The organism is Pseudomonas sp. P1_F7, from assembly GCF_056405655.1.
The window spans coordinates 1-113,663 of record NZ_JBFUBR010000010.1; the positions used below are offsets into that span (position 1 = coordinate 1).

Annotated in this window: 104 protein-coding genes and 4 pseudogenes; 57 read left to right on the forward strand and 51 right to left on the reverse strand. The window is 59.5% G+C overall.

Going from position 1 to position 113,663, the window contains the following annotated elements:
- Window positions 1–392: 392 nt before the first annotated feature.
- A complete protein-coding gene (locus AC1D1M_RS15405; RefSeq protein ID WP_477776319.1) occupies window positions 393–647 on the forward strand; it encodes a hypothetical protein in 255 nt (84 codons plus the stop codon).
- Between the two features lie 247 nt (window positions 648–894).
- On the opposite strand, the gene AC1D1M_RS15410 is transcribed toward AC1D1M_RS15405, so the two are convergent.
- The 10 genes from AC1D1M_RS15410 to AC1D1M_RS15455 all read right to left on the reverse strand — a co-directional run bounded on the left by AC1D1M_RS15410 (window position 895) and on the right by AC1D1M_RS15455 (window position 14,307).
- Entirely contained in the window at window positions 895–2,091 is a 1,197-nt protein-coding gene (locus AC1D1M_RS15410) for a hypothetical protein (RefSeq protein ID WP_477776320.1), read from the reverse strand.
- Between the two features lie 251 nt (window positions 2,092–2,342).
- Window positions 2,343–3,323, reverse strand: coding sequence for a peptide ABC transporter ATP-binding protein (locus AC1D1M_RS15415; RefSeq protein ID WP_046043945.1), 981 nt, complete (start codon window positions 3,321–3,323; stop codon window positions 2,343–2,345).
- Window positions 3,323–4,291, reverse strand: a complete 969-nt coding sequence (locus tag AC1D1M_RS15420; RefSeq protein WP_057716450.1) for an ABC transporter ATP-binding protein — start codon at window positions 4,289–4,291, stop codon at window positions 3,323–3,325. The genes AC1D1M_RS15415 and AC1D1M_RS15420 overlap by 1 nt, the downstream gene beginning before the upstream one ends.
- A 10-nt stretch (window positions 4,292–4,301) precedes the next feature.
- Window positions 4,302–5,213: an ABC transporter permease subunit gene (locus AC1D1M_RS15425; protein ID WP_223516079.1), complete on the reverse strand. Its 912-nt coding sequence runs from the start codon at window positions 5,211–5,213 to the stop codon at window positions 4,302–4,304.
- 10 nt (window positions 5,214–5,223) lie between these two features.
- Window positions 5,224–6,234, reverse strand: coding sequence for an ABC transporter permease subunit (locus AC1D1M_RS15430; RefSeq protein WP_477776321.1), 1,011 nt, complete (start codon window positions 6,232–6,234; stop codon window positions 5,224–5,226).
- A 72-nt stretch (window positions 6,235–6,306) separates the two neighbouring features.
- Window positions 6,307–7,902: an ABC transporter substrate-binding protein gene (locus AC1D1M_RS15435; protein WP_477776322.1), complete on the reverse strand. Its 1,596-nt coding sequence runs from the start codon at window positions 7,900–7,902 to the stop codon at window positions 6,307–6,309.
- Between the two features lie 78 nt (window positions 7,903–7,980).
- Entirely contained in the window at window positions 7,981–9,414 is a 1,434-nt protein-coding gene (locus AC1D1M_RS15440; RefSeq protein ID WP_477776323.1) for an OprD family porin, read from the reverse strand.
- A gap of 173 nt (window positions 9,415–9,587) precedes the next feature.
- Entirely contained in the window at window positions 9,588–11,189 is a 1,602-nt protein-coding gene (locus AC1D1M_RS15445; protein WP_477776324.1) for an ABC transporter substrate-binding protein, read from the reverse strand.
- Between the two features lie 303 nt (window positions 11,190–11,492).
- A complete protein-coding gene (locus tag AC1D1M_RS15450) occupies window positions 11,493–13,118 on the reverse strand; it encodes an ABC transporter substrate-binding protein (protein WP_477776325.1) in 1,626 nt (541 codons plus the stop codon).
- A 472-nt stretch (window positions 13,119–13,590) separates the two neighbouring features.
- On the reverse strand, window positions 13,591–14,307 hold the full coding sequence (locus AC1D1M_RS15455) for an SIMPL domain-containing protein (RefSeq protein ID WP_477776326.1): 717 nt from the start codon (window positions 14,305–14,307) through the stop codon (window positions 13,591–13,593).
- A gap of 186 nt (window positions 14,308–14,493) precedes the next feature.
- Between AC1D1M_RS15455 and AC1D1M_RS15460 the strand changes: the two genes are divergently transcribed.
- The 9 genes from AC1D1M_RS15460 (at window position 14,494) to AC1D1M_RS15500 (ending at window position 25,928) form a co-directional block, all read left to right on the forward strand.
- Complete coding sequence (locus tag AC1D1M_RS15460) at window positions 14,494–15,756, forward strand: ATP-binding protein (protein WP_413426898.1); 1,263 nt, start codon at window positions 14,494–14,496, stop codon at window positions 15,754–15,756.
- Window positions 15,749–16,309 (forward strand): response regulator transcription factor, encoded by a 561-nt coding sequence (locus AC1D1M_RS15465; RefSeq protein WP_007981466.1) that lies wholly within the window; start codon window positions 15,749–15,751, stop codon window positions 16,307–16,309. Before AC1D1M_RS15460 ends, AC1D1M_RS15465 begins: the two co-directional genes overlap by 8 nt.
- A gap of 97 nt (window positions 16,310–16,406) precedes the next feature.
- Complete coding sequence (locus tag AC1D1M_RS15470) at window positions 16,407–18,134, forward strand: ABC transporter ATP-binding protein/permease (protein ID WP_477776327.1); 1,728 nt, start codon at window positions 16,407–16,409, stop codon at window positions 18,132–18,134.
- Between the two features lie 107 nt (window positions 18,135–18,241).
- Entirely contained in the window at window positions 18,242–18,991 is a 750-nt protein-coding gene (locus AC1D1M_RS15475) for a FadR/GntR family transcriptional regulator (protein WP_414929772.1), read from the forward strand.
- 384 nt (window positions 18,992–19,375) lie between these two features.
- Window positions 19,376–20,287, forward strand: a complete 912-nt coding sequence (kdgD, locus tag AC1D1M_RS15480; RefSeq protein WP_007976489.1) for a 5-dehydro-4-deoxyglucarate dehydratase — start codon at window positions 19,376–19,378, stop codon at window positions 20,285–20,287.
- A 61-nt stretch (window positions 20,288–20,348) separates the two neighbouring features.
- Window positions 20,349–21,794: an aldehyde dehydrogenase family protein gene (locus AC1D1M_RS15485; RefSeq protein WP_477776328.1), complete on the forward strand. Its 1,446-nt coding sequence runs from the start codon at window positions 20,349–20,351 to the stop codon at window positions 21,792–21,794.
- A 100-nt stretch (window positions 21,795–21,894) separates the two neighbouring features.
- The gene (locus AC1D1M_RS15490; protein WP_477776329.1) at window positions 21,895–23,262 is read left to right on the forward strand and encodes an MFS transporter; all 1,368 of its coding nucleotides are present in this window, start codon (window positions 21,895–21,897) and stop codon (window positions 23,260–23,262) included.
- Window positions 23,263–23,273: 11 nt separating this feature from the next.
- Complete coding sequence (gene garD / locus AC1D1M_RS15495) at window positions 23,274–24,827, forward strand: galactarate dehydratase (RefSeq protein ID WP_477776330.1); 1,554 nt, start codon at window positions 23,274–23,276, stop codon at window positions 24,825–24,827.
- Window positions 24,828–24,986: 159 nt separating this feature from the next.
- On the forward strand, window positions 24,987–25,928 hold the full coding sequence (locus AC1D1M_RS15500; RefSeq protein WP_477776331.1) for an AEC family transporter: 942 nt from the start codon (window positions 24,987–24,989) through the stop codon (window positions 25,926–25,928).
- Here the strand turns inward: AC1D1M_RS15500 and AC1D1M_RS15505 are convergent.
- The 7 genes from AC1D1M_RS15505 to gatC all read right to left on the reverse strand — a co-directional run bounded on the left by AC1D1M_RS15505 (window position 25,925) and on the right by gatC (window position 32,860).
- Window positions 25,925–27,406 (reverse strand): PhoPQ-activated pathogenicity-related family protein, encoded by a 1,482-nt coding sequence (locus AC1D1M_RS15505; protein WP_477776332.1) that lies wholly within the window; start codon window positions 27,404–27,406, stop codon window positions 25,925–25,927. The two genes, AC1D1M_RS15500 and AC1D1M_RS15505, sit on opposite strands and share 4 nt — an antisense overlap.
- Before the next feature lie 213 nt (window positions 27,407–27,619).
- On the reverse strand, window positions 27,620–28,000 hold the full coding sequence (locus tag AC1D1M_RS15510; protein ID WP_046040018.1) for a carboxymuconolactone decarboxylase family protein: 381 nt from the start codon (window positions 27,998–28,000) through the stop codon (window positions 27,620–27,622).
- Window positions 27,997–29,058 (reverse strand): calcium/sodium antiporter, encoded by a 1,062-nt coding sequence (locus tag AC1D1M_RS15515; RefSeq protein ID WP_477776333.1) that lies wholly within the window; start codon window positions 29,056–29,058, stop codon window positions 27,997–27,999. The genes AC1D1M_RS15510 and AC1D1M_RS15515 overlap by 4 nt, the downstream gene beginning before the upstream one ends.
- Window positions 29,059–29,108: 50 nt before the next feature.
- Complete coding sequence (locus AC1D1M_RS15520) at window positions 29,109–29,483, reverse strand: septal ring lytic transglycosylase RlpA family protein (RefSeq protein WP_477776334.1); 375 nt, start codon at window positions 29,481–29,483, stop codon at window positions 29,109–29,111.
- Between the two features lie 164 nt (window positions 29,484–29,647).
- Complete coding sequence (gatB, locus tag AC1D1M_RS15525) at window positions 29,648–31,093, reverse strand: Asp-tRNA(Asn)/Glu-tRNA(Gln) amidotransferase subunit GatB (protein WP_477776335.1); 1,446 nt, start codon at window positions 31,091–31,093, stop codon at window positions 29,648–29,650.
- A gap of 10 nt (window positions 31,094–31,103) precedes the next feature.
- On the reverse strand, window positions 31,104–32,555 hold the full coding sequence (gene gatA / locus AC1D1M_RS15530) for an Asp-tRNA(Asn)/Glu-tRNA(Gln) amidotransferase subunit GatA (protein WP_477776336.1): 1,452 nt from the start codon (window positions 32,553–32,555) through the stop codon (window positions 31,104–31,106).
- A 17-nt stretch (window positions 32,556–32,572) separates the two neighbouring features.
- Entirely contained in the window at window positions 32,573–32,860 is a 288-nt protein-coding gene (gene gatC, locus AC1D1M_RS15535; protein ID WP_007901429.1) for an Asp-tRNA(Asn)/Glu-tRNA(Gln) amidotransferase subunit GatC, read from the reverse strand.
- Window positions 32,861–33,071: 211 nt separating this feature from the next.
- On the opposite strand from gatC, the gene mreB reads away from it, so the two are divergent.
- The 8 genes from mreB to tldD all read left to right on the forward strand — a co-directional run bounded on the left by mreB (window position 33,072) and on the right by tldD (window position 44,267).
- Window positions 33,072–34,109 carry a rod shape-determining protein MreB gene (gene mreB / locus AC1D1M_RS15540; RefSeq protein WP_002555108.1) on the forward strand — a complete coding sequence of 346 codons (1,038 nt, stop codon included), beginning with the start codon at window positions 33,072–33,074 and terminating at the stop codon, window positions 34,107–34,109.
- A gap of 143 nt (window positions 34,110–34,252) precedes the next feature.
- Entirely contained in the window at window positions 34,253–35,374 is a 1,122-nt protein-coding gene (gene mreC, locus AC1D1M_RS15545; protein ID WP_477776547.1) for a rod shape-determining protein MreC, read from the forward strand.
- Window positions 35,374–35,865: a rod shape-determining protein MreD gene (gene mreD, locus AC1D1M_RS15550; protein WP_007970244.1), complete on the forward strand. Its 492-nt coding sequence runs from the start codon at window positions 35,374–35,376 to the stop codon at window positions 35,863–35,865. Before mreC ends, mreD begins: the two co-directional genes overlap by 1 nt.
- A gap of 32 nt (window positions 35,866–35,897) precedes the next feature.
- A complete protein-coding gene (locus AC1D1M_RS15555) occupies window positions 35,898–36,494 on the forward strand; it encodes a Maf family protein (protein WP_477776337.1) in 597 nt (198 codons plus the stop codon).
- Between the two features lie 57 nt (window positions 36,495–36,551).
- Window positions 36,552–38,009, forward strand: coding sequence for a ribonuclease G (rng, locus tag AC1D1M_RS15560; protein ID WP_008018726.1), 1,458 nt, complete (start codon window positions 36,552–36,554; stop codon window positions 38,007–38,009).
- Between the two features lie 75 nt (window positions 38,010–38,084).
- Window positions 38,085–41,888: a YhdP family protein gene (locus AC1D1M_RS15565; RefSeq protein ID WP_477776338.1), complete on the forward strand. Its 3,804-nt coding sequence runs from the start codon at window positions 38,085–38,087 to the stop codon at window positions 41,886–41,888.
- A 69-nt stretch (window positions 41,889–41,957) separates the two neighbouring features.
- The gene (locus AC1D1M_RS15570) at window positions 41,958–42,812 is read left to right on the forward strand and encodes a carbon-nitrogen hydrolase family protein (protein ID WP_477776339.1); all 855 of its coding nucleotides are present in this window, start codon (window positions 41,958–41,960) and stop codon (window positions 42,810–42,812) included.
- A gap of 12 nt (window positions 42,813–42,824) precedes the next feature.
- On the forward strand, window positions 42,825–44,267 hold the full coding sequence (gene tldD / locus AC1D1M_RS15575; protein ID WP_046040036.1) for a metalloprotease TldD: 1,443 nt from the start codon (window positions 42,825–42,827) through the stop codon (window positions 44,265–44,267).
- A gap of 30 nt (window positions 44,268–44,297) precedes the next feature.
- Here tldD and yjgA read toward each other — a convergent pair.
- A pseudogene (gene yjgA, locus AC1D1M_RS15580) lies at window positions 44,298–44,759 on the reverse strand (ribosome biogenesis factor YjgA); the annotation flags it as partial.
- A 108-nt stretch (window positions 44,760–44,867) separates the two neighbouring features.
- On the opposite strand from yjgA, the gene pmbA reads away from it, so the two are divergent.
- Complete coding sequence (pmbA, locus tag AC1D1M_RS15585) at window positions 44,868–46,214, forward strand: metalloprotease PmbA (protein ID WP_477776340.1); 1,347 nt, start codon at window positions 44,868–44,870, stop codon at window positions 46,212–46,214.
- Between the two features lie 213 nt (window positions 46,215–46,427).
- On the opposite strand, the gene AC1D1M_RS15590 is transcribed toward pmbA, so the two are convergent.
- From AC1D1M_RS15590 to AC1D1M_RS15635, 10 genes are all read right to left on the reverse strand, one after another.
- Window positions 46,428–46,700 (reverse strand): HPr family phosphocarrier protein, encoded by a 273-nt coding sequence (locus AC1D1M_RS15590; protein WP_046040042.1) that lies wholly within the window; start codon window positions 46,698–46,700, stop codon window positions 46,428–46,430.
- A 15-nt stretch (window positions 46,701–46,715) separates the two neighbouring features.
- Entirely contained in the window at window positions 46,716–47,573 is an 858-nt protein-coding gene (rapZ, locus tag AC1D1M_RS15595) for an RNase adapter RapZ (RefSeq protein WP_477776341.1), read from the reverse strand.
- A 2-nt stretch (window positions 47,574–47,575) separates the two neighbouring features.
- Window positions 47,576–48,040 carry a PTS IIA-like nitrogen regulatory protein PtsN gene (gene ptsN / locus AC1D1M_RS15600; protein ID WP_477776342.1) on the reverse strand — a complete coding sequence of 155 codons (465 nt, stop codon included), beginning with the start codon at window positions 48,038–48,040 and terminating at the stop codon, window positions 47,576–47,578.
- A gap of 12 nt (window positions 48,041–48,052) precedes the next feature.
- Complete coding sequence (gene hpf, locus AC1D1M_RS15605; RefSeq protein WP_007941242.1) at window positions 48,053–48,361, reverse strand: ribosome hibernation-promoting factor, HPF/YfiA family; 309 nt, start codon at window positions 48,359–48,361, stop codon at window positions 48,053–48,055.
- A 74-nt stretch (window positions 48,362–48,435) separates the two neighbouring features.
- Entirely contained in the window at window positions 48,436–49,929 is a 1,494-nt protein-coding gene (locus AC1D1M_RS15610; RefSeq protein ID WP_015093497.1) for an RNA polymerase factor sigma-54, read from the reverse strand.
- 183 nt (window positions 49,930–50,112) lie between these two features.
- Window positions 50,113–50,838, reverse strand: coding sequence for an LPS export ABC transporter ATP-binding protein (gene lptB, locus AC1D1M_RS15615; protein ID WP_007970262.1), 726 nt, complete (start codon window positions 50,836–50,838; stop codon window positions 50,113–50,115).
- The gene (gene lptA, locus AC1D1M_RS15620; RefSeq protein ID WP_277534601.1) at window positions 50,838–51,386 is read right to left on the reverse strand and encodes a lipopolysaccharide transport periplasmic protein LptA; all 549 of its coding nucleotides are present in this window, start codon (window positions 51,384–51,386) and stop codon (window positions 50,838–50,840) included. Before lptA ends, lptB begins: the two co-directional genes overlap by 1 nt.
- Complete coding sequence (gene lptC / locus AC1D1M_RS15625) at window positions 51,373–51,945, reverse strand: LPS export ABC transporter periplasmic protein LptC (RefSeq protein ID WP_046040050.1); 573 nt, start codon at window positions 51,943–51,945, stop codon at window positions 51,373–51,375. Before lptC ends, lptA begins: the two co-directional genes overlap by 14 nt.
- 7 nt (window positions 51,946–51,952) lie before the next feature.
- The gene (locus AC1D1M_RS15630; RefSeq protein ID WP_007970265.1) at window positions 51,953–52,477 is read right to left on the reverse strand and encodes a KdsC family phosphatase; all 525 of its coding nucleotides are present in this window, start codon (window positions 52,475–52,477) and stop codon (window positions 51,953–51,955) included.
- The gene (locus AC1D1M_RS15635) at window positions 52,477–53,451 is read right to left on the reverse strand and encodes a KpsF/GutQ family sugar-phosphate isomerase (protein WP_477776343.1); all 975 of its coding nucleotides are present in this window, start codon (window positions 53,449–53,451) and stop codon (window positions 52,477–52,479) included. The genes AC1D1M_RS15630 and AC1D1M_RS15635 overlap by 1 nt, the downstream gene beginning before the upstream one ends.
- Before the next feature lie 275 nt (window positions 53,452–53,726).
- Here AC1D1M_RS15635 and AC1D1M_RS15640 point away from each other — a divergent pair, with 275 nt between their 5' ends.
- The 10 genes from AC1D1M_RS15640 (at window position 53,727) to hisC (ending at window position 61,677) form a co-directional block, all read left to right on the forward strand.
- Window positions 53,727–54,536, forward strand: coding sequence for an ATP-binding cassette domain-containing protein (locus AC1D1M_RS15640; RefSeq protein ID WP_007986707.1), 810 nt, complete (start codon window positions 53,727–53,729; stop codon window positions 54,534–54,536).
- A complete protein-coding gene (gene mlaE / locus AC1D1M_RS15645; RefSeq protein WP_477776344.1) occupies window positions 54,536–55,333 on the forward strand; it encodes a lipid asymmetry maintenance ABC transporter permease subunit MlaE in 798 nt (265 codons plus the stop codon). The genes AC1D1M_RS15640 and mlaE overlap by 1 nt, the downstream gene beginning before the upstream one ends.
- Window positions 55,333–55,800, forward strand: a complete 468-nt coding sequence (gene mlaD / locus AC1D1M_RS15650; RefSeq protein ID WP_007970271.1) for an outer membrane lipid asymmetry maintenance protein MlaD — start codon at window positions 55,333–55,335, stop codon at window positions 55,798–55,800. Before mlaE ends, mlaD begins: the two co-directional genes overlap by 1 nt.
- An 11-nt stretch (window positions 55,801–55,811) precedes the next feature.
- A complete protein-coding gene (locus tag AC1D1M_RS15655) occupies window positions 55,812–56,465 on the forward strand; it encodes an MlaC/ttg2D family ABC transporter substrate-binding protein (protein ID WP_477776345.1) in 654 nt (217 codons plus the stop codon).
- Window positions 56,462–56,767: an STAS domain-containing protein gene (locus tag AC1D1M_RS15660; RefSeq protein WP_477776346.1), complete on the forward strand. Its 306-nt coding sequence runs from the start codon at window positions 56,462–56,464 to the stop codon at window positions 56,765–56,767. Before AC1D1M_RS15655 ends, AC1D1M_RS15660 begins: the two co-directional genes overlap by 4 nt.
- 114 nt (window positions 56,768–56,881) lie before the next feature.
- A complete protein-coding gene (locus AC1D1M_RS15665; RefSeq protein ID WP_008046181.1) occupies window positions 56,882–57,121 on the forward strand; it encodes a BolA family protein in 240 nt (79 codons plus the stop codon).
- A 22-nt stretch (window positions 57,122–57,143) separates the two neighbouring features.
- Window positions 57,144–58,409 carry a UDP-N-acetylglucosamine 1-carboxyvinyltransferase gene (murA, locus tag AC1D1M_RS15670; protein ID WP_223455589.1) on the forward strand — a complete coding sequence of 422 codons (1,266 nt, stop codon included), beginning with the start codon at window positions 57,144–57,146 and terminating at the stop codon, window positions 58,407–58,409.
- A 125-nt stretch (window positions 58,410–58,534) separates the two neighbouring features.
- A complete protein-coding gene (gene hisG, locus AC1D1M_RS15675; RefSeq protein WP_008018703.1) occupies window positions 58,535–59,170 on the forward strand; it encodes an ATP phosphoribosyltransferase in 636 nt (211 codons plus the stop codon).
- A 126-nt stretch (window positions 59,171–59,296) separates the two neighbouring features.
- Window positions 59,297–60,622 (forward strand): histidinol dehydrogenase, encoded by a 1,326-nt coding sequence (gene hisD / locus AC1D1M_RS15680; protein WP_477776347.1) that lies wholly within the window; start codon window positions 59,297–59,299, stop codon window positions 60,620–60,622.
- 2 nt (window positions 60,623–60,624) lie between these two features.
- A complete protein-coding gene (hisC, locus tag AC1D1M_RS15685; protein WP_477776348.1) occupies window positions 60,625–61,677 on the forward strand; it encodes a histidinol-phosphate transaminase in 1,053 nt (350 codons plus the stop codon).
- 123 nt (window positions 61,678–61,800) lie between these two features.
- Here hisC and algW read toward each other — a convergent pair whose 3' ends face one another.
- On the reverse strand, window positions 61,801–62,961 hold the full coding sequence (gene algW / locus AC1D1M_RS15690) for a Do family serine endopeptidase AlgW (RefSeq protein ID WP_477776349.1): 1,161 nt from the start codon (window positions 62,959–62,961) through the stop codon (window positions 61,801–61,803).
- Window positions 62,962–63,064: 103 nt separating this feature from the next.
- Here algW and AC1D1M_RS15695 point away from each other — a divergent pair, with 103 nt between their 5' ends.
- The 3 genes from AC1D1M_RS15695 (at window position 63,065) to cysN (ending at window position 66,809) form a co-directional block, all read left to right on the forward strand.
- Window positions 63,065–63,823, forward strand: a complete 759-nt coding sequence (locus tag AC1D1M_RS15695) for a Nif3-like dinuclear metal center hexameric protein (RefSeq protein ID WP_008046198.1) — start codon at window positions 63,065–63,067, stop codon at window positions 63,821–63,823.
- Between the two features lie 160 nt (window positions 63,824–63,983).
- Window positions 63,984–64,901, forward strand: a complete 918-nt coding sequence (gene cysD, locus AC1D1M_RS15700; RefSeq protein ID WP_008046199.1) for a sulfate adenylyltransferase subunit CysD — start codon at window positions 63,984–63,986, stop codon at window positions 64,899–64,901.
- Between the two features lie 9 nt (window positions 64,902–64,910).
- A complete protein-coding gene (gene cysN, locus AC1D1M_RS15705) occupies window positions 64,911–66,809 on the forward strand; it encodes a sulfate adenylyltransferase subunit CysN (RefSeq protein ID WP_477776350.1) in 1,899 nt (632 codons plus the stop codon).
- 152 nt (window positions 66,810–66,961) lie between these two features.
- Here the strand turns inward: cysN and AC1D1M_RS15710 are convergent, their stop codons facing one another.
- The 3 genes from AC1D1M_RS15710 to AC1D1M_RS15720 are packed head-to-tail and all read right to left on the reverse strand — an operon-like array spanning window position 66,962 to window position 70,351.
- Entirely contained in the window at window positions 66,962–67,864 is a 903-nt protein-coding gene (locus AC1D1M_RS15710; RefSeq protein WP_477776351.1) for an acyltransferase, read from the reverse strand.
- Complete coding sequence (gene pta / locus AC1D1M_RS15715; protein ID WP_477776352.1) at window positions 67,865–69,964, reverse strand: phosphate acetyltransferase; 2,100 nt, start codon at window positions 69,962–69,964, stop codon at window positions 67,865–67,867. It abuts the gene before it with no gap.
- Between the two features lie 60 nt (window positions 69,965–70,024).
- The gene (locus tag AC1D1M_RS15720; RefSeq protein WP_477776353.1) at window positions 70,025–70,351 is read right to left on the reverse strand and encodes a DUF3565 domain-containing protein; all 327 of its coding nucleotides are present in this window, start codon (window positions 70,349–70,351) and stop codon (window positions 70,025–70,027) included.
- Here AC1D1M_RS15720 and AC1D1M_RS15725 point away from each other — a divergent pair.
- The 3 genes from AC1D1M_RS15725 (at window position 70,320) to AC1D1M_RS15735 (ending at window position 72,702) form a co-directional block, all read left to right on the forward strand.
- On the forward strand, window positions 70,320–70,805 hold the full coding sequence (locus tag AC1D1M_RS15725) for an FKBP-type peptidyl-prolyl cis-trans isomerase (protein WP_008150718.1): 486 nt from the start codon (window positions 70,320–70,322) through the stop codon (window positions 70,803–70,805). The two genes, AC1D1M_RS15720 and AC1D1M_RS15725, sit on opposite strands and share 32 nt — an antisense overlap.
- Window positions 70,806–70,927: 122 nt before the next feature.
- Window positions 70,928–71,410, forward strand: coding sequence for a glutathione peroxidase (locus AC1D1M_RS15730; RefSeq protein WP_477776354.1), 483 nt, complete (start codon window positions 70,928–70,930; stop codon window positions 71,408–71,410).
- A 188-nt stretch (window positions 71,411–71,598) separates the two neighbouring features.
- Window positions 71,599–72,702, forward strand: a complete 1,104-nt coding sequence (locus tag AC1D1M_RS15735) for an NADH:flavin oxidoreductase (RefSeq protein WP_477776355.1) — start codon at window positions 71,599–71,601, stop codon at window positions 72,700–72,702.
- A 136-nt stretch (window positions 72,703–72,838) separates the two neighbouring features.
- On the opposite strand, the gene AC1D1M_RS15740 is transcribed toward AC1D1M_RS15735, so the two are convergent.
- Window positions 72,839–74,038, reverse strand: coding sequence for a glycosyltransferase family 4 protein (locus tag AC1D1M_RS15740; protein ID WP_477776356.1), 1,200 nt, complete (start codon window positions 74,036–74,038; stop codon window positions 72,839–72,841).
- Between the two features lie 36 nt (window positions 74,039–74,074).
- Window positions 74,075–74,827 (reverse strand): sulfate transporter CysZ, encoded by a 753-nt coding sequence (gene cysZ, locus AC1D1M_RS15745; RefSeq protein WP_477776357.1) that lies wholly within the window; start codon window positions 74,825–74,827, stop codon window positions 74,075–74,077.
- Window positions 74,828–75,142: 315 nt separating this feature from the next.
- On the opposite strand from cysZ, the gene trxB reads away from it, so the two are divergent.
- Entirely contained in the window at window positions 75,143–76,099 is a 957-nt protein-coding gene (gene trxB, locus AC1D1M_RS15750) for a thioredoxin-disulfide reductase (protein WP_218429324.1), read from the forward strand.
- An 85-nt stretch (window positions 76,100–76,184) separates the two neighbouring features.
- Here trxB and AC1D1M_RS15755 read toward each other — a convergent pair whose 3' ends face one another.
- The 7 genes from AC1D1M_RS15755 to AC1D1M_RS15785 all read right to left on the reverse strand — a co-directional run bounded on the left by AC1D1M_RS15755 (window position 76,185) and on the right by AC1D1M_RS15785 (window position 80,801).
- On the reverse strand, window positions 76,185–77,435 hold the full coding sequence (locus AC1D1M_RS15755) for a 2-aminoadipate transaminase (RefSeq protein ID WP_477776358.1): 1,251 nt from the start codon (window positions 77,433–77,435) through the stop codon (window positions 76,185–76,187).
- 235 nt (window positions 77,436–77,670) lie between these two features.
- Window positions 77,671–78,009 (reverse strand): HopJ type III effector protein, encoded by a 339-nt coding sequence (locus AC1D1M_RS15760; protein ID WP_477776359.1) that lies wholly within the window; start codon window positions 78,007–78,009, stop codon window positions 77,671–77,673.
- Window positions 78,002–78,298 carry a DUF1244 domain-containing protein gene (locus AC1D1M_RS15765; RefSeq protein ID WP_008000589.1) on the reverse strand — a complete coding sequence of 99 codons (297 nt, stop codon included), beginning with the start codon at window positions 78,296–78,298 and terminating at the stop codon, window positions 78,002–78,004. Before AC1D1M_RS15765 ends, AC1D1M_RS15760 begins: the two co-directional genes overlap by 8 nt.
- 96 nt (window positions 78,299–78,394) lie before the next feature.
- The gene (folX, locus tag AC1D1M_RS15770; protein WP_056728405.1) at window positions 78,395–78,766 is read right to left on the reverse strand and encodes a dihydroneopterin triphosphate 2'-epimerase; all 372 of its coding nucleotides are present in this window, start codon (window positions 78,764–78,766) and stop codon (window positions 78,395–78,397) included.
- Window positions 78,767–78,768: 2 nt separating this feature from the next.
- Entirely contained in the window at window positions 78,769–79,329 is a 561-nt protein-coding gene (gene folE, locus AC1D1M_RS15775; RefSeq protein WP_223455605.1) for a GTP cyclohydrolase I FolE, read from the reverse strand.
- A 20-nt stretch (window positions 79,330–79,349) separates the two neighbouring features.
- The gene (gene folM / locus AC1D1M_RS15780; protein ID WP_477776360.1) at window positions 79,350–80,060 is read right to left on the reverse strand and encodes a dihydromonapterin reductase; all 711 of its coding nucleotides are present in this window, start codon (window positions 80,058–80,060) and stop codon (window positions 79,350–79,352) included.
- A 171-nt stretch (window positions 80,061–80,231) separates the two neighbouring features.
- Window positions 80,232–80,801, reverse strand: coding sequence for an antibiotic biosynthesis monooxygenase (locus AC1D1M_RS15785; protein WP_477776361.1), 570 nt, complete (start codon window positions 80,799–80,801; stop codon window positions 80,232–80,234).
- A 223-nt stretch (window positions 80,802–81,024) separates the two neighbouring features.
- Here AC1D1M_RS15785 and AC1D1M_RS15790 point away from each other — a divergent pair, with 223 nt between their 5' ends.
- A complete protein-coding gene (locus tag AC1D1M_RS15790; RefSeq protein WP_477776362.1) occupies window positions 81,025–81,984 on the forward strand; it encodes a MerR family transcriptional regulator in 960 nt (319 codons plus the stop codon).
- 3 nt (window positions 81,985–81,987) lie between these two features.
- On the opposite strand, the gene AC1D1M_RS15795 is transcribed toward AC1D1M_RS15790, so the two are convergent.
- Window positions 81,988–82,593: a hypothetical protein gene (locus tag AC1D1M_RS15795; RefSeq protein WP_477776363.1), complete on the reverse strand. Its 606-nt coding sequence runs from the start codon at window positions 82,591–82,593 to the stop codon at window positions 81,988–81,990.
- 54 nt (window positions 82,594–82,647) lie between these two features.
- The gene (locus AC1D1M_RS15800) at window positions 82,648–83,124 is read right to left on the reverse strand and encodes a PAS domain S-box protein (protein ID WP_477776364.1); all 477 of its coding nucleotides are present in this window, start codon (window positions 83,122–83,124) and stop codon (window positions 82,648–82,650) included.
- A 102-nt stretch (window positions 83,125–83,226) separates the two neighbouring features.
- Here AC1D1M_RS15800 and AC1D1M_RS15805 point away from each other — a divergent pair, with 102 nt between their 5' ends.
- The 4 genes from AC1D1M_RS15805 to AC1D1M_RS15820 all read left to right on the forward strand — a co-directional run bounded on the left by AC1D1M_RS15805 (window position 83,227) and on the right by AC1D1M_RS15820 (window position 86,671).
- Complete coding sequence (locus tag AC1D1M_RS15805) at window positions 83,227–83,682, forward strand: flavodoxin (RefSeq protein ID WP_477776365.1); 456 nt, start codon at window positions 83,227–83,229, stop codon at window positions 83,680–83,682.
- Window positions 83,683–83,907: 225 nt separating this feature from the next.
- Window positions 83,908–84,690, forward strand: a complete 783-nt coding sequence (locus tag AC1D1M_RS15810; protein ID WP_477776366.1) for a class II aldolase/adducin family protein — start codon at window positions 83,908–83,910, stop codon at window positions 84,688–84,690.
- Window positions 84,690–85,592, forward strand: a complete 903-nt coding sequence (locus tag AC1D1M_RS15815) for an alpha/beta fold hydrolase (protein WP_477776367.1) — start codon at window positions 84,690–84,692, stop codon at window positions 85,590–85,592. The genes AC1D1M_RS15810 and AC1D1M_RS15815 overlap by 1 nt, the downstream gene beginning before the upstream one ends.
- 167 nt (window positions 85,593–85,759) lie before the next feature.
- A complete protein-coding gene (locus AC1D1M_RS15820; RefSeq protein WP_477776368.1) occupies window positions 85,760–86,671 on the forward strand; it encodes an SDR family oxidoreductase in 912 nt (303 codons plus the stop codon).
- A 74-nt stretch (window positions 86,672–86,745) separates the two neighbouring features.
- Here AC1D1M_RS15820 and AC1D1M_RS15825 read toward each other — a convergent pair whose 3' ends face one another.
- Complete coding sequence (locus tag AC1D1M_RS15825) at window positions 86,746–87,516, reverse strand: N-acetylmuramoyl-L-alanine amidase (protein ID WP_477776369.1); 771 nt, start codon at window positions 87,514–87,516, stop codon at window positions 86,746–86,748.
- 592 nt (window positions 87,517–88,108) lie between these two features.
- Between AC1D1M_RS15825 and AC1D1M_RS15830 the strand changes: the two genes are divergently transcribed.
- The 4 genes from AC1D1M_RS15830 to AC1D1M_RS15845 all read left to right on the forward strand — a co-directional run bounded on the left by AC1D1M_RS15830 (window position 88,109) and on the right by AC1D1M_RS15845 (window position 94,467).
- The gene (locus tag AC1D1M_RS15830; RefSeq protein WP_477776370.1) at window positions 88,109–89,902 is read left to right on the forward strand and encodes a DUF1302 domain-containing protein; all 1,794 of its coding nucleotides are present in this window, start codon (window positions 88,109–88,111) and stop codon (window positions 89,900–89,902) included.
- 23 nt (window positions 89,903–89,925) lie between these two features.
- Window positions 89,926–91,296: a DUF1329 domain-containing protein gene (locus AC1D1M_RS15835; protein ID WP_477776371.1), complete on the forward strand. Its 1,371-nt coding sequence runs from the start codon at window positions 89,926–89,928 to the stop codon at window positions 91,294–91,296.
- A 141-nt stretch (window positions 91,297–91,437) separates the two neighbouring features.
- Window positions 91,438–93,981: a LuxR C-terminal-related transcriptional regulator gene (locus AC1D1M_RS15840; protein WP_477776372.1), complete on the forward strand. Its 2,544-nt coding sequence runs from the start codon at window positions 91,438–91,440 to the stop codon at window positions 93,979–93,981.
- Between the two features lie 174 nt (window positions 93,982–94,155).
- Window positions 94,156–94,467, forward strand: coding sequence for a hypothetical protein (locus tag AC1D1M_RS15845; protein WP_477776373.1), 312 nt, complete (start codon window positions 94,156–94,158; stop codon window positions 94,465–94,467).
- Between the two features lie 56 nt (window positions 94,468–94,523).
- Here AC1D1M_RS15845 and AC1D1M_RS15850 read toward each other — a convergent pair whose 3' ends face one another.
- The gene (locus tag AC1D1M_RS15850) at window positions 94,524–95,321 is read right to left on the reverse strand and encodes an IclR family transcriptional regulator (RefSeq protein ID WP_477776374.1); all 798 of its coding nucleotides are present in this window, start codon (window positions 95,319–95,321) and stop codon (window positions 94,524–94,526) included.
- A 162-nt stretch (window positions 95,322–95,483) separates the two neighbouring features.
- Between AC1D1M_RS15850 and hmgA the strand changes: the two genes are divergently transcribed.
- Genes hmgA through maiA form a run of 3 tightly spaced genes read left to right on the forward strand, consistent with a single transcriptional unit; the run spans window position 95,484 to window position 98,744 of the window.
- On the forward strand, window positions 95,484–96,788 hold the full coding sequence (gene hmgA, locus AC1D1M_RS15855; protein WP_477776375.1) for a homogentisate 1,2-dioxygenase: 1,305 nt from the start codon (window positions 95,484–95,486) through the stop codon (window positions 96,786–96,788).
- 3 nt (window positions 96,789–96,791) lie between these two features.
- The gene (fahA, locus tag AC1D1M_RS15860; protein ID WP_477776376.1) at window positions 96,792–98,096 is read left to right on the forward strand and encodes a fumarylacetoacetase; all 1,305 of its coding nucleotides are present in this window, start codon (window positions 96,792–96,794) and stop codon (window positions 98,094–98,096) included.
- A 12-nt stretch (window positions 98,097–98,108) separates the two neighbouring features.
- A complete protein-coding gene (maiA, locus tag AC1D1M_RS15865) occupies window positions 98,109–98,744 on the forward strand; it encodes a maleylacetoacetate isomerase (RefSeq protein WP_477776377.1) in 636 nt (211 codons plus the stop codon).
- An 87-nt stretch (window positions 98,745–98,831) separates the two neighbouring features.
- Here the strand turns inward: maiA and AC1D1M_RS15870 are convergent, their stop codons facing one another.
- Window positions 98,832–99,635 (reverse strand): SirB1 family protein, encoded by an 804-nt coding sequence (locus AC1D1M_RS15870; RefSeq protein ID WP_477776378.1) that lies wholly within the window; start codon window positions 99,633–99,635, stop codon window positions 98,832–98,834.
- A 183-nt stretch (window positions 99,636–99,818) separates the two neighbouring features.
- On the opposite strand from AC1D1M_RS15870, the gene AC1D1M_RS15875 reads away from it, so the two are divergent.
- On the forward strand, window positions 99,819–100,838 hold the full coding sequence (locus tag AC1D1M_RS15875; RefSeq protein WP_477776379.1) for a Glu/Leu/Phe/Val dehydrogenase family protein: 1,020 nt from the start codon (window positions 99,819–99,821) through the stop codon (window positions 100,836–100,838).
- 181 nt (window positions 100,839–101,019) lie between these two features.
- On the opposite strand, the pseudogene AC1D1M_RS15880 reads toward AC1D1M_RS15875, so the two are convergent.
- Window positions 101,020–101,259: pseudogene (locus AC1D1M_RS15880) on the reverse strand (YebG family protein); the annotation flags it as partial.
- 276 nt (window positions 101,260–101,535) lie between these two features.
- Between AC1D1M_RS15880 and AC1D1M_RS15885 the strand changes: the two are divergent.
- Window positions 101,536–101,784, forward strand: a pseudogene (locus AC1D1M_RS15885) (phosphate-starvation-inducible PsiE family protein); the annotation flags it as partial.
- 102 nt (window positions 101,785–101,886) lie between these two features.
- A complete protein-coding gene (locus tag AC1D1M_RS15890; protein WP_477776380.1) occupies window positions 101,887–102,363 on the forward strand; it encodes a phosphate-starvation-inducible protein PsiE in 477 nt (158 codons plus the stop codon).
- 113 nt (window positions 102,364–102,476) lie between these two features.
- Here AC1D1M_RS15890 and AC1D1M_RS15895 read toward each other — a convergent pair whose 3' ends face one another.
- A complete protein-coding gene (locus tag AC1D1M_RS15895; protein ID WP_477776381.1) occupies window positions 102,477–104,081 on the reverse strand; it encodes an AAA family ATPase in 1,605 nt (534 codons plus the stop codon).
- A gap of 123 nt (window positions 104,082–104,204) precedes the next feature.
- Here AC1D1M_RS15895 and AC1D1M_RS15900 point away from each other — a divergent pair.
- Window positions 104,205–104,489 (forward strand): annotated as a pseudogene (locus tag AC1D1M_RS15900) (phosphate-starvation-inducible protein PsiE); the annotation flags it as partial.
- On the opposite strand, the gene AC1D1M_RS15905 reads toward AC1D1M_RS15900, so the two are convergent.
- A complete protein-coding gene (locus tag AC1D1M_RS15905) occupies window positions 104,486–104,800 on the reverse strand; it encodes a DUF3509 domain-containing protein (RefSeq protein ID WP_477776382.1) in 315 nt (104 codons plus the stop codon). The pseudogene AC1D1M_RS15900 and the gene AC1D1M_RS15905 overlap by 4 nt on opposite strands.
- Window positions 104,801–105,109: 309 nt before the next feature.
- Window positions 105,110–106,486 (reverse strand): L-serine ammonia-lyase, encoded by a 1,377-nt coding sequence (locus AC1D1M_RS15910; RefSeq protein WP_477776383.1) that lies wholly within the window; start codon window positions 106,484–106,486, stop codon window positions 105,110–105,112.
- A gap of 135 nt (window positions 106,487–106,621) precedes the next feature.
- Here AC1D1M_RS15910 and AC1D1M_RS15915 point away from each other — a divergent pair, with 135 nt between their 5' ends.
- The 5 genes from AC1D1M_RS15915 to AC1D1M_RS15935 all read left to right on the forward strand — a co-directional run bounded on the left by AC1D1M_RS15915 (window position 106,622) and on the right by AC1D1M_RS15935 (window position 112,569).
- Entirely contained in the window at window positions 106,622–107,569 is a 948-nt protein-coding gene (locus AC1D1M_RS15915) for a LysR substrate-binding domain-containing protein (RefSeq protein WP_477776384.1), read from the forward strand.
- 214 nt (window positions 107,570–107,783) lie between these two features.
- Window positions 107,784–108,191 carry an HPF/RaiA family ribosome-associated protein gene (locus AC1D1M_RS15920; protein WP_218501101.1) on the forward strand — a complete coding sequence of 136 codons (408 nt, stop codon included), beginning with the start codon at window positions 107,784–107,786 and terminating at the stop codon, window positions 108,189–108,191.
- Window positions 108,192–108,446: 255 nt separating this feature from the next.
- Complete coding sequence (locus AC1D1M_RS15925) at window positions 108,447–109,019, forward strand: RNA polymerase sigma factor (RefSeq protein ID WP_477776385.1); 573 nt, start codon at window positions 108,447–108,449, stop codon at window positions 109,017–109,019.
- The gene (locus AC1D1M_RS15930) at window positions 109,016–110,005 is read left to right on the forward strand and encodes a FecR family protein (RefSeq protein ID WP_477776386.1); all 990 of its coding nucleotides are present in this window, start codon (window positions 109,016–109,018) and stop codon (window positions 110,003–110,005) included. The genes AC1D1M_RS15925 and AC1D1M_RS15930 overlap by 4 nt, the downstream gene beginning before the upstream one ends.
- Before the next feature lie 134 nt (window positions 110,006–110,139).
- A complete protein-coding gene (locus tag AC1D1M_RS15935; RefSeq protein WP_477776387.1) occupies window positions 110,140–112,569 on the forward strand; it encodes a TonB-dependent siderophore receptor in 2,430 nt (809 codons plus the stop codon).
- Between the two features lie 86 nt (window positions 112,570–112,655).
- Here AC1D1M_RS15935 and AC1D1M_RS15940 read toward each other — a convergent pair whose 3' ends face one another.
- Window positions 112,656–113,531, reverse strand: coding sequence for a helix-turn-helix domain-containing protein (locus AC1D1M_RS15940; RefSeq protein WP_477776388.1), 876 nt, complete (start codon window positions 113,529–113,531; stop codon window positions 112,656–112,658).
- Window positions 113,532–113,663 lie beyond the last annotated feature (132 nt).

Consider the following 113,663-nt stretch of genomic DNA (forward strand, 5'->3'; position numbering starts at 1 on the left):
TGCCCCTCGTCCAGTACCATGCTGGCAGCCTTGAGTTTGAACTCACTCGAATAAGATTTACGCATAACCCAACACCTCAGATTTGGGCGCCATCATAGCGCCCGATTGAAGTGTCCAAAATCATTAGGCCAGTTCAGCTTGCTCGCGATTATGCCAGCCGCGTTGCGTTTATCCAGACAGAGCGCGTCATCGTTAGCATCCATCGCGAGCGAGCTCGCTCCTACACGGTCCTTCGGTGTTAGTGGACCTGGGAATAACCCCTATTCCAAACCAATCTCCAATCCCACTGCATTTTCCCCTACTCGATAGCGTCCAATCTGGAGAACCCGGCTGATCGGAACTAGATTTGACTCAGCGTCAGACAGGCACTCAACGAAAGGAAGGAATCGGCTATGAACAGGTTGTTTCGCGTTTTACTGCTGTTGAAGGTGATGGTGATGCTCTCGCTCGGCACTTCGATGGCGTGGGCCGAGTGCACCAACCACGGTGAGCAGGCTTCGAGCGGGCAGGTTGGTTACGCGGGGTTGATGATCGCCAAATCCGAATCGGAACCGGGAGATCAGGGGCAGGGTGGGGCTGACAACGACGATGACTCGACCACGGACGAGCCGGACTCCGATGAAGAGGAAGGCGACAGCCAGACGTAGTCGCACCATCGCAGGCAAAAGAAAACCCCTTCTTCCTGACCGATGCGCAATCGAGGCGGAAGGGGGCGGGTTAACGCTTCAATACTTCAAACAACGCAATCCATGCAGGAGCGAGCTTGCTCGCTCCTGCGGATTTTTATGCCGCGCCGTCGAGGAATTGCTCGGGATGCGTTCCCCTCACGCTGCAAAGTCACGGTTTCCTTTCGCTCATATTTTTACCTGAGGATACATCGTCGGAAGTCTGGGCTCAGGCTTGGAGCCCGTAGACTACCGGGCCGTGATTCCCGATTTCGATGAACGCCTCGCCGCCAACGATGATACGAGCACCGCTCTGTACCTTCACATCCCACGACAATCCTCCTGAAGGACCAAAAGAAACCCACCCGGACCCAGTTCCGCCGAAGCGGGTGTCATGGTCTCCATTGGGCAACAACCTGCCAGCGATTAAATGGAGTGCCCGGTTGTAACCGACCACGACAATTTTGCCATCCGGCTGTTGGGCCAACGAACTCCAGAGTGTTTCAGGACCGGTGTTGGTCAATACAGGAAGCCCGCCATTCCACTCCTTATCGGGGTGACCGTCTGCGGTAAATCTCATCACCATGCCCATGGTTTCCTGGACACCGCCGGCACATACCAGCTTGCCATCAGCCTGTGCGATGAGTTGACTCATTCTAAGTGAGCCATCTGTTGTTGCGAAGAAAGCAAAACCATCGATACCAAATTGGGTATCGACCTGCCCTTCCAGATCATAACGTGCAAGAACGAGCTGACCGGATGGGGTGGTTCCGCCAATAACGATTTTTCCGTCTTGAATCACAACGCTACATAGCAGGATGAAGTTTCCCCCGCTTTCGATCTCGACAAACCCCCTATTGCCGAAACTGGTATCGGGTTCACCGTTACTTTGCAGGCGAGCCAGCAGTGCCCCTTCGGAGTCACTAAGGTAATAGCTGAACGCCACAAGCACTTTTCCATCACCCTGAAGACAACCGTCGATCAAATCCACTTGGGCATAATCATGCTGTGCTACAGGAATAACGACACTACCGAAGACCAGGTCAGGGCTGCCGTTGGCATGAAAGCGTCTCAGTGCTGCCCGGCCGATACCGTTGGGTTTTCGGGTATCTCCGATCATCAGGATCTTGCGATCCTCTTGCAGTAGCAAACGCGACGGATTTGATTTTTCACCAACGACAAACTGCCATTCCCCTGTGTTCCCGTCATTACCAAACGCCTTGTCCTTGATACCGTCAGAATCGGTGCGGTACAGAGTGAAGCCCTCTCCCTGCCGAGTAGCGTAGGTCAGGGCACCTTCAGCCGATAACACAACGGCCCTGACCGAGCCGGCCAGAAAGTCAGGTCTGATCTGTCCAAAAACACCAAATCCCGGGTCTAGTTGACCAGCGTCAAGCAGGTTTACATCTATTGCTTGAGTTTCCATGAGGCTTCCACCTGTCCCTATAGTTTTGAACGCTTCTGGTATGTACGCGGTGTGTCGCGTGACTCACCGATATGATTCAAACAAAACAGGTGAGCGTTCGAAACTGTCAGGAATGGGAGTTGCGTTTTTGTAAAAAAGCGAGATTTCAGTTCGACAGACAAAAGAAAACCCCTCCTGCATCGATTGATGCGCAATCGATGCAGGAGGGGTTTGTTTGACTTAAGCGCGCCTCAGTGACTGAAGCGCTTTTTTTATGCCGCGCCGTCGAGGAATTGCTCGGCGTAGTGGCAAGCCACCTGGCGGCCGGCGAGCAGGCGCAGGGCCGGCTCTTCAGTGCTGCAACGCTCGGTGGCGTACGGGCAGCGCTTGTGGAAGGCGCAGCCGGACGGCGGGTTCAGCGGGTTGGGCAATTCCCCGACGATCTTGATTTTCGGCTTGTTCGGATCCGGGTGGATGGCTGGCGTCGCCGACAGCAGCGCCTGGGTGTAGGGGTGCAGAGGACGGGAGTAAATGTCCTCTTTCGTGCCCATTTCCACCGGGCGACCGAGGTACATCACCATCACGTGGTCGGCAACGTGGCGTACCACCGCCAGGTTGTGGGAGATGAACACGTAGGCGGTGTTGAACTCTTGCTGCAAATCCATGAACAGGTTGAGCACCTGCGCCTGAATCGACACGTCCAGCGCCGAGGTCGGTTCGTCCGCCACCAGCACTTTCGGTTGCAGCATCATCGCGCGGGCCAGGGCGATCCGCTGGCGCTGACCGCCGGAGAACATGTGCGGGTAACGCTGGTAGTGCTCGGGACGCAAGCCCACCTGCTTCATCATCGCCTGGACTTTCTCGCGACGTTCCGCGGCGCTCAGGTTGGTGTTGATCAATAATGGCTCTGCAAGCTGATCACCGACTTTCTGCCGAGGGTTCAACGAGGCGTACGGGCTCTGGAATACCATCTGCACGTCTTTGCGCAGTTGCTTGCGCTGGGCCTTGTCGGCACCGGCGACTTCCTGCCCGGCGATTTTCAAGGAACCGGAGGACGGCTCTTCGATCAGCGTCAGGGCACGGGCCAGGGTGGACTTGCCGCAACCCGACTCGCCGACGACGGCGAGGGTCTTGCCGGCTTCCAGTTCGAACGACACTCCGTTGAGGGCGCGCACAGTGGCGTGACCCTTGAACAGGCCTCGGGACACCTCGTAGTGACGGGTAAGGTCGCGGGCGGTAAGAACGACGGCCATTACGCCACCTCCTGGTTCAGCGGGTAGAAGCAGCGAGCGAGGCTGTTGCTTTTCTGGTCAAGGGCCGGACGTTGTTGACGGCAGTTGTCTTTCACGTACGGGCAGCGCGGCGACAGCAGGCAACCCTGCGGACGGTCGTAGCGACCGGGAACGATGCCCGGCAGGGTCGACAGGCGCGAGGCGCCCAGGCTGTGTTCCGGAATCGCCTTGAGCAGCGCTTCGCTGTACGGGTGTGCCGGAATGTCGAACAGTTGCGGCACCTGACCGACTTCGACCGCTTGCCCTGCGTACATCACGCATACACGCTGGGCGGTTTCGGCCACGACGGCGAGGTCGTGGGTGATCAGCACCAGGCCCATGTTCTGCTCTTTCTGCAACGCCAGCAGCAGGTCCATGATCTGTGCCTGAATGGTCACGTCCAGCGCCGTGGTCGGTTCGTCGGCGATCAGCAGTTTCGGTTCGCCGGCAATCGCCATGGCAATCGCGACACGCTGGCTCATACCACCGGACAGTTGATGCGGGTAGGCGTCCATTCGGCTGGCGGCACCCGGGATTTCAACTTTTTCCAGCAGTTCGATAGCGCGCTTGCGGGCAGCCTTGCCGGACATTTTCAGGTGCAGGCGCAGCACTTCTTCGATCTGGAAACCCACGGTGTAGCTCGGGTTCAGCGCGGTCATCGGATCCTGGAAGACCATGGACAGGTCTTTACCGACGATCTGCCGACGCTGGCGGTTGTTGAGCTTGAGCATGTTCTTGCCGTCGAAATTCAGGGCGTCGGCGGTGACGATCCCCGGATGCTCGATCAGGCCCATCAGCGCCATCATGGTCACGGACTTGCCGGAACCCGATTCGCCAACGATGGCCAGCACTTCGCCCTTGTCCACTTGCAGGTCGAGGCCATCGACCACTGGCGTGGCATTTTTGTCGCCGAAGCGAACGTTGAGATTCTTGATTTCTAGCAGTGACATGGGAATCTCCTCAGGCGGCGTTCTTGAGTTTCGGGTCCAGCGCATCGCGCAGGCCGTCGCCCATCAGGTTGATTGCCAGCACGCTGAGCAAAATGGTCAAACCAGGCAGGCTCACCACCCACCAGGCGCGTTCGATGTAGTCGCGGGCCGAAGCCAGCATGGTGCCCCACTCAGGGGTTGGCGGTTGTACGCCAAGGCCGAGGAAGCCCAGTGCGGCGGCATCGAGGATCGCCGAGGAGAAACTCAGGGTGGCCTGAACGATCAGCGGCGCCATGCAGTTAGGCAGCACGGTAACGAACATCAGGCGCGGCAGGCCGGCACCGGCCAGGCGCGCGGCGGTCACGTAGTCGCGGTTCAGCTCGCCCATCACCGCGGCGCGAGTCAGACGAACATAGGACGGCAACGAAACCACGGCGATGGCAATGATGGTGTTGATCAGGCCAGGGCCGAGGATGGCGACAATCGCCACGGCCAGCAGCAGGGATGGCAGGGCCAGCATGATGTCCATCAGACGCATGATGGTCGGGCCGAGAATCCGCGGGTAGAACCCGGCGAACAGGCCCAGCAGGATGCCCGGAATCAGCGACATCACCACCGACGACAAGCCGATCAGCAATGACAGGCGCGAACCATTGATCAGACGCGACAGCAGGTCGCGGCCCAGTTCGTCGGTGCCGAGCAGGAATTGCAGTTGCCCACCTTCCAGCCAGGCCGGCGGGGTCAGCAGGAAATCGCGGTACTGCTCGCTCGGGTCGTGAGGGGCAACCCACGGGGCGAAGATGGCGCAGAAAATCACCAGCAGCATGAACATCAGGCCGGCGACGGCACCTTTGTTCTTGGAGAACGCTTGCCAGAATTCTTTGTACGGAGACGGGTACAGCAGGCTTTGATCGACTGCTACCGATGGAATTGGAGTGGTCATGGTCATGATCTCAGCGCTGGTGACGGATGCGTGGGTTGGCAAAGCCGTAGAGGATGTCCACTACGAAGTTGACCACAATCACCAGGCAGGCGATTAACAGGATGCCGTTTTGCACGACGGGGTAATCCCGGGCGCCAATGGCTTCGATCAGCCATTTGCCGATGCCCGGCCACGAGAAGATGGTCTCGGTCAGGACCGCACCGGCGAGCAATGTGCCGACTTGCAGGCCAACCACGGTCAGTACCGGAATCAACGCGTTACGCAGACCGTGCACGAACACCACGCGCGACGGCGACAGGCCCTTGGCCTTGGCGGTGCGGATGTAGTCCTCGCGCAGTACTTCGAGCATCGACGAACGGGTCATCCGCGCGATCACCGCCAGCGGGATGGTACCCAGCACGATGGCCGGCAGGATCAGATGGTGCAGGGCGTCGAAGAAGGCGTCCGGCTCGCCGGCCAGCAAGGTGTCAATCAGCATGAAGCCGGTGCGTGGCTCGATGTCGTAGAGCAGGTCGATGCGCCCGGAAACCGGGGTCCAGCCCAGGCTCACCGAGAAGAACATGATCAGGATCAGGCCCCACCAGAAGATCGGCATCGAATATCCCGCCAGGGAGATGCCCATCACCCCATGGTCGAACAGGGATCCTCGCTTGAGTGCCGCGATCACTCCGGCCAAGAGGCCCAGGACACCGGCAAACAACAGCGCGGCCGAGGACAGTTCCAGGGTCGCAGGGAACAGAGAGGTGAATTCGCTCCAGACGCTTTCACGGGTACGCAGGGATTCACCGAGATCGCCGTGGGCCAGTTTGCCGATGTAATCCAGGTATTGGGCATACAGGGGTTTGTTCAGACCTAGGCGTTCCATTGCCTGAGCGTGCATTTCGGGATCGACCCTACGTTCTCCCATCATGACTTCCACGGGGTCGCCCGGGATCATGCGAATCAACGCGAAAGTCAGCAAGGTGATACCGAAGAACGTGGGGATCAGTAACCCCAGTCGGCGGGCAATAAAACTAAACATCGTGTGTTGTACCTCATCAGCCGGTTAGGCGTGCCCGGCATGCCTGGGTCAGGCATGCCGGGAGTTTTCTTATTACTTCACCTGGGTGGTGGCGAAGTTATTCGTGGTGAGGGGGCTAATGTGATAGCCCTCTACGTTGTTGCGCATTGCGGTAAACATTCTAGTGTGCGCCAAGCTGATCCACGGCTGGTCCTGGTTAAAAATAACCTGGGCCTGCTCGTACAGGGCTGCACGCTCGGCCGGGTCGGTTTTTTCCCGGGCCTGATCGATCAGGGCCTGGAACTTGTCATTGCACCAGCGTGCGTAGTTTTCGCCGTTCTTGGCCGCTTCACAACTGAGCATAGGCGTCAGGAAGTTATCCGGATCGCCGTTATCGCCCGCCCATCCGGCGGAAACCATGTCGTGCTCGCCGTTTTTCGCGCGCTTGAGCATTTCGCCCCATTCCATCACGCGAATGTCGATCTTGATCCCGACCTTGGCCAGGTCGGCTTGCATCATCTGCGCACCGAGCATCGGGTTCGGGTTGGTTGCACCGCCTCCGTTGCGGGTGAACAGGGTGAAGGTGGTGCCTTCAGGTACGCCGGCTTCCTTGAGCAGGGCACGGGCCTTCTCCAGGTCACGGGCCGGGTTCTTCAGTGTGTGGTTATAGCCCAGCAGGGTGTCCGGGAACGGGTTGACGGCGGCTGTTGCATTGCCCTTGCCGAACAGCGCGTTGACAGCCGCTTCCTTGTCGAAGGCGATGTCGATGGCTTTACGCACCCGTACATCGCTCAGGTACTTGTGCGTGGTGTTGATGGCGATGTACGCGACGGTCATCGCATTCAGCTCATCGACTTTCAACTTGTCGTCTTTCTTGATGCTCGGAATGTCATCCGGTTTCGGATAAAGCGCGACCTGGCACTCGTTGGCCTTGAGCTTCTGCAGGCGCACGTTGTTGTCGGTGGCGATGGCCAGGATCAACGCATCGGCCGGTGGCTTGCCACGGAAGTACTCCGGGTTTGCCTTGAAGCGAACCTGGGCGTCCTTGTTGTAGCGCTGGAAGACGAACGGGCCGGTGCCGACCGGCTTGTTGTTCAGGTCGCCGGTCTTGTTGGCCTTGAGCAACTGGTCGGCGTACTCGGCGGAGTAGATCGAGGAGAAGGCCATGGCAATGTCGGCCAGGAACGGCGCTTCACGGCGGGCCAGGGTGAACTTGACCGTGTTGTCGTCGACTTTATCGACGCTCTTGAGCAGTTCCTTGAAGCCCATGCTTTCAAAGTACGGGAAGCCCACGCTCGACAGTTTGTGCCATGGATGATTCGGGTCCAGCTGACGCTGGAAGCTCCAGACCACGTCGTCGGCGTTCATGTCGCGGGTCGGCTTGAAATAGTCGGTGGTGTGGAACTTGACGCCTTTACGCAGATGGAACGTGTAGCTCAGGCCATCTTCGCTGATGTCCCAGGAATCGGCCAGCGCCGGAATCACGTCGGTGGTGCCGGGCTTGAAGTCTGCCAGGCGGTTGAAGATGGTTTCGGCCACGGCATCGGCGGTGACTGCAGTCGTGTACTGGACCATGTCGAAGCCTTCAGGGCTGGCTTCCGTGCAAACCACCAGGGGTTTGGCCGAAACGCCGACAGCGACACTGAGCAACGCAGCCGCAATGGCCGCACGTAGGGGAAGTATTTTCATCAAGAACCCTCTGCAATCAGTTAAAAGACAAAAGCCGAACGGCCGATTCGTCAATGAATCAGCCGCTCGGCAGCGGCATTACAGGATGTTGAATGGAACCGTGGTCACGAGACGGAACTCGTTGATGCTGCCGTCAGCCTGGTTTTCGCTGGCACGGTGAGCGGTGTAGGTACCGCGGATCGTGGTGGCTTTGAGCGGGCCGCTCTGCACGGCGTAGGTCGCGCCGATGCCGTATTCATAGTGGTGTTCGCCATCCTGGGACTGGATGCCGTCGTAACCCTTGCCTGCCACGCCGCCGTTGCCGGTGTAGTGAGTACCGTCAATGCCCCAGCCGCGAGCCTGGTAGATGTTGAACTTCAGGCCTGGCACGCCGTATTCGGCCATATTCAGACCGTAGGCAACCTGGAACGATTTTTCGTTCGGGCCGTTGAAGTCCGACAGCAGGGAGTTGGCCAGGTAGATGCCGTTGGTTTCGTGCAGGTAGTCGAAGTACTCGTTACCGTTCACTTCCTGGTACGAGAAGGTCAGGGTGTGGGCCTGGTGGGTCAGGCCGAACGACAGCGAGTAGGTGTCGTTGTCGATATCGCCGATCAGGGCTTTCCCGGTTTCCTTGGTTTTGTAGTAGTTCAGGCCGGTGGTCAGGCTCAGTACCTGGCTGTCGCCCAGAACGTGGGAGGCGCCGAAGTAGTACTGGTTCCAGATGTCTTCAGCCTGGGTCGCCCAGAGGCTGGTGGTCAGGCTGGCGAGCGGGTTGTAGGTGATACCGCCGGTGTAGACGTGGTCGGTTTCGACGATGCCGTTGGCGTATTCAGTGCGGAATTTGCGCTGGCTTTCTTCGGTACGCGGTGAGTTGCGGTCGAAGGTGGCCAAGTCGAAGGCCAGGTTGTTCAGCTCTTCGCTGTGGATGGCCACACCTTCGAAGCTCGAAGGCAGTGCACGGTTACCGATCACGTCGACCATCGGGCTGCTGAAGTTCATGCGGCCGGCGGTCAGGGTGCTGTTGGAGATGCGAGCCTTGACGTTGGCCAGGCCCAGTTTGCTCCACTGGCCTTGAGCGTCGCCGCCTTCCTTGGTCAGGGTACGGTTGTTGCCCGCGCCTGGGCGAGAGCCCGGTGCGCCACCGTTGTTGGACGCCAGGTCTTTGCGGTCCCGGTCCAGGGCAATGGCGTTGTAGGCGGCGACTTCAGTGCTGAAACCGACAGTGCCTTCGGTGAAGCCCGAGTTGTACTTGAGGATGGTGCCCTGGACCCAGTTGATCCGGCGATCGGTCGGGGTCGAAACGCCGTCCTTCTTGTAGGCGAACTTGGCGCCGCGTTGCAGTTGCTCGTTGGCGTACCAGTTACGCGTGGTGCCTGTGATCGACTGCCCTTCGACAAAGCCGGTGGCTTCGCTTTGGGCGCTTTTCTCGTTCACGGTAACCGGGGTGAAAGCCTGGCTCTGGGTTTCTGCGTAAGCCGTGGCGGTTACGCTGCTTATGGCCAAGGCCAATAACGCGGTGCTGCTCAGTTTCATGGGTAAAGCTCCTTACTTTCTTTTTTTATGCCGGTCTTTTTTTGTGATCCGGCTATTGGTTTAGAACTCATTCACGGCTTCGCAAACGTTTGCTGTCGGCCAAATTGGCGAAAGACGGCAAAGCGTCTGCGTGAGGGCGGAAAATCCGCCCCCTGGCATTTCTGGCTAATCGGTTATTTTTCTATGCTGACACCCGAGAAAACATTGCGGCCGAACGGGCTCACCTTGAACCCTTCGATTTTGGCGCTCAGCGGCTGGTTGACCGTTGAGTGGGCGACTGGCGTGATCGGCACTTGCTGTTTGAGCAGTTGCTGCGCCTGTTTGTAGAGCTGGGTGCGCTGGTCGCGGTCGGTGACGACCTTGGCCTGCTTGATCAGCTTGTCGTAAGCCGGATCACACCACATCGAGTAGTTGTTACCGCCGATGGCATCGCAGCTGTAGAGCGTGCCCAGCCAGTTGTCCGGATCACCATTGTCGCCGGTCCAGCCGATCAGGCTGATGTCGTGCTCGCCATTCTTGGTGCGCTTGATGTATTCGCCCCACTCATAGCTGACGATCTTGACCTTGAGGCCGATCTTCGCCCAGTCAGCCTGGAGCATTTCGGCCATCAACTTGGCGTTGGGGTTGTACGGACGCTGGACCGGCATGGCCCAGAGGGTGATTTCGGTGCCTTCCTTGACGCCGGCAGCCTTGAGCAATTCCCTGGCTTTTTCCGGGTTGTAGGCGGCGTCCTTGATCGTGTCGTCGTAGGACCATTGGGTTGGCGGCATGGCGTTGACCGCCAGTTGCCCCGCGCCCTGGTAGACAGCATTGAGAATGCCTTGCTTGTTCACCGCCATGTCCAGCGCCTGGCGCACTTCGAGCAGGTCGAAGGGTTTGTGGCGCACGTTGTAGGCGATGTAGCCGAGGTTGAAGCCAGGCTTCTCGATCAGTTGCAGGGCCGGGTCGCTCTTCAACGCGGTCACATCGGCCGGGCGCGGGTGCAGGGTGATCTGGCACTCGCCGGCCTTGAGTTTCTGCACGCGCACCGAGGCGTCGGTGTTGATGGCGAAAATCAGGTTGTCGAGCTTGACCCGGCTCGGGTCCCAGTAATGCTTGTTGCCGGTGTAGCGGATGTTCGAGTCTTTCTGGTAGCTCTTGAACACGAACGGCCCGGTGCCGATCGGTTTCTGGTTGATGTCGCTCGGTTTGCCTTCGGCCAGCAGCTTGTCGGCGTACTCGGCCGAAAGGATGGCGGCGAAGCTCATGGCGATGTTCTGGATGAACGCGGCGTCCACGCTGTTGAGCGTAAAGACCACGGTCAGCGGGCCGGTCTTTTCGACCTTGGCGATGTTCTTGTTCAGGCTCATGCCGTTGAAGTATGGAAACTCTGTCGGATAAGCCTTACGGAAGGGTTGTTGCGGGTCGAGCATGCGATTGAACGTGAACAGCACGTCATCGGCGTTGAAGTCTCGAGTCGGCGTGAAGTATTTGGTGGTATGAAACGTCACCCCTTCGCGCAGGTGAAAGGTGTATTTGAGGCCGTCCTCGGAAATATCCCAGCTTGTGGCCAGGCCCGGTACGACGTTGGTCGCGCCTTTCTCGAACTCTGCCAACCGGTTGTACAGCGGTTCGGCGGCGTCGTTGTCGGTCGCAGTGGTGTACTGCGCCGTGTCGAAACCGGCGGGGCTGCCTTCGGAGCAGAACACCAGGCTGTTGTTGGCGGCCTGGCTGATGGAAGTGGCGGCCAACAGGCCGGTGCCCAGCAATGCGGATAAAACCAAGGTATGGCGCATAACGCTTCCTTTTCTCTCAAAGTGTTGTCAATGAGCCGCCGTCCCGTCCGCGGACGTAGAGGCATCACTGATTTCAAGCCATGCACACAGCAGTAACCGATGACCCACGCGTGCACTGGTCAGATCCCGACGGTATGAGCCATGGGTCCGGCAGTAAATGCGTAGAGTCCTAAAGACTCGTAGGAAATGGCAACGCGTCCTCGCCCGATGCTGTAGTCAGCTGCGGATTTGGATGTAGGCGAATTCCTGCTTGCTCGGTAGATAAAGCAACGGCGACGTCAGAAACGTCGCCGTTGCAAAACCTTATTTGCTGACGCTGACGCCGTAGAAGGAGTTCAAGCCAAATGGGCTGATCTTGAAGTCCTGCACGTTGGCGCGCATGGGTTGGAACACCGTCGAGTGAGCGATAGGTGTCATAGGCACAGCGTCTTTGAGGACGTGTTGCGCTTGTTTGTAGAGCTCGGTGCGCTTGCCTTGGTCTGAAGTGCGCTTGGCTTGCTTGACGATGTCGTCAAACTTCTTGTCGCACCATTTGGAGAAGTTGTTGCCTTCCAGCGAATCGCAGCCGAACAGCACGTTCAGCCAGTTGTCGGGATCACCATTGTCACCGCTCCAGCCAATCAGCATCGCCTGGTTCTCGCCACCTTTGGAGCGCTTGATGTACTCGCCCCACTCGTAGCTCTGGATCTTGACCTTGAGGCCGATCTTGGACCAGTCGGACTGCAGCATTTCTGCCATCAGCTTGGCGTTCGGGTTGTATGGACGCTGTACCGGCATCGCCCAGAGAACGATTTCGGTGCCGTCTTTCACGCCGGCTTCCTTGAGCAGCTCTTTGGCTTTCTCAGGGTTGTAAGGCGCATCCTTGATGGTGGTGTCGTAGGACCACTGGGTCGGAGGCATGGCGTTGACGGCCAGTTGACCGGCGCCCTGGTACACGGAGTCGATGATCTGTTGCTTGTTGACCGCCATGTCCAGTGCCTGGCGCACCTTCAGCTCGGCCAGCGGGTTCGCATCGGTTTGTCCCTTGACCTTGGGCATCACGTTGTAGGCGATGTAGCCCAGGTTGAAACCGGCCTGGTCAGGCAGTTTCAGGTCCTTGTCTTCCTTGAGCGCCTTCAGGTCGGCCGGACGAGGGAACAGGGTGACCTGGCACTCGTTCTTCTTCAGCTTCTGGATACGTACCGACGGGTCGGTGGTGATGGCGAAGATCAGGTTGTCGATCTTCACGTCATCAGGCTTCCAGTAGTCCTTGTTCCCGGTGTAGCGGATGTTGGAGTCTTTCTGGTAGCTCTTGAACACAAACGGGCCGGTGCCGATCGGCTTCTGGTTGATGTCGGCAGTCTTGCCTTCCTTCAGCAGTTGGGCAGCGTACTCGGCGGACTGGATCGAGGCGAAGCTCATGGCCATGTTCTGGATGAACGCGGCATCGACGTCTTTGAGGGTGAACTTGACCGTGTGGTCGTCGACTTTATCGATCTTGGTGATGTTGGTATCCATCCCCATGTCGGTGAAGTATGGGAATTCGGTCGGGTACGCTTTGCGGAACGGGTCATCCTTGTTAATCATGCGATTAAAGGTGAACAGCACGTCGTCGGCGTTGAACTCACGAGTCGGCTTGAAATACGGGGTGGTGTGGAACTTGACGCCTTCACGCAGGTGGAAGGTGTAGCTCAGGCCGTCATCGGAGATGTCCCACTTGGTCGCCAGCCCAGGAATAACGGCGGTGCCGCCGCGCTCGAACTGGGTGAGGCGGTTGAACATGGTTTCTGCGGAGGCGTCGAAGTCGGTTCCGGTGGTGTATTGACCTGGATCGAAACCGGCCGGGCTCCCTTCGGAGCAGAACACCAGGTTAGTCGCTGCTTGGGCGAACGGTGCGCTGGCTAACAAGCTTGCGCCAACTAAAAACGGAATGACCGCGTGTTTAAGCATGGTGGCCTCATGATTTGTTGTCATTTTTGGAATTAGAGGACGACCTCGTGAGTCGTGCCTGCGGATACTTATGCAGGGGCCATACCCAATGCAAGATCCAGAGCGACTACAAGCCTTAAACGGTGGTACGAACGTACCTTAATGTCGCATTTGTATAAATTCTGCCGCATTTAACCGTTTGCGCGGCATTTTTACGGTGCAAACGACGCACTTTTACGGTGCGCCATGAGCGCTGGGTGCTCCCGATCAGGGCGGGGTGTTACTTATTTATACCCCCGTTTTGTGGGGTGGGTATGGCGTGAATAAGAGTGGTTATTGTTGCACCGATAGTGGCCAATCGAACTCAGTTGCACCCGGTGCAACTGCCGGCTTTTCCCGGTGGACTATCCAGTTATAGCTCATGTCTGAAAACTGCCAAAAAAAAACGGCGATCATCTGAGTGATCGCCGTTTTTTATTTAGAGGCTATCGATTCAAGGCATCAGCACTTCAATCGAACCATCGGCGGTCATGCTGACCTGGCTGGTGCCGGCTTCGACATCCGGCGTCACCGGTGCGGCGTCCATGGCGGCGGCTTTCATCATCATCGGCGCGCGCAGGTAAGGCTGTGGATAACCGTTGCTGTTGAGGTTCAGGTTGACGATTTTGTAGCTCTTGCCGCCGAGGGCGTCGGTGGCCAGTTGGGCGCGAGCCTTGAAGGCGGTCACGGCGTCCTTGAGCAGGGCGTCTTCGCTGGCCTTGCGGGTCGGGGTGGCGATGGCGAAATCCATGCCGCCCATTTTCAGGTCGGTGAGCAGTTCGCCGGTCAGCTTTGACAGCGCGGCGAAGTCCGAACTTTCCAGGCGCAATTCGGCGCGCTCGCGCCAGCCGGTGATTTTCTGGCCCTTGGTGTCGTAGATCGGGTAGCTGTTGCGGCTGCCCTGGCGCAGGGTGATGTCTTTGACTTGCTTGGCTTGGGCCAGCGCCTTGTTCATGGTGGTGCTGACATCGGCGGCGAGTTTGGCCGGGTCGCTGTTTTGTTCTTCGGTGTAGAGAGTCACGATCATCAGGTCGCGGGCCACTTCCTGACTGACTTCGGCGCGCAGGGAAATCTGGTTGTAATGAAGCTCGTCGGCGGCCAGGGCCGGGAGGCTGGCGACGGTGCCAACGCTCAGGGCGAGGAGGACGGCGCTGCGGCGGAATGTGTACATGAAGGCTCCTTGAAAGGTGCGCAGGGGTATGGTCCGGGCCTGCGTGAAACCATCAGACTCTAGCTTTAATGCTCCGGTTCGCACAGTTACAACTTCTATACAGATGGTGCACAGGTGGCTGCTTCGCAGCCAATCGCGAGCAAGCTCGCTCCCACAGTTGACCGCATTCCAATGTGGGAGCGAGCTATGCTCGCCCCCGTTCAAATCACTTCCGCCACTCGCCAGAACCTCTGGCGGCTGACGTTCATCCGCACATTGGTGCTGGCCGCCCAGGCCGGTTCCGTGGGCCTGGCCTACTGGCTCGAATTGCTGCCGCTACCCTGGTTTCAACTGGCCGCGACCCTCGGTTGTTCGATGCTGTTGTGCGTGTTTACGGCGATTCGCCTGCGCACCTCCTGGCCGGTGACCGAGCTCGAATACGCCGTGCAACTGGCCTGCGACCTGTTTATCCACAGCGCCTTGCTGTATTTCTCCGGTGGCTCGACCAACCCCTTCGTCTCCTATTACCTGGTGCCGCTGACCATTGCCGCGGTGACGTTGCCATGGCGTTATTCGGTGATCCTGTCGGGTATCGCGCTGACGATGTACACGCTGTTGCTGGCACAGTTCTACCCGCTGCAAACCTTCCCGATCGCTCGGGAAAACCTGCAGGTGTACGGGATGTGGCTGAGCTTCGCCCTCGCCGCCGCAGTGATCACGTTCTTCGCCGCGCGCATGGCCGAAGAGCTGCGCCGTCAGGAAGAACTGCGTGCCATTCGTCGCGAAGAAGGCCTGCGCGATCAGCAACTGCTGGCCGTCGCCACCCAGGCCGCCGGTGCGGCCCATGAACTGGGCACGCCGCTGGCGACCATGAGCGTGTTGCTAAAGGAAATGCGTCAGGATCACCATGACCCGATGTTGCAGGACGATCTGAGCGTGCTGCAGGATCAGGTCAAACTGTGTAAAGAGACCTTGCAGCATCTGGTGCGCGCCGCCGAGGCCAATCGCCGGTTGGCGGTGGAGATGCAGGACGTCACCGATTGGCTTGATGAAGCCCTCAATCGCTGGCATCTGATGCGCCCGGAGGCCAGTTATCGCTTCCAGCGCCTCGGCCAGGGCGCGGTACCGCGCATGGCGCCGCCGCCGGACTTGACCCAGGCGTTGCTGAATCTGTTGAACAACGCCGCCGATGCCTGCCCCGAAGGGCTGCAAGTGACGCTGGACTGGGATTGGGAAAACCTCACCATCAGCATTCGTGATCATGGCGCCGGTGTGCCGCTGGCCATCGCCGAGCAAATCGGCAAACCGTTTTTTACCACCAAGGGCAAAGGCTTCGGCCTGGGCCTGTTTTTGAGCAAGGCCAGCGTGACACGCGCCGGCGGCTCAGTGAAACTCTACAGTCATGAGGAAGGTGGCACGCTCACCGAGCTGCGCCTGCCCCGTGTCGCCCGAGGAGACGAACATGAGTGAAGAGATCCAAGTCGAAGGCGAAGAACTGCCGCATTTGTTGCTGGTCGATGACGACGCCACATTCACCCGCGTCATGGCCCGCGCCATGGCCCGCCGCGGTTTTCGCGTCAGCACTGCCAGTTCTGCCGAGGAAGGCCTGGAACTGGCCAAGGCCGATCTGCCGGATTATGCCGCCCTGGACCTGAAGATGGACGGCGATTCCGGCCTGGTGCTGCTGCCAAAACTGCTGGAAATGGACCCGGAAATGCGCGTGGTGATCCTCACCGGTTATTCGAGCATTGCCACCGCCGTCGAGGCGATCAAGCGCGGTGCCTGCAACTACCTGTGCAAGCCGGCGGACGCCGACGACGTGCTGGCGGCACTGCTGTCCGAACACGCCGACCTCGACAGCCTGGTGCCGGAAAACCCGATGTCCGTGGACCGCCTGCAGTGGGAGCACATCCAGCGCGTGCTGACCGAGCACGAAGGCAACATCTCCGCCACGGCCCGTGCCCTGGGCATGCACCGCCGCACCCTGCAGCGCAAACTGCAGAAGCGTCCCGTTCGCCGCTGAACCTGCGCTGAACGAATGCGGGCCGTATCTCGCGACAAACCGGACCGATCATCTATGATCGGTTCGTGTGCGTACTTTTCTCTATCGAGCCTTATCCATGAATCAGAACGCTGAGTATTCCGCGGTCAACGACGCCGTGCGCGGGCAGTTTTTTCGCAAAGTGTGGGCGATGATCACGCCTTACTGGCGCAGTGAAGAGAAGGCCAAGGCCTGGACGCTGCTGATCGCGGTGATTGCGCTGTCGCTGATCAGCGTGGGGATCTCGGTGTGGTTCAACACCTGGTACAAGGATTTCTACAACGCCCTGCAAAAGAAGGACGAGGCGGCGTTCTGGCAACTGATCCTGTATTTCTGCGCGATTGCGGCGGTGGCGATCGTCGGCGCGGTGTACCGGCTCTACCTGACGCAGATGCTGACGATCCGCTGGCGGGCGTGGCTCACCGAAAAGCACTTCGCTCGCTGGCTCGCCGACAAGAATTACTACCAGCTGGAGCAGGGCGGTTACACCGATAACCCGGACCAGCGGATTTCCGAAGACCTCAACAACTTCACCTCCAACACCCTTGAACTGGGTATCGGGCTGCTGCGTAATATCGTCAGCCTGGTGTCGTTTTCGATCATCCTGTGGGGCGTGTCGGGCAGCATTGAAGTATTCGGCATCACCATTCCCGGCTACATGTTCTGGTGCGTACTGGTTTATGCGGTGGTCGGCAGCTGGTTGACGCATTTGATTGGTCGTCGCCTGATCGGTCTGAACAACCAACAACAACGCTTCGAAGCCGACCTGCGTTTCTCCATGGTGCGGATTCGCGAGAATGCCGAAAGTATCGCGTTGTACAACGGCGAACCGAACGAAAACCGTCGGTTGAGCAGCCGCTTCGGGATGGTCTGGCACAACTTCTGGGACATCATGAAAGTGTCCAAGCGCCTGACGTTCTTCACCGCCGGTTACAGCCAGGCCGCCATCATCTTCCCCTTCATGGTTGCCGCCCCGCGTTACCTTTCCGGCAAGATCGAACTGGGCGAGCTGATGCAAATCAGCTCGGCATTCGGCAATGTGCAGGAAAGCTTCAGCTGGTTTATCAGTGCGTACCAGAGCCTCGCTTCCTGGCGCGCCACCTGCGATCGTCTGTTGAGCTTCCACCAGGCCATGCGTGACAACGAAGAGCGTGCGCCGGCCATCGACGTACAGAATTCGGGCTCGGTGCTGAAGGTGCACAACCTCGGCCTCGACCTGGCTGAAGGCCGTCACCTGCTGACCAACGCCGACATGACCGTGGAGGAGGGCGACCGTGTGATGCTCAGCGGTCGTTCCGGCAGCGGCAAGTCGACCCTGCTGCGGGCGATGGGGCATCTGTGGCCGGCCGGCCACGGCAGTATTCGCCTGCCAGCGGCGCGCTACCTGTTCCTGCCGCAAAAACCGTATTTGCCGATTGGCACCTTGCGAGATGTTCTCAGTTATCCACAGGCTGGCGATATCTATCCGAACGAACGCTATGTGCAGGTCTTGGAAACCTGTCGCTTGCCGCACCTGATTGCCCGTCTCGACGAAGCCAACCACTGGCAACGCATGCTGTCGCCGGGTGAGCAGCAGCGCCTGGCCTTTGCCCGTGCGCTGCTTTATGCACCGCAATGGCTGTACATGGACGAAGCGACCTCGGCGATGGACGAAGAAGATGAGGCCACGCTGTATCAGGCGTTGATCGATGAGTTGCCGGGGCTGAGTATTGTCAGCGTCGGCCATCGCAGTAGTCTGAAGCGCTTCCATCCACGGCATGTTCGTATCGAGAATGGCCATCTGGTGGACCAGGCCGTGACCGCCTGAACACCGAAGGTCCCTGTAGGAGCTGCCGCAGGGGTGGTGGTGATCGTACAACCGCGTTGCGCTATGATGCGTTTTCAGCCGCCGAATTTTCGAGACAGATGTTCACCATGGAAAACCTGAACGACACACCACGCCTCCCTCGCAAGCGCCGCAGCCTCGCTCAGGAACTGGTGACGGTGCTGTCCGAGCAGATCCGCGACGGTCATCTCAAGCGTGGCGACAAATTGCCCACCGAGTCGGCCATCATGGATGCCCACGGCGTCAGCCGCACGGTGGTGCGTGAAGCGATTTCGCGCTTGCAGGCGGCAGGGCAGGTGGAAACCCGTCATGGCATCGGCACCTTCGTGCTGGACACACCGAGCCCGAGCGGTTTCCGTATTGACCCGGCGACCGTTGTGACCTTGCGTGATGTGCTGGCGATCCTGGAACTGCGCATCAGTCTCGAAGTGGAGTCTGCCGGATTGGCTGCGCAACGCCGCAGTCCGGAACAACTGGCCAACATGCGCGCCGCCCTCGATGCGTTGAATGAAAGCGCCGCTCACGCCAGTGACGCCGTGGCTTCGGACTTCGCCTTCCACCTCGAAATCGCGCTGTCCACCGGCAACCGCTACTTCACCGACATCATGACCCACCTGGGCACCAGCATTATTCCGCGCACACGGCTGAACTCCGCGCGCCTGGCCCATGACGACCAGCAGCACTACATGAGTCGCCTGAGCCGTGAGCACGAAGAAATCTACGACGCCATTGCCCGCCAGGATTCCGATGCAGCCCGTGCGGCGATGCGCCTGCACCTGACCAACAGCCGTGAGCGGTTGCGTCATGCCCATGAAGAGGCTGAGGCGCAGCGGGGGTAAGTAATTTGCCCTTGTCCTCCATCGTCTGAACTACCGCTATCGCGAGCAGGCTCGCTCCTACAGTGGATCTCGCAACACTGAAGATCACTGTAGGAGCGAGCCTGCTCGCGATAGGGCCGTAACCTATAAAACAAATCCAGTAGTTTTCCCGCATCTTCCGACAACGTATCTCTCAAGCGACCGTTTATCACGGTGCTCGCAACTGTCCTTCTTCCGCTGAAACCCGCTAAAAATCAGGCCAACAGCCTTTCTTGTCGAACAATTTTCATCCCCCGGCGATGAAATGCAGTTGACGGTTGTATTTTAAGTTGTACGATGACCTACAACTTCAGCGCGGGCTGAACGGTTTTCTCACACAACGTCGTTATCCAGGGTGTTCGATTAATGAATCCACAAGAACTGAAGTCCATCCTCTCTTCCGGTCTGTTGTCTTTCCCGGTCACCGATTTCAATGCCCAGGGCGACTTCAATCGCGCGGGTTACATCAAGCGTCTCGAATGGCTGGCCCCATACGGCGCCTCGGCACTGTTCGCCGCGGGCGGCACCGGTGAGTTCTTCTCTCTGGCGGCCAGCGAATATTCGGAAATCATCAAGACTGCCGTCGACACCTGTGCCACCAGCGTGCCAATTCTGGCCGGTGTGGGCGGTTCGACCCGCCAGGCCATCGAATACGCACAGGAAGCCGAGCGTCTGGGCGCCAAAGGCCTGCTGCTGCTGCCGCACTACCTGACCGAAGCCAGCCAAGACGGCGTTGCCGCCCACGTTGAAGCCGTGTGCAAATCGGTCAACATCGGCGTGGTGGTCTACAACCGTAACGTCTGCCGCCTGACCGCGCCGCTGCTGGAACGTCTGGCCGAGCGCTGCCCGAACCTGATCGGCTACAAGGATGGCCTGGGTGATATCGAGTTGATGGTGTCGATCCGTCGCCGCCTCGGTGATCGCTTCAGCTACCTGGGTGGCTTGCCGACCGCCGAAGTCTACGCCGCGGCCTACAAGGCCCTGGGCGTACCGGTCTACTCCTCGGCGGTGTTCAACTTCATCCCGAAAACCGCGATGGATTTCTACCACGCGATCGCTCGTGAAGATCACGCCACCGTTGGCAAGATCATCGACGACTTCTTCCTGCCGTACCTGGACATCCGTAACCGCAAGGCCGGTTATGCCGTGAGCATCGTCAAGGCCGGGGCAAAAATTGCCGGCTACGACGCAGGTCCTGTGCGTGCACCGCTGACCGATCTGACCGGCGAGGAGTATGAAATGCTCGCTGCGTTGATCGACAAGCAGGGTGCGCAGTAACACATCCGATTAAGTAAGGCCGCTGAGCAATCAGCGGCCTTTTGCGTGAGGAGATCTCAAAGTGGCAGATGCAAAGCGTTTTGATAACTACATCAACGGCGAATGGGTTGCCGGTGGCGATTACTCGACCAACATCAACCCGTCCGAACTGACCGACGCCATCGGCGACTACGCCAAGGCTGATCTGGTTCAGGTCCACGCCGCCATCGACGCCGCCCGTGCCGCGTTCCCGGCCTGGTCCACTTCCGGCATTCAGGCGCGCCACGATTCCCTGGACAAAGTCGGTACTGAAATCCTCGCCCGTCGCGAAGAGCTCGGCACCCTGCTGGCCCGGGAAGAGGGCAAGACCCTGCCTGAAGCCATCGGCGAAGTGACTCGCGCCGGTAATATCTTCAAGTTCTTCGCCGGTGAATGCCTGCGCCTGTCCGGCGACTACCTGCCGTCGGTGCGTCCGGGCGTCAACGTTGAAGTCACTCGCGAAGCCCTGGGCGTGGTCGGTCTGATTACCCCGTGGAACTTCCCGATCGCCATTCCGGCGTGGAAAATCGCCCCGGCCCTGGCCTACGGCAACTGCGTGGTGCTCAAGCCTGCGGATCTGGTGCCGGGTTGCGCCTGGGCCCTGGCTGAAATCATCTCCCGCGCAGGCTTCCCGGCCGGTGTGTTCAACCTGGTGATGGGCAGCGGTCGTGTGGTTGGCGATGCGTTAGTCCACAGCCCGAAAGTCGACGGTATCAGCTTCACAGGTTCCGTGGGCGTGGGTCGTCAGATCGCCGTCAGCTGTGTATCGCGCCAGGCCAAGGTCCAGTTGGAAATGGGTGGCAAGAACCCGCAGATCATTCTCGACGACGCCGACCTCAAGCAAGCGGTCGAGTTGTCAGTACAGAGCGCGTTCTACTCCACTGGCCAGCGTTGTACCGCTTCCAGCCGCTTTATTGTCACCGCTGGCATCCACGACCAGTTCGTCGAAGCCATGGCCGAGCGCATGAAGTCGATCAAGGTCGGCCATGCATTGAAGGCGGGTACCGATATCGGTCCGGTGGTCTCGCAAGCGCAGCTTGAACAGGACATGAAGTACATCGACATCGGCCAGTCCGAAGGCGCGCGTCTGGTCAGCGGCGGTGGTCTGGTGACCTGCGACACCGAGGGCTACTTCCTCGCGCCGACCCTGTTTGCCGACAGCGAAGCTTCGATGCGCATCAGCCAGGAAGAGATCTTCGGCCCGGTGGCCAACGTGGTGCGCGTGGCCGATTACGAAGCCGCGCTGGCCATGGCCAATGACACCGAGTTCGGTCTGTCGGCGGGCATTGCCACCACCTCGCTGAAATACGCCAACCACTTCAAGCGCCACTCCCAGGCCGGGATGGTGATGGTCAACCTGCCGACCGCCGGTGTGGATTACCACGTTCCGTTCGGTGGGCGTAAAGGTTCATCCTATGGATCACGTGAGCAAGGTCGCTATGCGCAAGAGTTTTACACGGTCGTAAAAACTGCCTACATCGGATCGTAACCCCGCTGCACCCGCGCAAGGTCCTTGCCTAAGGCCTTGCGCGGCACATGACTCTTGAATGTTTTACCCGCATAAAAATAATCAGTGGGAGTACATCTACATGCAATCGACCAAGCCGACTCACGTCCGCTATTTGATCCTGCTCATGCTGTTTCTGGTGACCACGATCAACTACGCCGACCGCGCTACCATCGCAATCGCCGGCTCCAGCCTGCAAAAAGACCTCGGCATCGACGCCGTTACCCTCGGCTACATCTTCTCCGCATTCGGTTGGGCCTACGTGGCCGGGCAAATTCCCGGTGGCTGGCTGCTGGACCGTTTCGGTTCGAAAAAAATCTACGCACTGAGCATCTTCACCTGGTCGCTGTTCACCGTGCTGCAGGGTTATGTCGGCGAGTTCGGCATGTCCACCGCAGTGGTCGCGCTGTTCATGCTGCGCTTTTTGGTGGGCCTGGCCGAAGCGCCATCCTTCCCCGGCAACGCACGCATCGTGGCGGCCTGGTTCCCGACTGCTGAACGCGGCACCGCGTCGGCAATCTTCAACTCCGCGCAGTACTTCGCCACTGTACTGTTCGCACCGCTGATGGGCTGGATCGTCTTCACGTTCGGCTGGCAGCACGTGTTTATCGTCATGGGCGTGATCGGCATTGTGTTCTCGCTGATCTGGCTGAAGGTTATCCACAGCCCGCGCCAACACCCGATGATCAATGACGCCGAGTTCAAGCACATCGCCGACAACGGCGGCATGGTCGACATGGATCAGGACAAGGGTAAAGGCAAAAAGACCGACGGTCCGAAATGGGACTACATCCGCCAGCTGCTGACCAATCGCATGATGCTCGGCGTGTACCTGGGCCAGTACTGCATCAACGGCATCACTTACTTCTTCCTGACCTGGTTCCCGGTGTACCTGGTGCAAGAGCGTGGCATGACCATTCTCAAGGCCGGCTTCATCGCGTCCTTGCCGGCGATCTGCGGCTTCATCGGTGGTGTGCTCGGCGGGGTGATTTCCGATTACCTGCTGCGCAAAGGCCATTCCCTGACCTTCGCCCGCAAGGCGCCGATCATTGCTGGGCTGCTGGTTTCCAGCAGCATCGTGGCGTGCAACTACGTGGACGTTGAATGGATGGTCGTCGGCTTCATGGCCTTGGCATTCTTCGGCAAAGGCGTGGGTGCACTGGGCTGGGCCGTGGTGTCTGACACCTCGCCGAAGCAGATCGCCGGTCTGAGCGGTGGCCTGTTCAACACCTTCGGCAACATTGCTTCGATCACCACCCCGATCGTCATCGGCTACATCATCAGCTCCACCGGTTCGTTCAAATGGGCACTGGTGTTCGTCGGTTGTAACGCGCTGGTCGCGGTGTTCAGCTACCTGGTGATCGTGGGCCCGATCAAGCGCGTCGTGCTCAAAGAGCCACCAGCGAACGGTTCTGAAGCCCCTGGCAAAATGTCTCAAGCGCATTCCTGAGGAGCGGCGTCATGCAGTTGATTGAACATTCCGACTCGCCGCGCTACATCCGCTTGCACGAGCGGGATAACGTAGTGATCGTGGTCAATGATCAGGGTGTACCGGCCGGCACCGAGTTTGCGGACGGCCTGGTCACCGTGGACTTCGTGCCACAGAGCCACAAGGTCACCCTGGTAGACATTCCTGAGGGGGGCCAGGTGATTCGTTACGGCCAGACCATTGGCTACGCCTTGCAGCCGATCCCCCGCGGCAGTTGGGTCAAGGAAGATCAACTGCGCATGCCAACCGCGCCACCGCTGGACAGCCTGCCGCTGTCCACCGATGTGCCGGCCGCGCAGGCACCGCTGGAAGGCTTCACTTTCGAGGGTTATCGCAACGCCGACGGCACCGTCGGCACGCGCAACATTCTCGGCATCACTACCACCGTGCAGTGCGTGACCGGGGTGCTCGATCATGCGGTCAAGCGCATCAAGGACGAGTTGCTGCCCAAGTACCCGCACGTCGATGACGTGGTGGCGCTGACCCACAGCTACGGCTGTGGCGTGGCTATCACTGCGACTGACGCGTACATCCCGATCCGCACCGTGCGCAATCTGGCACGCAACCCGAACCTGGGCGGCGAAGCCCTGGTGATCAGTCTGGGCTGCGAGAAATTGCAGGCCGGGCAGGTGATGCACGACAACGACAGCTCGGTGGATTTGAGCGAGCCATGGCTGTACCGCTTGCAGGACTCCAGTCACGGCTTCACCGAAATGATCGAACAGATCATGGAGCTGGCCGAGACACGCTTGAAGAAGCTCGATCAACGTCGCCGGGAAACCGTGCCGGCGTCCGAGCTGATCCTTGGCATGCAATGCGGCGGCAGTGATGCGTTCTCCGGCATCACCGCCAACCCGGCGCTCGGTTATGCCTCGGACCTGCTGCTGCGGGCCGGTGCGACGGTGATGTTTTCCGAAGTCACCGAAGTGCGCGATGCCATTTATCTGCTGACCTCCCGTGCGGAAAACCAGGACGTCGCCCAGGAACTGGTGCGGGAAATGGACTGGTACGACCGTTACCTGGCCAAGGGCGAGGCGGATCGCAGTGCCAACACCACGCCGGGCAACAAGAAGGGCGGGTTGTCGAACATTGTCGAGAAATCCCTGGGATCGATCGTCAAGTCCGGCAGCAGCGCGATCAATGGCGTGCTTGGCCCTGGCGAGCGTTTCAAGCGCAAAGGCCTGATTTTCTGCGCGACCCCAGCCAGTGACTTTGTCTGCGGAACGTTGCAGCTGGCGGCGGGGATGAACCTGCACGTGTTCACTACCGGTCGCGGCACGCCTTACGGGCTGGCCATGGCGCCGGTGGTGAAGGTCTCGACCCGGACCGAACTGGCGCAACGCTGGCCGGACCTGATCGACATCGACGCCGGGCGCATTGCCACCGGGCGCGCGTCAATCGAGGAGCTGGGCTGGGAGTTGTTCCACTACTACCTGGACGTGGCCAGTGGCAAGAAACAGACCTGGGCCGAGCAGCACAAGCTGCATAACGACATCACCCTGTTCAACCCGGCGCCGATTACCTGATACCGCGTTATCGTTCTTCGCGAGCAAGCTCGCTCCCACATTTGGAATGCATTCCCCTGTGGGAGCGAGCTTGCTCGCGATGGCGGTCGACCAGACGCCAACGTCCTTGGTGGCTTATCATTAGCCCCCTAACGACGCCCACTCCAAGGTCCTCCCGGCATGCTGGCAATTTTCCTCGAAACCCTGAATATCACCGCGCCGGTATTCGCCATGCTGTTTCTCGGGGTGCTGCTCAAACGCATCGACTGGATCAACGACAACTTCATCCACACTGCGTCGGCCCTGGTGTTCAACGTCACCATGCCGGCGTTGCTGTTTCTGGGCATCCTGCATGCCGACCTGCACACGGCGTTGCAGCCGGCGCTGCTGATCTACTTCTCGGTGGCGACGCTGGCGTGTTTTGCCATCGCCTGGGGCTGGGCGATCTGGAAGTGTCCGCGGGAAGACCGGGGGATCTACACCCAGGGCGCCTTTCGCGGTAATAACGGGGTCATCGGCCTGGCGCTGGCGGCAAGCATGTACGGCGACTACGGGATTTCCCTCGGGGCGATCCTGGCGGCGCTGGTGATCCTGTTCTACAACACCCTCTCGACCATCGTGCTGGCGGTGTACAGCCCGGTGATCAAGTCCGATCCGTGGAGCATCTGTAAAAGCGTGTTCAGCAATCCGCTGATCATCAGCGTGATTGCCGCCGCCCCGTTCGCCTATTTCAAGATCGGCTTGCCCGGCTGGCTGGAGACATCCGGCCAGTACCTGGCGCAAACCACGTTGCCACTGGCGCTGATCTGCATCGGCGGCACGCTCTCACTGGCGGCGCTGCGCAAAAGCGGCAACATGGCGTTGAGTTCAAGCCTGGTAAAGATGATCGGCCTGCCGGTACTGGCGACGCTGGGGGCATGGCTATGGGGCTTTCGTGGTGCAGAGTTGGGGATTCTGTTTCTGTACTTCGGTAGCCCGACTGCCGCCGCCAGTTTCGTCATGGCCCGGGCAGCGGACGGCAATCATGAACTGGCGGCGGCGATCATCGTGATCACTACGCTGATGGCTGCGGTCACCACCAACGTCGGGATTTTCTTTTTGCAGTGGGGTGGCTGGATTTAGCGGCTCGGTTCATCGGCCAGGGTTTTGCACACCGGTTCGATCACCGGAGGCGCCTGGGTCGGATAGCGCATCGGTATGACCTGCACTGGTGTGGTCACGACGAAGCCATCGGTAAAGGTCGTTTCGACAAAGGTCGCTTTCCAGCCATTTTCCGGTGTGTCGATCTGCATGTCAGCGTTGAGCGGGTCCGTGAGCCTTACATCTTCAGATTCGTACTGGATGCCACAGGGATACCGAAAGTCTCGGGCGATCGGGTTTACCGCAGTCCACTGAACCACACGCACTGGTGCTTCGGAAAAGTGCAGCCCAATCGTTTGTGGTGAAACGTGTTGATTCAAGCGCATCGAAATGACCGGCAAGTGCTTGCCCTGTTGCCAGCGATTGATGACTGGAATCAGCGAGTTCTCGACGAACCGATTGATGCCGTAGTGGCTCGCATTGGGGGCGACTCGCAAGGCTTTCGGGCCGGGTAGCTGATCGAAAAAAAACTGCGAGTTGTCTGGCAGAAAAAAATCGTCGCTGCTGGCATTGACGATGTACTTCGGGATCGCCAGGCGATCGGCATAGCGGGTTTGCAGGTAACTTAGCGGGTCTTCGATTTTCATCAGGCGTGCGAAGTTTTCAGTCTTGATCTGTTGGGTGATGCTCTCGTGATGGTAGTCAAAAAATGCCAGTGGCCAGTTCTTGCCGTAGCTTTGATAGGTATGTTCAAGCACGTTATCCATGCCCAGCACGTCGATGACAAATGGCACGATGGATTTGATCCGGTCATCGGCAATGGCTGCCAGCCAGACGGTCCAGCCACGTTTTGAGGCGCCGCTGGCAATGAAACGCTCTATCCCCCAGGGCTGCAGTTCCCTTTGCGCGAGGTCCATGGCCTTGACCATCGACACCACCATGGGCAGACGCACCGACATGTACGGGCGCTGGTGCGGGTCTTCGAGAAAGAGTTTCCAGCTGTGGGCGACGCTGGCATCTTCCGTGCGCGCAATGCCGTCGTCGGCATAGGTCAGGTACTGGTTCGGAACGTTGCTGACTGAAATGACAATCGTGCGTGTTTTACGCGCCACTTCAAGTGCCATGGCTTCGGTAAAGTCCGTCGGTTCGTCGGCGTTGTTTTGCCCGGCGTTGGGGGTTCCGTTGTTGGCCACCAGCAGCGATTGGCCGTGCAGGGCATTGTCCGGGATGTAGATGTCCACGGTGTGTTTCCACTGGGCGGGGCTGACCAAACCTTGTGGCGACCATTGCTGGGAGGACAGGTCGAAACTGCGCTTTTCCACACCGGGAAATGGCGTGTTGCCTTTGACGGAATAAACCAGTGGATTGGCGTCTTCGGCTTGCTTGTAGCAAGCAAGTACTTCGCTGAAGTCTTGATTGCTGGCCTCGAAACACGCTTGGGCAGAGGCATGTATCGAACTGCTGACGAGCAGGCTGGATAACATCAATTTCGACAATACGAACCTGGCGTTCAATCGCATGGGAACCTTCCTTGTAAGGCAGGGAGAGGTTCGAGTCCTGGGTACAGCGACGCTGCACCGACCATCCCCCTGGTGGATTTTTGTCGGCGCAGTGTGTCGAAAAGAGGCTTGGGCGAACAGGTTTGGCGGGGCGTCTTTTATTGTCGAAATATGTGGTTGAACCGTTCAACCACAAGCGTTACCGAGGGCGGCGAACCACTCTGGCGATGGTGATCACTCAGGCTTCTGGTAACTATCAATCACTTCCTGCGCCGCGCGGAACGCATCGATCGCCGCCGGCACACCGGCATACACCGCGCAATGCAGCAACGCCTCGCGAATCTCATCCACAGTGCAGCCGTTGTTCAGCGCACCGCGCACGTGACCCTTCAATTCCTGCGGGCACTTCAGTGCAGTCAGGGCGGCAAGAGTGATCAGGCTGCGGGTCTTCAGCGGCAGGCCTTCGCGATTCCACACACCGCCCCAGGCGTGTTCATTGACGAAATCCTGCAGCGGCTGGGTGAATTCGGTGGCATTGCCCAGTGCGCGGTCGACGAAGGCGTCCCCCATCACTTGGCGGCGGACTTCAACGCCGGGTTTTTTATTCTCGGTCATGGGACTTCCTTCTTATGGTGTTGGCGATGCCAGGCGCGTAGCGACGTGAACAGCAAAAACGCCACCAGCGCCGGCAGGACGAAAAACAGCATCAAGTGTTCTAGCTTGCCGGCCAGTGGCATGCCGGTGGTGAACGACACCACGTGCAGCCCATACGCCAGGTACAAACCCAGAAACAGCAGGCCTTCGGCGCGGGTCACCCGGTAGCCGGAGTAGAACACCGGCAGGCACAGCACCGCGACGCCGAGCATCACTGGCAGGTCGAAATCCAGGGCGTTGGGTGACACTGACAGGGGCGACGGCGCCACCAGCGCGGTAAAGCCGAGCACGCCCAGGAGGTTGAACAGGTTGCTGCCAATCACGTTGCCCACGGCGATATCGCGCTCGCCGCGCATTGCCGCTATCAACGAGGTGGCGAGCTCAGGCAGTGAGGTGCTGACGGCGACGATGGTCAGGCCGATGATCCGTTCCGACAGCCCAAGATCGGTAGCAACCGCAACGGCTGCCCCCAGCAACAAGTGCCCGGCGTACACCAGCATCGCCAGTCCGGCGACGATCATCAGCAGGCTGCTCAACCATGGCGCTTGCGCATGATGGTCATGGCTCGATACCGGCCGTCCCGAATGCCGTGACTGGCGCAGCAACAAACCCAGGTAAATCGCCATAGCCGCAAGCAATATCACGCCGTCGGCACGGGTCAGTTCTTCATTCCAGGCGAGTACGAACACCAGCAGGCTGGCGCCGATCATCAACGGAATATCCAGGCGCACCAGTTGCCGGGAAACCCGCAGCGGAATAATCAGCGCGGACAACCCGAGTGTGACGAGGATGTTGAAAATGCTGCTGCCGATCACACTGCCGACCGCGATGTCGGCAGTGTGCGCCAGGGTCGCTTGCAGGCTGACCGCCATCTGCGGCGCGCTGCTGCCGAGGGCGACGATGGTCAGGCCGATGATCAGCGGGCGTATGTGCAACCGCGCGGCAATGCGTACGGCGGCGCGCACCATTAATTCGGCGCCGACAATCAGCAGGACCAATCCGCTGAGCAATTCGATCACGCTGATCAGAGGTAAATCGGCTAATCCGAAAATGGTCGGGGCTCCATCGGTCAGTCGTCGAGAGCTTGTACGCGAACCCGCGCGGTGCCGCTGCGCAGCATGCCCAAGCGCTCGGCGGCTTCCTGGGACAGGTCGATCAGACGGCCACGGGTGTGCGGCCCGCGATCATTGATGCGCACCACACAGGATTTGTCGTTATTCAGATTGGTGACCTTCACCCGTGTACCGAAGGGTAGCTGGCGATGGGCGGCGGTCATGGAATTCTTGTTGAAGCGCTCGCCGTTGGCGGTGCGTTTGCCTTGGTGTTTGGCGCCGTAGTACGAAGCCACGCCGGTTTTGTCGTAGCCATGCGGATCGACGGTGTCGGTGCTGGCGCAACCGGCCAGGAGCGAGAGGAGGGCGCAAAGTCCAAGTAGACGCTTCATTTGAAAGCTTCCGAAAACAAATGTGGGAGCGAGCTCGCTCGCGATTGGCATTCTGACAGTCAACTTTGTGTTGAGTGCCGGACCGCTATCGCGAGCAAGTCGAATCGTCGCACCGTCGCTCCCACAGGGAATGGAGCCAGATTTTAGAGCTGGCTCCATCCTCATCAGCCTTCGAGCTTGCTTTTGAGCAGTTCGTTGACCTGTTGCGGGTTGGCCTTGCCTTTGGAGGCTTTCATGGCCTGACCGACGAAGAAGCCGAACATCTTGCCGCGCTTGGCTTCGTCTGCCGCGCGGTATTGTTCGACCTGCTCGGCGTTGGCCGCGAGCATTTCGTCCAGCACCGCCGAGATGGCGCCGGTGTCGGTCACTTGCTTGAGGCCACGCTTGTCGATGATCTCGTCCGCGCTGCCTTCGCCATTGGCCATTGCCTCAAACACCACCTTGGCGATCTTGCCGGAGATGGTGTTGTCCTTGATGCGCAACAGCATGCCGCCCAGAAGCTCCGCGGAAACCGGCGACTCTTCGATGTCCAGGCCTTGCTTGTTGAGCAGGCTGCCCAACTCGACCATTACCCAGTTCGCCGCCAGTTTGGCGTCGCCGCCTATGCTCGCGACTTTCTCGAAGTAATCGGCTTGTTCGCGGCTGGTGGCCAGGACGCTGGCGTCGTAGACCGACAGACCGAATTGCTCCTGGAAGCGCTCGCGCTTCTGCGGTGGCAATTCCGGCAAGGTGCCGCGTACGTCGTCGAGGAACGAGTTCTCGATAACCACCGGCAGCAGGTCCGGATCGGGGAAGTAACGGTAGTCGTTGGCTTCCTCTTTGCTGCGCATCGGACGGGTTTCGTCCTTGTTCGGATCGTACAGGCGGGTCTGCTGGATGACCTTGCCGCCGTCTTCGATCAATTCGATCTGACGCTGGATTTCGCTGTTGATCGCCTTCTCGATGAAACGGAACGAGTTGACGTTCTTGATCTCGCAGCGGGTGCCGAACTCGGCCTGGCCCTTTGGACGGATCGACACGTTGCAATCGCAACGCAGCGAGCCTTCGGCCATGTTGCCGTCGCAGATGCCCAGGTAGCGCACCAGCGCGTGGATCGCCTTGACGTAAGCCACGGCTTCCTTGGCGCTGCGCATGTCCGGCTCGGAGACGATTTCCAGCAACGGTGTGCCGGCACGGTTCAGGTCGATGCCGCTGGCGCCGCTGAACTCTTCGTGCAGGCTCTTGCCGGCGTCTTCTTCCAGGTGCGCGCGGGTGATGCCGACACGTTTTACGGTGCCGTCTTCCAGGGCGATGTCCAGGTGGCCCTTGCCGACGATCGGCAATTCCATCTGGCTGATCTGGTAGCCCTTGGGCAGGTCCGGGTAGAAATAGTTTTTACGGGCGAACACGTTGTGCTGACCGATCTCGGCATCAATCGCCAGACCGAACATCACCGCCATGCGCACCGCTTCCTGGTTCAGCACCGGCAGCACACCGGGCATGCCCAGGTCGATGAGGCTGGCCTGGGTGTTCGGTTCGGAACCGAAGGTGGTGGAACTACCGGAAAAGATTTTCGACCGGGTAGTGAGCTGGGTGTGAATCTCCAGCCCGATCACGACTTCCCATTGCATGTGTGTCTCCTCAGAAGCCGGTTGGGGTGCGGGTGTGCCAGTCAGTGTTGAGCTGATACTGGTGGGCAACGTTCAACAGGCGGCCTTCCTGGAAATACGGGGCGAGCAGTTGCACGCCGACCGGCAGACCATCGACAAAACCGGCTGGCATCGACAGGCCTGGCAGACCGGCGAGGTTGGCGGTGATGGTGTAGACGTCTTCCAGGTAGGCAGCGACCGGGTCGCTGTTCTTGGCGCCGAGCTTCCAGGCCGGGTTCGGCGTGGTTGGGCCGAGGATAATGTCGACCTCATTAAAGGCCGCCATGAAGTCGTTCTTGATCAGGCGACGGATCTTCTGCGCTTTCAGGTAGTAAGCGTCGTAATAACCGGCCGACAGCGCGTAGGCACCGACCATGATCCGGCGCTGCACTTCCGGGCCGAAACCTTCGCCACGGGAACGCTTGTACAGGTCTTCCAGATTTTTCGGGTCTTCGCAGCGATAGCCGAAACGCACGCCGTCGAAACGCGACAGGTTGGAAGACGCTTCCGCCGGGGCGATCACGTAGTACGCAGGAATCGCGTGCTGCATGTTCGGCAGGCTGATTTCCTTGACCACGGCGCCGAGCTTTTTCAGCTCTTCAACGCTGGCCATGACCAGGTCCGCGATGCGTGGGTCGAGACCGGCGCTGAAATACTCTTTAGGTACGCCGATGCGCAGGCCTTGCAGTGAGCCGTTGAGGCTGGCGCAGTAGTCCGGCACGGGTTCATCGATGCTGGTGGAGTCGTTCGGGTCGAAGCCGGCCATACCTTGCAACAATATTGCGCAGTCTTCGGCAGTGCGTGCCATCGGGCCGCCCTGGTCGAGGCTGGATGCGTAGGCAATCATGCCCCAACGCGAAACACGACCGTAGGTCGGTTTCAGGCCGGTGAGGTTGGTCAGGGCCGCAGGCTGACGGATCGAACCGCCCGTGTCGGTGCCGGTGGCTGCCGGCAACAGACGAGCGGCAACCGCCGCAGCGGAGCCGCCGGACGAACCGCCCGGCACGTGTTCCAGGTTCCACGGGTTTTTCACCGCGCCGTAGTAACTCGACTCGTTGGCCGAACCCATGGCGAATTCGTCCATGTTGGTCTTGCCCAGGGTCACGGCGCCGGCAGCGGCCAGCTTGGCGACGACGGTGGCGTCGTACGGTGCCTTGAAGTTGTCGAGCATCTTCGAGCCGCAGCTGGTGCGAATGCCCTGGGTGCAGAACAGGTCTTTGTGGGCGATCGGCGCGCCGAGCAGGGCGCCGCTCTCACCGTTGGCCCGACGGGCGTCGGCGGCTTTCGCCTGCGTGAGCGCCAGGTCCTCGGTGAGGCTGATGAAACTGTTGAGCTGCGGATCGAGCTGGGCGATGCGCGCCAGCAGGACTTTGGTCAGCTCTTCGGAGGAAAACTTTTTATCGGCGAGTCCGCGGGCGATCTCGGCCAGAGTCAATTGATGCATTGCAGGCTCTTTCCCTATTAGTCGATGACTTTCGGAACCAGGTACAGGCCGTTTTCGACCGCTGGTGCGATGGACTGGTAGGCCTCGCGGTGATTGGTCTCGGTCACAACGTCTGCACGCAGGCGCTGGCTGGCTTCCAGTGGGTGGGCCAGCGGCTCGATACCGTCGGTATTGACCGCCTGCATTTCGTCGACCAGCCCGAGAATGCTGTTGAGGGCCGAAGTGATGTGTGGAAGATCGGCATCATTGAGGCCAAGGCAGGCCAGATGAGCGATTTTTTCCACGTCGGAGCGTTCAAGCGCCATTGGGATTCTCCAGTGGAAAACAAAACGGACGGCGTCCGTGTGTTAGATTGTCGGAACACTACCGCACTTCTACGGTCATAAGGCCGCGATTGTGGGGCTTGGTGCACAGAAAAGCGGCCAATTTAACATATTGGCGCCTTGCCCAAAATCCCTGTCGTTGTTAGAGTTTGCCGCACTTTTTTACCCACGCGTTGCCTAGGGTCCCTTTCCCATGTTCAAGAAACTGCGTGGCATGTTTTCCAGCGATCTTTCCATTGACCTGGGCACTGCCAACACCCTTATTTACGTGCGCGAGCGCGGTATCGTCCTGAATGAGCCATCGGTTGTGGCCATTCGGACACACGGTAACCAGAAAAGTGTCGTTGCTGTCGGCACCGAAGCCAAGCGCATGCTGGGTCGTACGCCGGGCAACATTGCTGCCATTCGTCCGATGAAGGACGGTGTAATCGCCGACTTCAGCGTTTGCGAAAAAATGCTGCAGTATTTCATCAACAAGGTTCACGAAAACAGCTTCCTGCAGCCTAGCCCTCGCGTGTTGATCTGCGTTCCGTGCAAATCCACCCAGGTTGAGCGTCGTGCCATTCGTGAATCGGCCCTCGGTGCCGGTGCCCGTGAAGTGTTCCTGATCGAAGAGCCAATGGCTGCTGCGATCGGTGCGGGCCTGCCGGTAGAAGAAGCTCGCGGTTCGATGGTCGTGGATATCGGTGGCGGTACCACCGAAATCGCGCTGATCTCCCTGAACGGTGTGGTTTACGCCGAATCCGTGCGCGTTGGCGGCGACCGCTTCGACGAAGCGATCATCACCTACGTGCGTCGCAACTACGGCAGCCTGATCGGTGAATCCACTGCCGAGCGCATCAAGCAGGAAATCGGTACCGCCTACCCGGGCGGCGAAGTTCGCGAAGTCGACGTTCGTGGCCGTAACCTGGCCGAAGGCGTTCCACGCGCATTCACCCTGAACTCCAACGAAGTGCTGGAAGCTCTGCAAGAGTCCCTGGCAACCATCGTTCAGGCTGTGAAAAGCGCCCTGGAGCAATCGCCGCCGGAACTGGCTTCCGACATCGCCGAGCGTGGCCTGGTACTGACCGGTGGTGGCGCCTTGCTGCGTGACTTGGACAAGTTGCTGGCCCAGGAAACCGGTCTGCCGGTGATCGTTGCCGAAGACCCGCTGACCTGCGTTGCTCGCGGCGGTGGCCGTGCATTGGAAATGATGGATAAACACACCATGGACCTGCTTTCCAGCGAATAAGTCGCCGGATTGCCTCTATGCTGTTGAGCGCGCAGGCGGCACTTTGCAGTGCTGCCTGTTCGCGTTTATCTTCTGTCAGTCTGCATCCAGGCCGGATTGCTGCCGTATGAATAAACAGAACATTTGCCTGGGAGGAGCGGCTTATTAAACCGCTTTTCACCAAGGGCCCTTCACTGGGCGTGCGCCTGTTGGTGCTGGTCGTGCTATCGGTCGCGCTGATGGTGGTCGATGCCCGCTTCAGTCTGCTCAAGCCTGCACGCAGCCAGATGTCGCTGGTGCTGATGGACGCCTACTGGATCACCGACCTGCCCGGACGACTGTGGGAAGGCGTTGCCAGTCAGTTTGGCAGCCGGACCGAGCTCGTCGCCGAAAACGAAAAACTCAAGACTGAAAACCTGCTGTTGCAGGGGCGCATGCAGAAGCTTGCCGCCCTGACCGAGCAGAACGTCCGGCTGCGCGAGTTGCTCAACTCTTCGGCACTGGTCAACGAGAAGGTCGAAGTGGCCGAATTGATCGGCATGGATCCCAACCCCTTCACCCATCGCATCATCATCAACAAAGGTGAGCGCGACGGTGTGGTCCTCGGCCAGCCGGTACTCGATGCCCGTGGCCTGATGGGCCAGGTGGTCGAGTTGATGCCCTACACCTCCCGCGTCTTGCTGCTGACCGATACCACTCACAGCATTCCGGTGCAGGTGAACCGCAACGGCTTGCGGGCGATTGCCAGCGGCACCGGCAACCCGGAACGTCTCGAGCTGCGGCATGTGGCCGATACCGCCGATATCAAGGAAGGCGATTTGCTGGTCAGCTCCGGTCTCGGCCAGCGTTTCCCGGCCGGTTACCCGGTGGCGACGGTCAAGGAGGTGATTCATGATTCCGGCCAGCCGTTTGCCATTGTCCGCGCCATTCCGACTGCCGCCTTGAACCGCAGCCGTTACCTGCTGCTGGTGTTCAGCGACAACCGGACTGCCGAAGAGCGCGCCAACGACGCCGCCCAGGCCCAGGAAAACCTGGATGCACAGGGCGGTGGCCCGATCATTCCGGCGACGGTGCCGAAACTGGTCAACCCCGCAGTTCCCGCTGCACCGGCTGCCGCACCGGCGACTCCTGTCTCGGCGGCGCCTGCGGCCACTGCGCCAGCCAAGCCAACCACCACGCCAGCCAAGCCTGCGGCCACTAAACCGCCGGCGGCTAAACCCGCTGCCGCGAAGCCTGCCGCCAAACCGCCAGTCTCCGCGCCGGCCACTCCAGTGGGGAGAGAATAATGGGCGGTGTGAAAGCATCCCGAAACGGCTGGATAGTCTGGTTGACGTTCGCCGTCGGCCTGCTGCTGAGTGTTTCGCCTCTGCCGCAATTCATGGAAATCCTGCGCCCGCTGTGGCTGGCCTTGTTGCTGGCATTCTGGGCGTTGAACCTGCCGCAGACCGTCGGGATGGTGACGGCGTTTTGCCTGGGGCTGGCTGAAGACGTGCTCTACGGTACCTTGCTGGGTCAGAATGCCTTGATCCTGACCCTCATCACCTATCTGGTGCTGGCGCTGCAGCAACGTCTGCGGATGTTCCCGATGTGGCAGCAGAGCCTGGTGATCCTGGTGATCTTCGGTCTCGCCCAGCTTGTACAACTTTGGCTCAGTGCCTTGACCGGCAATCGTCAGCCAACGCTGGCACTGGTGCTGCCGGCACTGGTCAGTGCATTGCTCTGGCCCTGGATCAGTTTCGGTTTGCGCGGATTGCGTCGGCGCTACAAAATCAATTAATTCGCTCAGGCATTGGACAGGGAGAGGTCTTGATGAAACGGTTGTACCTCGCCTCTGGCTCGCCGCGTCGGCGTGAATTGCTCACGCAGATTGGCGTACCGTTTTCCGCCGTCAGTGCGGATATCGATGAAACCCCTGTACTCCAAGAAACCCCATCAGCCTATGTCGAGCGTCTGGCGCGCGGCAAGGCCGAGGCCGGGCGCGGCGCTGTCGTAACCGATGGCCCGTTCTGTGTACTCGGCGCCGATACCGCCGTGGTACAGGGCGGAAAAATTCTCGGCAAACCGGTTGATCAAGCGGATGCATGCGCCATGCTGATGATGTTGTCAGGGTGTGAGCATGAGGTCCTGACCGCGATTGCCGTGCTCGATGGCGAACGTTGCGAGTCCCGGGTGGTCACCAGTCGCGTGCGTTTTCGGGATATCAGTCATGAGGAAGCCGTGGCCTACTGGGCCAGCGGCGAACCACGGGACAAGGCGGGCGGTTATGGCATTCAAGGACTGGGTGCGGTGTTTGTCGCCGGGCTCGATGGAAGTTATTCGGCGGTGGTCGGACTACCGCTTTGCGAAACCGCGGAACTGCTCGGCCATTTCGGCATACCCTGTTGGCAACCCCGGAACGCGCTTTAAGCGTCGTCCTGAACAGATGCGGCCATTATCGTGAACATGCCTGAACGAGACCCTGCCATGAGTGAAGAGATCCTGATCAACATCACGCCGATGGAGTCGCGCGTGGCGGTGGTCGAAAACGGTGTCCTGCAAGAGGTCCATGTCGAGCGTACGCAAAAGCGCGGGATCGTCGGCAACATCTATAAAGGCAAAGTCGTGCGGGTATTGCCGGGAATGCAGGCGGCGTTCGTCGATATCGGCCTGGATCGCGCCGCATTCATTCATGCGTCGGAGATTTCCCTGCGCGAAGGCCCGGCGGTCGAGAGCATCAGTGCACTGGTGCACGAAGGCCAGAGCCTGGTGGTGCAAGTGACCAAGGACCCGATCGGCTCCAAAGGCGCACGCCTGACCACTCAGCTGTCGATCCCTTCGCGTTACCTGGTGTACATGCCACGCACGGCCCATGTCGGCATTTCCCTGAAGATTGAAGACGAGGCCGAGCGCGAACGCCTCAAGCAAGTGGTCACTGATTGCGTGGCCAAGGAAGGTATCAAGGAGGCCGGCGGTTTCATCCTGCGCACGGCAGCCGAAGGTGCCGGCGCCGATGAAATCCTCATGGACATCCGTTACCTGCGCCGGCTCTGGGATCAGATCAACGCCCAGATCAAAACCATCAGTGCGCCTAGCGTGATCTACGAAGACCTCGGTCTGGCGCTGCGCACCCTGCGTGACCTGGTGAGCCCGAAAATCGAGAAGATCCGCATCGACTCCCGGGAAACCTTCCAGAAAACCACGCAATTCGTCGCCGAACTGATGCCCGAGATTGCCGACCGCCTGGAGCATTACCCCGGTGAGCGGCCGATTTTCGACCTGTATGGCGTCGAAGACGAAATCCAGAAGGCACTCGAGCGCAAGGTCCCACTCAAGTCCGGCGGTTATCTGGTGGTCGACCCGGCGGAGGCCATGAGCACCATCGACGTCAACACCGGGGCGTTCGTCGGCCATCGCAACCTCGAAGAAACCATCTTCAAGACCAACCTCGAAGCCGCGACGGCCATCGCCCGTCAATTGCGCCTGCGCAACCTCGGCGGAATCATCATCATCGACTTCATCGACATGGAAGATGAAGAACACCAGCGCCAGGTATTGCGCACGCTCGAAAAGCAATTGGAGCGCGATCACGCCAAGACCAACATCATCGGTATCACCGAACTGGGCCTGGTGCAGATGACCCGCAAACGCACCCGCGAAAGCCTTGAACAAGTGCTGTGCGAGCCGTGCAATGCCTGTCAGGGGCGGGGCAAGCTCAAGACCCCGGAAACCGTCTGCTACGAAATCTTCCGCGAAATCCTGCGTGAGGCTCGCGCCTATCAGGCGGAAGGCTATCGTGTATTGGCAAACCAGAAAGTGGTGGACCGCCTGCTCGACGAAGAGTCGGGCAACGTCGCCGAGCTGGAAGGGTTTATCGGGCGCACCATCCGCTTCCAGGTAGAAACCATGTACTCCCAGGAACAATATGACGTGGTGCTGCTCTGAAGCGTTACGTTTTGATTGTTCGAGAATGGCTGGCCTCAGCTTTTTGCAAAACTTTTGCCATGGGGGCCACTTGACATGGACCGTCTGACACGCATTTTGGCCGCACTGACCCGCTGGGGTCTGGGCCTGTGCGCGTTGGTTTTGGTGTTGATGGCGCTCTACGTCAGCCTGGGCCGGGAGCTGACGCCGCTGGTGGCCGAGTACCGTGCCGACGTCGAAACCAAAGCCCGCGATGCCTTGGGCATGCCGTTGCAGATCGGCGAGCTCGAAGGCAACTGGAGTGGATTTGCCCCCATATTAATGGCTCACGACGTGACAGTCGGCGAGGGCTCCAATGCCTTGCACCTGGATCAGGTGCGCGCGGTGCCGGATCTTTGGGCCAGCCTGCTGGCACGTCAGGTACGCATCGCTCATCTGGAACTCAGCGGCCTGAAGATCAGCGTCAAGGAGGGTAACGACGGTCAATGGGCACTGGAAGGTTTACCGGTGCAGCAGGACCAGCCAACCGATCCGGAACAGCTGCTCAATCGCATGCAGATGATCCAGCAACTGTCGGTGCTCGACAGCCAGGTGACCTTGCAGCCGTTTGCACAGTCGCCGCTGACGCTGACTTACGTCGGCCTGAATCTGAAAACAGGTGCTACCCGGCAGCGACTCGACGCCCGGCTGACCCTGCCTGACGGGCAACCGGTGGCCATGAGCCTGCGTACCCGCATTCGTGCCAGCCAATGGCAGGATGGTGAGGCCGAGGTCTATCTAAGCCTGCCGCAAAGCGACTGGTCGAAGTGGTTGCCCGAGCGAGCGACCCAAGAGTGGAGTTTCTCTGAGATCAAAGCCGGCGGCGAGCTTTGGCTGACCTGGGGTAAAGGTGCCCTGCAAAGTGCTGCGGTCCGTTTGAATGCACCACAAATCAAGGGTGCCTACGCCGAGCGCAAGCAGATCCAGATCAACAATCTGGCCCTGAACGGCTACTTCCAGCGCAGTGCCGAAGGCGCGTCTGTGACCCTGGACTCCCTGGCGATGAACCTCGGCGAGACGCGCTGGGAAACGCATTTGCAGCTCAAGCAAAGCGCGGCCACTGATAAAGCCGAAGAGCTCTGGCAGCTGCAAGCCGACCGGGTTGATCTCACTCCGCTCACCCCGCTGCTCAACGCCATGGCGCCGTTGCCGGAAGGTTTTGCCACGGTCGTCGAGCGGCTCAAAGTCACGGGAGGCCTGCGTAACGTGCTGGTCGACTTTCGCCCCAATGCCACTGACGACAGCAAGTTCGAATTTGCCGCCAACCTCGACCAGGTAGGCTTCGACGCGTATCACGGTGCACCGGCGGCGCGAAATGTCAGCGGCAGCATCAGCGGTGATCTGGGGCACGGCGAACTGCGCATGGACAGCAAGAATTTCATGCTGCATCTGGACCCGATTTTCGCCAAGCCATGGCAGTACATTCAGGCCAACGCGCGGCTGACCTGGAAACTCGATAAAGAAGGTTTCACCTTGATCGCGCCATACCTGAAGGTACTGGGCGAGGAAGGCAAGATTGCCGGCGACTTCCTGATTCGCCTGCATTTCGATCACACTCAGGAAGACTACATGGACCTGCGGGTCGGCCTGGTGGACGGGGATGGTCGCTATACCGCCAAGTACTTGCCGGCGGTCCTCAGCCCGGCGCTGGACGAATGGCTGCGCACGGCGATTCTCAAGGGCGCGGTGGATCAAGGCTTCTTCCAGTATCAAGGGTCGCTCAGCCATGGTGCCGCGGACGTCGATCGCAGCATCAGCCTGTTCTTCAAGGTCCACGATGCCGAACTGGCCTTCCAGCCGGGCTGGCCCCATGTCAGCAAGGTCAGCGGTGATGTGTTTGTCGAGGACAGCGGGGTGCGGATTCTGGCCAGCAAGGGCCAGTTGCTCGACACGCAGGTCAACGATATCTACGTCAACATTCCCCATGTGCCGGCCGGGCAGAACGTTCATTTGTTCCTCGATGGCGGATTTTCCGGCGGTTTGGGCGATGGCCTGAAAATCCTTCAGGAAGCGCCGATCGGCACCGGGGCAACCTTTGCCGGCTGGGAAGGCGAGGGTGATCTGCAAGGCAAGTTGAAGCTGGATATTCCGCTGGCGAAAGGCGAGGAGCCGAAGATCCTCGTCGATTTCAAGACCGCCAAGGCACGCTTGAAACTGGCCGAACCTGTGCTGGAACTGACCCAGCTCAAAGGTGACTTCCGTTTCGACAGTGCCAAGGGCCTGAGCGGACAGAACATCAGCGCACGGGCGTTCGACAAGCCAGTCACCGCACAGATTTTTGCCGATGGCAGCCCGGGTAAACTCAATACCCGGGTGACCGCGTCGGGCCAGGTCGAGGTCAAGAAACTGACCGACTGGCTGAAGGTGACCCAGCCTCTGCCGGTGAGCGGCGTGATTCCGTATCAACTGCAACTGACTCTGGACGGTGCAGACAGCCAATTGATGGTCAATTCCAACCTCAAGGGTGTGGCCGTCGATTTGCCTGCACCGTTCGGCATGACCGCCGATGCCGGGCGCGACACGACGTTCCGCATGACCTTGCAGGGCGACGAGCGGCGCTATTGGGTCAACTACGCGGACCTGGCGAGTTTCACGTTTGCGGCCCCGGCCAGCAATTTCGCCGACGGTCGCGGGGAATTGTTCCTCGGTGGCGGCGAGGCCGTGTTACCTGGCACCAAAGGCCTGCGGATAAAGGGCGTGTTGTCGGAGCTGGACGTTGGCCCGTGGAAGGATCTGGTGGATAAATACGCCGGGCAGGACCCCGGCGGCAGCGCCAGGCAATTGCTCAGCGGCGCGGATTTCAAGGTGGGCAAGCTCAGCGGTATCGGTACCACGCTCGATCAGGCCTCGATCCAGCTGGCGCGCAAGCCTTCCGCCTGGGCGCTGCAACTCGACAGCCAGCAGATCAAGGGCAGTGCCAGCCTTCCCGATTCGAAGGCCACGCCAATCACGATCAATCTGCAAACCGTGCGCCTTCCCGCACCGGACCCGACCGTGCTGGCTGATGAAAACTCGCCGGATCCACTGGCGTCGGTGGACCCGACGAAAATCCCCGCGATGGACATCATCATCAATCAGTTATTCCAGGGACAGGATCTGGTAGGGGGCTGGTCGCTGAAGATTCGTCCGACGGCCAAGGGCATCGTGTTCAACTCGCTGGACCTGGGCCTCAAGGGCATTCTGTTGGTGGGCAGTGGTGGCTGGGAAGGCGTGCCCGGCGCCAGCACAAGTTGGTACAAGGGGCGCGTCAGTGGCAAGAATCTGGCCGATGTGCTCAAGGGCTGGGGGTTTGCGCCGAGCGTCACCAGCCAGGACTTTTACATGGATGTCGATGGCCGCTGGCCCGGCTCGCCGGCCTGGGTGGCGACCAAGCGATTCTCCGGCTCACTCGATGCGACGCTCAATCAGGGCCAGTTCGTCGAAGTTGAGGGCAGCGCCCAGGCGCTGCGGGTATTTGGTTTGCTCAACTTCAACTCCATCGGCCGGCGCCTGCGCCTGGATTTCTCCGACCTGTTCGGAAAAGGTCTGAGTTATGACCGGGTCAAGGGGCTGCTGGTTGGGACGAATGGCGTGTATGTCACCCGTGAGCCGATCCGGCTGACGGGCCCTTCGAGCACCATTGAGCTCGACGGCACTTTGAACCTGGTCGCCGATCAGATCGATGCGAAACTGCTGGTGACCTTGCCGGTGACCAATAACTTGCCGATTGCCGCACTGATCGTCGGTGCACCTGCGGTTGGCGGGGCGCTGTTCCTGATCGACAAGCTGATCGGTGACCGGGTCGCCCGTTTCGCCAGTGTGAAGTACACCGTCCAGGGGCCGTGGAAAGAACCGAAAATCACCTTCGACAAGGCTTTTTGAGATCCTTTTGAAAAGGCGCTCGGCAAGCCTATGGAGTAGCATGGCCGCATACGATTCCAGGAGTGCGCCATGTCTGTAGCGGTGATTCAAATGGTCAGCCAGAGCGATGTGCTGGCCAATCTGGCCCAGGCCCGTCGCCTGCTCGAACAGGCGGCCACCGGCGGCGCGAAGCTCGCGGTATTACCGGAAAACTTCGCCGCCATGGGCCGGCGCGACATTGCCGACATCGGGCGCGCCGAAGCACTGGGTGAAGGCCCGATCCTGCCCTGGTTGAAACAGACCGCACGCGACCTCAAGTTATGGATTGTGGCCGGCACGTTGCCGTTGCCGCCGATGGATCAGCCGACGGCCAAGGCTCATGCCTGTTCGTTGCTGGTCGATGACCAGGGCGAAACGGTGGCGCGCTACGACAAGCTGCACCTGTTCGACGTCGACGTGGCGGACAATCGCGGCCGTTATCGTGAATCCGATGACTATGCTTATGGCAGCGGAGTGGTGGTTGCGGACACGCCAGTCGGCCGGGTCGGCCTGACGGTCTGCTATGACCTGCGCTTTCCCGAGCTGTACAGCGAATTGCGCACGGCCGGCGCGGAACTGATTACCGCCCCTTCGGCCTTCACGGCGGTGACCGGCGCGGCGCATTGGGATGTGCTGATTCGTGCGCGAGCCATAGAGACGCAATGTTACGTGCTCGCGGCTGCCCAGGGCGGGACGCATCCGGGGCCGCGGGAAACCTTTGGCCATGCCGCCATTGTCGACCCGTGGGGGCGTGTGCTGGCACAACAGGATCAAGGCGAGGCCGTGCTGCTGGCCGAACGCGACAGCAGCGAACAGGCGTCCATCCGGGCGCGGATGCCGGTGTCCAGTCACCGGCGCTTTTTCTCGCAGGGCGCTCAGCGACCTGCATCAGAACGACGAATTTAAGGCGTAAAGCATATGAGCGAGTTGTTGTCCTCAGTCAGTGAACACCTGCTGGCGCCCGGTGGCGTCACGATCGAGAGCCTGCAAGGCGTACTCGGCGATCTGGCCGGGCCGGGCATCGATGCGGCCGATCTGTATTTCCAGGGGCAGATCTCCGAGTCCTGGGCGCTGGAAGACGGCATCGTCAAGGAAGGCAGCTTCAACCTTGACCAAGGTGTGGGCGTGCGCGCGCAATCGGGCGAAAAAACCGGTTTTGCCTACAGCAACGCCATCACACTTGAAGCCCTGGGCGCGGCGGCACGTGCCGCCCGTTCGATTTCCCGGGCCGGGCAGCATGGCACCGTACAGGCATTCACCAGCCAGGACGTCGCGCAGTTGTATGCGCCGGACAATCCGCTGGAAGTGCTGACCCGCGCCGAGAAAGTCGATTTGCTCAAGCGAGTCGACGCCGCGACCCGCGCCCTCGACCCACGCATCCAGCAAGTCACCGTGAGCATGGCCGGTGTCTGGGAGCGGATTCTGGTGGCTTCCACCGACGGCGGTCTGGCGGCGGATGTGCGCCCGCTGGTGCGTTTCAATGTCAGCGTGATCGTCGAGCAGAACGGTCGCCGCGAGCGCGGTGGCCATGGCGGTGGTGGTCGGACCGATTACCGTTACTTCCTCGGCGAAGACCGCGCCATGGGCTATGCCCGTGAAGCGTTGCGCCAGGCACTGGTCAACCTTGAAGCTATTCCGGCGCCGGCCGGTACGCTGCCGGTGGTACTCGGTTCCGGTTGGTCGGGGGTGCTGCTGCATGAAGCCGTCGGTCATGGCCTGGAAGGTGACTTCAACCGCAAGGGCAGTTCGGCTTACAGCGGGCGCATGGGCGAAATGGTTGCGTCGAAGCTGTGCACCATTGTCGATGACGGCACCCTGGCCGGTCGCCGTGGCTCGTTGAGCGTCGATGACGAAGGCACGCCGACCGAGTGCACCACGCTGATCGAAAACGGCGTGCTCAAAGGCTACATGCAGGACAAGCTCAACGCGCGACTGATGGGCGTGGCCCGCACCGGTAACGGTCGTCGCGAATCCTACGCGCACCTGCCGATGCCGCGCATGACCAACACCTACATGCTTGCTGGCGAAAGCGATCCGGCGGAAATCATCGCTTCGGTGAAACGCGGCATCTACTGCGCCAACCTGGGTGGCGGTCAGGTGGACATCACCAGCGGCAAGTTCGTGTTCTCCACCAGCGAGGCGTACCTGATCGAGGACGGCAAGATCACTGCGCCGGTCAAGGGCGCGACCCTGATCGGCAACGGGCCGGAAGCCATGAGCAAGGTGTCGATGGTCGGCAATGATCTGTCGCTGGACAGCGGGGTGGGCACGTGCGGCAAGGATGGGCAGTCGGTGCCGGTGGGTGTCGGCCAGCCAACGCTGAAGATTGATGCGATCACCGTGGGTGGCACGGGTTCGTAAGAAGTGAGGCTGCGGGTGAGCAGCGAGGGCAGCAGGAGGCTTGTTTTGCGCAACCTCATGCTGGGCCTGACGGATCAGGGAGCGCAATTGCTGGCGGTCCGCGTCCGGGTAGTCGACGACGAATTTTTCCAGAACGGCATCGTCGCCGGCAATCAGACGATCGCGCCAGCGTTCCAGGTTATGGAAGCGTTCGTTGTATTGACGGGTGGAGGCATCGAGTTGATCGAGCAGAACCAGAATGGCGGCAGTGTCCTGATCGCGCATCAGTTTGCCGATGAACTGAAGGTGCCGTTTACGCGCGATATTCGCGGTGTGCTTGGGCGCATCGGCCAGAGCCCGACGCATTCCGTCGGTCAAAGGCAGTTTTGCCAGCAAGTCAGGCTTGAGTGTTGTAAGGCGCTCGCCAAGGTCAACCAGAGCATGCAGCTCGCGTTTGACCTGGGATTTGCTTTTTTCTCCCGTATCGAGGGAGTCGTCGTAAGAATCAACCATGGTGGCAGTCCGCTAAGAAACGCCGCCATGATAACCAGTCGGGGGCCACTTGTCCGGCCCGGTCGCTCGATGACCGTCACCGAAAGCAGAATTTGAGTGGAGAACAGCATGAGTGCAGTTGAAAGCGTCGGCCCACAAGCGTTGCCGGCACTGCAGGAACAAGTCGAGCAGATCATCGCTGAAGCCAAACGCCAGGGCGCCAGTGCCTGTGAAGTGGCGGTGTCACTGGAGCAGGGTTTGTCGACCACGGTGCGCCAGCGTGAAGTCGAAACCGTTGAATTCAACCGTGATCAGGGTTTCGGTATCACCTTGTACGTCGGCCAGCGCAAAGGCTCCGCCAGCACCTCGGCCAGCGGTCCTGATGCGATTCGCGAAACCGTCGCCGCTGCACTGGCCATCGCCAAGCACACTTCGGAAGACGAAGCCTCGGGCCTGGCGGATGCCGCACTGATGGCGCGGGATATTCAGGATTTCGACCTGTTCCATCAATGGGACATTACTCCGGAGCAAGCCATCGAGCAGGCCCTGGCCTGTGAAGCCGCGGCGTTTGCCGCCGACAGCCGGATCAAGAACGCCGACGGCACCACCCTCAGCACCCATCAGGGCTGCCGCGTCTACGGCAACAGCCACGGGTTTATCGGCGGTTACGCATCGACTCGTCACAGCCTGAGCTGCGTGATGATCGCCGAAGCGGACGGCCAGATGCAGCGCGATTACTGGTACGACGTGAACCGGCAGGGCAATCTTCTGGCCGACCCGGTCAGCATCGGCCAGCGCGCTGCACAGCGGGCGGCCAGCCGTCTGGGGGCGCGTCCGGTGCCGACTTGCGAGGTGCCGGTGCTGTTTTCCGCAGAGTTGGCTGGGGGGCTGTTCGGCAGTTTCCTGTCGGCGATTTCCGGCGGCAGCCTGTATCGCAAGTCTTCGTTCCTTGAGGGCACTCTCGGCCAGAAGCTGTTTCCGGAGTGGCTGACCATCGACGAACGTCCGCACCTGATGCGGGCATTGGGTAGTGCGGCGTTCGATGGCGACGGCCTTGCGACCTACGCCAAACCGTTCGTCGAAAAAGGCGAATTGGTGTCGTACATCCTCGGCACCTACTCCGGCCGCAAGCTCGGCATGCCGAGCACGGCCAACGCCGGCGGCGTGCACAACCTGTTCGTCACCCATGGCGATGAAGACCAGGCGGCCTTGCTGCGGCGCATGGGACGCGGGCTGTTGGTCACTGAGTTGATGGGCCAGGGACTGAACATGGTCACCGGCGATTATTCCCGGGGCGCGGCGGGTTACTGGGTCGAGAACGGCGAAATTCAGTTCGCGGTTCAGGAGGTGACCATCGCTGGCAACATGCGCGACATGTTCAAACAGATTGTCGCCGTGGGTAACGATCTTGAGTTGCGTAGCAACATTCGCACAGGTTCGGTGCTGATCGAGCGGATGACGGTGGCGGGTAGCTAAGCCAGGGCCGCTGTACAAAAAGGCGCGATCCTCATGGACCGCGCCTTTTTTATTGCCTTTGTCCCGTCCTGAATAGGGTTTACACCTGTTTCAGGACTAGACACAAACGCGGTGTATCTGATGTATTGCGATGATAGGGGTTGGGGCCGCTTCACGCCCCAGCGGGAGCAAGCTCCCTCGCCACAAAATCACCGGGAAAGGATTCTGTAGCGGTTACTCGCCTTCGTCGAAGAAGTTGTTGATCAACGCCACCAGCGCATTCAGCGCTTCCTGTTCCTGCTCGCCTTCTGTGCTCAAGTGGATCGTGGTGCCTTTGCCGGCGGCCAGCATCATCATCGCCATGATGCTTTTGCCATCGACCATGGACTCTGGTGTACGACCCGCCCGGATCTGGCACGGGAACTGACCCGCCACCCCAACGAATTTTGCAGAAGCGCGGGCATGCAGGCCCAGCTTGTTGATAATTTCGATTTCCAGAGCAGGCATCGCGGTGTGAATCCTTTAGCTGAGGTCGCGGTGGCGAACCTGGACGTTCTTCAGGGATTTTTGCAGCGCCTGCCCCAGACGCTCGGTCAGGTAGACGGAGCGGTGATGTCCGCCAGTGCATCCGATGGCAATGGTGACGTAGGCGCGGTTGCTGGCGGCAAAACGAGGCAGCCACTTTAGCAGGTATGTGGAAATGTCCTGGAACATCTCTTCGACATCCGGCTGTGCCGCCAGATACTCGGCAACCGGTTGATCGAGCCCGGACTGCTCGCGCAATTCCGGTTTCCAGTAAGGGTTGGGCAGGCAGCGCACATCGAACACCAGGTCGGCGTCCACCGGCATGCCACGCTTGAATCCGAAGGATTCCACCAGGAACGCAGTGCCGGGTTCTGGCTGATTCAACAGGCGCAGTTTGATGGTATCGCGCAGTTGATACAGGTTCAGGCTGGTGGTGTTGATCTTGAGGTCGGCGAGGTCGGCAATCGGCCCGAGCAGGACGCTCTCGACGCTGATGGCTTCGGCCAGCGAGCGGTTGGCGTTGCTCAGGGGGTGACGTCGGCGGGTTTCCGAAAAGCGCTTTAGCAGGGTTTCTTCGTCGGCGTCCAGGTACAGGACATCGCACTGGATGTGGCGGCTGCGGACTTCTTCGAGCAGCTCGGGGAAGCGGGATAGGTGGCTGGGCAGGTTGCGGGCGTCAATGGAAACGGCGACCAGCGGCTGCACTAGCTCGGTATGAATCAATGCTCGTTCAGCCAGTTCCGGCAGCAGACCGGCAGGCAGATTGTCGATGCAGTAGTAGCCGTTGTCCTCAAGAACGTCGAGGGCGGTACTTTTACCTGAGCCGGAACGGCCACTGACGATGATCAAGCGCATGATTACTGACCGTTTTGCTCGTCCAGGACAACCTGATACAGGGCTTCGTTGCTTGCAGCATGACGCAGTTTTTCGCGAACTTCCTTGCGGTCGAGCATGCTGGCGATCTGTCGCAGCAGCTCAAGGTGCGCATCGGTGGCGGCTTCCGGGACCAGCAGTACGAACAGCAGGTCAACCGGCGCGCCGTCGATGGCGTCGAAATCGATAGGGGCGTCCAGGTGCATCAATGCACTGATGGGCGAAACACAGCCCTTGAGGCGGCAATGTGGAATAGCGATGCCGTTGCCAAAACCGGTGGAGCCGAGTTTTTCACGGGCAATCAGCGCCTCGAAGACATCTTGCATCTCCAGAGCCGGCACTTCGCGGGCGATAAGATTGGCAATTTGTTCGAGGGCTTTCTTTTTACTGCCACCCGGCACGTTCACCAGGGAACGGCCGGGGGTCAGGATACTTTCAAGTCGGATCATGGGTTGGGAGTGTTAACGACCTGTTGCGCCCTGAAGGAGGCTCTGGGTCTTTTCCTTATGCTTTTTGAGTTGTTTATCCAGCTTGTCGGTGAGTGCGTCGATCGCGGCGTACATATCAGTATGTTCCGCGTTGGCGACCACTTCATTCCCGGGAATATGCAGCGTGGCTTCGATTTTCTGTTTCAGCTTCTCGACGGTCATCGTGACCTGCACGTTAGTGATCTTGTCGAAATGTCGCTCCAATCGTTCGAGTTTTTCGCCGATGTAGGTGCGAAGAGGTTCGGTCACTTCCAGTTGGTGTCCACTGATGTTGACTTGCATACAGCTTCTCCTTCGTTGCCAGTGCATAAAGCGGTAGATCAGATGATCTACCACTGGAACGCTGTGGCGTGGCTCTACATCAACCGCTTGCGTTCGCTCGAAGGCGCGATCCCGAGGGATTCGCGGTACTTGGCGACGGTGCGGCGAGCCACCTGAATGCCTTGTGCCTCCAGTAAACCAGCGATCTTGCTGTCACTCAACGGCTTTTTCTGATTTTCCGCGGCAACCAGTTTTTTGATGATCGCGCGGATCGCCGTGGACGAGCATTCGCCGCCTTCGGAGGTGCTTACGTGACTGGAGAAAAAATATTTCAGTTCATAAATTCCCCGGGGGGTGTGCATGAACTTCTGGGTGGTCACCCGTGAAATCGTCGACTCATGCATGCCGACCGCTTCGGCGATGTCATGCAGGACCAGCGGCTTCATGGCTTCGTCGCCATATTCGAGGAACCCGCGCTGATGCTCGACGATCTGGGTGGCAACCTTCATCAGGGTTTCATTGCGGCTTTGCAGGCTCTTGATGAACCAGCGGGCTTCCTGCAACTGATTGCGCATAAAGGTGTTGTCGGCGCTGGTGTCGGCGCGGCGCACGAAACCGGCGTACTGGGCGTTGACCCGCAGCCGTGGCACCGACTCCTGATTCAGCTCCACCAGCCAGCGCTCGTTGTCCTTGCGCACGATAACGTCAGGAACGACGTACTCGGCTTCGGTGGACTCGATCTGCGAGCCCGGGCGCGGGTTGAGGCTCTGGACCAGCTCGATGACCTGGCGCAGCTCATCTTCCTTGAGCTTCATGCGGCGCATCAACTGGCTGTAGTCGCGGCTGCCAAGCAGGTCGATATAATCGGTGACAAGGCGCTTGGCCTCGGCCAGCCAAGGGGTCTTGGCGGGCAGTTGGCGCAATTGCAGCAGCAGGCATTCGCCCAGATTGCGGGCGCCGATGCCGGCGGGCTCGAATTGCTGGATGCGGTGCAGGACGGCTTCGATTTCGTCCAGTTCGATGTCCAGTTCCGGATCGAAGGCTTCGAGGATTTCCTCGAGGGTTTCGTCCAGGTAGCCCTGATTGTTGATGCAGTCGATGAGGGTCACGGCGATCAGGCGATCGGTGTCCGACATCGGGGCCAGGTTCAGTTGCCACAGCAGGTGGCTTTGCAGGCTTTCGCCGGCCGAAGTGCGGGTGGTGAAGTCCCACTCGTCATCATCATTGCTGGGCAGGCTGCTGGCGCTGGTCTGGTAAACGTCTTCCCACGCAGTGTCGACGGGAAGTTCGTTGGGGATACGCTCGTTCCAGTCACCTTCATCGAGGTTATCAACCGTCGGGGCGCTTTCCTGATAAGAGGGCTCCTGGATGTCAGTGTTGGGCTTTTGTTCGGCGTTGTCGGCCAAGGGGTCGGAATTGTCGAAGTCGTCGCCTTCTTCCTGGCGTTCAAGCATCGGATTGGACTCCAGGGCCTCCTGGATTTCCTGTTGCAGGTCCAGGGTCGACAATTGGAGCAGGCGGATGGCCTGTTGCAGCTGCGGTGTCATCGTCAGCTGCTGGCCCATTCTCAAGACTAGCGATGGTTTCATGGCAGGGGCTTAACACCTTATTCGCCGGCGCACATGCGCCATCCACTACAGGGCGCCAGGGCGCCAAACATAAGCAAATTATATGCCTGAAACTGTAGTGTTTGCCTAGAGCACTGTAACAATAAAAAAGAGTTGTTTTTTATCGAGACAAGCGCTCGTCGACCAGTCTGGCACCTCGGTGTCCTACAGGCGGAATTCGTGGCCCAGATACACTTCCTTCACAAGGTCGTTGGCCAGGATGGTTTCAGCGTCGCCTTCGGCGATCAGTTGACCGTCATTGACGATATAGGCGGTTTCACAGATATCCAGGGTTTCACGAACGTTGTGGTCGGTGATCAGCACGCCAATGCCCTTGGCCTTGAGGTGGTAGATGATCTGCTTGATGTCGCCGACCGAAATCGGGTCCACGCCGGCGAAGGGTTCGTCGAGGAGGATGAATTTCGGGTTGGTGGCCAGGGCGCGGGCGATTTCCACGCGACGGCGCTCACCACCGGACAGACTCATGCCGAGGTTGTCGCGGATGTGGCTGATGTGGAATTCCTGCAGCAGGCTTTCCAGCTCCTTGCGACGACCGGCCTTGTCGAGCTCCTTGCGGGTCTCGAGGATGGCCATGATGTTGTCGGCCACCGACAGTTTGCGGAAGATCGATGCTTCTTGCGGCAGGTAGCCGATACCGGCCTTTGCGCGACCGTGCATCGGCTGGTGGCTGACGTCCAGGTCATCGATCAGGACGCGGCCCTGGTCGGCTTGCACCAGGCCGACGATCATGTAGAAGCAGGTGGTCTTGCCGGCGCCGTTCGGGCCAAGCAGGCCGACGATCTGGCCGCTGTCGATGGACAAGCTGACGTCACGCACGACCTGGCGGCTCTTGTAGCTCTTGGCCAGATGCTGAGCTTTCAGAGTTGCCATTACTGGGCCTTATTCTCGTCGGTTTTCTTCTTCGGCTGGATCACCATGTCGATACGCGGGCGCGCCTCGGTGACCTTGCTGCCTGTGGCGCGACCGGCGCTGGCGAGCTTCTTGACCGTGTCGTAGACAATTTTCTCGCCCTGGGTGACGTTGTTGTCCTTGTCGACAACTTTTGCCTTGTCAATCAGCACGACCCGGTTTTGTGTGGCGTGATACTGGATGGTCACGCCCCAGCCCTGAACGGGTTTGGTATCGCCAGCGGTTTGCAGTTGCTCGAAGTACGCCAGGTTGCCCACCGATGTCACCACGTCGATGTCGCCAGTCGGGGTGCGGGTGATGGTCACGGTGTTGCCGGTCACCTTCATCGAGCCTTGGGTGATGATCACGTCACCCTTATAGGTAGCAATACCTTGCTTGTCGTCCAGTTGGGCATCGTCGGCCTGAATGCGGATAGGCTGCTGTTGATCTTCCGGCAGAGCCCAGGCACTCACGCTTCCCAGTGCTGCGCCCAGACTGAGCAAAATCGGGAGGGTTTTAACGAGCCTCATACTGTCCTCTTACGTTCGATAGCAGGTGTATCCTGCTTTCTTTCAAATACGCTTTCATTCCCTTGCCAGTCGATACACCGCCAGCGCCGTCGATTCTAACGTCTTGCTCGGTCTGCGCATATTGCTGCTGCGGGAACACGGTCATGCGGGTGCTGGTGATCAGGGTTTTACGGTTTTTCTCGTCGAAGCGCGTGATACGCACGTCATCGATCAGTTCGACCTGTGTGCCGTCAGGGTTGACCTCGCCGTGCAGGCTCTGGACGTGCCACGGGAATTCGGTGCCGCGGAATACATTCAGGTCGGGGTTGGTCAGCAATGTCACCTCGGTCGCTTTCAGGTGCTCGACCTTGTCGGACACCAGATCATATTGCAGCTTGCCGTCCGGCAGGTACTGCACGCTGTGGGCGTTGATGGCGTAATAGTCGATTGCGCTTTCATCGACCGGCGTTACCGGCTTGTCGAGGAAGCGTTCCGGGCTGATGTTCCAGTAGCCGACCGCGGCGAATATCGCTGCGATGCAACTGTACATCAGGGTGTTACGAAACTTTTTGCTCAGCATAGTGGGCTCACAGGTACGCCGCATTGGCCGCATCAAGGCGGTCCTGGGCGCGCAGGATCAATTCGCAGAATTCGCGAGCGGCGCCTTCGCCGCCACGGGCGAGGGTGATGCCGTGAGCGTGTTCACGCACGAAGCTGGCGGCATTGGCCACCGCCATGCCCAGTCCGACGCGGCGAATCACCGGCAGGTCCGGCAGGTCGTCGCCGAGGTAGGCCACCTGTTCATAGCTCAGGTTGAGCTGGGCCAGCAGTTCGTCGAGTACCACCAGTTTGTCTTCGCGACCCTGATACAGATGCGGGATACCGAGGTTCCTGGCTCGCCGTTCGACCACTGGGGTCTTGCGGCCGCTGATGATGGCGGTCTGCACGCCTGCGGCCATCAGCATCTTGATGCCCTGGCCGTCGAGTGTGTTGAACGTCTTGAATTCGCTGCCGTCTTCGAGGAAGTACAGGCGACCATCGGTCAGCACGCCATCGACATCGAACACCGCCAGTTTGATCTGTTTGCCGCGTTGCAGCAGGTCCGCACTCATTACATTACTCCTGCGCGCAGCAAGTCGTGCATGTTCAGGGCGCCGACCGGGCGGTCTTCACGGTCAACCACGACCAGCGCGTTGATTTTATGGTCTTCCATGATTTTCAGCGCTTCGGCGGCGAGCATCTCGGCGCGGGCAGTCTTGCCGTGTGCAGTCATGACCTGGTCGATGGTAGCGCTATGGATGTCGATGCTACGGTCCAGCGTGCGACGCAAGTCACCGTCGGTAAAGATCCCGGCCAGCTTTCCATCGGCTTCCAGGATCACGGTCATGCCCAGGCCCTTGCGGGTCATTTCCATCAGGGCGTCCTTGAGCAGGGTGCCGCGCTGGACCTGTGGCAGTTCCTGGCCTGCGTGCATGACATTTTCCACTTTCAGCAGCAGGCGTCGGCCCAGGGCGCCGCCGGGATGGGAAAAGGCGAAGTCTTCGGCGGTAAAGCCACGGGCTTCCAGCAGCGCGACTGCCAGGGCGTCGCCCATGACCAGTGCGGCGGTGGTCGACGAGGTGGGTGCCAGGTTCAACGGACAGGCTTCGTGCTCGACGTGAACATTCAGGTTGACCTCGGCGGCCTTGGCCAACGGCGAGTCAGGGTTGCCGGTCACGCTGATCAACTGAATGCCCAGGCGCTTGATCAGTGGCAGCAGGGTCACGATTTCATTGGTGGAACCGGAGTTCGAGAGCGCCAGAATGATGTCGTCGCGGGTAATCATGCCCATGTCACCGTGGCTGGCTTCAGCCGGGTGCACAAAAAATGCCGTGGTGCCGGTGCTGGCCAGGGTCGCGGCGATCTTGTTGCCGATGTGCCCCGACTTGCCCATGCCGACCACGACCACGCGGCCTTTGCTGGCCAGAATCATCTCGCAAGCGCGTACGAAATCTGCGTCGAGATGGGGTAGCAGGCCTTGCACGGCTTCTACCTCGAGGCGGATGGTGCGTTGTGCTGATTGAATCAGGTCGCTGGATTGGCTCATGTCAGAAATCGTATAGCCTGATGAAAAGGCGGCGATTATAGCGGTAATGATCGAATCCCTCACGCAAGTTCGTCGCGCATTGTCATTCACTGTTACAGGAACCCTCTAAATGGGGCTTTCAACCGGTCATGCCGTTGAACATGGTTCGGCTTTGGCCTTGGGCGCGCAGCCTTTGCAGTGATATAGTTCGCCGCCAGTTCGGCCTGCCCGGGAGGTATGTGCTTTCGTCAGGAAGCCAGGCGTCCGAGTGAGAGGCTGCATCGCAAGGAGTTTAGATGAGTGCCGATAACGCCTACGCGGTCGAGCTGAAGGGACTGTCCTTCAAGCGCGGTGCGCGCAGCATTTTCAATAATGTCGATATCCGTATCCCGCGTGGCAAGGTCACCGGCATCATGGGGCCTTCCGGGTGTGGCAAGACCACGCTTTTGCGTCTGATGGGCGCCCAGTTGCGGCCCACCAAGGGTGAGGTCTGGGTCAACGGTCAGAACCTGCCAAAACTGTCGCGCAGCGACCTGTTCGATGCGCGCAAGCATATGGGCGTGCTTTTTCAGAGCGGCGCACTGTTTACCGACCTTGATGTCTTCGAGAACGTTGCCTTTCCGTTGCGGGTCCATACGCAACTGCCGGATGAAATGATCCGCGACATCGTCCTGCTCAAACTGCAGGCCGTGGGCTTGCGCGGTGCCATCGAACTGATGCCCGACGAGCTTTCCGGCGGCATGAAGCGCCGTGTTGCGCTGGCCCGGGCGATTGCGCTCGACCCACAGATCCTCATGTACGACGAGCCCTTTGTCGGCCAGGACCCTATCGCAATGGGCGTTCTGGTACGCCTGATTCGTCTGCTCAACGATGCGCTGGGCATCACCAGCATCGTGGTATCCCACGACCTGGCCGAGACCGCGAGCATTGCCGATTACATTTATGTGGTGGGCGATGGCCAGGTGCTGGGGCAGGGGACGCCGGACGAGTTGATGAACTCGGATGAACCGCGCATTCGTCAGTTCATGACCGGCGAACCCGATGGCCCGGTCCCGTACCACTTTCCAGCGACGGATTACCGCGCAGATCTTCTGGGGAAGCGCTGATGCGCAGAATTTCATTGATAGAGCGCGTTCGACGCTTCGGCCAGGCCGGCATCGATGTGCTGGCGGTGTTCGGGCGTTCGAGCTTGTTCCTGTTCCATGCCTTGCTCGGCCGGGGCGGTATCGGTGGCGGCTTCGGGCTGTTGGTCAAGCAGCTGCATTCGGTGGGCGTGATGTCCCTGGTGATCATTGTGGTCTCCGGGGTGTTCATCGGTATGGTGCTGGCGCTGCAGGGCTTCAACATTCTTTCCAGCTATGGTTCGGAGCAGGCCGTCGGGCAGATGGTGGCGCTGACGCTGCTGCGTGAACTGGGGCCGGTGGTGACTGCTTTGCTGTTCGCCGGGCGCGCCGGTTCGGCATTGACTGCCGAAATTGGCAATATGAAGTCCACCGAACAGCTGTCCAGCCTGGAAATGATCGGGGTTGACCCGCTCAAGTACATCATCGCGCCTCGCTTGTGGGCCGGTTTCATTTCCCTGCCGGTGCTGGCGATGATTTTCAGCGTGGTGGGTATCTGGGGCGGCTCGTGGGTAGCTGTCGACTGGCTGGGAGTCTATGAAGGCTCCTACTGGTCGAACATGCAGAACAGCGTGACGTTCGCCGACGATGTGCTCAACGGGATCATCAAAAGTATCGTCTTTGCCTTTGTCGTGACCTGGATCGCCGTATTCCAAGGCTATGACTGCGAACCCACTTCCGAGGGGATCAGTCGTGCCACTACCAAGACCGTTGTGTATGCCTCGTTGGCAGTACTCGGCCTGGACTTTATTCTGACCGCCTTGATGTTTGGAGATTTCTGATGCAAAACCGCACCCTGGAAATCGGTGTCGGCCTTTTCTTGCTGGCTGGCATCCTGGCTTTGCTCTTGTTGGCGTTGCGGGTCAGTGGTCTGTCCCCGACTCCGAGCACCGACACATATAAACTTTACGCCTACTTCGACAATATCGCCGGTTTGACTGTCAGAGCAAAGGTGACCATGGCCGGTGTAACCATCGGCAAGGTCACGGCCATCGATCTGGATCGCGACAGTTTTACCGGTCGGGTGACCATGCAGCTGGAAAAACGCATCGATAATCTGCCGGCGGACTCTACTGCATCTATCCTGACCGCTGGCCTGTTGGGCGAGAAGTACATCGGTATCAGCGTGGGCGGGGAAGACACCCTGCTCAAGGATGGTGGAACCATCCATGACACGCAGTCATCGCTGGTGCTTGAAGACCTGATCGGTAAATTCCTGCTCAATACCGTTAGCAAAGAAGCTAAATGAGGAACTGTTAAATGATCTCTACCTTGCGACGTGGCCTGTTGGTATTGCTCGCGGTGTTTCCGTTGGTGTCCCACGCTGTGGCGTCGCCTTCCGCGCACGATCTGGTACAAGACACCACTAATCGGATGCTGGCCGATCTGGCGGCCAACAAAGAAAAGTACAAGCAGGATCCGAAAGACTTTTATGCGGCGCTGAACAGCATCGTCGGGCCGGTCGTGGATGCCGAGGGCATTTCCAAAAGCATCATGACGGTCAAATACTCGCGCAAAGCCACGCCTGAGCAAATGAAGACCTTTGAAGAAAACTTCAAGAAGGGGCTATTCCAGTTCTATGGCAATGCCTTGCTCGAGTACAACAACCAGGGCATTACCGTTGAACCTGCCAAGGATGAATCGGGAGACCGGACGAGCATTGGCATGACGGTCAAAGGCAGCAGCGGCGCGATCTATCCAGTGTCCTACACGTTGGAAAAGATCAACGGCGAGTGGAAACTGCGTAACGTCATCATCAACGGCATCAACATCGGCAAGCTGTTCCGCGATCAGTTCGCCGATGCGATGCAGCGCAATGGCAATGACCTGGACAAGACCATCAATGGTTGGGCCGGGGAAGTCGCCAAGGCCAAGGAAGCCACCGACAAGAAACCAGGGCAGTCAGCCCAATGAGTGAGTCGGCAGTCCTGATGGACGAAGCGGGCGAGCTGCGACTCAGTGGCGTGCTGGATTACCGCACCGGCCCTGGCCTGCGCGAGCAGGGCAAAGCGCTGATCAAGGCCAGCAAGGCCGCGGCGCTGGTGGTCGATTGCTCGGCGGTGACCAAGTCCAGCAGTGTCGGTTTGTCGTTGCTGCTGTGCTTCATCCGCGATGCGCAGGCGGCCGGCAAGGCCCTGAGCATCCGTGGGATGCCGGAAGACATGCGTGAAATCGCTCAGGTCAGCGAGATGACCGAGCTGTTGGCGCACCCCTGACACGCATCTATAAAGAAGCCCCCCGTCCGAGTCCTGCTTGGCGGGGTTCGCAGGCGCGGGGCTTTTTTGTATGATGTCCGACCCGCGCGCACAGGGCGCCGATTGAGGTTTAGCATGCAGGCCAATGAAGTTAAGAGCTTTCTTGAAGGAAAGCTGCCCGGAACGAAAGTAGAAGTCGAGGGCGAAGGCTGCAATTTCCAGCTGAACGTGATTAGCGATGAACTGGCGGCATTGAGCCCGGTCAAGCGTCAGCAGCAGGTCTATGCCCATTTGAACCCGTGGATCGTCGATGGCAGCATCCATGCGGTCACTATGAAATTTTTCAGCAGCGCGGCCTGGGCCGAGCGCACCTGAGCCCAAGGGCGTCGAGATTCTTATGGATAAATTGATTATTACCGGTGGCGTTCGTCTTGATGGCGAAATCCGCATCTCCGGGGCAAAGAACTCTGCCCTGCCGATCCTGGCTGCCACCTTGCTGTGCGATGGCCCGGTGACCGTGGCCAACCTGCCGCACCTGCACGACATCACCACTATGATCGAGCTGTTCGGCCGCATGGGCATTGAACCGGTGATCGACGAGAAACTCTCCGTCGAAATCGACCCGCGCACCATCAAGACCCTGGTCGCACCGTACGAACTGGTTAAAACCATGCGTGCGTCGATTCTGGTACTGGGCCCGATGGTTGCCCGTTTCGGTGAAGCCGAAGTCGCCTTGCCCGGCGGTTGCGCCATCGGTTCGCGTCCGGTTGACCTGCACATCCGTGGCCTGGAAGCCATGGGCGCGGTCATTGACGTCGAAGGCGGCTACATCAAGGCCAAGGCGCCTGAAGGCGGCCTGCGCGGTGCGCACTTCTTCTTCGATACCGTCAGTGTGACCGGTACCGAAAACATCATGATGGCCGCGGCCCTGGCCAAAGGCCGCAGCGTCCTGGCTAACGCCGCGCGCGAGCCTGAAGTGGTCGACCTGGCGAACTTCCTGAACGCCATGGGCGCCAAGGTTTCCGGCGCCGGCACCGACACCATCACCATTGATGGCGTCGAGCGTCTGCACACCACCACTTACAAGGTGATGCCGGACCGTATCGAAACCGGTACCTACCTGGTTGCCGCTGCCGTGACCGGCGGCCGCGTGAAGGTCAAGGACACCGATCCGACCATCCTCGAAGCTGTTCTGGAAAAGCTCCGTGAGTCCGGTGCCGAAATCACCTGTGGCGAAGACTGGATCGAGCTGAACATGCACGGTAAGCGTCCGAAAGCCGTCAACGTGCGGACCGCTCCGTACCCGGCATTCCCGACCGACATGCAAGCACAGTTCATCTCCCTCAACGCCATTGCCGAAGGCACGGGCGCTGTGATCGAGACGATCTTCGAAAACCGCTTCATGCACGTCTACGAGCTGCACCGCATGGGCGCCAAGATCCAGGTCGAAGGCAATACTGCCATCGTTACCGGCACCGAGAAACTCAAGGGTGCGCCAGTGATGGCGACCGACCTGCGTGCTTCGGCCAGCCTGGTGATCTCGGCCCTGATCGCCGACGGCGACACGCTGATCGACCGCATCTACCACATAGACCGTGGCTACGAGTGCATCGAAGAAAAACTGCAGATGCTGGGCGCCAAGATCCGTCGCGTTCCGGGCTAGTACCTGCTGCATGGGCATAAGGACATGCCCGTTGATTTGTTGAAGTCGAGCCGTTTTCGGCTCGATGTGTGTCCGGCGCCATTTGCGACCGGGCATGAGTACCTTGATAAGGACTGACGTTTCCCATGTTGACCATCGCACTGTCCAAGGGCCGCATCCTTGACGACACCCTGCCGCTTCTGGCTGAAGCGGGCATCGTGCCGACCGAGAATCCGGACAAGAGCCGCAAGCTGATCATTCCCACGACCCAGGAAGATGTACGCCTGCTGATCGTGCGTGCCACCGATGTGCCGACCTATGTCGAACATGGTGCTGCCGACCTCGGTGTCGCCGGTAAAGATGTGCTGATGGAATATGGCGGCCAGGGCCTGTACGAGCCACTGGACCTGCAAATTGCCCAGTGCAAGCTGATGACTGCCGGCAAGGTCGGCGCGGTCGAGCCCAAGGGCCGTCTGCGGATCGCCACCAAGTTCGTCAACGTTGCCAAGCGTTATTACGCTGAACAGGGTCGTCAGGTCGACATCATCAAACTGTACGGCTCGATGGAGCTGGCACCGCTGATCGGCCTTGCCGACAAGATCATCGACGTGGTCGACACCGGTAACACGCTGCGGGCCAACGGCCTGGAGCCACAGGATTTCATTGCTGCCATCAGCTCCCGGCTGATCGTCAACAAAGCTTCGATGAAGATGCAGCACGCCCGTATCCAGGCGTTGATCGACACCCTGCGCAAGGCAGTGGAGTCTCGACACCGCGGCTGATTCACCTGCGCGACCTTGAGTCGCGCCCGTCTATCCGCCTCATAGCCAGAATTCTCAGGTGCCCAAGCGGAAACGACTGCTAAGTTAGGGCGCCTGAGTTTTTGCCATTCCTATGAGGCTCTCGCTATGACCGCACTGACTGCAATTCGCCGACTCAACGCTGCTGACCCGGATTTCGCGCATCATCTGGATCATCTGCTGAGCTGGGAAAGTGTGTCTGACGACTCGGTCAATCAGCGGGTGCTGGACATCATCAAGGCCGTGCGTGAGCGTGGCGACGCGGCACTGGTGGACTTTACCCGCCAGTTCGACGGCCTGGACGTGAAGTCCATGGCCGACCTGATCCTGCCGCGCGAACGTCTGGAGCTGGCGCTGACCCGCATCTCCGTGGCCCAGCGCGAAGCCCTGGAAGTCGCCGCGGCTCGTGTGCGCAGCTACCACGAAAAACAGAAGCAGGACTCCTGGAGCTACACCGAGGCCGACGGCACCGTGCTGGGCCAGAAAGTCACGCCGCTGGACCGCGCCGGTCTGTACGTGCCGGGCGGCAAGGCGTCGTACCCGTCGTCGGTGCTGATGAACGCGATTCCAGCCAAGGTCGCTGGTGTCACCGAAGTGGTCATGGTCGTTCCGACCCCACGCGGTGAAATCAACGAACTGGTACTGGCCGCTGCCTGCATCGCCGGCGTCGACCGCGTGTTCACCATCGGCGGCGCTCAAGCCGTTGCTGCATTGGCTTACGGCACCGAAAGCGTGCCGAAGGTCGACAAGGTGGTCGGCCCGGGCAACATCTATGTGGCTACCGCCAAGCGCCACGTGTTTGGCCAGGTCGGAATCGACATGATCGCTGGCCCTTCGGAAATCCTCGTGGTGTGCGACGGCCAGACCGATCCGGACTGGATCGCCATGGACCTGTTCTCCCAGGCCGAGCACGACGAAGACGCCCAGGCCATTTTGGTCAGCCCCGACGCCGGGTTCCTCGACAAGGTCGCCGCCAGTATCGCCAAGCTGATGCCGACCATGGAGCGTGCCGCGATTATCGAAACCTCGATCAATGGCCGTGGTGCACTGATCAAGGTGCGTGACATGGAGCAGGCCATCGAAGTGGCCAACCGCATCGCGCCGGAGCACCTCGAATTGTCCGTTGCCGATCCTCACGCCTGGCTGCCGCAAATCCGCCACGCCGGCGCGATCTTCATGGGCCGTCACACGTCCGAAGCCCTGGGTGATTACTGCGCAGGCCCGAACCACGTGTTGCCAACCTCCGGCACCGCCCGTTTCTCCTCGCCGCTGGGTGTGTACGACTTCCAGAAACGTTCGTCGATCATCTTCTGTTCCGAGCAGGGCGCTTCCGAGTTGGGCAAAACCGCTTCCGTGCTGGCCCGTGGCGAGTCGCTGACCGCGCACGCCCGCAGCGCCGAATACCGCATCATTGACGAACAAAAGGGGAACTGAACATGAGTAAATTCTGGAGCCCGTTCGTCAAGAATCTGGTGCCTTACGTGCCGGGCGAGCAGCCAAAGCTGGCAAAACTGGTGAAGCTCAACACCAACGAAAATCCGTACGGTCCATCGCCGAAAGCCTTGGCTGCGATGCAAACCGAACTCAATGACAATCTGCGCCTGTACCCGGACCCAAATAGCGATCTGCTGAAGAACGCGGTCGCCAAATACTACGGCGTGCAGAGCAATCAGGTGTTCCTCGGCAACGGTTCCGATGAAGTGCTGGCGCACATCTTCCACGGTTTGCTGCAGCACGATCAGCCGCTGCTGTTCCCGGACATCAGCTACAGCTTCTATCCGGTCTACTGCGGGTTGTACGGCATCAAGTTCGACGCGGTGCCGCTGGACGAGCAATTCCAGATCAACCCGGCGGACTACGCCAAGCCGAACGGCGGGATTATTTTCCCCAACCCGAACGCGCCGACCGGCTGCCTGTTGGCGCTGGAAGCGGTGGAGCAGATTCTCAAGGCCAGCCCGGATTCGGTGGTCGTGGTGGACGAGGCTTACATCGATTTCGGCGGCGAGACGGCAATCACGCTGGTCGATGATTATCCGAACCTGCTGGTGACCCAGACCCTGTCCAAGTCCCGTTCCCTGGCCGGTCTGCGGGTTGGCCTGGCGGTCGGGCATCCGGACCTGATCGAGGCGCTGGAGCGGATCAAGAACAGTTTCAACTCCTATCCGCTGGATCGCATGGCGAATGTCGGCGCTGCCGCGGCGTTCGAGGATCGCGAGTATTTCGACAAGACCTGCCGGTTGGTGATCGAGAATCGCGAGAAGGTCGTTGCACAGCTAGAGGAGAAGGGGTTTGAAGTGCTGCCATCGGCGGCGAACTTCATTTTCGCCCGTCACCCGCAACATGATGCGGCGGGCCTTGCGGCGAAGCTGCGTGAGCAGGGCGTGATCGTCCGGCACTTCAAGCAGGAGCGGATTGCCCAGTTCCTGCGGATCTCCATCGGCACGCCAGAGCAGAATCAGGCGCTGATCGACGGCCTCGGCGACCTCTAAAACCAGGCACGACCCTGTGGGAGCGAGCTTGCTCGCGATGGCGGCCTGACAGTCAACAATGATGTTGAAWGTTATGGCCTCATCGCGAGCAAGCTCGCTCCCACAGTAGTTTTGGGCGCTACGTTACTCTTCTTCTTTATCCTTGACCGGAGCCGGCGGCGGACGCAGGCCGACTTCCGCGGTCAGCTTTAGCTCCTTGCCGTTGCGCATCACCTCGATCGCGACCTTGTCGGTCGGCTTGATCCGCGCCACCTGATTCATCGAGCGACGGCCATCACCGGCCGGTTCGCCATCGATGGCAAGAATCACATCACCCAGTTGCAGGCCGGCCTTCTGTGCCGGACCGTCGCGGAAAATTCCCGCCACGACAATGCCCGGACGCCCGGACAAGCCGAACGATTCGGCCAGTTCCTGGGTCAGCGGCTGCACTTCGATACCCAGCCAGCCACGAATCACTTGGCCGTGCTCGATGATCGACTTCATCACTTCCATCGCCAGCTTCACCGGGATCGCGAAACCAATGCCCTGGGAGCCCCCGGACTTGGAAAAGATCGCCGTGTTGATGCCGGTCAGGTTGCCGATGGCATCCACCAGCGCACCGCCTGAGTTGCCGGGGTTGATCGCCGCATCGGTCTGGATGAAGTCTTCGTAGTTGTTCAGGCCCAGTTGGTTGCGCCCGGTGGCGCTGATGATGCCCATGGTCACGGTCTGGCCGACGCCGAACGGGTTGCCGATGGCCAATGCAACGTCGCCGATGCGGATGTTGTCGGAACGCCCCACGGTGATCGACGGCAGGTTTTTCAGATCGATTTTCAGAACCGCGAGGTCAGTCTCCGGGTCGCTGCCGATCACCCGTGCCAGGGTTTCCCGGCCGTCCTTGAGCGCCACCACGATCTGGTCGGCGCCGCTGGTCACGTGGTTGTTGGTCAGGATGTAGCCTTCCGGGCTCATGATCACACCGGAACCGAGGCTCGACTCCATGCGTTTCTGCTTGGGCGAGTTATCGCCGAAGAAGCGACGGAACTGCGGATCTTCGAACAACGGATGGTTGGGTTTGTTGATGACTTTGGTGGTGTACAGGTTCACCACCGACGGCGCCGCGGTGGATACCGCTTCGGCATAAGACACCGGGCCCTGCTGCATGCTGGTGGTTTGCGGCGCTTGTTGCAGATTGACGTCGAGGCTCGGGAGCCCGACCCACTGCGGGTAACGCTGGATTATCAAAAGAGCGACAAGCACGCCGGCCAACAGCGGCCAGCCGGAAAAACGCAGCGCCTTGAGCATTAAGCACTTCCTGAGAGAGTTGCAGGCGGAATGAGACCGCTCATAATGACGCGCATTATACGAGGCCGCACGCGCCTCTGAACGGGATATTTAGGAGTCTTTCATGGCCGTCGCCCTGAGCACCCTGGTCGAAGAAGCCGACCGTTACCTCAACAGCGCCAAAATCGCCGATTACTGCCCCAACGGCTTGCAAGTCGAAGGCCGTCCGCAAGTGATGCGCATTGTCAGTGGCGTCACCGCCAGCCAGGCCTTGCTCGACGCTGCCGTGGAAGCCAATGCCGACCTGGTGCTGGTGCACCATGGCTACTTCTGGAAAGGCGAGAACCCGTGCATCACCGGCATGAAACAGCGCCGCTTGAAGACCCTGCTCAAGCACGATATCAGTCTGTTGTCCTATCACCTGCCGCTGGACCTGCACCCGGACGTCGGCAATAACGTGCAGCTCGCGCGGCAGCTCGACATCACTGTCGAAGGTCCGCTGGACCCGGACAACCTGAAGATTGTCGGCCTGGTCGGCTCGCTGAATGAACCGATGATGCCCCGGGATTTCGCCCGCCGCGTCCAGGAAGTGATGGGGCGTGAGCCGCTGTTGATCGAAGGCAGTGCAATGATCCGCCGCGTCGGCTGGTGCACCGGCGGCGGCCAGGGTTACATCGATCAGGCCATTCTGGCCGGCGTCGATCTGTACCTCAGCGGCGAGGCTTCCGAGCAAACCTTCCACAGTGCCCGGGAAAACGACATCAGCTTCATCGCCGCCGGTCACCATGCCACCGAGCGCTACGGCGTTCAGGCGCTGGGGGATTATCTGGCGCGGCGCTTTGCGCTGGAGCACATCTTCATCGATTGCCCGAATCCGATTTGAATCAACCTGCTCCCACAGAGGCTTCCGCGCCCAAACAGGCAGGCATATTCATATGCTCTTTCGATCTAGTTGGTGTCCTGATTAGAAGAGGTCGCTGTGCTAGGATCCCCGCTCGAACACGGCCCGCTGGCCGTTCATAAGAAAGCTTTCGTGAGTAGCCATGGTCGACAAACTGACGCATCTGAAACAGCTGGAGGCGGAAAGCATCCACATCATCCGCGAGGTGGCCGCCGAGTTCGACAACCCGGTGATGCTGTACTCCATCGGTAAAGACTCCGCCGTGATGCTGCATCTGGCACGCAAGGCGTTCTTCCCGGGCAAGCTGCCGTTTCCGGTGATGCACGTCGACACTCGCTGGAAATTCAAGGAGATGTACAGCTTCCGCGACAAGATGGTCGCCGAGCTGGGCCTCGACCTGATCACCCACGTCAACCCGGACGGCGTGGCGCAGGACATCAACCCGTTCACCCACGGCAGCGCCAAGCACACCGACATCATGAAGACCGAGGGCCTGAAGCAGGCACTCGACAAGTATGGTTTCGACGCAGCATTCGGCGGCGCCCGTCGCGATGAAGAGAAATCCCGCGCTAAAGAGCGTGTGTACTCGTTCCGCGACAGCAAGCACCGTTGGGACCCGAAGAACCAGCGTCCCGAGCTATGGAACGTCTACAACGGCAAGGTCAACAAGGGCGAGTCGATCCGCGTCTTCCCGCTGTCGAACTGGACCGAGCTGGACATCTGGCAGTACATCTACCTGGAAGGCATCCCGATCGTCCCGCTGTACTTCGCCGCCGAGCGTGAAGTCATCGAGAAGAACGGCACGCTGATCATGATCGACGACGAGCGCATCCTCGAGCACCTGAGCGATGAAGACAAAGCGCGCATCGTCAAAAAGAAAGTGCGTTTCCGTACCCTTGGTTGCTACCCGTTGACGGGCGCGGTGGAGTCCGAGGCCGAAAGCCTCACGGACATCATTCAGGAAATGCTCCTGACGCGAACTTCCGAGCGCCAGGGCCGTGTCATCGACCACGATGGCGCCGGCTCGATGGAAGACAAAAAACGTCAAGGTTATTTCTAAGGGGCTGTCATGTCGCATCAATCTGATTTGATCAGCGAGGACATCCTCGCCTACCTGGGCCAGCACGAACGTAAAGAGCTGCTGCGCTTTTTGACCTGCGGTAACGTCGACGACGGCAAGAGCACCCTGATCGGGCGCCTGCTGCACGACTCCAAGATGATCTACGAAGATCACCTGGAAGCGATCACCCGCGACTCGAAAAAAGTCGGCACCACCGGCGAAGACATCGACCTGGCGTTGCTGGTCGACGGCCTGCAGGCCGAGCGCGAGCAGGGCATCACCATCGATGTCGCGTACCGCTATTTCTCCACCGCCAAGCGCAAATTCATCATCGCCGACACCCCTGGCCATGAGCAGTACACCCGCAACATGGCCACCGGTGCTTCCACCTGTGACTTGGCGATCATCCTGGTCGACGCCCGTTACGGCGTGCAGACCCAGACCCGTCGCCACAGCTTCATCGCCTCGTTGCTGGGCATCAAGCACATCGTTGTGGCCATCAACAAGATGGACCTCAAGGACTTCGATCAGGGCGTGTTCGAGTCGATCAAGGCCGATTACCTGCAGTTCGCCGAAGGCTTGAAGATGAAGCCCACCACGATGCACTTCGTGCCGATGTCGGCGCTGAAGGGCGACAACGTGGTGAACAAGTCCGAGCGTTCGCCGTGGTACACCGGTCAGTCGCTGATGGAAATTCTCGAGACCGTGGAAGTGGCGGGCGATCGCAACTTCACCGACCTGCGTTTCCCGGTGCAGTACGTCAACCGTCCGAACCTGAACTTCCGTGGCTTCGCCGGTACGCTGGCCAGCGGCATCGTCAAGAAAGGCGACGAAGTCGTGGTGCTGCCGTCGGGCAAGAGCAGCCGCGTGAAGTCCATCGTCACCTTCGAAGGTGAGCTTGAGCACGCAGGCCCGGGTCAGGCAGTCACGCTGACCATGGAAGACGAAATAGATATCTCCCGTGGCGATCTGTTGGTTCACGCCGACAACGTGCCGCCGGTGACCGACAGCTTCGAGGCGATGCTGGTGTGGATGGCTGAAGAGCCGATGCTGCCGGGCAAGAAATACGACATCAAGCGCGCCACCAGTTACGTGCCGGGCTCTATCGCCAGCATCGTCAACAAGGTCGACGTGAACACCCTGGAAGAAGGTCCGGCCAGCGCGTTGCAGCTCAACGAAATCGGCAAGGTCAAGATCGCGCTCGATGCGCCGATCGCCCTCGACGGTTACGACAGCAACCGCACCACCGGCGCGTTCATCATCATCGACCGCCTGACTAACGGCACCGTTGGCGCGGGAATGATCGTCGCCCAGCCTGTGGCTCACGGCAGCTCCACGCACCACGGCAAACTGGCTCACGTCGCCACCGAAGAGCGTGCACAGCGCTTCGGCCAGCAACCGGCCACCGTGTTGTTCAGCGGCTTGTCGGGCGCGGGCAAAAGCACCCTGGCGTATGCGGTTGAACGCAAGTTGTTCGACCTGGGCCGTGCGGTGTTCGTACTCGATGGCCAGAACCTGCGTCACGACCTGAACAAAGGTCTGCCACAGGATCGCGCCGGGCGTACCGAGAACTGGCGTCGTGCCGCGCACGTTGCGCGTCAGTTCAACGAGGCTGGTCTGCTGACCCTCGCTGCGTTCGTTGCGCCGAGTGCCGAAGGTCGTGAACAGGCCCGGGAACTGATCGGCAAGGAACGTCTGCTGACGGTCTACGTCCAGGCTTCGCCGACCGTCTGCGCCGAGCGTGATCCGCAAGGCCTGTACGCAGCGGCCGGGGATAACATCCCGGGCGAGTCCTTCCCGTACGACGTGCCGCTGGATGCCGACCTGGTGATTGACACCCAGTCTGTGTCGCTGGAAGAAAGTGTCAAGCAAGTGCTGGCTCTGCTGCGTGAGCGTGGGGCGATCTAAACCTTAGCCGTAAATGAAAAACCCGCCGATGAGTAATCACCGGCGGGTTTTTTGTGTCTTTCAGATCGTCAAAAGATCGCAGCCTTCGGCAGCTCCTACATTGGTTCGGCGTACATCCTGTAGGAGCTGCCGAAGGCTGCGATCTTTTGATCTTAAATCTGCGGATACTCGCGATGCATCTGCGCAAGCAGAGCATCCTTGTCCTGCCACAACTGGTTGATCCAGCCCTGAAACTGCAGGCGGTATTCGCCATCCTGGTCATAGTTCTTGCCAATGAATTGCGGCGGAATCTTCAGCTCTTCAAAGTGCACCACTACGTCCGCAACGTTCCCGCACAACAAATCCCAAAAACCAGGTCGCCCGGTGGGGTAGTGGATGGTCACGTTGATCAGGGATTCAAGCTGCTCGCCCATCGCATCCAGCACAAAGGCAATGCCGCCGGCCTTGGCCTTGAGCAGGTACCTGAAGGGTGACTGCTGTTGCTTGTGCTTGCCCACGGTGAAGCGCGTGCCTTCGACGAAGTTGAAAATGCCCACCGGGTTGTCGCGGAATTTCGCACAGGTCTTGCGCGTGGTTTCCAGGTCCTTGCCTTTCTTCTCCGGGTGCTTCTCCAGATAGGCCTTGGAGTAGCGCTTCATGAACGGAAAGCCCAGCGCCCACCAGGCCAGACCGATCACCGGGACCCAGATCAGCTCCTGCTTGAGAAAGAACTTCAACGGTTGAATGCGCCGGTTGAGCACGTATTGCAGCACCAGGATGTCGACCCAGCTCTGGTGGTTGCTGGTGATCAGGTACGAGTGCTGATAGTCGAGACCTTGCAGGCCGCTGATGTGCCACCGTGTACGGCGCACCAGGTTCATCCAGCCTTTGTTGAGGCTGATCCAGGCTTCGTGGGTATGACTCATCAGCCAGCCCGCGAGACGCTGGGTGAAGGCGAACGGCAATACCTTGACGAGTGCTACGCAGAACAGGAACGAGCAGAGCAATATCGTGTTCAGTGCCAACAGCAGCGCGGCGATCACGCCGCGCAACGGAGCGGGTAGAAAATCCAGCATTTACACATCCATAGGTCGGTTGGCTGCCTGGATCGCGGTCAGGGCGATGGTGTAGACGATGTCATCGACCTGCGCGCCGCGCGGCAAATCGTTCACCGGCTTGCGCAGGCCTTGCAGCATCGGCCCGAGGCTGACGCAGTCGGCGCTGCGCTGCACGGCTTTGTGGGTGGTGTTGCCGGTGTTGAGGTCGGGGAACACGTAAACCGTGGCACGACCGGCCACCTGACTGTTCGGCGCTAGTTGCCGGGCCACGCTTTCGTTGGCGGCGGCGTCGTACTGCAGGGGGCCGTCGATCAGCAGCGAGTGCTGTTGTTCGTGGGCGAGCAGAGTCGCCTCGCGGACCTTCTCGACTTCTTCGCCGCTGGCCGACTCGCCGCTGGAGTAGCTGATCATCGCCACCCGTGGCGTGATGCCGAAGGCGGCGGCCGAGTCAGCGCTTTGCAGGGCGATCTCGGCCAGTTCGCTGGCGCTTGGGTGCGGGTTCATCACGCAGTCGCCGTAGACCAGCACCTCTTCCGGAAACAGCATAAAGAACACCGACGACACCAGGGTGCAGCCCGGCGCGGTTTTAATCAGCTGAAGGGCCGGGCGGATGGTGTTGGCGGTGGTGTTGATCACGCCCGAGACGAGGCCGTCGACTTCATCCAGAGCCAGCATCATGGTGCCGATCACCACGGTGTCTTCCAGTTGTTGCTCGGCCATCGGCGCATTGAGGCTTTTGCTTTTGCGCAGCGCGACCATCGGCTCGACGTAACGCTCACGGATCAAGTCCGGGTCGATGATTTCCAGGCCTGGTGGCAACTCGATACCCTGGGCGCGTGCGACGGCCTGCACGTCCTCGGGCTTGGCCAGCAATACACAGCGAGCGATGCCGCGGGCCTGGCAGATCGCGGCGGCCTGCACGGTCAGCGGCTCGCTGCCTTCGGGCAATACGATGCGCTTGTTGGCCGCCTGGGCGCGCTGGATCAATTGATAGCGGAACACCGCTGGCGACAAACGCATCTCGCGCGGTGTACCGCAGCGCTGATGCAACCAGTTGGCATCGAGGTGGCTGGCGATGAAATCGGTGATGATTTCAGCGCGCTCGCGGTCGTCGATGGGGATTTCCTTGTTCAGGCCATTGAGTAGGTTGGCGGTGTCGTAGGAGCCAGTACTCACCGACAGCACCGGTAACCCGGCCTGCAGGGCGCCGCGGCACAGGTCCATGATGCGTGGGTCGGGCAGGGTGTCGCTGGTCAGCAGCAGACCGGCCAGCGGCACGCCGTTCAATGCCGCGAGGCTGACGGCGAGGATGATGTCGTCGCGGTCGCCGGGGGTCACCACCAGCACGCCGGGCTTGAGCAACTCCACGGTGTTGCGCATGGTGCGGGCGCAAATGATGATTTTGGTCATGCGCCGGGTTTCATAATCACCGGCGTTGAGCACTTGCGCACCCATCAGGTCAGCGACGTCGCGGGTGCGCGGGGCGTTCAGTTCCGGCTGGAACGGAATGCAGCCGAGCAGGCGGAAATCGCCGCTGCGCAGCAACGGCGAATGCTCCTTCAGGCGCGTGGCGAAAGCCTCCATGCTTTCGTCGGTCTTGACCTTGTTGAGGATCACACCAAGGACTTTCGGGTCCTTCGGGCCGCCGAACAATTGCGCCTGCAACTCGACGCGGCCGGAGAGTTCGGTCAGCACTTCGTTTTCCGGCGCCGAGACCAGGATCACCTCGGCGTCGAGGCTCTTGGCCAGGTGCAGGTTGACCCGCGCGGCGTAACTGGCGCTGCGGGTCGGCACCATGCCTTCGACGATCAGCACGTCCTTGCCGATGGCCGCCTGCTGATAAAGGGCGATGATTTCTTCGAGCAATTCATCGAGCTGGCCGTCGCCGAGCATGCGCTCGACATGGGCCAGGCCCAGTGGCTGAGGTGGCTTCAAACCGTGGGTACGCGCCACCAGTTCGGTGGAACGTTCCGGGCCCGTGTCGCCCGGATGCGGCTGGGCAATCGGTTTGAAAAAACCGACCTTGAGGCCGGCGCGCTCAAGGGTGCGCACCAGCCCGAGGCTGATGGAGGTCAGACCCACACCAAAATCGGTGGGCGCGATAAAAAAAGTTTGCATGCGGATTCTCTGAAGGAGCATGGCAATGGTGTCAGCTTATATTTGGCCGACTACCGAAATTCAGTCGCCAAGGTTATCGCTAACCGAGCCTTGTGCGCACCAACCGCAGGCAAAGGGTTGGCCTATTTTTTCCTGGCGCTGCACAGGGTCCATGACCCAGGCGCGGGATTGCCAGGGTGGCTGGTGCCGCAGGTGTTGGGTGTGGCCGCAGGAAAGCTCGGCCACCCAGTGTCCGTCCTCGTCCTGATGGAAGCCTGTGACCGTCGAATCCCGTCTGTCCGGGTTGTGTTCGCTTTCGGACGATTGCTTCGCTAAACTTGGCCTTTCAATCTTCTTATGCAAAAGGTCTCGCCCCATGCTGATCGCCGCCAATAAGGCTGTCTCCATCGACTATACCCTGACTAACGACGCTGGTGAGGTCATCGACAGCTCCGCCGGCGGCGCGCCGCTGGTCTACCTGCAAGGCGCAGGCAACATCATCCCGGGCCTGGAAAAGGCTCTGGAAGGCAAGACTGTCGGCGACGAGCTGACCGTAGCCGTTGAACCGGAAGACGCTTACGGCGAGTACGCTGCCGAACTGGTCAGCACCCTGAGCCGCAGCATGTTCGAAGGCGTCGACGAGCTGGAAGTGGGCATGCAGTTCCACGCTTCCGCTCCGGACGGGCAGATGCAGATCGTGACCATCCGTGATCTGGACGGCGACGACGTCACCGTCGACGGCAATCACCCGTTGGCTGGTCAACGCCTGAATTTCCAGGTCAAGATCATCGACATCCGTGACGCCAGCCAGGAAGAAATCGCTCATGGCCACGTCCATGGCGAAGGTGGCCATCACCACTGATTTCTGCGCTAAGCTCAGATAACTGGAGAGGCGCCCTGTGGGCGCCTTTTTAGTCTGCGGCTGTCCCTGACGACACCGCCAAGTGGCTGTTTCGAGAAGAACACGGGAATCTGGAGTACGCCATGAGTGCTTTTCACGACCTTAAATTGACAGCCTTGGATGGACAGGAGCTACCTCTGGCGCCTTTCAAGGGCCAAGTCGTACTGGTGGTCAACGTCGCCTCCAAATGCGGCTTGACCCCGCAGTACGCGGCGCTGGAAAACCTTTACCAGCTATACAAGGGCAAAGGCTTCAGCGTGCTGGGCTTGCCGTGCAACCAGTTTGCCGGGCAGGAACCGGGGACCGAACAAGAGATCAAGGATTTCTGCAGCCTCAACTATGGCGTGACCTTTCCGTTGTCCAGCAAGCTGGAAGTCAACGGGCATGACCGTCATCAGTTGTACCGCTTGCTGGCGGGCGAGGGCGCGGAATTTCCCGGCGACATTACCTGGAACTTCGAGAAGTTCCTGCTGGGCAAGGACGGCCGCGTACTGGCACGGTTCTCGCCACGCACGGCGCCGGATGATCCGACCATTGTTCACGCGATTGAAAAAGCGCTGAGTTAAGCCATAGATCAAGATCAAAAGATCGCAGCCTTCGGCAGCTCCTACGATCCTGTGTAGGTGCTGCCGAAGGCTGCGATCTTTTGCTTTCTGTCTTTTGACTCTTAATCACCGAAATCAATAATGCTGTTCAAGACTTTGGACTCTCCATATTATCGTCGTCATAAAGTCATTCTTCCGTGGAGCGTCCCATGCCCGTCAAAGCCCTGTTCAAACCGTTCCACCTCGGCACCCTCGAACTGCCGACCCGCGTCGTCATGGCGCCGATGACCCGCTCCTTTTCCCCGGGCGGCGTGCCTAATTCCAAAGTGATCGAATACTACCGTCGTCGCGCTGCTGCGGGCGTCGGCCTGATCATCACCGAAGGCACCACCGTCGGTCACAAGGCTTCCAACGGCTATCCGAACGTTCCGCATTTCTATGGTGAAGCGGCTCTGGCCGGGTGGAAGAAAGTCGTCGATGCCGTTCACGCCGAAGGCGGCAAAATCGTTCCGCAGCTGTGGCACGTGGGTAGCGTGCGGCGGATCGGCACTGAGCCGGACGCCAGCGTGCCGGGTTATGGCCCGTCGGAAAAACTGAAGGGAGGTCAGGTCGTGGTGCACGGCATGACCAGGCAGGATATCCAGGACGTAATCGCCGCGTTCGCCCAGGCCGCCAAGGATGCCCAGAGCATCGGCATGGACGGCGTAGAAATCCACGGTGCCCACGGTTACCTGGTCGACCAGTTCTTCTGGGAAGGCAGCAACCAGCGTACCGACGAATACGGCGGCAGCCTGGCCAACCGTTCGCGCTTCGCCATTGAATTGATTCAGGCCGTGCGTGCTGCGGTCGGTGAAGGTTTCCCGATCATCTTCCGTTTCTCCCAGTGGAAACAGCAGGACTACACTGCACGTCTGGTGCAAACCCCGGAAGCCTTGGACGAGTTCCTCAAGCCGTTGGCCGACGCAGGCGTGGATATTTTCCACTGCTCGACCCGCCGCTTCTGGGAGCCGGAGTTCGACGGTTCCGAGCTGAACCTGGCCGGCTGGACCCGCCAACTCACCGGCAAGCCGACCATCACCGTGGGCAGCGTCGGCCTGGACGGCGAGTTCCTGCAATTCATGGTCAACACCGACAAGGTCGCGCAGCCCGCCAGCCTGGAAAAACTGCTGGAGCGCCTGAACAACGACGAGTTCGACCTGGTGGCGGTCGGTCGTGCGTTGCTGGTGGACCCGGACTGGGCGCAGAAAGTGCGTGACGGCCGTGAAGAAGACATTCTGCCGTTCAGCCGTGAGGCGTTGATGACGCTGGTTTAAGCGGCGACCGGGTAGACCTCATCGCGAGCAAGCTCGCTCCCACATTGATCGATGGTGACCACAAATCCTGTGACCACCGCAGAACTACTGTGGGAGCGAGCTTGCTCGCGATGGCGGACTTCAAATCACCCAGGATTCAGGGAACAGTCGGTGCATTCGGCACCACCATCTCCCCGGCACACGCCCCGCGCAACTGCCCCTCGAACTGCTCGATAATCGACGCCCAACCCTGGCGACTGGCATGCTGGCGCGCATTGAGGCGCACATTGCGCAATGCTTCTCTGTCCTCCAGCAGCCATGCCGCTGCATCGCAGAACGCTTCTTCATCCCCCGGCATCGCCAACACACCGTTGTAGCCATGACGTATGTGCTGGGCGGCCGCTGCCTGATCGAAGGCCACCACGCCGAGCCCCGAGGCGAGTGCTTCAAGCACCACATTGCCGAAGGTTTCAGTCAGGCTCGGAAACAGAAACACGTCTCCGGAGGCATAGTGACACGCCAGAGCTTCACCCCGTTGAGTGCCGCAGAAAATTGCCTCGGGCATTTCGTTTTCCAGTTCCTGGCGCTGCGGGCCATCGCCGACCACGATCAGTTTCAGCGTGCGCTGGGGATAACTCGCCTTGAGGGTATTGAAGGTGCGTTTGAGCAGGCCGAGGTTTTTTTCCGGGGCCAGGCGTCCGACATGAATGACGGCGATGTCTGCCTCGGTCAGTCCCCACTGCTCGCGCAGGGCATTTAACCGTTTGGCCGGATGAAACAATTCGCTGTCGACCCCTCGGGACAGCAACGCCAGTCGTTCGAAATGACGTCGCTCCAGCTCCATGCGCTGGCTGACGCTGGGCACCAGGGTCATGGTCGAGCGGTTGTGGAACCAGCGCAGGTAGTGAGTCAGCAGGCGCGTGAGTAAACCAAACCCGTACTGGTTGGAGTACTGCTGGAAATTGGTGTGGAAACCGCTGACCACGGAAATCCCCAGTCGCCGTGCCGCCCGCAACGCAGAGAGGCCCAGCGGCCCTTCGGTGGCGATGTAGAGCACATCCGGGCGATGACGCGTCCAGCGCCGCAGCAGCTTGTGCATCGACGACTGACCCCATTGCAGGCCGGGATAGCCCGGAAGCGGCCAGCCGCGGCACAGCAGCAATTCATCGTCGCTGCCCAACTGCTGATCGCAGCCCTGACGCGGTCGCACCAGCTCCACTTGATGCCCGCGCGCGCGCAAACCGTCGCACAAGCGACCAAGGGTATTGGCCACGCCGTTGATTTCCGGAGGGAAGGTTTCGGTGATCAGGGTGATATGCAGAGCTGTCGTCATGACCCCAGTGTCGGCTGGGGCCATGTCGTCAGTGTGACGTCGGGATGATGGATTTGTGACTCAGCGCTGCACCACCAGGTTTTCCGCGCCGCGTTCACGCACCCAGAACAGTGTTGCCCCGGCCACCGCCGCCGGCATCATCAGGATGTTCACCACCGGAATCAGCAGCACCAGATAGACGCTGCCGCCGAAGCTCATGCTCTGCCAGCGCTTCTGCCGCAGCCAGGCGAGCATCTCGTTCCAGCCAAGTTTATGGTTGTCCGCCGGGTAGTCGATGTACTGGATCGCCATCATCCACACCCCGAACAGCAGCCACAGCGGCGCGGCGATGATGTTCACCACCGGGATGAACGAGAGGATGAACAGCCCGACTGCCCGGGGCAGGAAGTAGCCGAGCTTGCGCATCTCCCGGGCCAGGGTGCGCGGAATCATCGCGATCAGTTCACCCCAGCTGAAAGCCGGAAAATCATCGGTGCCACGCACCACCACTTCGACTTTCTCCGCGAGGAAGCCGTTGAATGGCGCGGCAATGACGTTGGCGAGCATGGTGAAGGTGAAGAACACCATCAGCACGACGAGCACCACGAACAGCGGCCAGAGGATGTAGCTGAGAAAACTCAGCCAGTCGGGCAGGGACGGCATCAGCGTGTCGACCCACAGGCTGAATTGATGGCCGGCCAGGTAGATCAATCCGACGAACAGCACCAGGTTGATTGCCAGCGGTAACAGCACAAACAAACGCAGGCTGGGGCTCAACACCAGCTTGAGGCCTTCGCGCAGGTATTGCGGGCCGGACAGAACAGGGGCGGGCATAGCGGGCTCCGAGCAGAGGGAAAACGCGCCGACCTTACCGGCTTTGCTTCACAGGCGAAAGCGCGGTGGCGGTATCGACATTCACTGTAACAAAGACGTCGATGTCGTCGGTCAGATGGCATAGAGACCACCTATGAGCTGGATTGTTAAACCGTATTTCCTTAATCTTCGCCCCCTCGATACGCTGCACCCAATCTTTTTACAGGACGGTCGGGTTCAAGCCTTCCCCAAGTGCTTTCAACCGTTCTTTTTTATTCCAGCCGGCAATCCGGCGTTCCGCGCCAGGTATTCCGGGCCGGTCAACAGGAGCAGGTCATGTCTGAAGTCCGTCATTCGCGAGTGATTATTCTCGGTTCCGGCCCTGCCGGTTACAGCGCCGCGGTCTATGCCGCCCGTGCCAACCTCAAGCCACTGCTGATCACCGGCATGCAGGCCGGCGGTCAATTGACCACCACCACCGAAGTCGACAACTGGCCGGGCGACGTCCACGGCCTGACCGGCCCGGCGCTGATGGAGCGGATGCGCGAGCACGCCGAGCGCTTTGAAACCGAGATCGTGTTCGATCACATCAATGCCGTCGACTTCGCTGCCAAGCCGTACACCCTGACCGGCGACAGCGCGACTTACACCTGTGACGCACTGATCATCGCCACCGGCGCCAGCGCTCGTTACCTGGGCCTGCCATCGGAAGAAACGTTCATGGGCAAAGGCGTGTCCGCCTGCGCAACCTGCGACGGTTTCTTCTATCGCAACAAGCCGGTGGCTGTGGTCGGCGGCGGCAACACCGCTGTTGAAGAAGCCCTGTACCTGGCCAACATCGCCAGCAAGGTCACCCTGATTCACCGTCGCGAAACCTTCCGCGCCGAGAAGATTCTGATCGACAAGCTGAACGCCCGTGTTGCCGAAGGCAAGATCGAGCTTAAGCTGAACGCGACCCTGGACGAAGTACTGGGCGACAACATGGGCGTGACCGGTGCCCGCTTGAAGAACAACGACGGCAGCTTCGACGAAGTGAAAGTCGACGGCGTGTTCATCGCCATCGGCCACACCCCGAACACTTCGTTGTTCGAAGGCCAGCTGACCCTGAAAGACGGTTACCTGGTGGTGCAGGGCGGCCGTGACGGCAACGCCACTGCCACTAACCTCGAAGGTATCTTCGCCGCCGGTGACGTGGCTGACCACGTGTACCGTCAGGCCATCACCTCGGCTGGCGCCGGTTGCATGGCGGCACTGGATGCCGAGCGTTACCTCGACGATCTGCAGAACGCTTGATTCTGCTTTCGTTGAAATGAAAAAACCGGCTTCGGCCGGTTTTTTTGTGCCGGCGATTTATAACCCGCTCCCACAGGAATTGTGTTCAGGTCAGTTTTGCAAGGCAGGCCTCAAGAATATCCAGCCCTTCCTCCAGCACCGCAGCCTCGATGGTCAACGGCGCCAGCAAGCGAATGATGTGCCGCGATTTGCCACTGGGCATCAGCAGCAGACCCGCATCCCGCGCCAGCGCCAGCAGTTGGGTCAATTGTGCCGATGCGGGCGAGCCATCGGTATTGATCAACTCGATGCCACGCATGGCGCCGACGCCGGTCAGGCGTCCCAGGTACGGCGTCAGGTTGTTCGCGCGCCAGGTTGCATGGCGGCCGACAATCGCTTCTTCCTGTTGGGTGCCCCAGGCATGCAGGTTGGCGTCGGTCATTTCATCCAGGGTTGCCAGTGCGGCGGCGCAGGCGATGGGGTTACCGGAGTAGGTGCCGCCGAGTCCGCCCTTGGGCAAATTGTCGAGCAGCGACTTGCGCCCGACCACTGCTCCCAGCGGCACGCCGCCGGCGATGCTTTTGCCGAGCAGGATCAGGTCCGGCTCGATGCCCAGTCGCGAGAACGCGAAGCGCTGGCCGGTACGGCCGAAACCGGACTGGATTTCATCGGCGATCAGCACAATGCCCTTGTCGTCGCAGAACTTGCGCAGCGCTTGGGCGAACTCGACCTCCATGGCCAGAAAGCCTGCTTCGCCCTGCACCGGTTCGACGATAAAACAGGCGACGTCTTCGACATCAATCTCGACGCTGAACAGGCGCTCCATGGCTTTGAGGGCCTCGGCACCGGTGACGCCGTTGTCCTGGCTGGGGAAGGGCAGGTGAAACACCGGTCCCGGCAGCACGCCGACTTTCTGTTTGTAGGGCGCGACTTTGCCATTGAGGTTGAGGGTGGCCAGTGTGCGGCCATGGAAAGCGCCGTCGAAGGCGATGACTGCGCTACGGCCGGTGGCGCCACGGACGATCTTCAGGGCGTTTTCCGCCGCTTCCGCGCCGCTGTTGGTGAGCATGCCGCTGACCGGGTAATGCACCGGCATGAACGCACTGAGGCGATCCATCAGTTCGAGGTAAGGCGCATGGGGCGCTGCATTGAACGCGTAATGGGTCAGTCGGGTGGCTTGTTCGCGGATGGCTTCGACGATTCGCGGATGGCAATGGCCGAGGTTCAACACGCCGATGCCGCCGACAAAGTCGATGTAGCGTTTGCCATCGGTGTCCCAGACCTCGGCGTTTTTGCCGTGGCTGAGCGTGACAGGATGAACGATGTTGATCGACTGGCTGATGGTTTCGCTGCGCATGAATGACCGGCTCGGAAGAAGGAGGACTTCTTTTTATCTAAGCCGTGAGCAGCGGTAGGGGGCAAACGAAATAAAGTTGCCGGGTCAATCTTAAAAGTCAGGATGTGCTGTCGATCATCTGTAGGAGCAGCCGGTCGACGCTCGATTGCTCGCGATGGTGGTGAACGATTACGCGTAAAACCAGATGCCCAGCGGTGCTCTTGGGTTTTTCGCGAGCAAGCTCGCTCCTACAGATTTAGCGGCGGGTCAGTGGCTGTTGGGTGAATTTCACACCAGCCAGGCCATGGGCAATCAATGCACGAATGTTGCCGTGATCGCTGCCTTCCGGCGTCGCCAGCACCGAGCGGTAATGCTCGCCAAAAGCCAGCAGCGCTTCTTCATCGCTCAAGCCTTCGAGCAGCGCCAGGCCCAGGGTCTTGCACGAACCTTCGTTCTGCCCGGCCGCGTTTTCCACGCCACCGTTGTTGAAGGCCAGAGGCTGGTAGTCGTAACCGGCGGCGATGAAGGCCAGGGTGTCGGCGAAGGCGTGTTCGCCGCTTTTGAGGCTGGCGCGCAGGGTGTTCAAATCACTCATTGGGTTTTCCTTTGGCGAACGCCGCTTGCTGGTCGGCGCTGGCTTCTTGCTGATATTGGGCTTTCCATTCGGCGTACGGCATGCCGTAAACCACTTCGCGGGCCTCGTCGAGGCTGACCTCGATCTGGCGTTCGTCGGCCGCGGCCTTGTACCACTTGGACAGGCAGTTGCGGCAAAAACCCGAGAGGTTCATCAGGTCGATGTTCTGGACATCCTTGCGGCTGTCCAGGTGGGCCACCAGCCGGCGAAAGGCGGCGGCTTCGAGTTCCAGGCGTTGTTGATCGGTCATGGCGGTCTCTGCGAGACAGCTTCAAGCGGCACGCTTGAAGCTGCAAATTGGATGGCGGTGGCTGCAAGTTTACAGCCTGGCGCTTGTGGCTTGAAGCTAGCGGCTCGCTGCAAGCGTAATCGACACCGACTCGGCGAATCGCAGCGCGTGGGGCTTGTCGACCTCGACCTCGGCGTACAGCACCGATGCGTTGGCCATCACCAGGTCGAGAATTTCCTGGGTCAGGCGTTCGAGCAGCGCAAAGCGGTTGCCTTCCACATGGGCGATGATTGCCTTGGTAATGGTCCGGTAGTTCAACGCGTGATCGATGTCGTTGTCCCGTACCGCTTCCTGGGCTGCGTACAGAATGGTGAGGTTGATCAGCACATCCTGCTTGTTGAGGATTTCATCCTCGTTGATGCCGATGAAGGTACGCAGGCCCAGGTCTTTGACCCGGATGCGTGCCATGCCTGGCTGAAGTTGTGGCATTGCTACTTGCTCCGTCCAATCAATTGCAGGAACTCCTGGCGGGTGTTGCTCGACTCGCGGAAGGCGCCGAGCATCACCGAGGTGTTCATGGTCGAATTCTGTTTCTCGACGCCGCGCATCATCATGCACATGTGCTGCGCCTCGATGACCACTGCGACGCCGGCCGCGCCGGTCACCTGTTGCACCGCGTCGGCGATTTGCCGGGTGAGGTTTTCCTGGATCTGCAGGCGCCGGGCGAACATGTCCACCAACCGTGCAATCTTCGACAGGCCCAGCACCTTGCCGGTTGGAATATAAGCCACATGCGCCTTGCCGATGAAGGGCAGCATGTGGTGTTCGCAAAGCGAGTACAGCTCGATGTTGTCGACGATCACCATTTCATCGTTGTCGGATGCGAACAGCGCGCCATTGACGATCTCTTCGACACTTTGCTCGTAACCATGGCAAAGGTACTGCATGGCTTTGGCTGCGCGCGTCGGCGTATCGAGCAAACCCTCGCGGTCGGGGTTTTCGCCGAGGCCGATAAGGATCTCTCGATAATTCTGGGGCAGGGATAACGTCATGGAAAATCCTCGCGGGACACTTATTTGATGTGCCTTCCGCCATTGACGGTCAGGGTGGTGCCGGTGACATAAGGGTTGTCGAGCAGATAGCGCAGGCTCTGGTAGATCACTTCGCTGCCGGGCTCGATGCCCAGTGCGGATTTGGCCAGCACCTTGGCGCGGTAGGCCGCGTCGTCTTCAGGGTTGAACAGTAGCAGGGCCGGCGCGATCCCGTTGACCTTGATTGCCGGCGCGTACCTGGCGGCAAAGGACAGGGTCAGGCTGTCGAGCCCGGCTTTGCTGGCGCAATAGCCGATGTGCTTGCTGCTGCCCTTGCGGGTCACGTCATCGCTGATGTGCACGATGTCGGCGGGGCTTGAGCGTTGCAGCAGGTCGGCGCAATGCAGGTTGATCAGGTAGGGCGCCAGCATGTGCACGCTGAACATACGGGTGAATGCTGCGGCGTCGGTGTCGGGCGTTTCGGCCAGCCATTCGGAGGCGTTGTGGACAATCGCCCGCAAACAGTCGGTGTGGGTTTTCAGTTCGCTGATGAAGGCGAGGATCCCGGCCTCGGTGGCGAAGTCCGCGAACACCGCGGTGGCCCCCAGATCGCGCAAGGCTTGTACGCCCGGACGCTCGCTACGGTAGCTGAAAATCACGCGATGGCCATCTTCCAGCAATCGTTGGGCGCAGTGCAGGCCGACACGCTGGCCGGCGCCGGTAATGAGGATGGGGGCTGCGGAAGAAGTCATGAACGGCTCGCGTCGCGGTGAGAACAAAACTATACCAGCGACGGGAGCGCTCTACCTATTGCGAGGGAAACAACTGTAGGAGCGAGCTTGCTCGCGATTGCGGACTGTCAGGCGACACATATGTTGACTGACACGCCCTCATCGCGAGCAAGCTCGCTCCCACAGGAGGGATCAATGATTCTGAGTGGAGGGTTCGGCACTCAATGGACGTACCGGCGTGCTGTTCAGCCAGCCGGCCAGCAAACGGGTCGACAACGGAATGAACAGATAAACCATCAGCGGCGTCAGGCACAGGGTACTGATGAACACGCGGGGTAGCAGCGCCATCTCGCTCAACAGCGGCCCCAGCACAAAGTTGAACAGCAGCGAGACCGGAAAGAACGCCAGCCAGATCGCCACGGCCTGTTTCCAGCGCGGCGGGCGTTGGCCGACGGCACCGAACCAACCCTCGATGCCGCTGACCCGATGTTCCGTCGGGTGGGCGAACAGCTCGCTGCCGCGTCCGAGCCAGGCGCTGCGCGAAGCGGAGTGCTCCCAGGCATGCAGGGTCTGCTCGTCGGCGAAGCGGAAGATAATCTGGAATTCGTCATCACCGGGCGGTGGGGCGAGTACGCCGGAGCCGAGGTAGCCGGGAAAGTCGGTGGCCAGTTGTTCGCCTTCGCGCAGCCAGGCGATCAGGTCTTGATAACGTCCATTGGCAACGCGGCGCGCAACCATCAGCGTGACGGGTGGGGTAGACATTGTGTATCTCCGTAAGGCATTTGCGTCGCTCCGGATAGGAACTTCGCCAGGCACAGCGCCGGGGTGGTGGGCTGCGACTCGAAACAAGCAAGGATTATTCCTGATTCTGCCCGTGGCGTCTGTGACGTTTATCCGCTCATTCGCGGCATCGATTTTTTACGGAAACTTTACGGGGTAGGGGCGTTAGAATAACGCTCGGACGATACAGGGATGTTTCAACAGGATGCCCATACTTACAGACGTCGCTTCAGGCTCCACGCAGGCCGTCGCTCTCGAACAGGAAGAACTCTTCCCCATTCGCGAGGTGGCGCGACTGACAGGTGTCAACCCGGTCACGCTTCGAGCCTGGGAACGACGCTACGGCCTGATTGTTCCAACACGCACCGATAGCGGGCATCGACTGTATTCGATGTCCGATATTGAGCGTGTCCGTAGCATTCTCGGCTGGATCGAGCGCGGTGTTGCGGTCAGCAGGATCGGCAAGATCCTGGCCAGGGCCGAGCCACTCCTGGCGTTGTCGCACATCATCCCCAACAGCCTCGTGGAAGCCGATTGCGCGCAGTGGCAGCAGCAGGTTCTTGCTGCGGTCAACGGTTTTGACGACATTCGGCTGGAGCAGGTCTACGGGCAAATCTTTTCCAGTTACTCCCTGCCGGTGGTGATTCAGGACATTCTGATCCCTGTCTGGAAGCGGTTGTTACAACGCCAGGACCAGTTCGGCGGGACCAGCGAGTGGCTGTTCCTGGATGGTTTTCTGCGTTCCCGGGTGGTGCAGCGTCTGTTGTTGCTGCGCGACAAACAGCCGCGTCGGGTGGTCATCTGTGCCTTGGTTGGCCATTGCCACGAGCTGGAACTGTTGGTCGCCGCCCTGTTCCTGAGTGCCGGGCCTGCGGCCGTTCGCGTGCTGAACATTGGTCAGCCGTTCGATGAGCTGGCCCTGATGTGCGAAAGGATCAAGCCCTTGGCGCTGGTGCTGTTCTCCAATCATGCTCCGGCTCCCGAGTTGCCGCGACGCTTGAATCGCCTGGCCATGAGTCTGGAGTGTCGATTGTTGTTGGCCGGTGATGCTTCTGACTTGGCACAGGAGAGCCTGGCCGGGTCATCGATCGGATGCCTGGGCAATGAAGGGGAGGTCATGAGCCAGCGTCTGAAGCAGTTCCTGGCGGGCAGTCTGGATACTTGAGGTTCAGAGATGCAGCGCGGGATGAGTCAACCGATGCTGTTGCAGGATGAACTGGCGCAGGCGCTCGGTTTCGTCCGTATCGCTCTGGTTCAGTTGATAGGCATAGAAGCCCTGTTCGTTTTCTTTCTCGAAAGTGCCGCGCAAGGCAATCCGCTCATAGCCTGACGGGCTGAACCACAAGGCGAAATGCTTCGGCGGCTTGGTCTTGTTGCGAACCTCCAGCAAAACCCCTTTGCACGACACTTCGTGCACCCACAGGGTGCCGGTTTGACCCTTGGCGTTTTCCAGCGCTACCGGTTCATCCAGTACCAGGCGCCAAGGCCGGACCATTGGCCCGTCTTCATAGATGCTCGGCACGCCGAGGCGCAGGTGCAGCGCATGGAACTCGTCTTCCACCAGGTGCAGGGGGAAGGTCATTTGCTGGTTTTCGAAGCTGGCTTGAATGGTGACCTGCTCATGGGCCGCCAGGCGGGTGAGCAGGTCACGAATTTGCGATCCCCCGTTGACGAGCAGGCTCGACGTCGCGTCCCGCACATTGAGTTGCGGGCTGTGTTGCATGGACTGGATGAAATCCAGCTCATCCTGGGTCAGGAGTGCGTCGCGTTGCATGGCCAACTCGAAAGATATAGTTACAAAGTCAGTGGTGATTGTAGTTACTGACCATTAATTCAGAGTTTTGTTTTCGCCGTTCGTCGCTTTGAGCGCAGCAAGCTCGGCCTGGAGTTCAGCCAACCGCCCCTCAAGCTGTGCCACGCGCTGTTGCGCCTTGACCTGCGCGGTGACGTCTTTCTGCACACCGACAAAATAGGTTTGCCCGTCCGCTGGATTTTTCACCGTTGAAAGGGACAGCTCGTTCCAGAACGGCGTGCCGTCCTTGCGGTAGTTGCGCAGTATTTCCCGGCAGGATCCTTCACGGTTCAAGGCGTCGCGAATCAACGGCAGGGCTTCCTGGTCGCGGTCCCCCGACTGCAGGAAGCGGCAATCCTGATAGAGAATTTCTTCGCTGGAGTACCCCGTCAGGCGTTCGAATGCGGGGTTGACGTAAATCAGGATTTTGTCCTGATCGCCTTCCTTTTCGGCGATCACGATACCGTCGTTGGAGGCGTTGATCACCATTTGCAGCAGTTGTGCATTAATCATCGGAGTATCCTTTCCTGATTGATTTTCGATTGCATTCTAAAAGAACAATTACGACCGTGCTGTTAATATCCGGGTCTTTTACTCGGATTCAGGATCAGATTGATGAAAGTCGCCATCATTTCCGGCTCGGTGTACGGCACGGCCGAAGAAGTTGCCCGCCACGCCGCCAGCCTGTTGAACGCCGCCGGTTTCGAAACCTGGCACAACCCGCGTGCGACCCTCGCCGACGTCCTGGCGTTTGGCCCCGAAGCCTTTCTGGCGGTGACGTCGACCACCGGCATGGGTGAGCTGCCGGACAACCTGCAACCGCTGTATTCGACCATTCGTGACCAATTGCCAGCCGCCTGGCGCGGTTTACCGGGTGCGGTGATCGGGTTGGGTGATGCGAGCTATGGCGATACTTTTTGTGGCGGCGGCGAGCAGCTGCGCGAATTGTTCGGTGAGTTGGGCATTCGTGAAGTACTGCCGATGCTGCGCCTGGATGCCAGCGAGAGCGTGACCCCCGAGACGGACGCCGAGCCTTGGCTGGCGGACCTGATCAGCGCACTGCGCACCTGACCGTTGCCGTGGCACCCATGCCAGTCAGGGTTCTGACAGTGCGGTAAAAGCTGCCTGTCAGACCCTTGCTGGCGCCGGTTGTTTGACATGGATCCAGGGCGGCAGGGCGGCTGACTCGCTGGGCCACCAAGCTGGCTGCCAATGCAACTACACGAACCTCAAGGGGTGACTAGACTCGGTAAACATAGGAAACACTCCATCATAAAAACACCGAGGTTCCTTGCCGTGACTGTCGCTCCCGTCCAATCGCCACACAGTGTCAAACACCAGGTCAGTGCTGCCGAGTGGCAGACCCGCGTCGACCTGGCGGCTTGTTATCGCCTGGTCGCTCAACACGGCTGGGATGACCTGATCTTCACCCATATCTCAGCCAAGGTGCCCGGCACCGAAGATTTCCTGATCAACCCGTTCGGGTTGATGTTTCACGAAATGACCGCGTCGAGCCTGGTCAAGGTGGATCAGGCCGGCAACAAGCTGATGGACAGTCCTTACGAGATCAATCCGGCGGGTTACACCATCCACAGCGCCGTGCATGAAGTCCGTCACGATGTCGCCTGCGTGCTACACACCCACACGGCCTCGGGGGTTGCGGTGTCGGCACAGAAGCAGGGCGTTTTGCCGATCAGCCAACAGTCGTTGTTCGTGCTTTCCAGCCTGGCCTACCACGCCTACGAAGGCGTGGCGCTCAACCATGAAGAGAAAGTGCGGCTGCAGGCCGACCTCGGTGAAAACAATTTCCTGATGCTGCATAACCACGGTCTGCTGACCTGCGGCAGCACCATCGCCGATACGTTCCTGATGATGTTTACCTTTCAGCGTGCCTGCGACATTCAGGTCATGGCGCAGAACGGTGCCGCTGAACTGATCGCCATCGAACCGCAGATTCTGGCCGGCGCCAAAGCCATGATTGCGGGTGTCACCAGAAGTGCTCAAGGCATGGGTGGAGCGCTGGCATGGCCGGCGCTGCTGCGCAAACTCGATAAACTGGACGCGGGTTATAAACTCTGATGGAACTCGCCGAGATCCCCCTGTGTGTCTGGCGCAAACGCAGCCAGACGTTCGTATTCCGTGATCAAAGCATCCGTTACTGGACAGCAGGGCAGGGTGAGCCGCTGTTGCTCATTCACGGTTTTCCGTCCGCCAGTTGGGACTGGCATTACCTGTGGCAGCCTTTGACCCAGCGGTTTCGCGTGATCGCTTGCGACATGCTGGGCTTCGGCGACTCGGCCAAACCGGCAAATCACGAATACAGCCTGCTGGAGCAAGCGGATCTGCAACAGGCACTGCTTGAACACCTGAATGTCGAACAGCCGGTGCACCTGCTTGCCCACGATTACGGCGACAGCGTGGCCCAGGAACTGCTGGCCCGGCATTACGAGTCGCGGGTGGAGCTGGCCAGTTGCGTGTTTCTCAACGGCGGGTTGTTTCCGGAAACCCATCGCCCGGTATTGATGCAAAAACTCTTGCTCAGCCCTTTGGGCTGGATGATCGGCCGCGCCTTCAGCCGTGATGGCCTGGTGAGAAGCTTCCGGCAGATTTTCGGTCCGCAAACCCGTCCCAGTGAAAGCCAGATGGATGACTTCTGGAGCCTGGTCGAAAGCCATCAGGGGCCACGGATCATGCATAAATTAATCGCCTACATCCCGGAGCGACGCGTCTGGCGCAACCGCTGGGTGAGCGCGATGCAACGCGGTGAAGTGCCGCTGCGAGTGATCGATGGCGGGGTCGATCCGGTCTCCGGCGTGCACATGGTCGAGCGTTACCGGGAGCTGATCCCGGAGGCGGACACGGTGGTGTTGCCCGACATTGGCCACTACCCACAGATCGAGGCGCCCTGCGAGGTGCTCAAGCACTACCTGGCGTTTCGCGATCAACTGCTCTTGCCGCCGCGCAAGGTGGCGTGTTCCTGAGCAGGCATGTGATCACCTGTGGCGAGGGAGCTCCCCTCGCCCCATTTTCTCCATCAATCATCCCCCAGCCTTATCGCGCACCATTCAGCCTCCCCCGTGTTCATTGTGACCCGCTGCGTCGTGCCTGAAACTCGGGCTCATTGTCCCCTGGCCTGCTGGAGTCCCCCATGAATGAGTCTGTGCGCTTCGAAGATAAAGTCGTGATCATCACCGGTGCCGGTGGTGGCTTGGGACGGGCGCATGCACTGCTGTTCGCCAAACAGGGCGCCAGGGTGCTGGTCAACGATCTTGGCGGCTCGGCCCAGGGCGAGGGCGCCAACGCCTCGGCTGCCGACCGCGTTGTCGCGGACATTCGCGAGGCTGGCGGCATCGCCGAGGCTAACCACGACTCGGTCACTGATGGTGACAAGCTGGTCCAGCACGCACTGGATGTCTTCGGTCGCGTCGACGTGGTGGTCAACAACGCCGGGATCCTGCGTGACAAGACCTTCCACAAAATGGATGACGCCGACTGGGATCTGGTTTACCGCGTCCACGTCGAAGGTGCCTACAAAGTCACCCGCGCCGCCTGGCCGCACATGCGCGAGCAGAACTACGGCCGGGTGATTTTCACCGCGTCGACTTCGGGCATCTATGGCAACTTCGGCCAGTCCAACTACGGCATGGCCAAGCTCGGTCTCTATGGCCTGACCCGCACCCTGGCCATCGAAGGCCGCAAGAACAACATCCTGGTCAACGCCATCGCCCCCACTGGCGGCACGCGCATGACCGAAGGCCTGATCCCGCCGCAAGTCTTCGAACAGCTCAAGCCGGAACTGGTCAGCCCGCTGGTGGTGTACCTCGCCAGCGAGAACTGCCAGGAAACTTCCGGTCTGTTTGAAGTCGGCGGCGGCTGGATGGGCAAGGTCCGCTGGGAGCGCAGCCTCGGTGCCGGGTTCGATCCACGGACGGGTTTCTCCCCGGAAGACGTGGCGGCGCACTGGCAGCAGATTTGCGACTTCGAAGGCGCGGCGCATCCGAAGGACAACATCGAGGCGTTGAAGGAAATGATGGGGAATTTGCATAAGTATTCGCTTTGATAGCGCCGGCAAGGTCACATTGACTGACCTTGCCGGTTGTTGCATTTATCGGCTGGAAAACCGTTTGCTAACGATCAGCCAGGAAAGTATTTGGATACCAGTGCCTTCAGGTTGGCGGCTGTTTGTGCGTCCATTTTTCCGTCGAAGTTTTCCGGGCGAAAATGCAACTGGAATGCCCGCACCAACTGTTGAAAACCGCCTTCCGTTGATGCGCCCGAAACATCGTATCCATAGGTTTTGAACAGCCCCAGCAATTCGCTTCGGGCTGGAACGCCCGATGTGTTGAATTGGTGCAGATACTCGTCCCGAGTGGTTTCATCGAACCAGGCGCCGACGCCTTTCAAGTACAGCGCCTGCCAGGGAAACATCGGCCCCGGGTCACTTTTGCGGCCGATCGAAATATCGGAGTGGCCCAAAACTTGCGTCGGCGTGATATCCGGGTAGCGCTTGAGGATGTTCAGCGCCAGTTGTTCAATCACAGTAATCTGCTCGGGGTGATAGGGCGGGAAGGTGAATTCACCTTTGTTGTCAGTCGCCAGGTTGACGACTTCAATGCCGATGGACGTGTCATTCAGATTGCTGCGGCTGCCCCACTGACTGACGCCCGCGTGCCATGCGCGATGGGTTTCATCCACCAGGTTGAAAACTTCCTGCACGGTATAACCGGCGCTCAGGTAACTGGGGTCGGTAATATCCGGAATCAGATAGTGCGCGCTGACATTCGGGCCAGTCAGGGCACTGACAGAACTTGAAAAGTTAGCGGCCGTGTAGTGAAGAACCAGAAAGCGTACTCGACTGTTGAAACTTCTGGTTGAGCGATAATGGCTGTAGTTGATGGGTTTCATAGTTGCACTCGCAATAAGTAAGTTTGAAGTCGGACGACGATAGAAGTCGTTCGCCGGCTTGCTGTTCAACTTAATGGCTTGAGTGCTTTTGATGTTTACTTATGCCTGTAGTCCCTTTCTGTAAGAAATGTAGGCATGCGAAGTTTTGCCTGGATGGTCAGGGTTACCGACTGGCAGCAGTGACTCATCAAAAACCATCGCCCATAAAAAAGGCCGCTGCAAACGCAGCGGCCAAGGTAAGACGTTGGATCAGGAGCTACAAATCAACGTCAGTGAACACGGGGCGATGAGCCGATTCCTCAATTCATCTGAAATCTTTCAGTCACGGCGCAGGCCGATACATCGTGCCTTGCGGCGGATTACCGTGACAGCCAGGCAAGAATAAGCCCTTGGTGTCGTAGGAAAAATACCAATTCCGGACATGCACTGTTGCAGCCCGGGCAACAGTCAGGATTCGGCTGCTCGTCGTCTGGGTGATGACCCTGTGCCAGTCATCCTTTAGAGGTACACCACGAATACCTCCTTGGTGCGCTTATCGACCCCGGTGCCCGGCAGTAGGGTGGGGCCTTCTGTCACTCACCGGGGAAGACGCATGACAAAAACAACAATGCGCGCCATCTTCACACCACAGGCGCTGGCGGCTGCTGTTGCATTAGGCTGCTGTGCCCAGGCGCAGGCCATTTCGTTCAACATCGGGGAAATCGAGGGGACGTTCGATTCCTCGCTGTCGGTCGGCGCGAGCTGGGGCATGCGTGATGCGGATAACGCCCTGGTGGGCACCGTCAACGGCGGTTCCGGCCAGTCTTCGACCGGCGACGACGGGCGATTGAATTTCAAGAAGGGCGAAACCTTCTCGAAGATCTTCAAGGGTATTCACGACCTCGAACTGAAGTACGGCGACACCGGTGCGTTTGTGCGTGGCAAGTACTGGTACGACTTTGAACTGAAAGATGAAAGCCGGCCGTTCAAGGACATCAGCGATCACAATCGCAAAGAAGGCGCCAAGTCTTCAGGCGGACAAATCCTCGACGCTTTCGTCTATCACAACTACTCCCTCGCCGATTTGCCGGGCACTGTCCGCGCCGGTAAACAGGTGGTCAGTTGGGGCGAGAGCACCTTTATCGGCAACTCGATCAACAGCATCAACCCGGTCGACGTGTCCGCGTTCCGTCGACCGGGGGCCGAGATCAAGGAAGGCCTGATTCCGGTCAACATGCTGTTCGCCTCCCAGGGCCTGACGGAGAAGTTGACCGTGGAAGGCTTCTATCAACTGGAATGGGACCAGACGGTCGTCGATAACTGCGGCACCTTCTTTGGGGTCGATGTGGTAGCGGACGGCTGCAACAAGGGCTACACCGTCGCCAACCCGGCCATTGCGCCGTTGCAGCCGATTGCTGCTGCCTTTGGCCAGGGCTTCGAGGTCAGCAAGGAGGGGGTGATCGTTCCCCGTGGCGGCGACCGCGATGCCCGGGATTCCGGACAGTGGGGTACGGCATTGCGCTGGCTGGGGGACGACACCGAATACGGCCTGTATTTCATGAACTACCACAGCCGCAGCCCGAACGTCGGGACCACCACCGCCGGCCTCAGTACGCTGGCGAGCATTCCGGGGATTGTCGCCGCCGCCAACCGCATCGCCCCCGGCAGCGGTTCAGGCCTGGCCCAAAGTGTGATGCTCGGTCGCGGCCAGTATTACCTCGAATACCCGGAGGACATCCGCCTCTACGGCGCGAGCTTCTCCACCACCTTATCCACCGGCACCGCGTGGAACGGGGAAATCAGCTACCGCCCCAACCTCCCGTTGCAGGTCAACACCAATGACCTGACCCTGGCCATGCTCAATCCGATTGCAGGCGGTGCGGCATCGCCCATTGCCACGTCACCCGGGGCTGACAACAAAGGTTATCGCCGCAAGGAAGTGACGCAGATCCAGAGCACCCTGACGCACTTCATCGATCAGGTCGCGGGTGCGGATCGCCTGACCCTGGTGGGCGAGGCGGCGGTGGTCCGGGTCGGCGGTCTGGAGCCGCGCACCAAACTGCGCTACGGCCGTGACTCGGTGTATGGCCAGTATGGTTTCGGCGGGGATACCAATGGCTTCGTGACCTCGACTTCATGGGGTTATCGCGGCCGGGCCATCCTCGACTACAACAACCTCATCGCCGGGATCAATTTCAGACCCAACCTCTCGTGGTCCCACGACGTCTCCGGCTATGGCCCCAACGGCCTGTTCAACGAAGGCGCCAAGGCCATCAGCCTCGGGGTCGATGCGGACTATCGCAACACCTACACCGCGAGCCTCAGTTACACCGACTTTTTTGGCGGCGACTACAACGTCCTCACCGACCGTGACTTCGTGGCGTTGAGCTTTGGCGTGAACTTCTGATCTGGCTGAAAAGGATGATTTCAATGCGCAAGATGATTCTGCAATTGGGCACCGTTCTGGCCCTGAGTCTGTTGGCCGTCAACGTGATGGCCGCGGTGTCGCCGGAAGAAGCCGGCAAGCTCGGCGCCAGCCTTACACCGCTCGGTGCCGAGAAGGCCGGCAATTCCGATGGCTCGATTCCGGCCTGGACCGGCGGCATCCCGAAAAACGCTGGCGCGGTGGACAGCAAAGGTTTCCTGGCCGACCCGTTCGCCAGCGAAAAGCCGTTGTTCGTGATCACCGCGGCGACCGTCGAAAAGTACAAGGACAAGCTTTCCGACGGCCAGATCGCGATGTTCAAGCGCTATCCCGAGACTTACAAGATTCCGGTCTACCCGAGTCATCGCACCGTGGCGTTACCGGCAGAAATCTATGAGTCGGCCAAGCGCAGTGCACTGAACGTAACACCGGTCAACGACGGTAACGGTCTGGCCAACTTCACCGGCAATCGGTACTACGCGTTCCCGATTCCGAAGAATGGCGTGGAAGTGATCTGGAACCATGTCACTCGTTACCACGGCGGCAATCTGCGCCGCACCATCACCCAGGCGACACCGCAGTCCAATGGCGACTTCACCGTGATTCGTTTCAAGGACGAGGTCGCCGTGCCGTCGTTGCTCAGTGATCTGAAACCGGGCAGCGACGATAACGTCCTCAACTACTTCAAGCAGGAAGTGACCGCACCGGCGCGGCTGGCGGGCAACGTGTTGCTGGTTCACGAGACCCTCGACCAGGTCAAGGAACCGCGCAAAGCCTGGATCTACAACGCTGGCCAGCGGCGGGTACGGCGTGCGCCACAGGTAGCCTATGACGGTGTCGGCACCTCGTCCGACGGCCTGCGCACCACCGACAACTTCGACATGTTTTCCGGTGCGCCGGATCGCTACGACTGGAAACTGATCGGCAAGAAGGAGATGTACATTCCCTACAACAGCTACAAGCTCGACTCGCCCGAGCTCAAGTACACTGATGTGATCAAGGCCGGGCACATCAATCAGGACCTGACTCGCTATGAGTTGCACCGGGTCTGGGAAGTCGTCGCCACGGTCAAGCCGAGCGAGCGGCACGTGTACGCCAAGCGCCACATGTATATCGATGAGGATAGTTGGCAAGTGGCGCTGGCCGACCACTACGACGGGCGTGGCCAGCTCTGGCGCGTCGCCGAAGGGCATGCCCAGTTCTACTACGATCACCAGGTGCCGGCCTACACCGTCGAGGCGCTGTATGACCTGATTGCCGGCCGCTATATCGCCTTGGGAATGAAGAACGAAGAGAAGCGCAGCTTCGAATTCAACATCGATGCAAAAGCGGGGGACTACACGCCAGCAGCCTTGCGTAGCACGGGGGTTCGGTAGGTTTCCTACAGGCTCCTACACAAAAGGGTGACTTTGCGGTCACCTTTTTTATAGCGGTCGATCAGTGTGTTGAATACTTCTTCAACAAGCGCTCGGGAGGGGGCTAGGGTGGCGCCAGAATTATAAAAAAGGCGCACCACAATGACTGCAATGACGCACTGTCTGGACCGCCCTGGCTTCCTGCCCCGACTGTCGTCCCATCATCTGTCCCGCGAGCGGTTGATTGAGCCCATGCTGGTTTCGACCGCGCGGGTGAAGTTGCTTTGCGCACCAGCCGGTAGTGGCAAGAGCGCATTGCTCACCGAATGCCTGCTGCGGGCGCCGGAGCAGTATCGGGTCTGTTGGCTGCCGCTGGCGGGGGAGTCGTTGAGTGCAGCCGATTTTCTGTTGCGCCTGACGCAAGCGCTGGGTCTGCCCTCGGTGGATGAGCCCGGGTTGCTGGCGCATCTGGCCCGATTACAGGCGCCGACCTGGCTGTTTCTGGATGATTACTGTCGAGCACCCAATCCGGAACTCGACCGGATGCTCGATCGCCTGTTGGCCGTCGCCAGCCCGGCACTGACCTGGTGGCTGAGCTCCCGTCGACGACCGCCCTGCAACTGGCCGCGGTTGCTGCTGGATGATGAGCTGTACGAGTGCGAAGGCCGGGCGCTGGCGTTTACCGAGACCGAGGTCGGGCAGTTGCTTGGTCATGTCGAGCCAACCCTGGCTGCACAAACCGCCAAAAGGGTGGTTGAGCGCAGCGGTGGCTGGTGCGCTGGCGTGCGGATCGCGTTACTCAATGGTTGTCCGTGGTCGGGTGAGCAGGGGCGTTCGGCGACATTGCTCGATTATCTGCAATACGAGTTGTTCAACACCTTGCCGTCGGAGTTGGTTGAGGTCTGGCAGGTGTTGGTTCATCTGCCGCGCTTCAATGCCAGCTTGTGCGAGCATCTTTTCGGTGCGGGTGAGGGCGCGCAGTGGCTGCGCGCGTTGCAGGACATGGGCTGCTTCATTGAACCCTGGGAAGACTCCGTCGAGTGGTTGCGGATCTTCGAGCCGCTGGCCCGGGCGATGCGTGAAGAACCGACTTCGGCCGGGCGATCCTGGCATCGCCGCGCGTGCCAATGGTTCAGTGCCGAAGAAGACTGGCAAGGTGCGTTCGAGCAGGCTCTATTGGCGCAGGAGTTCGAAGTTGCGGTCAGCCTGTTGCAGCACTTCAGCCTCGAACATTTGTTCCGGCGCGAAAATGTCTGTCTGTTGTTGAAACTCCACGAGCGTCAACATGCCGAGCTAACCCTCGTTACGCCGCAATTGGTGGGACTGGTTACCGCGGCGTTGTTGTTTGCCGGACGCTTCGATCCTGCCGCCGCGTGCATCGAACAACTGGCACGATTTGCCCCGCAGCCAACACGGGCGCTGCAACGGCAACTGCTGGCATGCTGGCAGGCGCAACAGGGCTGGTTGCTGCATTTGCAAGGCCGCATGGAGGCGGCCCGCGCGCACTTTCTCGATGCGCTGGCCGAGTTGAGCGTCGATGCCTGGCCGACGCGATTGTTGTGTCTGTCCGGGCTGACCCAACAGGCGTTGCTCAACGCCGAACTCGATGCGGCGCAGACGTTCAATCGTGAGGCGCTCTGTCTGGCGCGCGCCCAAGGCTCGCTGTTGTTCGAAGGGCTGCTTGAACTCGATCACGCGCAGTTGCTGGAGATGCGCGGAGCGCCCCGGCGCGCCGAGAGCTTGTTGGCTGATGTTTTTGCGCTGTTGTCTCGACAGGCTGATCGACCGACGCCGTTACTGGGGCGAATTGCCCTGCGGCGAGGACGCTTGGCCCTCTGTCAGGGACAAGATGAGTTGGCTGCTGGTTTCTTCCAGTCCGGCCTGGAGGACTGCCTGCAAAGCCAGGACAAACACGCGTTGTATGGCTTTCTTGGGCAAGCGCAGATGGCCGCCAATCAGCGCGATTACGCCCTTGCGTTTGATCGTCTGCGCGAAGCCGAGCGCGTGATGCAGCAGCGGCAGATTCCCGATACGGTGTATCGCGGGGTGCTGCTGCAAATCAGCAGTCATTTCTGGTTGCAGCAAGGACGACCGGAGTTGGCCTGTGAAGCGCTGACCCGTGTCTTGCGCCACTATCGCGGGCCTCGTGCGCGCCAGGCGCCACCGGCTACCTTTCAGCTGATTGCTCGCATCGAGTATCAATTGGTGTTGGCGCAGATGCATTTGCAACAGACGCAAAAGCCGCTGGATCGGTTGCAGGAGTTGCTCGATCACGCGCAACGGAACGCCATGTTGGCGCTGGAAACGGAACTGCATTTGGCGATCAGCGAAGTGGCGGATCTGACCGGCGAGCCTGCCTTGGCCAGTACGGCACTGGAGAGGGGGATGGCACTGGTGAGTCGTTGCAACGGGCAGCAGGCATTACGCGACCTGAGTCTGCGCCAGCCGGACCTGCTCTGTCGTTTGCAAGGGGAAGCCCCCGGCGCCGCAGTGGCGACAGATGCCAGTCTGCTGAGTGGCCGAGAACTGGAAGTGCTTGATCTGATTGCTCAAGGCAACTCCAATCAGCAAATTGCCGAACGTTTGTTTATTTCATTGCATACAGTGAAAACTCACGCTCGACGCATTAATAGCAAGCTGGGAGTTGAGCGCCGGACACAGGCCGTAGCGATGGCCAAGAAGTTGGGGGTTATATTGTTGCTGTGATGGTTTAGAATCGACGAGCTGTGAAGGGTTTTGTTGTGTAATAGATTTAAATACTCTGTCTCACGCATTGGAGGGGTTGTCAGTTAGTATGATCGTGGTCACGCAGCAGTAACTAATAAATGGTTTGCTTTGAGATGTGGCGCTATCAACTAACTAATAATGGAAATTTGATTCATGGAAGATCTTGATGTTGAACGAGTGCGTGCCATGTTGCACGCCAGGGTTGGTGGTCGGGGCATTGATGTTGATAAGGTGTATATCAATGGGATCTTGTCAGTTGAAAATCCGCAAGTGACTTATTCTCAAGCACTGGTATGGGCTTTTTTTCTGATGTTGCAGGATGGCGAAGTTCCTTATTTTGAGGGTGAGCACCTGGGGATCTTTTCCGAGGCCTACACGTTTGACTCGAAGTATCGCTTCAAAGGCCTGGAGTTTAATGAGATCAATGGAATTGGCGCAGACATCGCCAAAGAGTTTCTGGGCTGATTAGTCACTTGTTGTAGGCGGATGTGCCAATTTATCAGTTGGCACATCCGCTTCGTTCAACTTGCCGGAACATCAGGCTCAAAGCCCATGCGCCAACTCACCGCTTGGGTGGCAGCTAACAAGCGCTGCGCTGCCGGGCCATTTTCATCGGCGTGAAACAGCGACGTCGGCCCCACCACCGTCAACACTGCTGCGACATTGCCCATTGCGTTGAACACCGGCGCCGACAGCGCATCCACGCCGGGCAACAACAATCCATGGACATGATGCAGGCCCCGTTTGCGGATCTGTTCGCACATTGTTGCGTAGGTCTGATCATCCGCCAAGGCGTGGGCGGTAACGTTTTGCAGTTCCTGTACACGCAGATCCACGGTCTCACGTGTGGGCAGGTAGGCGCCAAATACCAGTCCCGTCGAAGAGCTGAGCAACGGCAACACCGAGCCCAGTTGTGTCACCACCGTCACCGCACGCACCGCCGGTTCGATATGCACCACGGTCGCGCCCTGATTGCCCCATACCGCCAGAAAACAGGTTTCGTTCAAGTCATCGCGCAATTCAGCCAGGGGCAGGGCGGCGACTTTCAGCACGTCCATACTGTTGAGTGCCGCCAGCCCCACGCGCAGGGCTTCGCGGCCCAGGCCGTAATGGTTGGTGGCGGCGTTCTGTTCGGCGAATCCGCTGGCGATCAAGGCCTGCAAATAACGGTGAACCTTGCTCGCCGGCATCTGCACGTGTTCGGCCAGGCGCGACAGCGATGTCGAAGGCGACAACTCGGCCAGAGCCTTGAGGATGTCGGTGCCAACCTCGGCCGAGCGGACTTTCTGTTTACCGTTGTTGTCGCTGGTTTTTTCCATGGTGGCTGGGATCCCGGGACGAATGGGCGTCTTTATAGCTTGACGGTCAATACCAATCAAATTACGTTATGCGTAATCGAATTACGATAAAAATAACCGAGGCAGGCCGGTAACTCTTCCAAAGGGTGACCGGCATTGCCGACTCCCTGTTCAGGAGGCTCCATGAACCCCGATTCAACGACGCCAGCGCTGGCCTACCAGTCAGGCTTCGGCAACGAATTCAGCAGCGAAGCGTTGCCCGGCGCACTGCCTGTCGGCCAGAACTCCCCGCAAAAAGCCCCGTACGGCCTTTACACCGAACTGTTCTCCGGCACGGCGTTCACCATGGCGCGCAGCGAGGCGCGGCGGACCTGGATGTACCGCATTCAGCCGTCGGCCAATCATCCGGCATTCGTCAAACTGGACCGGCAACTGGCCGGCGGCCCGCTGGGTGACGTGACCCCCAACCGCCTGCGCTGGAACCCGCTGGAAATTCCTGCCGAGCCGACCGATTTCATCGACGGACTGGTGAGCATGGCCGCCAATTCGGGCGCAGAAAAACCGGCCGGGATCAGCATCTACAACTACCGCGCCAACCGTTCCATGGAGCGCGTGTTCTTCAATGCTGACGGCGAGATGTTGCTGGTGCCTGAAATGGGGCGCCTGCGCATTGCCACCGAACTCGGCGTGCTTGAACTGGAACCGCTGGAAATTGCCGTACTGCCTCGCGGCCTTAAATTCCGCATTGAACTGCTCGATCCGCAAGCCCGCGGTTATGTCGCCGAAAACCATGGCGCGCCGCTGCGGCTGCCGGACCTGGGGCCGATTGGCAGCAATGGCCTGGCCAATCCGCGGGACTTCCTGACCCCGGTGGCGGCCTACGAAAACCTGCAACAACCCACAACGCTGGTGCAGAAGTTCCTCGGCGAATTGTGGGCGTGCGAACTCAATCATTCGCCGCTCAACGTGGTTGCCTGGCACGGTAATAACGTGCCGTACAAATATGACCTGCGCCGTTTCAACACCATCGGCACCGTCAGTTTCGATCACCCCGATCCGTCGATCTTCACCGTGCTGACCTCGCCGACCAGCGTTCACGGTCTGGCCAACCTCGACTTCGTGATCTTCCCGCCGCGCTGGATGGTGGCCGAGAAAACCTTCCGTCCACCCTGGTTCCATCGCAACCTGATGAACGAATTCATGGGGTTGATCCAGGGCGAATACGACGCCAAGGCTGAAGGCTTTGTGCCCGGCGGTGCTTCGTTGCACAGCTGCATGAGCGCCCACGGTCCCGACGGAGAGACTTGCACCAAAGCGATCAATGCTGATCTCAAACCGGCGAAAATCGACAACACCATGGCGTTCATGTTCGAGACCAGCCAGGTGTTGCGCCCAAGCCGTTTCGCCCTCGATTGCCCGCAACTGCAAAACACTTACGATGCCTGCTGGGCTACGCTGCCCGCCACTTTCGACCCGACCCGGAGATAACCCATGACGCAGACTTCCATCACTCGCAGCTGGGTTGCATCCGCCAACGGCCATGCTGATTTCCCGCTGCAAAACCTGCCGCTTGGCGTATTCAGCCTCAACGGCTCGGCACCGCGCAGTGGCGTGGCCATTGGCGAACATGTCTTTGATCTGCAAGCCGCCCTGGAGGCCGGATTGTTCGATGGCGCCGCGAAAGCAGCGGTCGAAGCGACCTGTGGCGGTCAGCTGAATGCGTTCTTCGAACTGGGCCGCGAGGCTCGCGTCGCATTGCGCGAGCGTTTGCTGGAACTGTTCGCCGAGGGCAGCACCCTGCACGGCAAGATCGAAGCCCAGGGCGCAAAACTGCTGCCGCTGGCGGCGGATTGCGAGATGCACCTGCCAGCGAAAATCAACGATTACACCGACTTCTACGTCGGCATCGAGCACGCGCAGAACGTCGGCAAACTGTTCCGTCCCGACAACCCGTTGCTGCCGAACTACAAGTACGTGCCAATCGGCTACCACGGTCGTGCGTCGACCATTCGCCCGTCCGGTACCGATGTACGCCGTCCGAAAGGCCAGACCTTGCCGGCCGGTCAAACCGAGCCGACCTTTGGCCCTTGCGCGCGCCTGGACTACGAACTGGAGCTGGGCATCTGGATCGGCCAGGGCAACGACATGGGCGACTCGATTGCCATTGGCGACGCCGCCGATCACATCGCCGGTTTCTGCCTGCTCAACGACTGGTCGGCGCGGGATATCCAGGCCTGGGAATACCAGCCGCTGGGGCCGTTCCTGTCGAAAAGCTTCATCACCAGCATCTCGCCGTGGGTGGTCACCGCCGAAGCGCTGGAGCCGTTCCGTCGTGCCCAGCCTGCGCGTCCGCAAGGCGATCCGCAGCCGCTGCCGTACCTGCTCGACAAGCGCGATCAGGCCGCTGGCGCGTTCGACATCGAACTGGAAGTGTTGCTGCTCACCGAGGCCATGCGCGAACAGAACCTGCCAGCCCACCGCCTGACATTGAGCAACACCGGGCACATGTACTGGACCGTGGCGCAAATGGTCGCGCACCACAGCGTCAATGGTTGCCAATTGCAGGCCGGTGACTTGTTCGGCTCGGGCACCTTGTCGGGGCCGGAGAACGGTCAGTTCGGCAGCCTGCTGGAAATTACCGAGGGTGGTAAAAAGCCGATCGAACTGGCTTCGGGCGAGGTGCGTAAATTCCTCGAAGACGGAGACGAAATCATCCTGCGCGGACGTTGCCGCCGCGACGGTTTCGCTTCCATCGGTTTCGGCGAATGCCGTGGCAAAGTGCTGCCGGCGCGCTAACAGGAGCGGGGCATGGAACTCTATACCTACTACCGTTCGACGTCTTCCTACCGGGTGCGTATCGCGTTGGCGCTCAAGGGCCTGGATTATCAATCCTTGCCAGTCAACCTGATCGCACCGCAGGGTGGCGAGCATCGGCAGCCACCTTATCTGGGCATCAACCCGCAGGGTCGCGTGCCGGCATTGCGCACCGATGAAGGCGAATTGCTGATCCAGTCTCCCGCGATCATCGAATACCTGGAGGAACGTTATCCACAGGTGCCATTGCTGTCCAAAGACCTCGCCACCCGCGCACATGAGCGTGGCGTGGCGGCAGTGATCGGCTGCGATGTGCACCCGCTGCACAACGTCAGCGTGCTCAACCGGTTGCGCCAGTTGGGCCACGATGAACCGCAGGTGGTGGAGTGGATCGGCCACTGGATCGGCCAGGGGTTGTCGACGGTGGAGCAGTTGATCGGTGATGACGGTTACTGCTTCGGCCCCGAGCCTGGGGTGGCGGACGTCTACCTGATCCCGCAGTTGTACGCGGCCGAGCGGTTCAATGTTTCTCTTGAGGCTTACCCTCGGATTCGGCGAGTGGCGGCATTGGCGGCGACGCACCCGGCGTTTATCAAGGCGCATCCGGCTAATCAGCCAGATACGCCTTAAGTCAGAAGCAGGATTAAAAGATCGCAGCCTGCGGCAGCTCCTACCCCGATCCTCGTAGGAGCTGCCGCAGGCTGCGATCTTTTGCTTTTAATGGACGATGGCATTCGGCGGCAAATGCCCCAGCCGTTCCGTCAGGCGAATCCGCTGGATCGGATCGTCGCTGAGCAGCAGTGCGTGCTCCAGGTCAAAACGCTCGGCGTTCGGGCAGTCCAGCCGTTGGTACAGGCTGGCCCGGGCCAGATAGTCGGCGGCACTGGCGTTGCCCAGTTCCAGGACGCGATCGGCGTCGATCAAGGCATTGATGAAGTCGTCGTGGGACAGGTACAACTGGCGCAGGTTGCGCGACAGCCGTTGCAGCATCTGCACCGGCTCGGCGGTTTCCAGGTGTTCGGCGCTGAGCTTTATGTTCGGGCCGTACTGGCGGTGCAATAACTCCCGACAATCGTTCGGATAAAGGCGTCGGCCGCCACAGGGATCGAGCAAATGATCGGCGCCCGGCACCCGCAGCAGGAAATGCCCGGGAAAGTTGACCCCGACCATGGGAATTTCCAGGCCCCTGGCCAACTCCAGCGCAATCAGCCCCAGCGTCAAGGGTTGCCCTCGTCGGCGCTCCAGTACTTTGTCAAGCAGTGCTACTTGCGGGCGCAATGGTGTGAAGTCGTCCTGGGCATAACCAAGGTCGTTCATGCGCCGCAGCAGCGGCTGGGCCAGTTCACTGACCGGCAGCATCGGCAAGCCGCCACTGACCCGTTGTTGCAATGCCTGGAAATCGGCCAGCAGTGTTTGCGGGTTCACCTCGCTGTCATGCTCGACCGCAATCCACAGTGCCGCCTCGAACAGCGCGGGCGGTGAACGTTGCAGGCAGGCGAAGAACGATTGGCGCGGGGTCATCAAAATCTCCGGGCAATGCCTCGTTTTAGCCCCCTCTCCGGCATTCGTCCAGTGCCGCACAAGGGCGATCAAGGGTTATTTCCGAAAGCCTGCATCGGGGCCGCTCTTATTCCGGTGCGCTTCTGCAATTTTTGGGCGCAAGCCTATACTGGCGACTACAAGAAGTGATTCGGGAGCCTTACGATGTTCGCTCTCATGCAAAGCACCCGCCTTGAATCGCTGCATCTGAGCGTTGACTCGGTCACCGGGTTGAAGGCGGTCATTGCCATTCATAACAGCCGGCTGGGGCCTGCCCTGGGTGGTTGTCGTTACCTTGCCTACCCCAGCGACGAATCAGCGGTCGAAGACGCTGTGCGCCTGGCCCAGGGCATGAGCTACAAAGCCGCGCTGGCCGGTTTGGCCCAGGGCGGCGGCGTGGCGGTGATCGTGCGCCCGGCCCATGTGGAAAACCGCGCGGCACTGTTCGAAGCGTTCGGACGCTGCATCGAACAGCTCGAAGGCCGCTACATCACCGCCATCGACAGCGGCACTTCCGTGGCGGACATGGATTGCATCGCCCAGCAAACCCAACACGTCACCAGCACCACCTCGGCGGGCGACCCTGCGCCACACGCGGCGATGGGCGTGTTCACCGGCATCCGCAGCACCGCCATGGCCCGGCTGGGCAGCGACAACCTCGAAGGTCTGCGCGTGGCCATCCAGGGCTTGGGCAATGTCGGCTATGCATTGGCCGAACAACTGCACGCCGCCGGTGCCGAGCTATTGGTCAGCGACATCGATCACGGCAAGGTGCAACTGGCCATGGAGCAACTGGGGGCGCACCCGATTGCCAATGAAGCGCTGCTCAGCACACCTTGCGACATCCTCGCGCCTTGCGGGCTGGGCGGTGTGCTCAACAGCCATACCGTCTCGCAATTGCGCTGCTCGGCGGTGGCCGGTTCGGCGAACAATCAGCTGACGCATCTGGACGTCGCCGACCAACTGGAACGCCGCGGCATCCTGTATGCGCCGGATTATGTGATCAACGCCGGCGGGCTGATTTACGTGTCGCTCAAGCACCGCGGCGAAGAGCTGTCGACCATTACCGCGCACCTGTCGAAAATCAGCTCGCGCCTGACCGAAGTGTTCGCCCACGCCCAGGCGGAAAAACGTTCGCCCGCGCGGGTGGCCGATGAGTTGGCGGAGAAAGTCTTGTACCGCTGAATGAGTTTTCCACAGGCATGAAAAAGGCCCTGAGCCATTCGACTCAGGGCCTGTTCAATTTGCGCTTTGCTTACTTGGCGGCTTTGGGGGCCTTGGCAGGCTTGGCTGGGACGATCGGCTCAACGGCTTCAACGACCTCGGCCGCTGCGACTGGTTCTGCGACTTCAACCGGTGCGCTGAGCAGTTCGGACAGGGCGTCCGGCTGGCTCTTGAACGCCTTGGCGAACACATCGCGATTCTTCGCCATGTAGATCCCGGCTTCTTCCACTTGCTGCTCGGTCAGGGACGGAACGGCTTTCTGTAACACTTCAGCCAGCAGTTCGGCCAGTTCGAGCATTTTGTCATGACGGTCAGCTTCGGCTTTATCCATGAACAAGCGCTCCAGATCTCGGCTGCTGCGGTATACCACTTCGACGGCCATTCACCACCTCACATGCCTTCACATTGGTTGTCGATTTCGACTACTGTATCTATATACAGCTAAAGAATAAGCGAAACCCTGTCTTTTGGATAGTGGCTTTTCAATGTAGACCGGATTCGACATTTGTCAGGTGAGGCGCCGCACAGGTGCGACCAAACGCCACGGCGCGCAATCCAGAGCGGCTCGCCATCATGGGCTGGCCTTTTTTCTGCATGCAGAAAAACCGTCACGTCCAACCCGCATCATCCGGTCGAACCGACCTAAGGAAGCATCATCGTGAAAATCAACTGGGCCGAAAAGCTGCGGCAGAACGTGCATGAACTGGCCGAGTCCCTGGGCAATCTGTTCGTCGAAACCTTTCACTACCTGGCGCTGTTCGCCATTGGTGCGGTGACCGCGTGGGCGGCGGTGATGGAGTTTCTCGGCATGATCGAAGAGGGACACATCAAGATCGATGACATCTTGCTGCTGTTCATCTACCTGGAACTGGGGGCGATGGTCGGGATTTACTTCAAGACCAATCACACGATACTAACACTCGAAATAAAATGTAAATCCAGCCAAAACGTGCTTCTGGCTGCTTGACCCTTTGCTGTACGTTTCCTCGTCTGATCGGAGCGGTAGAAAATGGATAACCTGAACTGGGCTGAAAAGCTTCGCAAAAACCTTCATTGCTCGGCTGACTCGCTGGGGAATCTGTGTGTTGAAGCCTTCCACTATCTAGCCTTGTTTGGCATTGGAGCTATCACTGCCTACGCTGCCGTTGTTACGTTTATCAGGATGCTAGGCGAAGGTAGCGTGAGTGTTGACGACATTCTCTTGCTATTCATTTACCTAGAATTAGGGGCAATGGTAGGTATTTATTTTAAAACAAACCATATGCCGATCAGATTCCTTCTTTATGTGGCTATTACCGCTTTGACAAGATTGTTGATTGGTGACGTGTCACACCATAAAGATCCAGATTCTGGTCTGTTGTATGTATGTGGTGGGATTTTATTGCTTGCTTTTTCAATATTGGTTGTTCGTTTTGCATCCTATAAGTATCCGTCTACAAAAACTGTGGGTGCAAGTGGTGGAGACATAGAAAGTGGTGAACGTTGAAATGTTGGGGCTAGATTGTTTTTTTGTCACGGCTCATGGTTAACGGGTACCCGGGTCTAGCTGATTTACGCCCTAGATCACCAAATTTTTGGTGGTCTAGGGGACGAAAACTATTAGATTTTTCCGAAAATGCATTCCTCCAGTTCTAGATAAGTTGGAGAGTCTGGTGACATGGTTTTGGATATGTTAAGTTTTAATTTGTCGGCGTTGATGCTGGTTGATAGGCTGCATATGTTGCGAATTCTTGAAGAGTCTTCCTTTATGCTTTGGTTCTCTATATCGGTGACTAGCTTGTCGTAACTATCTTCATCGAATTGCAGGTTGTTGTTGTGGCAGTAACTTTGTAGTGCGTCTTTGCTAAATAAGTAATTTTCAATTTCCCAGCGTTTCAACATGCGATGATTATCTGGGTTGTTTTCTAGATAAAGTTCTCTGTCATGAGAGGTAATAGGTTTTCCTGAGCCGGAATCACGATCTTTAAGAACAAGAATTTCCACAGTGGGTAATGCTTTAGAGAGAATGGAAATTGCGATTTGACTCCGTTGATCAAGCTCTGTGTTTCCTCCGCTGGATACAAATAAAGTATCAGGGTACTTTTCGTTGAAAATATTATTGAAAGCTTGAGCGTCCATGCCTCTCTCTTTCCCTCCGATGCCCGGTGCGTCACGCCCTTCGCAGTATATTATTCTCTTTGGGCTTAGTAGATGGGCCAAGTCGTCAAGTGCTACTTCAAAAAGCTTACGCCAAATTGCTGAACTTTTTATTGATGGTTTTATTACTATCGTTTCTGATGCATAGTTTTGAGTCTGGTCAAAGTAAATGAGTTGGCATTCTTGCTTGAATTCTTCTTGTAGTGCTCTTATGAAACCTATGCTGTGAGTTGTGAGCCATATTTGGCAGTTCTCCCCAACTAATTTATTAATTTCTATGAGAAGTTTTTTCTGAATTGATGTGTTTATGTGTAGTTCGGGTTCGTCTAGAAGAAAAATTGTGTTGTCGAAATTTTCCTGTCTTAGATACAGGTCAAGAAGTAGGTCGACTACTTCCTTTTCTCCAGAGGAAAGAACATTGAATGGAAATGGAGTAGGGTGTCCTCGTTTTTTGAAAAATAAAGTTCCTTGGGAGCTTTCTATATTGCCTATGTTATCTATTTCGATCTCTAGGCAATTTCTTAGTGATGAGTTAAGGTCTTCGATGATTTTTAATTTTGCTTCGCTTGGTTTGCAGTCATTATCGTTCATGTATTTCATGAATTTAATGTTTAGGCGTCTATAGCTTTCTTCCATTTTGTCATCGAGATCTGAAGCGGAAGATGCTCCGTAGTTATTCAGTGAGATTTCGCTGACGGCTCGGCTTTGAGTGACATTTAGGTTGCTGTTATAACGATATGGGCTTCGGAAAGAAAATATGGTGTTCTCCATTCCCGGGCGTGATGCTCTTATTTCTTGGTAGCTACCTCCATCAAAATCTAGCCTTACACTTTCATAATTAAAGCTTCTATCTCCTCGCATAGAGTGATAGTTGTGGTCTTTTCCTCCCTTGTCTCCGAGCATGTTCCATGCGTTGTGATGGAATAATATCCCATCAAGAACACTGCTCTTACCACAGCCATTAGCTCCTACTAAAGCAACAACTCTTGCAGGAGAGTCTCCTAAGTCGATGGTTATGTCATGAAAACGCTTATACCCGTTAAAAAGTCTAACTTTCTTGAGCCGCATGTTAAGTCTCTAAGGTTATGACCTCATCATTGTGGTCAACTTGAGAAGTTAGCATGGCTGAATGCTTGATGGCGATAGGCCTGTAATTTGAAAGAATTCCGATCTCTTGAGCATAAGTAGGCTGCAATGGTCTTCGGTGTGGTCAAGACCAACCATATGCCCGTGCGCTTTCTGATCTACGTGGCGATCACCGCGCTTACGCGGCTGCTGATTTCCAACGTTTCGCACCACAACCCGCCGGACCTGGGGATCATCTACCTGTGCGGCGGGATTCTGCTGCTGGCGTTTGCGATTCTGGTGGTGCGTTACGCTTCGTCGCAATTTCCTTCGGTGAAAATTGAGAACCCACACCGCAAAACAGGTGCGGGCTCCAGTGAACATCCGGAAGTAGAAAAGGGCGAGCTTTAAAGCCCCATGGCGGGTCGGGGCCGGCCTTTGGTTGGTGGTGGCAGGTTGGGCGTGCCGCCATCGGTCATGGATTCGAGGATGGCCACGGCACTGTGGCCTTGTTCGATGGCAATGCCGAATTGAATGCTTTGCACCAGACGCTTGAGACGTTGCGGGTCATTGCGTTGTTCGGCGCTGATCATGCGTTTGGCCATCACGCGGCCACTGTTGGAAAGGGTCAGCATGATGCTGCCGTCCAGGCCCTGAATGCTCAGGTTGATCTGGTAATCCGCTGCAAAGGCATCGGTAATGAGCTGGAAAGGGTTGTCCATGATGCGTCACCGCCTGATTGAACGTGCAGTTGTTGACCGGCCGTGATCGGGTTGGTTCGCAATGCCTGACCACCGGCCATCTCGCCATCATTGTTCCTGCAGGGAAGTAGCAAGGCCCATGCCGGAAAAATTGTCGGACAAAAAAACCGTTCTGTAGGAGCGAGCCTGCTCGCGATGGTCGTGAACGATAACGCGTAAAACCAGATGGTTCGCGGCTCCTGAGGGTTTTTCGCGAGCAAGCTCGCTCCTGCAGGGGCCGCGTTTTCTGCCCGTTTCAGGGCAATAACGGCTGTCGTGCAACCAAAACGGTCAACATTCCACCCAGTTCACCGCCAATCCGCCCCGTGACGTCTCTTTGTACTTGTCGTGCATGTCGGCCCCGGTGTCGCGCATGGTACGGATCACCCGGTCCAGGGAAATGAAGTGCTTGCCGTCGCCGCGCAAGGCCATTTGCGTGGCGTTGATGGCTTTCACTGYGGCGATTGCGTTGCGCTCGATGCACGGCACTTGCACCAGTCCGCCAACCGGGTCGCAGGTGAGGCCGAGGTTGTGTTCCAGGCCGATTTCGGCGGCGTTTTCCAGCTGCTCCGGGGTGGCGCCAAGCACCTCTGCCAGGCCTGCGGCGGCCATGGCGCAGGCGGAGCCGACTTCGCCCTGGCAGCCGACTTCGGCCCCGGAGATCGAAGCGTTTTTCTTGCACAGGATGCCGACGGCCGCTGCGCCCAGGAAAAACGCGACCACGTCGTCGTCAGACGCATCGGCATTGAATTTCATGTAGTAGTGCAGCACCGCGGGAATGATCCCCGCCGCACCGTTGGTCGGCGCTGTGACCATGCGTCCGCCAGCGGCGTTTTCTTCGTTCACGGCAAGCGCGTACAGGTTGACCCATTCCATTGCTGACAAGGTGGAGGTGATGACATTCGGCTTGCCGATTTCCTGCAGGCTGCGATGCAGTTTCGCCGCTCGACGTGGAACATTCAGACCGCCGGGCAGTACGCCTTCGTGGCGCAAGCCTTGCTCGACGCATTCGCGCATCACCGACCAGATGTGTAGCAGGCCCTGGCGGATTTCAGCGTCACTGCGCCACGCCCTCTCGTTGGCCATCATCAATTCGGAAACACGCATCCCGTGCTGGTCGCAGAGCTTGAGCAGTTCGGCGGCACTGGAAAAGTCGTAAGGCAGCACCACATCGCCAGCCGGTGCGATACCGGATTCGGCTTCAGCCGCTTCGATGATGAAACCTCCGCCAACCGAGTAGTACGTTTGCTCGAACAATTCGCCGGTTTCACCGAAGGCTGTCAGGGACATGGCATTGGGGTGGTAGGGCAGGCTTTCGTCGAGCAGCAGGAGATCGCGTTGCCAGTCGAAGGCAATTTCCGCAACGCCTGCCAGACACAATTTGCCGGTTTCGCGCAGGGTGTGAATGCGCCTGTCGATGGTGGTGGGATCGATGCTGTCGGGCCATTCGCCCATCAGGCCCATGACGCAGGCGCGATCCGTTGCGTGGCCGACGCCGGTCGCCGACAGAGAACCGTAAAGGCGAATCTCTACGCGTCGCACGTCAGCCAGAAAACCGTGATCGACCAGTGCCTGGGCAAACGCTGCGGCAGCGCGCATCGGACCGACGGTATGGGAACTGGACGGACCGATGCCGACTTTGAAGAGATCGAAAACACTGATAGCCATGCTAAAGCCTTTACATGCAATGGAAGGGGAATCGCTGCCATTTCTGTAGGACAAGCGCAATTTCAGCGATACTGCCCGTCAAGGTCCTACGTGACCAACGAAAATTCCTAAGACATCCTTTAGCAGGACTAAACGATGAGCCGTCAACTGCACGCCCAGACCTATGTCTGGCTGAACGTGTTTGCCTGTGCCGCGCGGCACTTGTCGTTCACCCGCTGCGCCGAAGAGCTGCACATCACACCGGGGGCGGTCAGCCAGCAGATCCGCCAGTTGGAAGAACGCCTGGGTTTTCGTCTGTTTCACCGCCGCGCCCGCGGAGTGGAGTTGAGCGCTGAGGGCCAGCGCCTGGCTATTACCGTCAACGAAGCCTATGGCAGCATCGACGCGGAATTGCGGCGACTGGATGCGGGCATGATCAGCGGGATTCTGCGGGTGCGTTCGATTCCGTCGTTCCTGAGCAAATGGCTGACGCCGCGCCTGCCACGTTTGCAGCAGCGTTTTCCGGACATTCAGTTGCGCCTGGTGGCCGAGGACAGCAGCGTGCCGTTGCATGAAGGCGACTTCGACCTGGCGATCGACCTGAACGACGGCAGTTATCCGGGCCTGTTATCCACAGCCTTGCTCGATGAACAGATTTTTCCGGTGTGCGCGCCGAGCCTGTTACGTGGTCGTCCGCCGCTGCACGGTCCGGCAGACCTGATGCACTTTCCCTTGCTGCACGACATCACCGCCTGGCGCGGCAGCTATGAGTACGCGGAATGGGAGTTTTACCTCAATGCCATCGGCTTCGAGGGGGCGGATGTGCGACGCGGGCATACGTTCAATCGCAATCACCTGACGATCGAAGCGGCCATCGCCGGGATGGGCGTGGCGATTGCCCGACGAACGTTACTCAATGATGAGTTGGAGCGCGGGGCGTTGATCGTGCCGTTTGGTCTGGCGGTGCCCAATCACAAGCGCTACATGCTGCTTTACGCACCGGGGGCGTTGAGCCATCCGGGTGTGCGCGCGGTGCACGATTGGTTGGTGGAGGAGGCGGGTGCTTTTCGCAGCCTGCACCCGTTGGCGGAGCGGCAAATGTGAGCAATTATTACGTAAGAGCAGGGCGACCCAACTCCCGACCTTAACAGCGCTTTTACCGGTTGTCCGGATTTTTTTACGATTGGAAATTTATCTTTTTTAGGGGGTTGAATTGTTCAGCGTACAGACCGATTGTGTAAGTAAGAGGTCACGGTGATGACGCCCAAGGGCTTAGCTGACCGGCCTCTCGCGAGCTAGCTGAAATAAGGGATGAACTATGCAAATCCAAGTCAATAGCGATAACCATATTCAAGGCAGTAAACGACTGGAGGAGTGGGTACGTACGACCATTGAGAGCACGCTCGAACGCTACGAAGAGGACCTGACACGAGTCGAGGTTCACCTGCGGGACGAGAACGGCGACAAGCCGGGTCCCCACGACATGCGCTGCCAACTGGAGGCGCGGCCAAAAGGCCATCAACCGGTTTCCGTCACCCATAAAGCCTCCACCATGGAGCAGGCGATCGACGGAGCGGCCACTAAACTTGAACATGCGCTGGAGCATATGTTCGGCAAGTTACGCGGCAAACGAGCCAATGTGGTGCCCATCGAGAGTGGCACCCATGCCGATCAGCTGCTGGAAGAAGAGTTTCTGGAAAACGAACAGGCGGCGCTTAACGGCTGACACCTGATTCACTTTTTTACCTTCCCATGAAAACGGGCCTGCATTGCAGGCCCGTTTTCGTTTCGGTGGCTTTTGGATTCCATGGCCATTGGCCTGGGCTATCGGGACGGCCGAGTTTGCGGTGCAGCCAGTGGGCGTAATAGAGGGCTGCACCTGATCCTTTTGCATATGAGAATATTTATCATTAATATTGCGGCCTTGCCGGCCCCCTGACGCTGTCGTGGCCTCACCGGTTTTCAGGTCGAAACATGAACGATGATCACTCTCCCACCCGACCCCCGCGATATCGAGCGCGATCAACAGCGCGGCGACCGTGCGCATTTTCTCCAGGTGTTTCTCTCCCAGCGTTCACAAATGGAAGCACTGGTGAATCGTCGCGTCGGTTGCCGGGCGACGGCGGCTGATCTGGTGCAGGATTTGTTCCTGCGTTTCTGGCGGCGGCCGCTGGTGCAAGTCGAGGAGCTCAGCACTTACCTGCTGCGCTGCGCCGGCAACATCGCCATCGACCATTTGCGTAGTGAAGGCACGCGGGTCCGGGCCAGCGAAGGCTTGATGGTGGAGCCACCGGACAGCCATGACGTTGGACCGCAAGCGGCGCTGGAGGCGGGTAACGATTTGCGTCATGTCGAAGCCGCGTTACGCGCGTTACCGGAGCGCACGCGGCAGATCTTTTTGCTCAATCGCATTCACGGCCGTAAATACGCCGAGATCGCCAAGGCCATGGGCTTGTCACAAAGTGCCGTGGAAAAACATATGATGCGCGCCCTCGAAGCCTGCAAGGCGAGCCTTCGGGAGCCCGAAACACGAACGCCAGGGAAAGCACCGTGAACCACTTCGAACGCGTCACCCCGACGCCCGCGCAGGAGCAGGCCGCGCTGGCCTGGCTGAGCCTGTTGCATGACCAGCCCGGCAGCGGTGACCAGGCTACCTTCAGCCAATGGCTGCAAGCCGACCCCGCCCATGCCGAGGCTTATGCCCAGGCGCAGGTCTTGTGGGAGTTGAGCGAAGGGCCGGCGCGTACGCTCGCCAATGAAGACGCTTTTGCCTTGCAAGGGTATCTCAATGCCATGGACAAGCCGCGGCGCAGCACGGTCGGGCGCAGGTCCGGTGCACTGGCGATGGCCGCGTGCCTGCTGTTGATGATCAGTCTCGGCACAGGCTGGCAGCCGATGCGCTGGATTGATGACCTGGGGGCGGATTACGTCTCGGCACCGGGGGAAATTCGCACCGTCACCCTGGCCGATCAGTCGCAGGTGACACTGGATGCCGACAGCGCCATCGCCGTGGATTTCAGTCGCGGCGAGCGGCATGTGCAACTGCGTCGCGGCGCTGGATTTTTCAGCGTGACCCACACCGGCGAGCCCTTTGTGGTGGGTGCCGAGAAGGGGCAGGCGCGGGTCTTGGGCACGCAGTTCGAAGTCCGTTTGCAGCCCCGCGGCGCGCAGGTCACGGTGTTGTCCGGACGGGTTGGCGTTACGGCGGAGCAAAACGCCGAACAGCAAATTCTCACCGCCGGCCAGCAAGTGGCCTACGGCGAAGGTACGGCAGAAAAACTCCACGCGGTGGACAGCGAAGCGCAGTTGGCATGGCGCCAGGGTTGGCTCAATTACTACAAGGCGACGCTGGCCGATGTGGTGAATGACCTGAGTCGCTATTACCCAGGGCGAATCGTGCTGCTCAATGATGAACTGGCGGCACGCCGGGTCAGTGGCAGCTTTCCGAGCAGGAAACCGCAGGCGGTGTTGAGTTCGTTGCAGGGAGTGTTGGGGTTTGAACAGCATCAGGTGTTGGGGCATCTGATTATTCTGCGATGACGGCAGAACAGGCACTCAATCACTCAAGTAAAAATATTTTCAAATTGTGATGAGGTAAACCCGATTGCCATCCGTGTAGTGACTGAAACTGCGAGTCATTCGCATCCGTTGCAGTTCTACACAGGTCATGAGCAATGAAGTCCAGGGCAAAATCGGGTTCGGTCAAACAATGGTTGGGTGTTTCTGCGTTGAGCTTTTCGGCATTGGCGTTGCTGCCGCCGAGCGTGGCGCTGGCCGCTGAGGCCGGTAACAGCCAGCAACGTGCGCAGTTCAGTTTTTCCCTGGCCGCCAAACCGCTGCCCCAGGCCCTGAGTGATTTCAGCCGGGTGACCGGCATCAGTGTCGTCTACACGAATGAAGCGCCGTACGGCCTCAATGCGCCGGCGGTCAATGGCCAGATGAGCGCCGAACAAGCCCTGCAGCGACTGCTCGCAGGTTCGGGCTTGACGTTCCGTCGCACCGACGGCCACACCATGGCGCTGGAACCGCGGCCGACCGAAGGTGCGTTGAACCTGGGCGCGACCACTATCACCTCGGTGATGGACGATTCCATGAGCTACCAGCCGCCATCGACCTCTTCGGTGATGCGCTCCTCGGCCCCGATTCAGGAAATCCCGCAGACGATCAACGTCGTCCCGGCCCAGGTCATCCGCGACCAGGCGCCGCGCAATCTCGATGACGCCCTGGCCAATGTCAGCGGCATCACCCAGGCCAACACCTTGGGCAGCACCCAGGATTCGGTGATGGTCCGCGGTTTTGGCGACAACCGTAACGGCTCGATCATGCGTGACGGCATGCCGATCGTGCAGGGCCGTGGCCTCAACGCCAGCGTGGATCGGGTCGAAGTGCTCAAGGGCCCGGCCTCGTTGCTCTACGGCATTCAGGATCCGGGCGGCGTGGTCAACATGGTCAGCAAGAAGCCCGAGTTTGAGCAGTACAACGCGCTGACCGCGCGCGGTTCGAGCTATGGCGACGGCAAGAACGGCAGCGGCGGCGGCCTCGACAGCACCGGTGCCCTCGGCGATTCCGGGTTGGCCTACCGCATGGTGCTGGACTACGAAGACGAAGATTACTGGCGTAACTTCGGTGTGCATCGCGAGAGCCTGATCGCACCATCCCTGGCCTGGTACGGCGAAAGCACCAAGCTGCTGTTCTCCTATGAACACCGCGAATTCCTCACGCCATTCGACCGCGGCACGCTGATCGATCCACGCACCAACCATCCGCTGGACATTTCGCGCAACGAGCGTCTCGACGAGCCGTTCAACAACATGGAAGGGCGTTCGGACCTCTATCACTTCGAGGCCGATCACGAACTCAACGACAACTGGAAAGCCCATTTCGGCTACAGCTGGAACCGCGAAACCTACGACGCCAGCCAGGTGCGCGTGACCGCCATCGACACCAAAAAGGGCACGCTGACCCGCAGCATGGACGGCACGCAGAACGCGATCAGCACCGACCGTTTCACCACCGCAAGCCTCGAAGGCAACGTGAATGTGCTCGGCATGCAGCACGACCTGCTGTTCGGCGTCGATGACGAATACCGCAAGATCTTCCGCGAAGACCTGATCCGCCAGAAAAGCCTGACCACCTTCAGTTACGTCAATCCGGTATATGGTCGCGAAGTGCCGGGTACCACCGTCAGCGCTCCCGACAGCGCGCAGACCGATGAACTGCGTAGCGATTCGGTGTTCCTGCAGGATTCCATCCACCTCAACGATCAGTGGATTCTGGTGGCCGGTGCGCGCTTCCAGGCGTACGACCAGTACGCCGGCAAAGGTGTGCCGTTCCACGCCAACACCGACAGTAACGGGCAGAAATGGGTGCCGCGCGCCGGCCTGGTGTACAAGTACACCGACGCATTGTCGTTCTACGGCAGCTACACCGAGTCGTTCAAACCCAACTCGACCATCGCGCCATTGAGCGGCAGCAGTACCGTGCTTGACGGCGGCATCGCGCCGGAAGAAGCCAAGTCCTGGGAGCTGGGGGCCAAGCTTGATCTACCGGGCCGCGTCACCGGCAACATCGCGCTGTTCGACATCAAGAAGCGCAACGTGCTGGTGGCCAACGCCGAAGGTCCGACCACGATTTACAGTGCCGCCGGTGAAGTGCGTTCCCGTGGCCTGGAAGTGGACTTGAGCGGGCAGCTCACCGATCGCTGGAGCATGATCGGCAGCTATGCCTACACCGATGCCGAAGTCACCGAAGACCCGGTTTACAAAGGCAATCAGTTGCAAAACGTCGCCAAGAACAGTGGCTCGTTGTCGGCCGTCTATGACTTCGGCAGCGTCATTGGCGGCGACCAACTGCGGGTCGGCGCCGGGGCGCGTTATGTGGGTGAGCGGGCGGGCAACGCGGTGAACGATTTCGATCTGCCGAGCTACACCGTGGTGGATGCGTTCGCTACCTACGACACCAAGGTCGAGGGGCAAAAGGTCAAGTTTCAGCTCAACGTGAAGAACCTGTTTGACCGCACTTACTACACCTCGGCGGCGAGTCGGTTTTTTGTGTCGATGGGGGATTCGCGGCAGGTGACGCTATCGAGCACCTTGGAGTTCTGACGACAGACCGCGTCATCGTTCATCGTCGGAACGCCGCCCGGAGCCGGCTCGCGATGGCGGCCTGAAAGACACCGAAAATCCCGCACCTAGCGCAAAAACGCCTGTCGATACTCACCAGGCGTTCCGCCCAGGGCCTGGCGAAAGCGGTTGGTGAAATGGCTGGCGCTGGAAAATCCACAGGCCAGCGCAATCTCCCCCAGTGGTTGCGAGGTCGTGCGCAGCAACTCCCGCGCCCGGTTCAGGCGTCGTGCCAGCACATACTGATGGGGCGGCAAGCCGAAACTCTCGCGGAACATCCGTGCGAAGTGGTATTCCGACAACGCGCACAACGCCGCCAACTGACCGAGGCTGATGGCCTCGTCCAGATCGCTGTCGATGAACTCCACCAGATGCCGACGCTGATGCGCGGCCAACCCGCCTTTAAGGCGCAGGCCTTGCCGGGCGTTGACCTGGCTGAGCAGGGCATGGCTGAGCAACTCGTGAGCCAGGCTGCTGGTCAGCAGGCGTTCGCCCGGCTCGTCCCAGTTCAAGGTGATCAACTGCCGAAAGCGCAGCGCCTGCTGCGGATCATCGAGAAAGGTCTGTTCGCGCAGTTGCATTTCCCGTGGCTCGCGATCGAGCAGGGTGACGCAGCCGAGGGCAAATTGTTCGGGGCTGAAATACAGGTGCGCCAGGCGAATATCGCCGTTGATCACCCAACCTGACTGGTGGTCGGCCGGCAGGATGCACAGTTTGTCCGGACCACCCTTGTTGCCGGGCTGGTCGCGGCGAAAGGTGCCGGTGCCGCCGGCGAGGTAACAGGACAACGTGTGGTGGCTGGGCGCTTCGTAATCCTGGGCATCGTGGTGATTGCTCCACAAGGCTGCGGACAAGCCGTCACCGAGCTCGGCGCTGTGCTCGAGACGAGCATTCGGCGAGCGGTTGAGGGCTTGAAAGACTTGCAGGTTGTCCAGTGCGGCCATATCGGTTCTCTCCAACGCCTTGCATCCTACTCCGTAGATGTTCCCCTGCCAGCCTGTCGCCAGACAAAAGCGCAAGTTTATGCAAGTGCGCCAGGACGTGGCGCCGGACACTGGGCACCTATCGAGGAGCCT

Coding starts and splice junctions, on each gene's coding strand:
- AC1D1M_RS15405 (WP_477776319.1), top strand. CDS start 393: ATGAACAGGTTGTTTCGCGTTTTACTGCTGTTGAAGGTGATGGTGATG.
- AC1D1M_RS15410 (WP_477776320.1), bottom strand. CDS start 2,091: ATGGAAACTCAAGCAATAGATGTAAACCTGCTTGACGCTGGTCAACTA.
- AC1D1M_RS15415 (WP_046043945.1), bottom strand. CDS start 3,323: ATGGCCGTCGTTCTTACCGCCCGCGACCTTACCCGTCACTACGAGGTG.
- AC1D1M_RS15420 (WP_057716450.1), bottom strand. CDS start 4,291: ATGTCACTGCTAGAAATCAAGAATCTCAACGTTCGCTTCGGCGACAAA.
- AC1D1M_RS15425 (WP_223516079.1), bottom strand. CDS start 5,213: ATGACCACTCCAATTCCATCGGTAGCAGTCGATCAAAGCCTGCTGTAC.
- AC1D1M_RS15430 (WP_477776321.1), bottom strand. CDS start 6,234: ATGTTTAGTTTTATTGCCCGCCGACTGGGGTTACTGATCCCCACGTTC.
- AC1D1M_RS15435 (WP_477776322.1), bottom strand. CDS start 7,902: ATGAAAATACTTCCCCTACGTGCGGCCATTGCGGCTGCGTTGCTCAGT.
- AC1D1M_RS15440 (WP_477776323.1), bottom strand. CDS start 9,414: ATGAAACTGAGCAGCACCGCGTTATTGGCCTTGGCCATAAGCAGCGTA.
- AC1D1M_RS15445 (WP_477776324.1), bottom strand. CDS start 11,189: ATGCGCCATACCTTGGTTTTATCCGCATTGCTGGGCACCGGCCTGTTG.
- AC1D1M_RS15450 (WP_477776325.1), bottom strand. CDS start 13,118: ATGCTTAAACACGCGGTCATTCCGTTTTTAGTTGGCGCAAGCTTGTTA.
- AC1D1M_RS15455 (WP_477776326.1), bottom strand. CDS start 14,307: ATGTACACATTCCGCCGCAGCGCCGTCCTCCTCGCCCTGAGCGTTGGC.
- AC1D1M_RS15460 (WP_413426898.1), top strand. CDS start 14,494: ATGCTCGCCCCCGTTCAAATCACTTCCGCCACTCGCCAGAACCTCTGG.
- AC1D1M_RS15465 (WP_007981466.1), top strand. CDS start 15,749: ATGAGTGAAGAGATCCAAGTCGAAGGCGAAGAACTGCCGCATTTGTTG.
- AC1D1M_RS15470 (WP_477776327.1), top strand. CDS start 16,407: ATGAATCAGAACGCTGAGTATTCCGCGGTCAACGACGCCGTGCGCGGG.
- AC1D1M_RS15475 (WP_414929772.1), top strand. CDS start 18,242: ATGGAAAACCTGAACGACACACCACGCCTCCCTCGCAAGCGCCGCAGC.
- kdgD (WP_007976489.1), top strand. CDS start 19,376: ATGAATCCACAAGAACTGAAGTCCATCCTCTCTTCCGGTCTGTTGTCT.
- AC1D1M_RS15490 (WP_477776329.1), top strand. CDS start 21,895: ATGCAATCGACCAAGCCGACTCACGTCCGCTATTTGATCCTGCTCATG.
- garD (WP_477776330.1), top strand. CDS start 23,274: ATGCAGTTGATTGAACATTCCGACTCGCCGCGCTACATCCGCTTGCAC.
- AC1D1M_RS15500 (WP_477776331.1), top strand. CDS start 24,987: ATGCTGGCAATTTTCCTCGAAACCCTGAATATCACCGCGCCGGTATTC.
- AC1D1M_RS15505 (WP_477776332.1), bottom strand. CDS start 27,406: ATGCGATTGAACGCCAGGTTCGTATTGTCGAAATTGATGTTATCCAGC.
- AC1D1M_RS15510 (WP_046040018.1), bottom strand. CDS start 28,000: ATGACCGAGAATAAAAAACCCGGCGTTGAAGTCCGCCGCCAAGTGATG.
- AC1D1M_RS15520 (WP_477776334.1), bottom strand. CDS start 29,483: ATGAAGCGTCTACTTGGACTTTGCGCCCTCCTCTCGCTCCTGGCCGGT.
- gatB (WP_477776335.1), bottom strand. CDS start 31,093: ATGCAATGGGAAGTCGTGATCGGGCTGGAGATTCACACCCAGCTCACT.
- gatA (WP_477776336.1), bottom strand. CDS start 32,555: ATGCATCAATTGACTCTGGCCGAGATCGCCCGCGGACTCGCCGATAAA.
- gatC (WP_007901429.1), bottom strand. CDS start 32,860: ATGGCGCTTGAACGCTCCGACGTGGAAAAAATCGCTCATCTGGCCTGC.
- mreB (WP_002555108.1), top strand. CDS start 33,072: ATGTTCAAGAAACTGCGTGGCATGTTTTCCAGCGATCTTTCCATTGAC.
- mreD (WP_007970244.1), top strand. CDS start 35,374: ATGGGCGGTGTGAAAGCATCCCGAAACGGCTGGATAGTCTGGTTGACG.
- AC1D1M_RS15555 (WP_477776337.1), top strand. CDS start 35,898: ATGAAACGGTTGTACCTCGCCTCTGGCTCGCCGCGTCGGCGTGAATTG.
- rng (WP_008018726.1), top strand. CDS start 36,552: ATGAGTGAAGAGATCCTGATCAACATCACGCCGATGGAGTCGCGCGTG.
- AC1D1M_RS15565 (WP_477776338.1), top strand. CDS start 38,085: ATGGACCGTCTGACACGCATTTTGGCCGCACTGACCCGCTGGGGTCTG.
- AC1D1M_RS15570 (WP_477776339.1), top strand. CDS start 41,958: ATGTCTGTAGCGGTGATTCAAATGGTCAGCCAGAGCGATGTGCTGGCC.
- tldD (WP_046040036.1), top strand. CDS start 42,825: ATGAGCGAGTTGTTGTCCTCAGTCAGTGAACACCTGCTGGCGCCCGGT.
- pmbA (WP_477776340.1), top strand. CDS start 44,868: ATGAGTGCAGTTGAAAGCGTCGGCCCACAAGCGTTGCCGGCACTGCAG.
- AC1D1M_RS15590 (WP_046040042.1), bottom strand. CDS start 46,700: ATGCCTGCTCTGGAAATCGAAATTATCAACAAGCTGGGCCTGCATGCC.
- rapZ (WP_477776341.1), bottom strand. CDS start 47,573: ATGCGCTTGATCATCGTCAGTGGCCGTTCCGGCTCAGGTAAAAGTACC.
- ptsN (WP_477776342.1), bottom strand. CDS start 48,040: ATGATCCGACTTGAAAGTATCCTGACCCCCGGCCGTTCCCTGGTGAAC.
- hpf (WP_007941242.1), bottom strand. CDS start 48,361: ATGCAAGTCAACATCAGTGGACACCAACTGGAAGTGACCGAACCTCTT.
- AC1D1M_RS15610 (WP_015093497.1), bottom strand. CDS start 49,929: ATGAAACCATCGCTAGTCTTGAGAATGGGCCAGCAGCTGACGATGACA.
- lptB (WP_007970262.1), bottom strand. CDS start 50,838: ATGGCAACTCTGAAAGCTCAGCATCTGGCCAAGAGCTACAAGAGCCGC.
- lptA (WP_277534601.1), bottom strand. CDS start 51,386: ATGAGGCTCGTTAAAACCCTCCCGATTTTGCTCAGTCTGGGCGCAGCA.
- lptC (WP_046040050.1), bottom strand. CDS start 51,945: ATGCTGAGCAAAAAGTTTCGTAACACCCTGATGTACAGTTGCATCGCA.
- AC1D1M_RS15630 (WP_007970265.1), bottom strand. CDS start 52,477: ATGAGTGCGGACCTGCTGCAACGCGGCAAACAGATCAAACTGGCGGTG.
- AC1D1M_RS15635 (WP_477776343.1), bottom strand. CDS start 53,451: ATGAGCCAATCCAGCGACCTGATTCAATCAGCACAACGCACCATCCGC.
- AC1D1M_RS15640 (WP_007986707.1), top strand. CDS start 53,727: ATGAGTGCCGATAACGCCTACGCGGTCGAGCTGAAGGGACTGTCCTTC.
- mlaE (WP_477776344.1), top strand. CDS start 54,536: ATGCGCAGAATTTCATTGATAGAGCGCGTTCGACGCTTCGGCCAGGCC.
- mlaD (WP_007970271.1), top strand. CDS start 55,333: ATGCAAAACCGCACCCTGGAAATCGGTGTCGGCCTTTTCTTGCTGGCT.
- AC1D1M_RS15655 (WP_477776345.1), top strand. CDS start 55,812: ATGATCTCTACCTTGCGACGTGGCCTGTTGGTATTGCTCGCGGTGTTT.
- AC1D1M_RS15660 (WP_477776346.1), top strand. CDS start 56,462: ATGAGTGAGTCGGCAGTCCTGATGGACGAAGCGGGCGAGCTGCGACTC.
- AC1D1M_RS15665 (WP_008046181.1), top strand. CDS start 56,882: ATGCAGGCCAATGAAGTTAAGAGCTTTCTTGAAGGAAAGCTGCCCGGA.
- murA (WP_223455589.1), top strand. CDS start 57,144: ATGGATAAATTGATTATTACCGGTGGCGTTCGTCTTGATGGCGAAATC.
- hisG (WP_008018703.1), top strand. CDS start 58,535: ATGTTGACCATCGCACTGTCCAAGGGCCGCATCCTTGACGACACCCTG.
- hisD (WP_477776347.1), top strand. CDS start 59,297: ATGACCGCACTGACTGCAATTCGCCGACTCAACGCTGCTGACCCGGAT.
- hisC (WP_477776348.1), top strand. CDS start 60,625: ATGAGTAAATTCTGGAGCCCGTTCGTCAAGAATCTGGTGCCTTACGTG.
- algW (WP_477776349.1), bottom strand. CDS start 62,961: ATGCTCAAGGCGCTGCGTTTTTCCGGCTGGCCGCTGTTGGCCGGCGTG.
- AC1D1M_RS15695 (WP_008046198.1), top strand. CDS start 63,065: ATGGCCGTCGCCCTGAGCACCCTGGTCGAAGAAGCCGACCGTTACCTC.
- cysD (WP_008046199.1), top strand. CDS start 63,984: ATGGTCGACAAACTGACGCATCTGAAACAGCTGGAGGCGGAAAGCATC.
- cysN (WP_477776350.1), top strand. CDS start 64,911: ATGTCGCATCAATCTGATTTGATCAGCGAGGACATCCTCGCCTACCTG.
- AC1D1M_RS15710 (WP_477776351.1), bottom strand. CDS start 67,864: ATGCTGGATTTTCTACCCGCTCCGTTGCGCGGCGTGATCGCCGCGCTG.
- pta (WP_477776352.1), bottom strand. CDS start 69,964: ATGCAAACTTTTTTTATCGCGCCCACCGATTTTGGTGTGGGTCTGACC.
- AC1D1M_RS15725 (WP_008150718.1), top strand. CDS start 70,320: ATGCTGATCGCCGCCAATAAGGCTGTCTCCATCGACTATACCCTGACT.
- AC1D1M_RS15720 (WP_477776353.1), bottom strand. CDS start 70,351: ATGGAGACAGCCTTATTGGCGGCGATCAGCATGGGGCGAGACCTTTTG.
- AC1D1M_RS15730 (WP_477776354.1), top strand. CDS start 70,928: ATGAGTGCTTTTCACGACCTTAAATTGACAGCCTTGGATGGACAGGAG.
- AC1D1M_RS15735 (WP_477776355.1), top strand. CDS start 71,599: ATGCCCGTCAAAGCCCTGTTCAAACCGTTCCACCTCGGCACCCTCGAA.
- AC1D1M_RS15740 (WP_477776356.1), bottom strand. CDS start 74,038: ATGGCCCCAGCCGACACTGGGGTCATGACGACAGCTCTGCATATCACC.
- cysZ (WP_477776357.1), bottom strand. CDS start 74,827: ATGCCCGCCCCTGTTCTGTCCGGCCCGCAATACCTGCGCGAAGGCCTC.
- trxB (WP_218429324.1), top strand. CDS start 75,143: ATGTCTGAAGTCCGTCATTCGCGAGTGATTATTCTCGGTTCCGGCCCT.
- AC1D1M_RS15755 (WP_477776358.1), bottom strand. CDS start 77,435: ATGCGCAGCGAAACCATCAGCCAGTCGATCAACATCGTTCATCCTGTC.
- AC1D1M_RS15760 (WP_477776359.1), bottom strand. CDS start 78,009: ATGAGTGATTTGAACACCCTGCGCGCCAGCCTCAAAAGCGGCGAACAC.
- AC1D1M_RS15765 (WP_008000589.1), bottom strand. CDS start 78,298: ATGACCGATCAACAACGCCTGGAACTCGAAGCCGCCGCCTTTCGCCGG.
- folX (WP_056728405.1), bottom strand. CDS start 78,766: ATGCCACAACTTCAGCCAGGCATGGCACGCATCCGGGTCAAAGACCTG.
- folE (WP_223455605.1), bottom strand. CDS start 79,329: ATGACGTTATCCCTGCCCCAGAATTATCGAGAGATCCTTATCGGCCTC.
- folM (WP_477776360.1), bottom strand. CDS start 80,060: ATGACTTCTTCCGCAGCCCCCATCCTCATTACCGGCGCCGGCCAGCGT.
- AC1D1M_RS15785 (WP_477776361.1), bottom strand. CDS start 80,801: ATGTCTACCCCACCCGTCACGCTGATGGTTGCGCGCCGCGTTGCCAAT.
- AC1D1M_RS15790 (WP_477776362.1), top strand. CDS start 81,025: ATGCCCATACTTACAGACGTCGCTTCAGGCTCCACGCAGGCCGTCGCT.
- AC1D1M_RS15795 (WP_477776363.1), bottom strand. CDS start 82,593: ATGCAACGCGACGCACTCCTGACCCAGGATGAGCTGGATTTCATCCAG.
- AC1D1M_RS15800 (WP_477776364.1), bottom strand. CDS start 83,124: ATGATTAATGCACAACTGCTGCAAATGGTGATCAACGCCTCCAACGAC.
- AC1D1M_RS15805 (WP_477776365.1), top strand. CDS start 83,227: ATGAAAGTCGCCATCATTTCCGGCTCGGTGTACGGCACGGCCGAAGAA.
- AC1D1M_RS15815 (WP_477776367.1), top strand. CDS start 84,690: ATGGAACTCGCCGAGATCCCCCTGTGTGTCTGGCGCAAACGCAGCCAG.
- AC1D1M_RS15820 (WP_477776368.1), top strand. CDS start 85,760: ATGAATGAGTCTGTGCGCTTCGAAGATAAAGTCGTGATCATCACCGGT.
- AC1D1M_RS15825 (WP_477776369.1), bottom strand. CDS start 87,516: ATGAAACCCATCAACTACAGCCATTATCGCTCAACCAGAAGTTTCAAC.
- AC1D1M_RS15830 (WP_477776370.1), top strand. CDS start 88,109: ATGACAAAAACAACAATGCGCGCCATCTTCACACCACAGGCGCTGGCG.
- AC1D1M_RS15835 (WP_477776371.1), top strand. CDS start 89,926: ATGCGCAAGATGATTCTGCAATTGGGCACCGTTCTGGCCCTGAGTCTG.
- AC1D1M_RS15840 (WP_477776372.1), top strand. CDS start 91,438: ATGACTGCAATGACGCACTGTCTGGACCGCCCTGGCTTCCTGCCCCGA.
- AC1D1M_RS15845 (WP_477776373.1), top strand. CDS start 94,156: ATGGAAGATCTTGATGTTGAACGAGTGCGTGCCATGTTGCACGCCAGG.
- AC1D1M_RS15850 (WP_477776374.1), bottom strand. CDS start 95,321: ATGGAAAAAACCAGCGACAACAACGGTAAACAGAAAGTCCGCTCGGCC.
- hmgA (WP_477776375.1), top strand. CDS start 95,484: ATGAACCCCGATTCAACGACGCCAGCGCTGGCCTACCAGTCAGGCTTC.
- fahA (WP_477776376.1), top strand. CDS start 96,792: ATGACGCAGACTTCCATCACTCGCAGCTGGGTTGCATCCGCCAACGGC.
- maiA (WP_477776377.1), top strand. CDS start 98,109: ATGGAACTCTATACCTACTACCGTTCGACGTCTTCCTACCGGGTGCGT.
- AC1D1M_RS15870 (WP_477776378.1), bottom strand. CDS start 99,635: ATGACCCCGCGCCAATCGTTCTTCGCCTGCCTGCAACGTTCACCGCCC.
- AC1D1M_RS15875 (WP_477776379.1), top strand. CDS start 99,819: ATGTTCGCTCTCATGCAAAGCACCCGCCTTGAATCGCTGCATCTGAGC.
- AC1D1M_RS15890 (WP_477776380.1), top strand. CDS start 101,887: ATGGATAACCTGAACTGGGCTGAAAAGCTTCGCAAAAACCTTCATTGC.
- AC1D1M_RS15895 (WP_477776381.1), bottom strand. CDS start 104,081: ATGCGGCTCAAGAAAGTTAGACTTTTTAACGGGTATAAGCGTTTTCAT.
- AC1D1M_RS15905 (WP_477776382.1), bottom strand. CDS start 104,800: ATGGACAACCCTTTCCAGCTCATTACCGATGCCTTTGCAGCGGATTAC.
- AC1D1M_RS15915 (WP_477776384.1), top strand. CDS start 106,622: ATGAGCCGTCAACTGCACGCCCAGACCTATGTCTGGCTGAACGTGTTT.
- AC1D1M_RS15920 (WP_218501101.1), top strand. CDS start 107,784: ATGCAAATCCAAGTCAATAGCGATAACCATATTCAAGGCAGTAAACGA.
- AC1D1M_RS15925 (WP_477776385.1), top strand. CDS start 108,447: ATGATCACTCTCCCACCCGACCCCCGCGATATCGAGCGCGATCAACAG.
- AC1D1M_RS15935 (WP_477776387.1), top strand. CDS start 110,140: ATGAAGTCCAGGGCAAAATCGGGTTCGGTCAAACAATGGTTGGGTGTT.
- AC1D1M_RS15940 (WP_477776388.1), bottom strand. CDS start 113,531: ATGGCCGCACTGGACAACCTGCAAGTCTTTCAAGCCCTCAACCGCTCG.